The 111,829-nt window shown below is 71.2% G+C and carries 102 protein-coding genes and 1 tRNA gene (1 of these 103 cut by a window edge); 43 read left to right on the top strand and 60 right to left on the bottom strand.

Features of this window, described 5'->3' with window-relative positions:
* Positions 1–773 carry the 3' portion of a chitinase gene (locus tag ACLJQZ_RS14485; RefSeq protein WP_410620800.1) on the top strand. The gene continues 280 nt to the left of window position 1, outside the view, so 773 of the gene's 1,053 nt are visible here — the last part of the coding sequence; the start codon falls outside the window, past its left edge; the stop codon is at positions 771–773.
* A gap of 65 nt (positions 774–838) precedes the next feature.
* On the opposite strand, the gene ACLJQZ_RS14480 is transcribed toward ACLJQZ_RS14485, so the two are convergent.
* The 5 genes from ACLJQZ_RS14480 to ACLJQZ_RS14460 form a co-directional block, all read right to left on the bottom strand.
* A complete protein-coding gene (locus ACLJQZ_RS14480) occupies positions 839–1,687 on the bottom strand; it encodes a carbohydrate-binding protein (RefSeq protein ID WP_410620522.1) in 849 nt (282 codons plus the stop codon).
* Between the two features lie 49 nt (positions 1,688–1,736).
* A complete protein-coding gene (locus ACLJQZ_RS14475) occupies positions 1,737–2,624 on the bottom strand; it encodes an AraC family transcriptional regulator (protein ID WP_410620521.1) in 888 nt (295 codons plus the stop codon).
* A gap of 151 nt (positions 2,625–2,775) precedes the next feature.
* Positions 2,776–3,924: a thioester domain-containing protein gene (locus tag ACLJQZ_RS14470; protein ID WP_410620520.1), complete on the bottom strand. Its 1,149-nt coding sequence runs from the start codon at positions 3,922–3,924 to the stop codon at positions 2,776–2,778.
* A 632-nt stretch (positions 3,925–4,556) separates the two neighbouring features.
* Complete coding sequence (locus ACLJQZ_RS14465; RefSeq protein ID WP_410620519.1) at positions 4,557–4,685, bottom strand: hypothetical protein; 129 nt, start codon at positions 4,683–4,685, stop codon at positions 4,557–4,559.
* Positions 4,686–4,967: 282 nt separating this feature from the next.
* A complete protein-coding gene (locus ACLJQZ_RS14460) occupies positions 4,968–5,525 on the bottom strand; it encodes a TetR/AcrR family transcriptional regulator (protein WP_410620518.1) in 558 nt (185 codons plus the stop codon).
* A gap of 74 nt (positions 5,526–5,599) precedes the next feature.
* On the opposite strand from ACLJQZ_RS14460, the gene ACLJQZ_RS14455 reads away from it, so the two are divergent.
* Positions 5,600–6,622: an aldo/keto reductase gene (locus ACLJQZ_RS14455; protein WP_410620517.1), complete on the top strand. Its 1,023-nt coding sequence runs from the start codon at positions 5,600–5,602 to the stop codon at positions 6,620–6,622.
* 5 nt (positions 6,623–6,627) lie between these two features.
* Here ACLJQZ_RS14455 and ACLJQZ_RS14450 read toward each other — a convergent pair whose 3' ends face one another.
* From ACLJQZ_RS14450 to ACLJQZ_RS14420, 7 genes are all read right to left on the bottom strand, one after another.
* A complete protein-coding gene (locus tag ACLJQZ_RS14450; RefSeq protein ID WP_410620516.1) occupies positions 6,628–7,860 on the bottom strand; it encodes a DUF4041 domain-containing protein in 1,233 nt (410 codons plus the stop codon).
* A 148-nt stretch (positions 7,861–8,008) separates the two neighbouring features.
* Complete coding sequence (locus tag ACLJQZ_RS14445) at positions 8,009–9,247, bottom strand: hypothetical protein (RefSeq protein ID WP_410620515.1); 1,239 nt, start codon at positions 9,245–9,247, stop codon at positions 8,009–8,011.
* A 237-nt stretch (positions 9,248–9,484) separates the two neighbouring features.
* Positions 9,485–9,558 (bottom strand) — tRNA-Leu (locus tag ACLJQZ_RS14440).
* 85 nt (positions 9,559–9,643) lie between these two features.
* Complete coding sequence (locus ACLJQZ_RS14435) at positions 9,644–10,987, bottom strand: lectin (protein WP_410620514.1); 1,344 nt, start codon at positions 10,985–10,987, stop codon at positions 9,644–9,646.
* A gap of 248 nt (positions 10,988–11,235) precedes the next feature.
* The gene (locus ACLJQZ_RS14430; RefSeq protein WP_326944428.1) at positions 11,236–12,570 is read right to left on the bottom strand and encodes an NAD(P)/FAD-dependent oxidoreductase; all 1,335 of its coding nucleotides are present in this window, start codon (positions 12,568–12,570) and stop codon (positions 11,236–11,238) included.
* Between the two features lie 84 nt (positions 12,571–12,654).
* Positions 12,655–13,338 (bottom strand): uracil-DNA glycosylase, encoded by a 684-nt coding sequence (locus ACLJQZ_RS14425; protein ID WP_328644837.1) that lies wholly within the window; start codon positions 13,336–13,338, stop codon positions 12,655–12,657.
* Positions 13,335–14,036: an endonuclease V gene (locus tag ACLJQZ_RS14420; RefSeq protein ID WP_410620513.1), complete on the bottom strand. Its 702-nt coding sequence runs from the start codon at positions 14,034–14,036 to the stop codon at positions 13,335–13,337. The genes ACLJQZ_RS14425 and ACLJQZ_RS14420 overlap by 4 nt, the downstream gene beginning before the upstream one ends.
* Here ACLJQZ_RS14420 and ACLJQZ_RS14415 point away from each other — a divergent pair.
* Positions 14,035–15,528, top strand: coding sequence for a S10 family peptidase (locus ACLJQZ_RS14415; RefSeq protein ID WP_410620512.1), 1,494 nt, complete (start codon positions 14,035–14,037; stop codon positions 15,526–15,528). The genes ACLJQZ_RS14420 and ACLJQZ_RS14415 overlap by 2 nt on opposite strands.
* Here the strand turns inward: ACLJQZ_RS14415 and ACLJQZ_RS14410 are convergent.
* From ACLJQZ_RS14410 to ACLJQZ_RS14360, 11 genes are all read right to left on the bottom strand, one after another.
* Positions 15,525–15,794, bottom strand: a complete 270-nt coding sequence (locus ACLJQZ_RS14410; RefSeq protein ID WP_410620511.1) for a hypothetical protein — start codon at positions 15,792–15,794, stop codon at positions 15,525–15,527. The genes ACLJQZ_RS14415 and ACLJQZ_RS14410 overlap by 4 nt on opposite strands.
* Positions 15,791–16,597 (bottom strand): hypothetical protein, encoded by an 807-nt coding sequence (locus ACLJQZ_RS14405; protein WP_410620510.1) that lies wholly within the window; start codon positions 16,595–16,597, stop codon positions 15,791–15,793. Before ACLJQZ_RS14405 ends, ACLJQZ_RS14410 begins: the two co-directional genes overlap by 4 nt.
* Positions 16,594–17,412 carry a hypothetical protein gene (locus tag ACLJQZ_RS14400; protein WP_410620509.1) on the bottom strand — a complete coding sequence of 273 codons (819 nt, stop codon included), beginning with the start codon at positions 17,410–17,412 and terminating at the stop codon, positions 16,594–16,596. Before ACLJQZ_RS14400 ends, ACLJQZ_RS14405 begins: the two co-directional genes overlap by 4 nt.
* Positions 17,409–18,200, bottom strand: coding sequence for a hypothetical protein (locus ACLJQZ_RS14395; RefSeq protein ID WP_410620508.1), 792 nt, complete (start codon positions 18,198–18,200; stop codon positions 17,409–17,411). Before ACLJQZ_RS14395 ends, ACLJQZ_RS14400 begins: the two co-directional genes overlap by 4 nt.
* 100 nt (positions 18,201–18,300) lie before the next feature.
* The gene (locus ACLJQZ_RS14390) at positions 18,301–20,022 is read right to left on the bottom strand and encodes a S8 family serine peptidase (RefSeq protein ID WP_410620507.1); all 1,722 of its coding nucleotides are present in this window, start codon (positions 20,020–20,022) and stop codon (positions 18,301–18,303) included.
* 165 nt (positions 20,023–20,187) lie between these two features.
* Entirely contained in the window at positions 20,188–21,186 is a 999-nt protein-coding gene (locus ACLJQZ_RS14385) for an ABC transporter ATP-binding protein (protein ID WP_410620506.1), read from the bottom strand.
* Positions 21,179–22,174 (bottom strand): ABC transporter ATP-binding protein, encoded by a 996-nt coding sequence (locus tag ACLJQZ_RS14380; protein ID WP_410620505.1) that lies wholly within the window; start codon positions 22,172–22,174, stop codon positions 21,179–21,181. The genes ACLJQZ_RS14385 and ACLJQZ_RS14380 overlap by 8 nt, the downstream gene beginning before the upstream one ends.
* Positions 22,175–22,180: 6 nt before the next feature.
* Complete coding sequence (locus ACLJQZ_RS14375; protein WP_326944439.1) at positions 22,181–23,134, bottom strand: ABC transporter permease; 954 nt, start codon at positions 23,132–23,134, stop codon at positions 22,181–22,183.
* Positions 23,127–24,056 carry an ABC transporter permease gene (locus ACLJQZ_RS14370; protein ID WP_247057850.1) on the bottom strand — a complete coding sequence of 310 codons (930 nt, stop codon included), beginning with the start codon at positions 24,054–24,056 and terminating at the stop codon, positions 23,127–23,129. Before ACLJQZ_RS14370 ends, ACLJQZ_RS14375 begins: the two co-directional genes overlap by 8 nt.
* Before the next feature lie 64 nt (positions 24,057–24,120).
* Positions 24,121–25,854, bottom strand: coding sequence for an AMP-binding protein (locus ACLJQZ_RS14365; protein WP_410620504.1), 1,734 nt, complete (start codon positions 25,852–25,854; stop codon positions 24,121–24,123).
* Positions 25,851–26,711, bottom strand: a complete 861-nt coding sequence (locus ACLJQZ_RS14360; protein WP_410620503.1) for an esterase/lipase family protein — start codon at positions 26,709–26,711, stop codon at positions 25,851–25,853. The genes ACLJQZ_RS14365 and ACLJQZ_RS14360 overlap by 4 nt, the downstream gene beginning before the upstream one ends.
* A 116-nt stretch (positions 26,712–26,827) precedes the next feature.
* Between ACLJQZ_RS14360 and ACLJQZ_RS14355 the strand changes: the two genes are divergently transcribed.
* From ACLJQZ_RS14355 to ACLJQZ_RS14345, 3 genes are all read left to right on the top strand, one after another.
* The gene (locus tag ACLJQZ_RS14355; protein WP_410620502.1) at positions 26,828–27,940 is read left to right on the top strand and encodes a PucR family transcriptional regulator; all 1,113 of its coding nucleotides are present in this window, start codon (positions 26,828–26,830) and stop codon (positions 27,938–27,940) included.
* A gap of 100 nt (positions 27,941–28,040) precedes the next feature.
* Positions 28,041–28,523 carry a hypothetical protein gene (locus ACLJQZ_RS14350; RefSeq protein WP_410620501.1) on the top strand — a complete coding sequence of 161 codons (483 nt, stop codon included), beginning with the start codon at positions 28,041–28,043 and terminating at the stop codon, positions 28,521–28,523.
* An 8-nt stretch (positions 28,524–28,531) separates the two neighbouring features.
* Positions 28,532–28,984 (top strand): hypothetical protein, encoded by a 453-nt coding sequence (locus ACLJQZ_RS14345; protein ID WP_410620500.1) that lies wholly within the window; start codon positions 28,532–28,534, stop codon positions 28,982–28,984.
* 1 nt (position 28,985) lies between these two features.
* Here ACLJQZ_RS14345 and ACLJQZ_RS14340 read toward each other — a convergent pair whose 3' ends face one another.
* Both ACLJQZ_RS14340 and ACLJQZ_RS14335 read right to left on the bottom strand, forming a co-directional pair.
* Positions 28,986–30,587, bottom strand: a complete 1,602-nt coding sequence (locus ACLJQZ_RS14340) for a DUF885 domain-containing protein (protein WP_410620499.1) — start codon at positions 30,585–30,587, stop codon at positions 28,986–28,988.
* A gap of 65 nt (positions 30,588–30,652) precedes the next feature.
* Positions 30,653–33,247: a glycoside hydrolase family 3 protein gene (locus ACLJQZ_RS14335; RefSeq protein WP_410620799.1), complete on the bottom strand. Its 2,595-nt coding sequence runs from the start codon at positions 33,245–33,247 to the stop codon at positions 30,653–30,655.
* Between the two features lie 279 nt (positions 33,248–33,526).
* On the opposite strand from ACLJQZ_RS14335, the gene ACLJQZ_RS14330 reads away from it, so the two are divergent.
* The gene (locus ACLJQZ_RS14330) at positions 33,527–33,937 is read left to right on the top strand and encodes a GNAT family N-acetyltransferase (protein ID WP_410620498.1); all 411 of its coding nucleotides are present in this window, start codon (positions 33,527–33,529) and stop codon (positions 33,935–33,937) included.
* Positions 33,938–34,123: 186 nt separating this feature from the next.
* Here the strand turns inward: ACLJQZ_RS14330 and ACLJQZ_RS14325 are convergent, their stop codons facing one another.
* Complete coding sequence (locus ACLJQZ_RS14325) at positions 34,124–34,657, bottom strand: Lrp/AsnC family transcriptional regulator (RefSeq protein WP_410620497.1); 534 nt, start codon at positions 34,655–34,657, stop codon at positions 34,124–34,126.
* Between the two features lie 77 nt (positions 34,658–34,734).
* Here ACLJQZ_RS14325 and pdhA point away from each other — a divergent pair, with 77 nt between their 5' ends.
* The 5 genes from pdhA to ACLJQZ_RS14300 are packed head-to-tail and all read left to right on the top strand — an operon-like array spanning position 34,735 to position 39,605.
* A complete protein-coding gene (gene pdhA / locus ACLJQZ_RS14320) occupies positions 34,735–35,811 on the top strand; it encodes a pyruvate dehydrogenase (acetyl-transferring) E1 component subunit alpha (RefSeq protein ID WP_410620496.1) in 1,077 nt (358 codons plus the stop codon).
* On the top strand, positions 35,811–36,806 hold the full coding sequence (locus ACLJQZ_RS14315; protein WP_410620495.1) for an alpha-ketoacid dehydrogenase subunit beta: 996 nt from the start codon (positions 35,811–35,813) through the stop codon (positions 36,804–36,806). Before pdhA ends, ACLJQZ_RS14315 begins: the two co-directional genes overlap by 1 nt.
* On the top strand, positions 36,799–37,986 hold the full coding sequence (locus ACLJQZ_RS14310; protein ID WP_410620494.1) for a dihydrolipoamide acetyltransferase family protein: 1,188 nt from the start codon (positions 36,799–36,801) through the stop codon (positions 37,984–37,986). Before ACLJQZ_RS14315 ends, ACLJQZ_RS14310 begins: the two co-directional genes overlap by 8 nt.
* Positions 37,987–38,040: 54 nt before the next feature.
* Positions 38,041–38,610, top strand: coding sequence for a hypothetical protein (locus tag ACLJQZ_RS14305; protein WP_410620493.1), 570 nt, complete (start codon positions 38,041–38,043; stop codon positions 38,608–38,610).
* Positions 38,607–39,605 (top strand): hypothetical protein, encoded by a 999-nt coding sequence (locus ACLJQZ_RS14300; RefSeq protein ID WP_410620492.1) that lies wholly within the window; start codon positions 38,607–38,609, stop codon positions 39,603–39,605. The genes ACLJQZ_RS14305 and ACLJQZ_RS14300 overlap by 4 nt, the downstream gene beginning before the upstream one ends.
* Here ACLJQZ_RS14300 and ACLJQZ_RS14295 read toward each other — a convergent pair.
* Positions 39,602–39,814, bottom strand: a complete 213-nt coding sequence (locus ACLJQZ_RS14295) for a hypothetical protein (RefSeq protein ID WP_410620491.1) — start codon at positions 39,812–39,814, stop codon at positions 39,602–39,604. The two genes, ACLJQZ_RS14300 and ACLJQZ_RS14295, sit on opposite strands and share 4 nt — an antisense overlap.
* A 103-nt stretch (positions 39,815–39,917) precedes the next feature.
* Between ACLJQZ_RS14295 and ACLJQZ_RS14290 the strand changes: the two genes are divergently transcribed.
* The gene (locus ACLJQZ_RS14290) at positions 39,918–40,880 is read left to right on the top strand and encodes a response regulator transcription factor (protein WP_410620490.1); all 963 of its coding nucleotides are present in this window, start codon (positions 39,918–39,920) and stop codon (positions 40,878–40,880) included.
* Here ACLJQZ_RS14290 and ACLJQZ_RS14285 read toward each other — a convergent pair.
* The 5 genes from ACLJQZ_RS14285 to ACLJQZ_RS14265 form a co-directional block, all read right to left on the bottom strand.
* Positions 40,834–41,979: an NAD(P)/FAD-dependent oxidoreductase gene (locus ACLJQZ_RS14285; RefSeq protein WP_410620489.1), complete on the bottom strand. Its 1,146-nt coding sequence runs from the start codon at positions 41,977–41,979 to the stop codon at positions 40,834–40,836. The genes ACLJQZ_RS14290 and ACLJQZ_RS14285 overlap by 47 nt on opposite strands.
* Positions 41,976–42,296: a bifunctional 3-phenylpropionate/cinnamic acid dioxygenase ferredoxin subunit gene (locus ACLJQZ_RS14280; RefSeq protein WP_410620488.1), complete on the bottom strand. Its 321-nt coding sequence runs from the start codon at positions 42,294–42,296 to the stop codon at positions 41,976–41,978. Before ACLJQZ_RS14280 ends, ACLJQZ_RS14285 begins: the two co-directional genes overlap by 4 nt.
* Before the next feature lie 216 nt (positions 42,297–42,512).
* Positions 42,513–44,180, bottom strand: coding sequence for a choline dehydrogenase (betA, locus tag ACLJQZ_RS14275; protein ID WP_410620487.1), 1,668 nt, complete (start codon positions 44,178–44,180; stop codon positions 42,513–42,515).
* A gap of 9 nt (positions 44,181–44,189) precedes the next feature.
* On the bottom strand, positions 44,190–45,758 hold the full coding sequence (locus tag ACLJQZ_RS14270) for an amino acid permease (RefSeq protein WP_410620486.1): 1,569 nt from the start codon (positions 45,756–45,758) through the stop codon (positions 44,190–44,192).
* Between the two features lie 33 nt (positions 45,759–45,791).
* Positions 45,792–47,258 carry an aldehyde dehydrogenase family protein gene (locus ACLJQZ_RS14265; RefSeq protein WP_410620485.1) on the bottom strand — a complete coding sequence of 489 codons (1,467 nt, stop codon included), beginning with the start codon at positions 47,256–47,258 and terminating at the stop codon, positions 45,792–45,794.
* Between the two features lie 160 nt (positions 47,259–47,418).
* Here ACLJQZ_RS14265 and ACLJQZ_RS14260 point away from each other — a divergent pair, with 160 nt between their 5' ends.
* Together ACLJQZ_RS14260 and ACLJQZ_RS14255 are read left to right on the top strand one after the other, a co-directional pair.
* The gene (locus ACLJQZ_RS14260; protein ID WP_410620484.1) at positions 47,419–48,009 is read left to right on the top strand and encodes a TetR/AcrR family transcriptional regulator; all 591 of its coding nucleotides are present in this window, start codon (positions 47,419–47,421) and stop codon (positions 48,007–48,009) included.
* Between the two features lie 284 nt (positions 48,010–48,293).
* On the top strand, positions 48,294–49,412 hold the full coding sequence (locus tag ACLJQZ_RS14255) for an aromatic ring-hydroxylating oxygenase subunit alpha (RefSeq protein ID WP_410620483.1): 1,119 nt from the start codon (positions 48,294–48,296) through the stop codon (positions 49,410–49,412).
* A gap of 42 nt (positions 49,413–49,454) precedes the next feature.
* Here ACLJQZ_RS14255 and ACLJQZ_RS14250 read toward each other — a convergent pair whose 3' ends face one another.
* Positions 49,455–50,102, bottom strand: coding sequence for a GntR family transcriptional regulator (locus ACLJQZ_RS14250; RefSeq protein ID WP_410620482.1), 648 nt, complete (start codon positions 50,100–50,102; stop codon positions 49,455–49,457).
* A gap of 55 nt (positions 50,103–50,157) precedes the next feature.
* On the opposite strand from ACLJQZ_RS14250, the gene ACLJQZ_RS14245 reads away from it, so the two are divergent.
* Genes ACLJQZ_RS14245 through ACLJQZ_RS14220 form a run of 6 tightly spaced genes read left to right on the top strand, consistent with a single transcriptional unit; the run spans position 50,158 to position 57,954 of the window.
* The gene (locus ACLJQZ_RS14245; RefSeq protein ID WP_410620481.1) at positions 50,158–51,387 is read left to right on the top strand and encodes a sarcosine oxidase subunit beta family protein; all 1,230 of its coding nucleotides are present in this window, start codon (positions 50,158–50,160) and stop codon (positions 51,385–51,387) included.
* Positions 51,388–51,396: 9 nt separating this feature from the next.
* Positions 51,397–51,675 (top strand): sarcosine oxidase subunit delta, encoded by a 279-nt coding sequence (locus ACLJQZ_RS14240; protein ID WP_410620480.1) that lies wholly within the window; start codon positions 51,397–51,399, stop codon positions 51,673–51,675.
* On the top strand, positions 51,672–54,209 hold the full coding sequence (locus ACLJQZ_RS14235; protein ID WP_410620479.1) for a 2Fe-2S iron-sulfur cluster-binding protein: 2,538 nt from the start codon (positions 51,672–51,674) through the stop codon (positions 54,207–54,209). Before ACLJQZ_RS14240 ends, ACLJQZ_RS14235 begins: the two co-directional genes overlap by 4 nt.
* Positions 54,199–54,678 carry a sarcosine oxidase subunit gamma gene (locus tag ACLJQZ_RS14230; protein ID WP_410620478.1) on the top strand — a complete coding sequence of 160 codons (480 nt, stop codon included), beginning with the start codon at positions 54,199–54,201 and terminating at the stop codon, positions 54,676–54,678. Before ACLJQZ_RS14235 ends, ACLJQZ_RS14230 begins: the two co-directional genes overlap by 11 nt.
* The gene (gene purU / locus ACLJQZ_RS14225) at positions 54,675–55,517 is read left to right on the top strand and encodes a formyltetrahydrofolate deformylase (protein WP_410620477.1); all 843 of its coding nucleotides are present in this window, start codon (positions 54,675–54,677) and stop codon (positions 55,515–55,517) included. Before ACLJQZ_RS14230 ends, purU begins: the two co-directional genes overlap by 4 nt.
* Positions 55,518–55,527: 10 nt before the next feature.
* Positions 55,528–57,954: a GcvT family protein gene (locus tag ACLJQZ_RS14220; protein ID WP_410620476.1), complete on the top strand. Its 2,427-nt coding sequence runs from the start codon at positions 55,528–55,530 to the stop codon at positions 57,952–57,954.
* A 12-nt stretch (positions 57,955–57,966) separates the two neighbouring features.
* On the opposite strand, the gene ACLJQZ_RS14215 is transcribed toward ACLJQZ_RS14220, so the two are convergent.
* Complete coding sequence (locus ACLJQZ_RS14215; protein ID WP_410620475.1) at positions 57,967–58,362, bottom strand: hypothetical protein; 396 nt, start codon at positions 58,360–58,362, stop codon at positions 57,967–57,969.
* A gap of 150 nt (positions 58,363–58,512) precedes the next feature.
* Here ACLJQZ_RS14215 and ACLJQZ_RS14210 point away from each other — a divergent pair, with 150 nt between their 5' ends.
* A complete protein-coding gene (locus ACLJQZ_RS14210) occupies positions 58,513–60,027 on the top strand; it encodes a S1C family serine protease (RefSeq protein WP_410620474.1) in 1,515 nt (504 codons plus the stop codon).
* A gap of 5 nt (positions 60,028–60,032) precedes the next feature.
* Here the strand turns inward: ACLJQZ_RS14210 and ACLJQZ_RS14205 are convergent, their stop codons facing one another.
* Positions 60,033–60,407: a MarR family winged helix-turn-helix transcriptional regulator gene (locus ACLJQZ_RS14205; protein WP_410620473.1), complete on the bottom strand. Its 375-nt coding sequence runs from the start codon at positions 60,405–60,407 to the stop codon at positions 60,033–60,035.
* A gap of 86 nt (positions 60,408–60,493) precedes the next feature.
* Between ACLJQZ_RS14205 and ACLJQZ_RS14200 the strand changes: the two genes are divergently transcribed.
* Positions 60,494–61,951, top strand: a complete 1,458-nt coding sequence (locus ACLJQZ_RS14200; RefSeq protein WP_410620472.1) for an MFS transporter — start codon at positions 60,494–60,496, stop codon at positions 61,949–61,951.
* A gap of 99 nt (positions 61,952–62,050) precedes the next feature.
* Here ACLJQZ_RS14200 and ACLJQZ_RS14195 read toward each other — a convergent pair whose 3' ends face one another.
* Positions 62,051–62,509, bottom strand: a complete 459-nt coding sequence (locus tag ACLJQZ_RS14195; protein WP_410620471.1) for a carboxymuconolactone decarboxylase family protein — start codon at positions 62,507–62,509, stop codon at positions 62,051–62,053.
* 47 nt (positions 62,510–62,556) lie between these two features.
* On the opposite strand from ACLJQZ_RS14195, the gene ACLJQZ_RS14190 reads away from it, so the two are divergent.
* A complete protein-coding gene (locus ACLJQZ_RS14190; protein WP_410620470.1) occupies positions 62,557–63,966 on the top strand; it encodes a PLP-dependent aminotransferase family protein in 1,410 nt (469 codons plus the stop codon).
* Between the two features lies 1 nt (position 63,967).
* Here ACLJQZ_RS14190 and ACLJQZ_RS14185 read toward each other — a convergent pair whose 3' ends face one another.
* The gene (locus tag ACLJQZ_RS14185; RefSeq protein ID WP_410620469.1) at positions 63,968–64,768 is read right to left on the bottom strand and encodes a hypothetical protein; all 801 of its coding nucleotides are present in this window, start codon (positions 64,766–64,768) and stop codon (positions 63,968–63,970) included.
* Positions 64,769–65,027: 259 nt separating this feature from the next.
* On the opposite strand from ACLJQZ_RS14185, the gene ACLJQZ_RS14180 reads away from it, so the two are divergent.
* Positions 65,028–66,608: a substrate-binding and VWA domain-containing protein gene (locus ACLJQZ_RS14180; RefSeq protein ID WP_410620468.1), complete on the top strand. Its 1,581-nt coding sequence runs from the start codon at positions 65,028–65,030 to the stop codon at positions 66,606–66,608.
* Between the two features lie 7 nt (positions 66,609–66,615).
* On the top strand, positions 66,616–68,373 hold the full coding sequence (locus ACLJQZ_RS14175; protein ID WP_410620467.1) for a hypothetical protein: 1,758 nt from the start codon (positions 66,616–66,618) through the stop codon (positions 68,371–68,373).
* Positions 68,374–68,408: 35 nt separating this feature from the next.
* Here ACLJQZ_RS14175 and ACLJQZ_RS14170 read toward each other — a convergent pair whose 3' ends face one another.
* Entirely contained in the window at positions 68,409–69,083 is a 675-nt protein-coding gene (locus tag ACLJQZ_RS14170; protein ID WP_410620466.1) for a class I SAM-dependent methyltransferase, read from the bottom strand.
* 118 nt (positions 69,084–69,201) lie between these two features.
* Between ACLJQZ_RS14170 and ACLJQZ_RS14165 the strand changes: the two genes are divergently transcribed.
* Positions 69,202–73,233: an alpha-(1->3)-arabinofuranosyltransferase gene (locus ACLJQZ_RS14165; RefSeq protein WP_410620465.1), complete on the top strand. Its 4,032-nt coding sequence runs from the start codon at positions 69,202–69,204 to the stop codon at positions 73,231–73,233.
* Positions 73,234–73,255: 22 nt separating this feature from the next.
* On the opposite strand, the gene ACLJQZ_RS14160 is transcribed toward ACLJQZ_RS14165, so the two are convergent.
* Positions 73,256–74,143: a hypothetical protein gene (locus tag ACLJQZ_RS14160; RefSeq protein ID WP_410620464.1), complete on the bottom strand. Its 888-nt coding sequence runs from the start codon at positions 74,141–74,143 to the stop codon at positions 73,256–73,258.
* A gap of 120 nt (positions 74,144–74,263) precedes the next feature.
* On the bottom strand, positions 74,264–75,466 hold the full coding sequence (locus tag ACLJQZ_RS14155; RefSeq protein WP_410620463.1) for a lipopolysaccharide biosynthesis protein: 1,203 nt from the start codon (positions 75,464–75,466) through the stop codon (positions 74,264–74,266).
* 70 nt (positions 75,467–75,536) lie between these two features.
* Between ACLJQZ_RS14155 and ACLJQZ_RS14150 the strand changes: the two genes are divergently transcribed.
* The gene (locus ACLJQZ_RS14150) at positions 75,537–77,228 is read left to right on the top strand and encodes a hypothetical protein (RefSeq protein ID WP_410620462.1); all 1,692 of its coding nucleotides are present in this window, start codon (positions 75,537–75,539) and stop codon (positions 77,226–77,228) included.
* A gap of 3 nt (positions 77,229–77,231) precedes the next feature.
* On the top strand, positions 77,232–77,414 hold the full coding sequence (locus tag ACLJQZ_RS14145; RefSeq protein ID WP_247056652.1) for a hypothetical protein: 183 nt from the start codon (positions 77,232–77,234) through the stop codon (positions 77,412–77,414).
* Positions 77,415–78,343: 929 nt separating this feature from the next.
* Here the strand turns inward: ACLJQZ_RS14145 and ACLJQZ_RS14140 are convergent.
* A complete protein-coding gene (locus ACLJQZ_RS14140) occupies positions 78,344–79,591 on the bottom strand; it encodes a glycosyltransferase family 4 protein (RefSeq protein ID WP_410620798.1) in 1,248 nt (415 codons plus the stop codon).
* Positions 79,592–79,764: 173 nt separating this feature from the next.
* Here ACLJQZ_RS14140 and ACLJQZ_RS14135 point away from each other — a divergent pair, with 173 nt between their 5' ends.
* Positions 79,765–80,460: a class I SAM-dependent methyltransferase gene (locus ACLJQZ_RS14135; protein ID WP_328649868.1), complete on the top strand. Its 696-nt coding sequence runs from the start codon at positions 79,765–79,767 to the stop codon at positions 80,458–80,460.
* Between the two features lies 1 nt (position 80,461).
* Here ACLJQZ_RS14135 and ACLJQZ_RS14130 read toward each other — a convergent pair whose 3' ends face one another.
* Positions 80,462–81,526, bottom strand: a complete 1,065-nt coding sequence (locus ACLJQZ_RS14130) for a DUF3068 domain-containing protein (RefSeq protein WP_410620461.1) — start codon at positions 81,524–81,526, stop codon at positions 80,462–80,464.
* Positions 81,527–81,786: 260 nt separating this feature from the next.
* Between ACLJQZ_RS14130 and ACLJQZ_RS14125 the strand changes: the two genes are divergently transcribed.
* Entirely contained in the window at positions 81,787–82,284 is a 498-nt protein-coding gene (locus ACLJQZ_RS14125; RefSeq protein ID WP_410620460.1) for a hypothetical protein, read from the top strand.
* 30 nt (positions 82,285–82,314) lie between these two features.
* On the opposite strand, the gene ACLJQZ_RS14120 is transcribed toward ACLJQZ_RS14125, so the two are convergent.
* Positions 82,315–82,722 carry a RidA family protein gene (locus ACLJQZ_RS14120; RefSeq protein WP_410620797.1) on the bottom strand — a complete coding sequence of 136 codons (408 nt, stop codon included), beginning with the start codon at positions 82,720–82,722 and terminating at the stop codon, positions 82,315–82,317.
* Between the two features lie 86 nt (positions 82,723–82,808).
* On the opposite strand from ACLJQZ_RS14120, the gene ACLJQZ_RS14115 reads away from it, so the two are divergent.
* A complete protein-coding gene (locus tag ACLJQZ_RS14115; RefSeq protein WP_410620459.1) occupies positions 82,809–83,282 on the top strand; it encodes a MarR family winged helix-turn-helix transcriptional regulator in 474 nt (157 codons plus the stop codon).
* On the opposite strand, the gene ACLJQZ_RS14110 is transcribed toward ACLJQZ_RS14115, so the two are convergent.
* From ACLJQZ_RS14110 to ACLJQZ_RS14095, 4 genes are all read right to left on the bottom strand, one after another.
* Positions 83,279–83,485 (bottom strand): helix-turn-helix domain-containing protein, encoded by a 207-nt coding sequence (locus ACLJQZ_RS14110; RefSeq protein ID WP_247056639.1) that lies wholly within the window; start codon positions 83,483–83,485, stop codon positions 83,279–83,281. The two genes, ACLJQZ_RS14115 and ACLJQZ_RS14110, sit on opposite strands and share 4 nt — an antisense overlap.
* Positions 83,485–83,964 carry a DUF2975 domain-containing protein gene (locus ACLJQZ_RS14105; protein ID WP_410620458.1) on the bottom strand — a complete coding sequence of 160 codons (480 nt, stop codon included), beginning with the start codon at positions 83,962–83,964 and terminating at the stop codon, positions 83,485–83,487. The genes ACLJQZ_RS14110 and ACLJQZ_RS14105 overlap by 1 nt, the downstream gene beginning before the upstream one ends.
* 31 nt (positions 83,965–83,995) lie before the next feature.
* Positions 83,996–85,171 (bottom strand): PucR family transcriptional regulator, encoded by a 1,176-nt coding sequence (locus ACLJQZ_RS14100; protein WP_410620457.1) that lies wholly within the window; start codon positions 85,169–85,171, stop codon positions 83,996–83,998.
* Between the two features lie 105 nt (positions 85,172–85,276).
* Positions 85,277–85,906 (bottom strand): class I SAM-dependent DNA methyltransferase, encoded by a 630-nt coding sequence (locus ACLJQZ_RS14095; RefSeq protein WP_410620456.1) that lies wholly within the window; start codon positions 85,904–85,906, stop codon positions 85,277–85,279.
* Positions 85,907–86,082: 176 nt separating this feature from the next.
* Here ACLJQZ_RS14095 and ACLJQZ_RS14090 point away from each other — a divergent pair, with 176 nt between their 5' ends.
* Together ACLJQZ_RS14090 and ACLJQZ_RS14085 are read left to right on the top strand one after the other, a co-directional pair.
* Positions 86,083–88,065 (top strand): glycosyl hydrolase family 28-related protein, encoded by a 1,983-nt coding sequence (locus tag ACLJQZ_RS14090; RefSeq protein ID WP_410620455.1) that lies wholly within the window; start codon positions 86,083–86,085, stop codon positions 88,063–88,065.
* Positions 88,066–88,166: 101 nt separating this feature from the next.
* On the top strand, positions 88,167–88,634 hold the full coding sequence (locus tag ACLJQZ_RS14085; protein WP_410620796.1) for a nitroreductase family deazaflavin-dependent oxidoreductase: 468 nt from the start codon (positions 88,167–88,169) through the stop codon (positions 88,632–88,634).
* Here ACLJQZ_RS14085 and ACLJQZ_RS14080 read toward each other — a convergent pair.
* Positions 88,624–89,157, bottom strand: a complete 534-nt coding sequence (locus ACLJQZ_RS14080; protein ID WP_410620454.1) for a GNAT family N-acetyltransferase — start codon at positions 89,155–89,157, stop codon at positions 88,624–88,626. The two genes, ACLJQZ_RS14085 and ACLJQZ_RS14080, sit on opposite strands and share 11 nt — an antisense overlap.
* Positions 89,158–89,242: 85 nt before the next feature.
* On the opposite strand from ACLJQZ_RS14080, the gene ACLJQZ_RS14075 reads away from it, so the two are divergent.
* Positions 89,243–89,824 carry a YdeI/OmpD-associated family protein gene (locus ACLJQZ_RS14075; RefSeq protein ID WP_410620453.1) on the top strand — a complete coding sequence of 194 codons (582 nt, stop codon included), beginning with the start codon at positions 89,243–89,245 and terminating at the stop codon, positions 89,822–89,824.
* A 19-nt stretch (positions 89,825–89,843) separates the two neighbouring features.
* Positions 89,844–91,211 carry a pyridoxal phosphate-dependent decarboxylase family protein gene (locus ACLJQZ_RS14070; protein WP_410620795.1) on the top strand — a complete coding sequence of 456 codons (1,368 nt, stop codon included), beginning with the start codon at positions 89,844–89,846 and terminating at the stop codon, positions 91,209–91,211.
* Here the strand turns inward: ACLJQZ_RS14070 and ACLJQZ_RS14065 are convergent.
* Positions 91,205–91,597 carry a hypothetical protein gene (locus ACLJQZ_RS14065; protein WP_247056625.1) on the bottom strand — a complete coding sequence of 131 codons (393 nt, stop codon included), beginning with the start codon at positions 91,595–91,597 and terminating at the stop codon, positions 91,205–91,207. The two genes, ACLJQZ_RS14070 and ACLJQZ_RS14065, sit on opposite strands and share 7 nt — an antisense overlap.
* A 171-nt stretch (positions 91,598–91,768) precedes the next feature.
* Here ACLJQZ_RS14065 and ACLJQZ_RS14060 point away from each other — a divergent pair, with 171 nt between their 5' ends.
* Positions 91,769–92,971 (top strand): glycoside hydrolase family 18 protein, encoded by a 1,203-nt coding sequence (locus ACLJQZ_RS14060; RefSeq protein ID WP_410620452.1) that lies wholly within the window; start codon positions 91,769–91,771, stop codon positions 92,969–92,971.
* Between the two features lie 56 nt (positions 92,972–93,027).
* Here ACLJQZ_RS14060 and ACLJQZ_RS14055 read toward each other — a convergent pair whose 3' ends face one another.
* On the bottom strand, positions 93,028–94,167 hold the full coding sequence (locus tag ACLJQZ_RS14055; RefSeq protein ID WP_410620451.1) for an MFS transporter: 1,140 nt from the start codon (positions 94,165–94,167) through the stop codon (positions 93,028–93,030).
* A gap of 64 nt (positions 94,168–94,231) precedes the next feature.
* Between ACLJQZ_RS14055 and ACLJQZ_RS14050 the strand changes: the two genes are divergently transcribed.
* Positions 94,232–94,600 carry a MerR family transcriptional regulator gene (locus tag ACLJQZ_RS14050; protein ID WP_410620794.1) on the top strand — a complete coding sequence of 123 codons (369 nt, stop codon included), beginning with the start codon at positions 94,232–94,234 and terminating at the stop codon, positions 94,598–94,600.
* 67 nt (positions 94,601–94,667) lie between these two features.
* Here ACLJQZ_RS14050 and ACLJQZ_RS14045 read toward each other — a convergent pair whose 3' ends face one another.
* Positions 94,668–94,820: a hypothetical protein gene (locus ACLJQZ_RS14045; protein WP_410620450.1), complete on the bottom strand. Its 153-nt coding sequence runs from the start codon at positions 94,818–94,820 to the stop codon at positions 94,668–94,670.
* 173 nt (positions 94,821–94,993) lie between these two features.
* On the opposite strand from ACLJQZ_RS14045, the gene ACLJQZ_RS14040 reads away from it, so the two are divergent.
* Positions 94,994–95,164: a hypothetical protein gene (locus ACLJQZ_RS14040; RefSeq protein WP_410620449.1), complete on the top strand. Its 171-nt coding sequence runs from the start codon at positions 94,994–94,996 to the stop codon at positions 95,162–95,164.
* 7 nt (positions 95,165–95,171) lie between these two features.
* Here the strand turns inward: ACLJQZ_RS14040 and ACLJQZ_RS14035 are convergent, their stop codons facing one another.
* Together ACLJQZ_RS14035 and ACLJQZ_RS14030 are read right to left on the bottom strand one after the other, a co-directional pair.
* Positions 95,172–96,125 (bottom strand): LuxR C-terminal-related transcriptional regulator, encoded by a 954-nt coding sequence (locus ACLJQZ_RS14035; RefSeq protein ID WP_410620448.1) that lies wholly within the window; start codon positions 96,123–96,125, stop codon positions 95,172–95,174.
* A 329-nt stretch (positions 96,126–96,454) separates the two neighbouring features.
* A complete protein-coding gene (locus ACLJQZ_RS14030) occupies positions 96,455–96,880 on the bottom strand; it encodes a DUF5709 domain-containing protein (protein ID WP_328644494.1) in 426 nt (141 codons plus the stop codon).
* Positions 96,881–96,979: 99 nt separating this feature from the next.
* Between ACLJQZ_RS14030 and ACLJQZ_RS14025 the strand changes: the two genes are divergently transcribed.
* Positions 96,980–97,810 (top strand): cyclase family protein, encoded by an 831-nt coding sequence (locus ACLJQZ_RS14025; RefSeq protein ID WP_410620447.1) that lies wholly within the window; start codon positions 96,980–96,982, stop codon positions 97,808–97,810.
* Between the two features lie 48 nt (positions 97,811–97,858).
* Here ACLJQZ_RS14025 and ACLJQZ_RS14020 read toward each other — a convergent pair whose 3' ends face one another.
* From ACLJQZ_RS14020 to ACLJQZ_RS14005, 4 genes are all read right to left on the bottom strand, one after another.
* Positions 97,859–100,192, bottom strand: coding sequence for a putative bifunctional diguanylate cyclase/phosphodiesterase (locus ACLJQZ_RS14020; protein WP_410620446.1), 2,334 nt, complete (start codon positions 100,190–100,192; stop codon positions 97,859–97,861).
* A gap of 87 nt (positions 100,193–100,279) precedes the next feature.
* Complete coding sequence (locus tag ACLJQZ_RS14015; RefSeq protein ID WP_410620445.1) at positions 100,280–101,101, bottom strand: ABC transporter permease; 822 nt, start codon at positions 101,099–101,101, stop codon at positions 100,280–100,282.
* Entirely contained in the window at positions 101,091–101,990 is a 900-nt protein-coding gene (locus ACLJQZ_RS14010) for an ABC transporter ATP-binding protein (protein ID WP_410620444.1), read from the bottom strand. Before ACLJQZ_RS14010 ends, ACLJQZ_RS14015 begins: the two co-directional genes overlap by 11 nt.
* Entirely contained in the window at positions 101,899–102,492 is a 594-nt protein-coding gene (locus ACLJQZ_RS14005; RefSeq protein WP_410620443.1) for a hypothetical protein, read from the bottom strand. Before ACLJQZ_RS14005 ends, ACLJQZ_RS14010 begins: the two co-directional genes overlap by 92 nt.
* A gap of 198 nt (positions 102,493–102,690) precedes the next feature.
* On the opposite strand from ACLJQZ_RS14005, the gene ACLJQZ_RS14000 reads away from it, so the two are divergent.
* Positions 102,691–103,323, top strand: a complete 633-nt coding sequence (locus tag ACLJQZ_RS14000; protein ID WP_410620442.1) for a TetR/AcrR family transcriptional regulator — start codon at positions 102,691–102,693, stop codon at positions 103,321–103,323.
* Positions 103,324–103,371: 48 nt separating this feature from the next.
* Here the strand turns inward: ACLJQZ_RS14000 and ACLJQZ_RS13995 are convergent, their stop codons facing one another.
* A complete protein-coding gene (locus ACLJQZ_RS13995; RefSeq protein ID WP_410620441.1) occupies positions 103,372–104,370 on the bottom strand; it encodes an SEFIR domain-containing protein in 999 nt (332 codons plus the stop codon).
* 31 nt (positions 104,371–104,401) lie between these two features.
* The gene (locus ACLJQZ_RS13990) at positions 104,402–106,579 is read right to left on the bottom strand and encodes an ATP-binding protein (protein WP_410620440.1); all 2,178 of its coding nucleotides are present in this window, start codon (positions 106,577–106,579) and stop codon (positions 104,402–104,404) included.
* Positions 106,580–107,112: 533 nt separating this feature from the next.
* Between ACLJQZ_RS13990 and ACLJQZ_RS13985 the strand changes: the two genes are divergently transcribed.
* Positions 107,113–108,078, top strand: coding sequence for a hypothetical protein (locus ACLJQZ_RS13985; protein ID WP_410620439.1), 966 nt, complete (start codon positions 107,113–107,115; stop codon positions 108,076–108,078).
* Here the strand turns inward: ACLJQZ_RS13985 and ACLJQZ_RS13980 are convergent.
* Positions 108,071–110,734, bottom strand: a complete 2,664-nt coding sequence (locus ACLJQZ_RS13980; RefSeq protein WP_410620438.1) for a hypothetical protein — start codon at positions 110,732–110,734, stop codon at positions 108,071–108,073. The two genes, ACLJQZ_RS13985 and ACLJQZ_RS13980, sit on opposite strands and share 8 nt — an antisense overlap.
* A gap of 328 nt (positions 110,735–111,062) precedes the next feature.
* Here ACLJQZ_RS13980 and shbA point away from each other — a divergent pair, with 328 nt between their 5' ends.
* Positions 111,063–111,713, top strand: a complete 651-nt coding sequence (gene shbA / locus ACLJQZ_RS13975; protein ID WP_410620437.1) for an RNA polymerase sigma factor ShbA — start codon at positions 111,063–111,065, stop codon at positions 111,711–111,713.
* The last annotated feature ends 116 nt before the right edge of the window (positions 111,714–111,829 follow it).

The following is a 111,829-nucleotide window of genomic DNA, read 5'->3' as shown; positions in this document are numbered from 1 at the left end:
GCCAGTGGTACGACGTCGGTGCGATCGTCAAGTACACCAACGGCGGCTACTACCGCGCCAAGAACGCGAACCCGGGCTACGACCCGATCATCAGCACCTGGTACTGGGAGCCCTACAGCTGCGACGGCGGCGGCACGAACCCCGGCAACCCGGGCTCGTTCGTCGTCAGCGAAGCCCAGTTCAACCAGATCTTCCCGGGCCGCAACGGTTTCTACTCCTACAGCGGCCTGACCGCGGCGCTGTCCGCCTACCCCGGCTTCGCGAACACCGGCAGTGACACGGTGAAGAAGCAGGAGGCGGCCGCGTTCCTCGCGAACGTCGACCACGAGACCGGCGGCCTCGTCTACATCGTCGAACAGAACACGGCCAACTACCCGCACTACTGCGACTACAGCCAGTCCTACGGCTGCCCGGCCGGCCAGGCGGCGTACTACGGCCGCGGCCCGATCCAGCTGAGCTGGAACTTCAACTACAAGGCCGCGGGTGACGCGCTCGGCATCGACCTGCTCGGCAACCCCTGGCAGGTCGAGCAGAACTCGGCCGTCGCGTGGAAGACCGGCCTCTGGTACTGGAACACCCAGACCGGGCCGGGCACGATGACGCCGCACAACGCGATCGTCAACGGCCGCGGCTTCGGCGAGACGATCCGCAGCATCAACGGCTCGATCGAGTGCAACGGCGGCAACCCGGCCCAGGTCGAGAGCCGCGTCTCCAAGTACCGCTCGATCAGCGCGGTCCTCGGCGTCGACCCCGGCGCCAACCTCTACTGCTGACCCCGTCGTGAGTGTTTAGGGCGGTTAGAACCGCCCTAAACACTCACGACCCCACGCTGGGAGCCTCAGGCCGTCCGCCACAACGCGGGGACGTTCGGGGGCTCCCAGCCCGGCTGGGCCGTGTGCCCCTGTAAGCACACGTACTCCCGGCCGCCGTAGGTGACGCGGGCGCCGGCCGCGTAGGCGGTGCCCGCCGCCCAAGTGGTGCCGCCCGGCGGCGTCGACGTGGTCGGTGGCGGCGTCCCGGTGGTAGTGGTCGGTGGCGGCTTGCCGGTGGTGGTCGGCGTCTGCGGCACGTTCAGCACGAAGTCGAACGCGGCCTCCTTCGCGCTCCCGTTGTCCCGCACGGTCATCAGCAGCCGCGCGTCGAAGATCGTGTCGGTGTTGTTGCGCGGCTCGTTCGGGAAGTACAGCTGCGTGGTCAGGATCGGCCGGCCCGGCGCCTGGACCTTCACGTGGATGTGCCGGGTGCGGCCCGGGTAGAGGCCCGGCACGATCGTCGACAGCGTGAACGCGCCTCGGGCGTCGGTGTACTGGTGGCCGCGGAAGGTGAAGCCGGTGTTGTCGTAGGCGCCGTTGACGTCCGCCTGCCAGAAGTCCAGCAGCGCGCGGTTCACCGGCAGGCACGCGAGCCCGAAGACGTAACCCGTCACGGTCAGCCGCGTGCCCTGGGTGCCCGGCGTGACGAGCGAGGTCCGTTCCGGCGAGTTCGGCTTGAAGTACGGGCCTTCGGTCTGTTCGGGCGTCGGATCGTCGTCGTCGTGGCACGACGGCGTCAGCTCCGGCGCCTGGCCGCCCACGGCCGCGGTACGGGCGAGCGCGGGGCCGCCGAGCAGCGCGACGGGCGCCGCGACACCGGCGGCCAATGCGGCCCGCAGCACCGTCTTGCGGCTCAGCTTGGTCTCTTCGTCCATGCTCTCGACGGTAAGAGCGCCCCGGGCCGCCGACGATGGACTGGCGCCGTCAGTCGTGGTGCTTCTCGCCGGTGCGGCGGAAGTCGCCGGGGCTCAGCCCAGTCTCCCGCCGGAAGAACCGGCAGAAGTACGCCGGATCGGCGAACCCGACGCGGCTCGCGACCTGCCGGACGGTCAGGTCCGTGCGGAGCAGGAACCGCTTGGCCTCCCGGATCCGCGCCTCCCGCACGAGCTGCGCGGCCGTGCGGCCGGTCGCGGCCTTGACCGCGTCGGTGAGGTACCCCGGGGTGACGCCGATGCGTTCGGCGTGCGCGTGCACCGACCACAGCCCGAGGTCGGCGCGTCCGGTCAGCCGGGCGAACTCCGCCGCCACCGCCCCGGCGCGCACGGGCGGCGCGTCCGGCGTCCCGGGGAGGCGTCCCACGCGCACGACCAGGACGTGCAGCAGCGCCCGCACCACCGAGTCCGCGCCGCGGCGGTGTTCCGCCTCCAGCTCGGCGACGAGCCGCGTGACGTCGGCGTCGGCGCGGTCGTCCAGCTCCAGCCACGGCCGTTCGCCCAGCCGGCGCAGGAGCTCGCGGTCGGCCGGGTAGTCGAGCAGGAAGTCGTCGGTGAACAGCACGACGTGCCCGGACAGGCCCCGGACGCCGGCCCAGTGGTGCACCTGGCCGGCCGCGATGACGCCGAGGTGCGGCGGCCGCAGCGGCCAGCGGGCCAGGTCCACGACGTGCGTCCCGGTGCCGCCGGTGACGTGCACGAGCTCGTGGAAGGTGTGCCGGTGCGGGAACTCCGCGCGCGACAGTGGCCCGATCGTGTCGAACGTCCCGACGGCGAACGGCACCGCGTGCGGCGCCGGCAGCTCCAGCCGGTGCATCGGCAGCTCCCCCGCGCGCGGCGAGGGACACGGCGTCCCGGGCGGAACGGTCGTACCGCGCATGGTCTCGTCCCTTCGCCGGTCGGCGGAAAAGTCTAGACCACTGCGTGCACGGTTCGCCGCTTTCGCCCCGAAGGTCGCAATCCGTTCGTCGGGTACGAAAACGGGGCCGGTCCACTGTGGACCAGCCCCGCTTCGTTCAGTTCAGCTCAGCTCACGCACGGCTGCGGCGACGGCTCACCAGCAGCATCAGCGCGCCGCCACCGAGCAGCAGGCCGCCGACGGTGAACGGCACGGCCGCGTCGACACCGGTGTTGGCGAGCTCGCCGCCACCGCCCGGGGAACCGGCCGGGGTGGTCGGCGCGGGGCTCGTGGCCGGCGCGCCGGCCTCGGTCCAGCTGGCGGCCGCGTTCGCGGTCACCTCGGTCTTCTCCGAGTCGGCGACGATCAGCGACTGGGCCGGCTGCCGCGCGTAGTTCTCGGAGACGAACAGGCGGCCCGTGTCCAGCTCGCCGCTGGCCTTGAGCTCGAAGGCACCCTTGCCCGGCTTGGTGCCGGCCGGGATGTCGACGTAGAGCTTGGTGCCGTCCTTGACGTCCGAAGCCTTCAGCTCCTTGCCGTCGGCGTCGGTGAGCTTGACGCCGTCGGGCAGCTGGCTGGTCAGCGCGGTGATGTCACCGGAGGTCGCGACCGAGAACGGGCCGATCTTGCTGCCCGCGGTGCCTTCGGTCTTGTCCGCGGCGACGTTCAGCGTCGGCTTCGGCTGCGCGGCGAGACCCTTGTTCTGGTCACCGGTCAGGTAGCCGTACAGCGCGGCGACGTCGGCGTTGGCGTCGGCCGAGTTCTCCTCGGCCAGCGGCTTGGTGGCGTCGAGGTTCACGCCGTCGCTGAAGTGCCACACCGCGGCCTGCGTCGCGGCGATGGCCTCGCGCTCGGAGACGCCGCCGTGGACGGTGACGCCCGCCTTGCCCAGCGCGCTGCCCAGCGCGTCGAGGCCGGTGCCCGGGTAGCCGTGGTGCAGGACCCAGTTGATCTTCGGGCTGTTCTCCTCGAACGGGCCCTTGGCGGGGTACTTGTTCCACGGGCGCTCGACCATGTCGACGTCGGTCCGCAGGCCGACGGTGATCTGCACGCAGTAGAGCTTGAGGGTGCTGCCGTCGGACAGCTTCATCGAGAACAGCTCGGCGATGTAGTCGCCGCCCTTCCCGAGGTTGAGCCGGTAACCGACGGTGCCACCGTTCCCGTCGACCTTGCCGTGAGCGGCACCGTCGTCGGCGAGGGCGGCCGGAGCGCCGACCATGACAGCGGCGGCCGCGGCGAGAGCCGCGATCCCGCCGCGCACGAGTCCTGACCTGACCTGCATAAATCTCCTATCCGAGCCCGAATCACGACGTCAATGACCGCGTGAGACCAGCCCCGATCACGACGGCCACCAATTCGGGTGACTGATCACCCGGTCAAGCGACACCGGAGCATACATGGACCTCACAGAGGTCACTTCCGGTGTCCCCGTTAACTCGAATGTGTTGTCCAGAAGGGCAAGAAGAAGCCAGAAAAGTGCAGATTGCTACCTCGGAAACGCGTTTTCCGAGGTTCGCATACCGGGCGAACCGGACTCTTGATCGACCACTGTGGACGGTATGGCACGCGGGGATCGCCGTGGGAGAATTCGGGGGAAACTTTCGCACGACGCCGGGGACCGCGCTCGCGATGACGATCGACACGCCGTGCGACGACCTGGTGCTGGTCGGGGCCGGGCCGGTCGCCGAGGTGTACGCGGGTGTCGAGGGGGACACGGCGTTCGCGCTCAAGATCTTCCCCGGCCCGTTGGACCGCTCGACGCGGAGTGCGCTGGAGCGCGAGCAGGCCCGGCTGCGGGGCACTTCCGTCCTGCTCCCGGACGTCGACGCGTTGCCTGATGGCCGCGCGGTGTTGCGGCTGCCGTTGTGTTCGCAGTCCCTGGCCGACCTTCGCCGCCCCGACCTCGGCCGTCGCCTAGGCGAGCGCCAACGGCGTGGCCGGCTTCGGCGACTGCACGGGCTTCGGCAGCGCCACGGGCTTGGCGACGAGGTGCGGCAGCGTGATGTGGTTGGCCTGCCCGGGCTGCGCGGTCTGGTGCTTCACGACCGGCCCCTTCTTGCGGGACACCGGCTTGGCCTGGCTGTGCTTCGCCGGAGCGTGCTTGGCCGGAGTGTGCTTCGCGGGCTGGGCAGACCTTCTGCGCGACCTTCGCGGCCGGCGCCGCGAGGGGCGCGACGGCGGCCGGCGCGACGGCGGGCCGCGCGGCCCACCTTGCTGGATGTTGTCATGCTGCTCTCCCCGTACGGATGACCTCGCGAAATGCGGGTTCCGTGCAGCGTGGGCGGGGAGGATCCAGGGCGGGTACACCCGGCGTACATCGGGGTTTCAGGCGCGCCGGAGTCCGTCGACGAGCACGCCGACCATGCGCTGGTTGTACTCGATGCCCTCGCCGCGCACGGGCTGGCACAACAGCGCGATGGCGTGCATCAGGTCCTTCGCGCTGACGTCGGCGCGGATCCCGCCGGTCGCGACAGCGGCGTCGAGCAGCGCCGCGAGCACGGGTTCAAGCCGTTCCATGAAGTACCCGGGCAGGCCGTCGAAGGCCGGATCCCCGGAGTGCAGGGCCGTCGCGAGGCCGCGTTTGGTCCCGACGAACGCGGAGTACCGGCGCAGCCACTCCGCGAGCGCCACCCGCGGTTCGTGCTCGGCGCTGAGCGCCGGACCGGCGACCGCGCAGGTGTCGATCCCCCGGTGCAGCACGGCCACGACCAGGTCCGCACGCTGCGGGAAGTGCCGGTAGAGCGTCCCGACACCGACCCCGGCCAGGTCGGTGATTTCTTTCGCGGGAGCGTCCACGCCCGAGGTGGCGAAGACCTTTTTTGCGGCTTCGAGCAGGGCGTCGACGTTGCGCTGGGCGTCGGCGCGCAGCTTGCGCGGTTGCATAACCGGAAAGCCTTTCCATATAGTAGCGGAAGAGCTTTCCGCTTATGCCCACACTACCGCCAGGAGCGCCCCTCATGCAGTACCGCACCCTCGGCCGCACCGGCATCAAGGTCAGCCCGTACGCGCTGGGCACCCTGATGTTCGCGACGTCCATCGGCAACCCCGACCCCGAGGACTCGATCCGCGTCATCCACAAGGCCCTGGACGCGGGCATCAACTTCGTCGACACGGCCGACGCCTACGGCGACGTCGAAGACGTGGTGGGCAAGGCCCTCAAGGGAAGACGTGACAACGTGGTCCTGGCCACCAAGTTCAGCCGCCCGACCGGCGACGACCCCAACCACCAGGGCACGTCGAGGCGCTGGATCATGACCGCGGTCGAGAACTCGTTGCGCCGCCTGCGGACGGACCACATCGACCTGTACCAGATCCACCGCCCCGACCCGTCGACGGACATCGAGGAAACCCTCTCGGCCCTGAACGACCTGATCCACAGCGGCAAGGTCCGCGCAATCGGCACGTCGGCGATGCCGGTATCGGACCTCATCGAGGCTCAGTGGGCCGCGACCCGCCGCGGCTTCGAGCGGTTCCACACGGAGCAGCCGCCATACTCGATCCTGAGCCGCGGAATCGAGCGCGAAGTCCTCCCGGCCACGCAACGCCACGGAATGGGCACCCTGGTCTGGGGCCCGCTGGGGCAAGGAATGCTGACAGGCCGAGTCCGCCGCGGCGAGGAGAACACCCTGCGCCGAGCGGGCCTGCTGAAGCACCTGAACGATTCACGCCGCATCGACGTCGTGGAGCAACTGATCCCCCTGGCAGCGTCGGCAGGCATGCCCATGACCCACTTGGCGATGGCGTTCGCCATCTCCCACCCGGGCGTCACAAGCGCGATCATCGGCCCCCGCACGATGGCCCACCTGGACGACCTGCTGGCCGGGATGGAGGTCACGCTGTCGGACGAGGTACTGGACCGCATCGACGAGATCGTCCCTCCGGGCACGAACGTGAGCGCACTGGACCAGGACTTCGTACCGCGGGCCCTACAGGAAGTCCCCCTCCGCCGCCGCCCGGTGAGCGAACGCTCGGCCGCCTGACCGTTCTACCTCCGGCTCTCCTCCGGCCAGGACGCGCGGCTCTGGAAGTACTGCGACGCCTCGGGTGTCTCGTTGAACTCGAGGATGTTTCCGAGCTTCTCGGCCAGAACCGCGCGAATCTCCTGCGGCGTGATGAAGAAGAACTCCCGTCGCAGGTTGACCTGGTTCAGCCGGCGATCGGCGAACATCTTGTGCAGCTCGTTCTCGAGCGCGATCGCGTCCTCCGAGAAGTGCAGCAGGTGAGTGTCGAAAGGGAACGGAACCGACGCGTCACCGAGTTCCAGGATGCGGTCCCGAGGTTCGAGGCGCCGGGTCATCCCGATCTTCACGACGCTCTCACCGAACGCACCGATGTTGCTGATGACGTATACGTACCCAGCCCGGATGTTGGCGATGCGATAGTCGTTCCGCGCTATCGCGTCGTCGATGGCGGTCAACCGCTCGCGCAGCTCCTCGGCTTGCCCTTGCTTGCCCTGCTCGGCAAGTTTCGCGAGGGCGTTGGCGTAGTGGTCACGTTCCTTCTCCAAGCGGTCGCGTTCGGATTGGAGTTCCGCTTCCGCGCGTTTCTCTTCCCTCAGACGTTCACGCTCAGCCCTGGCCGCTTCGCGTTCCTCCTGCACCTTGAAGTGGTAGTCACCAGTCAGCTCGATCTCGCGAAGCCGAAGCAGGTGGTACTCGGGAGCAACGCGCATCTCCATCATCTTGCCGAGCTTCACGATCGACTCGACCGATCTGTCGAGGCGCTGCTTCGCCGAGGCCACTGTGCCGGCGCGAACGGATCGGACACAGTTGTCGGCCTCGGCGTTGTACGCCCGCAACATGAGCTTCGAAAAGTCGGCCGTCATCTTCCGGCCCTGCGCCAGCGAGTTGTTGTAGGCGAACCGATCAGCGGCGAGGATCGCGACGCCGTTCTTGACGAACTCCTTCACCTCTTGCCGGATCGTAGCCAGTGCCTCCTTGAACTGTTCTGCGTTCTCGAGAGGGTGGTGGTACTCGTAGATCCCGACCTGCTGGAGCAGGATCGCATCGTTGAGCTCGACCAACTCATTTCTTGCCTGGTCGAGCTGTTCGCGGACGGCTTCGAGCTCCTGGCGGACCGACGCGGTCGGCTCCTCTTGCAGGTCGAGGTCACGCGGCGGCTCTACGACGTCAGGCCGCGGAGTCGCGGCAGCCGGAGGAGCTTCCATCGGCGAGTCCGCGGCGGGCTGGCCCCCTTGATCGACCGAACCGTCGGCCACCCAGAACTCCCAGCCCGGAGGCGCCGGCGGCCAGGACGGGTGCGGCTGCCACCCCTGAGGCGGCACCCAACCAGGCTGCGGAGGTGGCCATCCCGGCGGCGGAACGAATTGGAGACCGTTCACCGAGTCGCCCCGCTGGTGAAGGCGCTCATCCACGAACACCCTTCTTGTCGTCGATCGGGGTCAATCGATGCGGCGTCTTCGACACGACAGCGCGAAGGTGTTTCAGCGTTTCGGACGGAGTAATCCGGGACAAGTCGATCTGCAGGAAGTCTTCACGGCTCACCGCCAGTGCGACGAGCCGAACGAACACGTCCCTGCCGACGGCGGGATCGACGTGGTTGACGCCGCCGACCAAGGAGATGCTGTCGATCCTCCCCGCACGGTCCGACTCCCACACCTCGTGGAGCGTTCGCAAGGTCATGTTGTTGAGCAGGTTGACGTACCTGGTCGTCACGTCTTTTTGCGTCAACGTCGTTTCCGCGATCTCGTCACTGGCGCGCACGTAGCGGAAAACTTTGGTCTTCGGGATCACCTCAGGCGACGGGAACACGACCGTGATGGACAGTTCGCGCAAGTCCGAGCTGTACGAGAAGTCGAAATCACTGTTGTCGGCGATGACGTCCGGGTAGATCGAGTTGCCGAACACGATCCCGACATACTCGTCGACCGCCTCGGGTTCGCTCTTCGCGAGCCGGTTGATCAGATCGTCGAGCCGAGCGTTTTCCACATCGACGACCCGTTGCCGTTCGTCACACTCGGTGTCATACCGCCGTCGATCGTGGGCAAGTCTCCGCAATCGCTCGCCCTCCACGGCTTGGTGCTGCTGCGCCGCAGCCAGCTGCCGTTGCGGAATCTGCGCGACCACGGCTCGCCAAGCAGCGTGTGCCTGCCCGAACTGGGCCTGTGCGGCAGCGGTCGCAGCGGCGTGCTTCTTCTTGGCGAAGACCGCCGAGATACCGGCCGGCGCCGCAGGCGGCTGAAAGTAGGGCTCCAGAGGAGCAACGATCGGCACCGGCGCGGGCGCCGCTGTTGTGTGCACCGACTGGAAAGGCGGATGTTCAGCGACCCGGCGAAGGTTTTCCAGATCGACGTAATCATCGACAGCCAGTGTCGACTCGAGAATGCTGTCGATAGCGGCCAACTCTTCTCGCAGATCCGCGTTGAGCGACTCGACCTTCGTCTGCTGGGCTTCGACGTGGAGGCGCTTCGCCTCACGTTCCGCCTGGGCCGCCGCCTGCACATCCGCGCGCGCCATACGCTCGCGTGCCATAGCGGCGGCAGCCTGAGCGCGATGCATTTCCCGTTCGAGACGCACCCGTTCCCGCTCAGCGGCTGCCACCTGCCGCGCCCGCTCCTTCTGCGCCTTGGCCGCCTGATACTGCATCTCGGCGAAAAACCCTCGGCGACGCCCCATCGATTTGCCCTCCGACCTCAGCGCAGTCCCCAGTTCTCCTGGGTATCGCTGAGGCGAGGGAAATGTTTCACCCGTGCACAACTCCGCACACGAGCGAGTGAACCGGGCGCACTGGACTCACCCAGACAGATCGGAAACACGCCGAGAGACCGCAGCAGGACCAGACCGACCGATCCGAATACATGGACGCCAATCGTTACTCATTTGTGCCCCCGACGGGGTTCGAACCCGCACTGGGTCGATTTTAAGTCGACTGCCTCTGCCAGTTGGGCTACGGGGGCACCGCACACTCTAGGCGATCCCGGCCCGCGCAAGCCACGAGGCCGGACGGGGGTGTCCCCGGCCGGCCTCGTGTCTACTGTGGATTCAGTTCAGCGTCCAGGACTGGTTGGCGCTGCCCGCGCACGTCCAGATCTGCAGCGGGGTGCCGTCCGCGGAGCTGGGGCCCGTGGCGTCCAGGCACTTGCCCGAAGCCGGGTTGACCAGCTGGTTGCCCGTGTGGGTCCACTGCTGGGCGCCCGTTCCGTTGCAGTCGTAGAGCTGGACCTTCGCGCCGTTCGCGGTGCTCGCCGCGTTCACGTCCAGGCACTTGCCCAGGGCTCGCAGCGTGCCCGAGGTCGACGTCCACTTCTGGGCCGTCGTGCCGTTGCAGGTGTACAGGTCGACCGCCGTGCCGTTGGCCGAGGAGGCGCCCGCGACGTCTACGCACTTGCCGCCGTAGCCGGTGATCGTGCCGCTGCCCGCGGGCGGTGGGGTGGTCGTGCCGCCGCCGGTGATCGCGTTGAAGATCCTCGAGTACGCGTAGCCCGTCGCGCGGTCGTAGTCCTGGAGCTCCCAGAACGACAGCTCCGCGACGCCGTTCTGGGCGGCGAACGTCTCCAGCTGCTGCGCGTCGGACTGGCTGAACTGCGCGCCGTCGTCGTTGCGGCCGGCGATCGGGGTCAGGCCCATCATCGCGTAGGCCGCCGACGTCGAGATGCCGTACAGGCTCGCCAGCTGCGACGCGCTGGCGCGGGCCGCGGACAGGGCGTCGCCCAGCACCGGCTGGCCGTCGTAGAAGTCCATCACCATCAGGTTGACGACGCTGACCTTGACGCCCTTGTTCTTGGCGTCGCGCAGCAGGTCCAGCTCGTTGCCCGGGATGCCCGACGGGTCGACGGCCAGCGTGTAGTCGACCTGGACCGCGCCGTTCTGCTGCTGCAGCGCGGCCAGTGCGGAGTTGCGGCGCTGGTTCGACGCCGTGTCGCCGAGGACGCCGCCCTCGATGTCGAAGTCCAGGCGGTTCGTGCCGTAGCTGCTGACCACGTTCGCGTACGCCGCGGTCAGGCTGCTGGTGTTCGTGCAGGTCTGGGCCAGCTCGCCACCCTCCGCGCCGCCGAAGGACGGGATGACGTTGCCGCCCGCGGCCTGCAGCGCGCTGATCTGCGTCTTGAACGAGCCGACGCCGGTGCCGTTCGCTTCCCAGACCGGCGTGCAGCCGGACTGCGGGGTGAGGAACGCGAGCGTGAAGAACTTGGTGCCGGTGGCGCTCATGTCGGCGGACATCTGGCCGGCGTCGGAGTCGCTGATCTGCAGGTAAGGGGCCGCGTAGTGGGCGGGGAAGGCGGGGCCGGCCGCGGCCGCGGTGCCGGGCACGCCGGCGATGACGGCGACGCTCAGCACGGCGGGCAACGCCGTGACGAGGGCCGCTCGGGTTTTGGAAAAGCGCATGAAAGCTCCTGGGACCGTGGGGACGGGCGGTGCGGAGTCGATCCGACGACCGTCGGCGAGGGGGAGGTTCGCCGACTTATTCTTCGTAGTGAAGAAAGGGATACCCGCTCAACGGCCCAGTTGTCCAGACCATGTCGCTCACCGGCACACAGTCGGTCATTTCCTGGCAACTGCCCCAAAAGGCTCTTAACAGGCCACAAAAGAGCCCCCGCCCGCCGAAGCGGACAGGGGCTCTTCCGACCGGAACGTCAGGACTTCGAGACGCGCGCGAACTCGTCCTTCGGGTTGTTGATCTGGCCCAGCGAGATGACCTCACGCCGGAACAGGCCGCCGAGGATCCAGTCGAACAGGATGCGGATCTTGCGGTTCCACGTCGGCATCGCCTTGAGGTGGTACGCGCGGTGGAACAGCCACGCCGGGAAGCCCTTGATCTTCAGGTTCAGCGCGTCGGCGACGCCCTTGTGCAGGCCCAGGCTCGCGACCGCGCCGAGGTTCTTGTGGTAGTAGTCCTTCGGCTGGCCGCCGCGGATCACCTTGATGATGTTCTTGGCGAGCAGCCTCGCCTGGCGGACCGCGTGCTGGGCGTTCGGCGGGCAGGTGGCCGTCGGGTCCTCTTCGGTGCGCGAGAGGTCCGGGATGGCCGCGTTGTCGCCCGCGGTCCACACGTCCGGGTGGCCGACGACCTGCATGGCCGCCGTCGCCTCGAGGCGGCCGCGCTTGTCCAGCGGCAGGTCCGAGTCGGCCAGCACCGGGTTGGCCTTCACACCCGCGGTCCAGATGAGCGTGTCGGTGTCGAACTCGGTGCCGTCCGAGAGCTCGACGTGGCCGTTCTCGAACGACTTCGCCGCCGTCGACAGGTAGACCTCGATGCCGCGCTTCTCCAGCTGCTCGACCGTGTACACCCCGAGCGTCTCGCGGACCTCGGGCAGGATGCGCCCGGCGGCCTCGACGAGCACCCAGCGGACGTCGGCCGGCTCGATGTTCGGGTAGTAGTTCTCCACCGCGAAGCGGGTCATGTCCTCGAGCTCGGCCAGCGCCTCGATGCCGGCGAACCCGCCGCCGACGACGGTGAACGTCAGCAGGCGCTTGCGCAGCTCGGGGTCGAGCGTGCTGGCCGCCTCGTCGAGCTTGGTCATGATGTGGTTGCGGAGGTAGATCGCCTCGCCGATGGTCTTGAAGGCGATGCCCTGCTCGACCAGGCCCGGGATCGGCAGGATGCGGGCGACGGCGCCGAGCGCGACCACGAGGACGTCGTAGCCGAGCTGCTCGATGTGGCCGTCGGCGGCCTCGACCGTGACGGACTTCTTGTCGTTCTCGATCTTGGTGACGCGCGCGGTGAGCACGTGGCAGCGCTTGAGGACGCGGCGCAGCGGCACGACGACGTGGCGGGGCTCGATCGCGCCGGCCGCGGCCTCCGGGAGGAACGGCGCGTAGGTCATGTGGGGCTGCGGGTCAACGACGGTCACGGAGGCCTCGTTGGCCCGGAGCATCTTCTGGAGGCCGAACGCCGTGTAGAGCCCGACGTACCCACCACCGAGGACAAGGATCCGAAGCGGTTCCGACTTCGACTTCGCAGCAGCCATGAACTCATAGTCGCACCTTCACACCGACCTTGCGAGGGGACCCCATCTCGCTGTGACCAGCGTCGCTGCACCTTCCGTAACGATTCAGTCCGAGGCCGTCACCGAGGTCGCGGCGCGGAAGACGTCGGCCACCATCGTGTGGGTCAGGAGCCCGGTCTGGACATTGCGCGGCGAGACGTGATAACAGCCGAAAATCCGCAGGTCGCCGAGCTTCAGGACCGTGCCGTGGCCGAACGCGGGACGCGGCGACGGCACCGGCCAGCCGGCCGCGGCGAGCACGGGCAGCAACGCCTGCCAGCCGAACGCGCCGAGCACCACGATCGAGCGCAGTGTCGGACGTAACAGCGTCAGCTCCTCCGCGAGCCACGATCGGCACGTGTCGCGCTCGGCCGGCGTCGGCTTGTTCTCCGGCGGCGCGCAGCGCACCGGCGCGACCAGCCGCGTGCCGTACAGCTCGAGGCCGTCGCCGATCGCCGTCGACGTCGGCTGCGACGCGAGCCCGACCTCGTGCAGCACCCGGAACAGGAAGTCGCCCGACGGGTCGCCGGTGAACATCCGGCCGGTGCGGTTCGCGCCGTGCGCCGACGGCGCCAGCCCGACCACGGCGAGCTTGGCGTCCGACGGGCCGAAGCCCGGCACCGGCCGCGCCCAGTACTCCTCGCCGCGGAACGCCGCCTTCGTGCCCGCGACGCCCTCGCGCCACTCGACCAGCCGCGGGCAGGCGCGGCACGCGGAGACGGCGGCGTCGAGCTGGGCGAGCGTCCTCATCGCAGCGCCACCCGGGACAGCCGGTCGGCCTGCCGCGTCGTCTCGGGCAGCCGGTAGCGCGGCGCCAGCGCGAGCGTCAGCCGGCACGCGTGGGCCAGGTCGATCCGGTGCCCGGCCGAGACGTACACCGGCTTGACGCCGTCCTGGGTGCGCAGCACCGCGCCGACCACCTCCCCCGCGTCGACCAGCGGCACGGACGAGCCGCGCGCGTGGTCCGGCTCGTCGTGCGAGCCGACGAACCGCGTCTTGCCGACGCCGAACGCGGGCCGCCCGGTCAGCACGCCCAGGTGGCAGGCGAGCCCGAACCGCCGCGGGTGGGCGAGGCCGTGGCCGTCGCAGACCAGGACGTCGGGCTCGTGGTCGAGCCGCTCGAGCGCGGCCAGCAGCGGCGGCAGCTCGCGGAAGGCGAACAGGCCCGGCTCGTACGGGAAGACGGCCTTGGCGCGGACCGTCCGCTCCTCCACCACGGTCAGCCCCGCCGTCTCCAGCGTGACGACCGCGGCGGCGATCCCGTCGGCCCCGTCGTAGGCGACGTCCAGGCCGGTCACCGTCGGCGGCAGCTCCGGGACGTCGTCGGTGAGGTCGACTTCGCCGCGCAGCCGTTCCTGCACGGCGAGCGCGTCGGCGATCGTCGTCGGCCAGTCTCCGGTGTGCACCAAGTCACCCTGCCACAGTGATCCGGCTAAGTTGGGGTCCATGGCGGACACGACCCCCGAAGAGGCTCCCGAGAAGACGACTCCCGAAGTCAAGGAGCTCCCGGCCGAACCGGCCGACGACATCGTCACGACCCAGCACACGCTCACCGTGAAGCGGAAGACGCTGTCCTACACGGCGAAGGCCGGGCGGATCGTCCTCCGCAAGGAGGTCGTGAAGGACGGCAAGTCCGAGGGGCCGAAGGCGAAGGCCGAGGTCTTCATCACCTCCTACACCCTCGACGACGCCAAACCCGGCTCGCGGCCGGTCACGTTCGCCTTCAACGGCGGACCCGGCTCGTCGAGCATCTGGCTGCACATGGGGCTGCTCGGGCCGCGGCGCGTGCTCTCCGGCGACGTCGACAACCCGGAGCCGCCGCCGTACGGGCTGGCCGACAACCCCGAGACGCTGCTGGTGCACAGCGACCTGGTGTTCATCGACCCGGTGTCGACGGGTTACTCGCGCGCGGCCGAGGGCGGCGAGACGAAGGACTTCCACGGCTTCAAGGGCGACATCGAGTCGGTCGGCGAGGTCATCCGGCTCTGGGTGTCGCGCCACGAGCGCTGGCTGTCGCCGAAGTTCCTGGCCGGCGAGTCGTACGGCACGCTGCGCGCCGCCGGGCTGGCCGCGCACCTGCAGGACCGCCACGGGCTCTACCTCAACGGCCTGCTGCTCATCTCGTCGGTGCTCGACCTCGGCACGCTGCAGTTCAGCGAGGGCAACGACCTGCCGTACTCGCTGTACGTGCCGACGTACGCGGCGATCGCGCACTACCACGGCCTGCACGGCGAGCGCCCGCTCGACGACGTTCTCGCCGACGCCGAGGACTTCGCGGCGAAGGACCTGCCGTGGGCACTGGCCCGCGGCGCCCGGCTGTCCACACAGGACAGGGCTGACGCCGTGGCCACGCTGGCGTCGCTGACCGGGCTCACCGAGTCCTATGTGGACCGGGTGAACCTGCGGATCGAGCACGTCCGGTTCTTCACCGAGCTGCTGCGCGACCGCGGCCTCACGGTCGGCCGGATGGACGGCCGGTTCACGACGTGGGAGCCGGACGGCGGCCGCGAGCACATGAGCGACGACCCGTCGATCTCCCGGGTGATCGGCGCGTACTCGGCGGCGTTCAACCACTACGTGCGGGCCGAGCTGGGCTACGAGAACGACCTGCCGTACGAGATCATCCACGAGGACACGTTCAAGGCGTGGTCGTACAAGGAGTTCGAGGGCCGCTCGATCTCGGTGGTCGACTCGGTGAGCGCGGCGATGCGCGCGAACCCGCACCTGAAGGTCCACGTCGCGTTCGGCCACTACGACGGCGCGACGGCGTACTTCGCGGCCGAGCACGTGCTGGCGCACCTGCAGATCCCGGAGGAACTGCGCGACAACATCGACACGGCGTACTACCCGGCGGGGCACATGATGTACGTCCACGAGCCGACCCGGGTGCAGCAGGCCAAGGACCTCGGGAAGTTCGTCAAGAAGGCGTCGAACCGCTAGCGCGGTCCGGTGGCGTCCGGTCCGGTCCGAGCCGGGCGCCACCGAGTTCCCGCTCGCGCCACCGGATGCCGTCCCAGCGAATATCGGCCGCCGATGACGCAGATGCCGACCACGATCGCGAAGTAGCGCGGCAGACCGCGGCTGTACAGCGACCGTCTGGTGGCGATCAGCGCGGTCAGCAGCGGCGCCGGCCGGCCGACGCGCTGACCGTGACCCGCCAGCCACTTCAGCGCGGCCGGCTCCTCCGCCGACGTCACCTCGATCATCGGGCCTCCTGTGGCGGCGACCAGTCCACCGGGGTGCCCGGATCCGGGACCGGCGGCGTGCCGTAGTCGCCCGGTGGCAGCCGCCGGTACCGGCGCACGTGCCGGACGATGGCGACCACCTGCAGGAGCACCACCGCCGCGGAGTAGCCGAGAAGCCAGGACGTGAAGCCTGGCGGCAGGCTGTTCTCCAGCAGGTCCAGCACCAGCGGGACGACCACGAGGATCGGCGTCACGACGTAGACCTGATCGGCGCGCAACGCCCGGGCGACGGCGAGGGATTCGGCGGTTTCGGCGAAGAGCGGGCGGCGGACGGTGCCGATCAGGACCCAGCCGGTGCACAGCGCGCTCAAGATCAGCAGGCCCAGCCAGCTCGCCGCGTACGTGCGGGCCGTCGGGTACATCGCGACGGCGAGCGCGATCCCACCGCCGAACGCGACCACGAGGGACGCCAGGAACCAGCCGCCGACGACCTGCCACCACGGTTCCGCCGGCTTCCGCGACGGGTCCCACACGCGCAGGAGGTCCCGGTCGTTACGGCGGAAGCCGTCCCACATCGAGAGCTGCATCCCGAAGTAGAGGAAGTAGATCGGGACGCTCTCGGTCATGCCGTGACCGAACAACAGCGAGTAGCCCACTCCGGCGGAACTGGCGACCACGACGTAGAGGAAGTAGCGCCACCACTGCGACGGCTGTCTGGTGGCGATCAGCGCGGTCAGCACCGGCGTCGGCCGGCCGACGCGCTGACCGTGACCCGCCAGCCACTTCAGCGCGGCCGACTCCGTCGCCGCGGTCACCTCGATCATCGGGCCTCCTGCGGTGGTGACCAGTCGACGGGGACGTCCAGGTCCGGCAGCGGCGTGCCGTAGTGGCCCGGCGGCAGCTTCCGGGAGCGGCGCAGGTGCCGGACGTAGCCGACCACCTGCAGGACCAGCACCAGCGCGATGTAGCCGGCCAGCCACGGCGTGAACGCCGCCGGTTGGTGGTTCCCCAGCAGCGGGTCCAGCATCAGCGGCAAGACCGCCATCAGCGGTGACGCCGCGTAGATCGCCTCGACCCGCAGTGCCCGGGCGACGGCCAGCGATTCGGCGTCGGCGGCGATGAGCGGGCGACGCAGCACGCTGACCAGGACCCAGCCACTGACGAGCGCGCTCAGCGCGAGCAGCCCCAGCCAGCTCACGGCGTACGTCCGGGCGGGCGTCGTCGCGTACATCGTGACGGCGAGCGCGATCCCGCCCCCGAACGCGACCGCGACGGACGCGAGGAACCAGCCGCCGAGGACCCGCCACCACGGTTCCGCGGGCTTCCGCGACGGGACGGACTCACGGAGTTCCCGTTCGCGGAGGTGACTGCTGTCCCGGGCGGCGAGCTGGAGCGCGAAATAAATGAAGTAGACGGGATAGCTTTCGGTCATTCCCGGGCCGAAGAGCCGCGTGTACCCCAGCCCGCCGACGAAGACGAGCAGCACGTAGCCGATGTAGCGCGGGAACCAGCGGCCGTTGAACGCCTGCCTCGTCGCGATCAACGCGGTCAGCACCGGGGTCGGCCGCTCGACCCGCTGCCCGCGCTTGGCCAGCCACCGCCGGGCCGCTTCCTGCTCCGCGGCGGTCACCATGATCATCGGACCGCCACCGCCACGCCGTAGGTCCCCGCCGGCAGCAGCCGGCGCCGGTACTGCCGGTAGCGGCCGACGAGCAGGGTCACCAAGGCGAGGATGACGTAACCGACGAGCCACGGCGTGAACTCGTGCGGCTGCCGGCCCGACGTCAGGACGTCGAAGAGCACCGGGAACGCGAACAACGCGGGCATCGTGATGTACGGGTCTTCGGTCCGCACCACGGCGTCGATCATCAGCGACGTCTCGTCCTCGGCGAGGACCGGCCGCCGGAGCACGCCGGTCAGCACCACCGCCGTCACGGCCGCGCCGATCGCGAGCATCCCGAGCCAGCCCACCGCCCAGACCCACGCGGACGTCGTCACGCACATCGCGACGGCCAGGAGCGCGCCACCGCCGAAGGTGATCAGCACCGAGGCCAGGTACCAGCCGTCCAGCGACTCCCGCCACGGCGGCCGGGGCACGTCCAGCCGCCGGTCGCCCAGCCAGGCCGCGGCCCGCCGGTCCGCCCAGCGCACCGGGAGCCAGACGAGCACCACCACGCCGGCGTAGGCCGCGAAGTACCCGACGCCCAGCGGCAGGTGGAGCCAGAGCGCCAGGAACTGCAGGATGCCGCCGGCGAGCACGACCACCGTCAGCACCAGCACCACCCACGCCCAGTATCCCGGCGGGCGCGCGGCCCGGCGCGCGCCCAGCCGCAACGCCAGCAACGGCGTTGGCCGCGCCACCTCGACGCCGCGTTTGGCCAGCCACTTCCCGGCCGCTTCGACCTCGGCCTTCGTCGGTTCGTACACGTCTCCCCCTCGCCTCGGGGAGTACACGCACGAACCGGTCAAAAGGTTGACCCGAAAACGGCCCGCCTCCCGAGCGGGAAGCGGGCCGTTCGCGTGCGAGCTACTTCAGGTACTGCGACCCGTGGGTCACCGCCGCGTAGGCGTCGACGGCGCCGTGGCCGTAGAAGCCGTTGAACGACGGGTCACCGGTGCACGTCGCCGTGAACGTGGCGTCGCGGCCTTCGTCCAGGTAGTCCACCGTGCGCGGGACCGGGCAGGCGATCTTCGACGCCGTGCCCTCGAGGACGCGCTGGACCTTGTCCGGGTCCAGGCCGAAGCCGGAGCCGGACTTCTTGCCGTACTGCGAGACGATCAGCGCCGCGACACCCGCCGCGTGCGGCGTCGCCATCGACGTGCCCTGCAGCCACTGGTAGTAGCCGACGCGGCCGTCCGCGGCCGTGGCCTTCTGGACGCCCAGTGCGACACCGGCCGGCGTCACGTTGCCCGCCGCGTCGATGTTGCCTTCGGCCACGCCCACGTTCTTCGGGTACGTCGAGAGGATCTCGTTCTCGACCGTGCGGAACCACGGCGTGCCGAAACCGTCGCGGAAGTAGCCGCCCGGCGCGGAGACCGAGATCTGCTCGGTGCCGTAGTTCGAGTAGTCCGCCTTCGCCTGCGACGGCCCGAACGCGCCGACGCCGATCGTGTGGTTGCCCTCGACCGGCAGGTTGAGGCACGAGCTGTTGTCGACGTCGCGCGGGTGCGTGGTGTTCGCCGGGTAGTCCGGGCTGGTGGTGTCCGGCTGCGGCGCGCCGAGGTCGGTGTGCTGGTTGCCCAGCGCGACCACCATGGTGACGCCCTTGCGGTGCGCGTAGTTCAGCGCGCGCTGGGTCGCCTCGATGATCGTGCGCTGCTCGGCCTGCTCCGCGGCCGAGTCGGCCGGGTTCGCGGTGCAGTTGTACAGCCACGGGTCGGTGTAGAAGCTCATGTTGACCACGTCGATGCCGGCGTCACCGGCGTAGGTCAGCGCGTCGACGGTCGGCTGCAGGAAGAAGTAGCCCGAGTCCTGGCCGGCGCGGATGTTCACCAGCGTCACGTTCGGCGCGACACCCGAGACGCCGAAGCCGTTGGCCGCGGCGGCGATCGTGCCGGCGACGTGCGTGCCGTGGGCGCCGTCGTCGTGGTTCACCGGGTCGACGCAGCCGCGGAACTCGCACGGGCCGTCGACCTCGACGCCGTTGACGTCGAACGGGATGTCCTTGACGAAGTTGCGCGAGTCGGCCGCGTCGAAGTTCGGCGCGATGTCCGGGTGCGTGCCGTCGATGCCGGTGTCGATGATGCCGACCTTGACCTGCTTGCTGCCCGGCTGCTTGGTGCGGGAAAGGTCCGATCGGACGGACTTGAGGCCCCAGAGCTGGTCGTCCAGCGGGTCCAGTCCGACGGCCTTCTTCGCGGCGGCGTTCCCCTTCGCCGTGCCGCGGCCTTCCTTCTCGACGTTGTTCTTCTTGACGTTCTTGCCGTCCTTCGGCACCGCGCCGATGACCTGCGCCTTGGCCGCGCCGAACACGGACCGGTTCGCCGAGACGCGCTCGGTGAAGCCGGTCGCCGGGGCGCTGGCCTTGATCAGGCCGACCGCGCTGTTGGTCTCCAGCACCGTGCCACCCGCGTCGCGGATCGCCTTCTGCGCGCTCCCGACACTCTGGACGTCCTTGGCGAGCACGGTGAACTCGGTCGCCGGGCCGGCCAGCGCGGGCTGCGCGGACGCCACCGGGACCGCAGCCACGGTGAGCGCCCCGAACAGCGGGACGGCCAGCGCCGCGGCGAGAAGCCTGGGTCTCTTCACGTTTCTCCTCCTCGGAAAGCGGTTCCCTCCGGACCGTATAGATCGGACAATGTGGTTACAACGGCCAAACGTATGAGGGCTATTCGGATCAGGACGGCGCACCCAGCCGCAGGTCACAGCGGTACCGGCGGCTTGCGCCGTCCGACGTCTGAATAGTCCTCACAGTTATGGAACAACCGACTTCTGCTCCGCGAAGTGACATGCTGACAAGTGCCCGTCGGTCCGCGGCACGAGTTCGGGTACCTCCGTGGCGCAGATGTCCTGCGCCTTCCAGCACCGCGTGCGGAACCGGCAGCCGGACGGCGGATCCAGCGGGCTCGGCACGTCGCCGGTCAGCCGGATGACCTGCCGCTGCCCGCGCAGCGCCGGGTCCGCCACCGGCACCGCGGACAGCAGCGCCTGGGTGTACGGGTGGGACGGTCGCTCGTAGATCTCCTCGTCGGTGCCGATCTCGACGATCTTGCCGAGGTACATCACCGCGACCCGGTTGGACAGGTGCCGCACCACCGAAAGGTCGTGCGCGATGAAGACGTACGACAGCCCGAACTCGTCCTGCAGGTCGCCGAGCAGGTTCATCACCTGCGCCTGGATCGAGACGTCCAACGCGGACACCGGCTCGTCGCAGATGATCACCTTGGGCCGCAACGCCAGCGCCCGCGCGATGCCGATGCGCTGGCGCTGCCCGCCGGAGAACTGTTGCGGGTAGCGGTTGAGGTGCTCGGGGTTGAGGCCGACCACCTCCAGCAGCTCCTGCACCTTCTTCGCCCGCGAACCCTTCGGCGCGACGTCGGTGTGGATCTCGAACGGCTCGCCGACGATGTCGCCGACGGTCATCCGCGGGTTCAGCGACGTGTACGGGTCCTGCAGCACGATCTGGATCTCGCGCCGCAGCTTGCGCAGTTCGTTGCCGCGCATCGAAAAGATGTCGCGGCCCTCGAACTTCGCGGTGCCGCCCGTCGGTTCCTCCAGGCGCATCAGCACCTGGGCCAGGGTGGACTTGCCGCAGCCGGACTCGCCGACGACGCCGAGCGTCTCGCCGGGCAGCAGGTCGAACGAGACGCCGTCGACCGCCTTGACCTGGCCGACGGTCCGTTTGAACAGGACACCGGTGCGGACCGGAAAGTACTTCTTGAGATCGCTGACTGACAGGATCGGGTCAGGCACGGGAGTTCACCACCTCTTCGGCGAAGTGGCACGCGCTGGTCCGGCCGAAGCCGATCCCGCGGGGCGCCGGGACTTCCGAGGAACAGCGGTCCTCGGCCCGCTTGCAGCGCGGGTGGAACGGGCAGCCGGGCGGGACGTCGAGCAGGCTCGGCGGCAGGCCCTTGATGGTCTCCAGCGTCTGTCCCTTGAGGTCGAGCCGGGGCAGGGAGTCCATCAGCGCGGCGGTGTAGGGGTGGGCCGGCGCGCGGAACAGCTCGACGACGTCGGCCTGTTCGACGATCCGGCCCGCGTACATCACCGCGATCCGGTCCGCGACCTCGGCGACCACGCCCAGGTCGTGGGTGATGAGCACCAGCCCCATCTTGCGTTCGGCCTGGATCTCCCCCAGCAGGTCCATGATCTGGGCCTGCACGGTGACGTCGAGAGCGGTGGTCGGCTCGTCGGCGATGAGCAGGTCCGGGTCCAGGGCCAGCGACATCGCGATCATCGCGCGCTGGCGCATCCCGCCGGAGAACTGGTGCGGGTAGTCCTTGAGCCGCCGGTCGGCGGCCGGGATGCGGACGATGTCCAGCAGCTCGATCGCGCGCTTGCGGGCGTCCTTGCGGGACATCCCGAGCCGCACCCGCAGCTGCTCCTCGATCTGGAACCCCACGGTGAACACCGGGTTCAGCGCGGAGAGCGCGTCCTGGAAGATCATCGCGATCTCGCTGCCGCGCACCTCCCGGCGGCGGTCCTCGGACGCCGTCAGCAGGTCCTCGCCGCGCCAGCGCACGGCGCCGCCGGTGATCACGCCGGGCGGCGTGTCGAGGATGCCCATCACGGTCTGCGCGGTGACGCTCTTGCCGGAGCCGGACTCGCCGAGCACCGCCAGGGTCTCCCCGGCGTGCACCGAGTAGCCGACGCCGTTGAGCACGTTCGCCACGCCGTCCGAGGTGCGGAACTCGACGTGCAGATCCTCTACCTCTAGCAATAGTTCGTTGTCGGACAAGGGGATCTACCTCGACTTCGGATCGAGCGCGTCGCGGATGCCGTCACCCAGCATCACGAAGGCCAGCACGGTCAGGGTGACGAAGGCACCGGGGAACAGCAGCATGTGCGGGTCACTGCGGAAGTAGTCCCGCGAGTCGCTGATCATCACGCCCCACGAGATCACCGGCGCGCGCACGCCGATGCCCAGGTAGGCCAGGGTCGCCTCGGCGCCGATGAACGCGCCGAGCGCGATGGTCGCGTACACCAGCACCGGCGCGACGGTGTTCGGCAGCAGGTGCCGGAAGATGATCCGCGGCGTGCTCGCGCCGAGGCCGCGCGCGGCCTTGACGTAGTCGAGCTGCTTGGCCACCAGCGTCGCCGACCGCATGATGCGCATCGCGACCGGCCAGCTCAGCACGGCGATCGAGCACACCACCTGGACGATGATCGTGACCGCGCCCGGGCTCGTGCCGGGCGCGTTGAACGTCGTCAGGATGACGATCGCGCCGAGCACGAACGGCAGGCCGGCGAAGATGTCGCCGAAGCGCGACAGCAGGCTGTCGACGAACCGGCCGTAGTAACCGGCGACGATGCCGACGAGCGAGCCGAAGAGCACGGTCAGCAGCGTCGAGAACACCCCGACCAGCAGCGACGCGCGGGTCCCGTAGATCACTCTGGCGTAGACGTCGGCGCCCTGGTTGTCGTAGCCGAACCAGGCGGCCCCGGACGGGCCTTCGTTGGCGTGGGTCAGGTCGCTGAAGCCCGCGTCGCGCGAGCTGAACAGGCCGGGCGCGATCGCGATCAGCACGATGACCAGGATGATCACCGCCGAGACGACGACCGCCGGCTTGCGCCGCAGCTGGCGCCAGGCGTCGGCCGCCAGGCTGCGGGGTTTCTGCGGGCTGGTCGCGGAGTCGTCGATGCGGGACAGCTCGGCCGCGTCGGCCCCGCCGCCGCCCACCAGGTTCGGGTCAGTCATAGCGGATCCTCGGGTCGAGAACGGCGTAGAGCAGGTCGACGATCAGGCTCATCAGCAGGTACACCAGCACCAGCAGGACGACCACGCCGACGACGGTGGCGCTCTCCCGGTTCTGGATGCCGCGGAAGATGAGGCCGCCGAGGCCGTTGATGTTGAACACGCCTTCGGTGACGATCGCGCCGCCCATCAGGGCGCCGAGGTCGGTGCCGAGGAACGTCAGCACCGGGATCACCGAGTTGCGCAGCAGGTGGACGCCGACGACGCGGCTGGTGGGCTGGCCCTTCGCGATCGCCGTCCGGACGTAGTCGGCGCGGCGGTTCTCGGCGATGCTCGTTCTCGACAGCCGGGCGACGTAGGCCATGGACAGGCTGCCGAGCGCGATGCCGGGCACGATCAGCTCGCCGATGCTGGGGTTGTCGGACACGCTGGCCTCGATCAGGCCGAGGCCGTTGGTGCCCAGGGCCAGCTGCAGCACGATCGCCGTGACGAACACCGGCAGCGAGATCAGGAACGTGGTCGAGACCAGCACCAGGTTGTCGAGGAAACCCTTGCCGCGCAGGCCGGTCAGCACGCCGGCGGTGAGGCCGATGACGGCCTCGATGACCACCGCGACCACGGCCAGGCGCAGCGTGATCGGGTACGACGTCGCGATCAGCTCGCCGACCGAGGTGCCGTTGAAGGTCTCGCCCCAGTCGCCGGTGAACAGGCTCCCGAGGTACTTGAAGTACTGGACGAAGATGTTGTCGGCCAGGTGGAACTTCTCGGTCATCTGCGCGATGTAGGCCTGGGGGCAGGCGGTCTGCCCGCACTTGCCGGCGAACGGGTCGCCGGGCACGGCCCAGACCAGGACGTAGATCAGGAACGTGGTGCCGAAGAAGACCGGGATCAGCTGGAGCAGCCGTCGCAGGACATAGCGGATCATGACGGATTCCTAGTGCGCGCCGGCCGTCGTGAGTGTTTAGGGCGGTTAGAACCGCCCTAAACACTCACGACCCCCAGCGCCAGCGGAAGGCGTAGGCGTCCAGGGCCGAGGCGAGCGGCGCCGAGGGCGGCGCGGCGATGACCACCACGGGTTCGTCGCGGTCCAGCTCGACTGTCGCCTTGGCGTCGAGGCCCAGGGCGGCGATCTCGGCCTCGGCCACCCGGCGCAGGGTGTCCTGGCGGAGGGCCGGTTTGTACTGCTTGCCCACCGCCGTCAGCGGGATCTCCGGGACGACGTGGACGGCCTTCGGGACCGCCGCGCGCTCGGGGACCCGCGTGGCCGCCCACTCCAGCAACTCGGCGGAGGGTGCCGGGGCGTGCAGCGTTACGTACACCACCGGGACCTCGCCCGAGTGCCGGTCCGGGCGGCCCACCGCGGCCGCGGCCGACACCGCCGGGTGCGTCAGCAAGGCCTCTTCGATCGTCGCGGGGTCGATGTTGTGGCCGCCCCGGATGATCAGGTCCTTCGCGCGGCCGGCCAGCCGGATGAACCCCTCGGCGTCGACGCTGCCCAGGTCGCCCGTGTCGAGCCAGCCGTCGACGACCTTGCCCGCCGGGTCCGGCTCGCCGTCGCGCAGGTAGCCGGGGAAGACGTTCGGGCCGCGGATCACCAGCACGCCCGTCTCGCCGGGGAGCAGGTCGGTCCAGCCGTCGCCGTCGATCCGGACGGCCTTGACCTCCTGGTACGGCATCCGCTGCCCGACCGTGCCGGGTCGCGACACCCCCGGGAAGCCGCGGGCGGACGCGCAGGTGCCCTCGGTCAGGCCGTAGCCCTCGACCAGTTCGGTGCCGGTGCGCTCGCGCCACTGCCGGCGCACCGCGGCGGGCAGCGGCGCCGCGCCGACGATCGGGAACGTGAGACTGGAGATGTCCGCGTCGACCGGCAGGTGCGCGAGCACGGCGTAGACCGTCGGCACGGCGGACATCGCGCCGATCCGGTAGCGCTCGACGATCCGCCAGAACACCGGGTAGAGCGCCGGGTCGCGGTAGCCGAGCGGGCCCGCCCAGACGACGTGCTGGCCCTTGAACAGCGGCGCCAGCCCGGTCACGAGCAGCGCGTTGACGTGGAAGAGGGGGAGCGCGGCGAGCAGCACGAGGTCGTCGTCACCGGTGGACGCGGCGAGCGTCCAGGCCATGCCGACCTCGCCGGCCTGGGTGTGCACGGCGATCTTCGGGGTGCCGGTGGAGCCGCCTGTATGGAAGTAGCCCGCGAAGTCCGTGCCCCGAGGCGGCTCGGCGCGCAGCCGGACCGGATCGGCCGCGTCGGCGCGTGCCGCCAGTTCCGCGAGCGAGAGGACCGGGCGGCCGACGTCGAGGTCCGGGTCGGCCGCGATGACCAGGCGGGCGCCGGACGTCTCGAGCAGCTCCCGCACCTGGTGCGGCGCGAGGCCGGGATTGACCGGCGCGGCGGTGCCGACGGCCTGGGCCGCCAGCGTCGCCGCGAAGACGTCACCGCTGTTGGGCGCGAGCAGCGCGACCGCGTCCCGCCGGGTGACGCCCAGGTCGGTGAGCACGTTCGCGATCCGGTGGACGCGGGCGAGCAGCTCGCCGTACGTCCAGGTCTCCGGGTGCTCCCACGCCTCGCCCGAGGGCAGGAGCGTCAGCGCCGGACGGTCGGCGAACCGGCTCCCGGCCTGCCGGAGCAGCTCGTACGTGCTCTCCGGCAGGCCGCGGTCGGCCAGCGGGACGGCCTCGATCGCCGCGAGGTCCTCGGGGCCGTCGTAGCGGGGCCAGGTCATCCGGGCGAGCCCACGGCGCAGATCCGGATCGGCGCGGCGTGCGCCGGGTCGAGCGCGTTGCGCACCAGGTGCCAGACGTTGAGGTCGTAGGCCTCGCCGATGTGCCCGACCGGGTCGAACGGGCAGGAGTCCTGGACGTAGCGGTTGTGCACGCCGGGCTCGCGGATGAACGACGTCTCGGTCGGGGTGACCAGCTCGTCGTAGCGCGAGGTGATGATCGTGTAGTCGATGCCGGGCTGGGCGACCGGCCCGGTGTTGAGCGCGACGATCGCGGCGCCGCCGTCCAGCTCGTCGGCGAAGATCGGCAGGCCGATCGTCTTGACGACGTTGTCCCACGTGCTCTTGCCGAGCAGCGTGTAGGCCAGCGTCAGCAGCCCGGACGCGTTGGCGCCGTGGGTCGGCGGCGCGATCGCGACGACCTTGCCGATCTCGCTCTGGATGCCCTGCATCTTGGCCAGGTAGATCGACTGGAGGCCGCCTTCGGAGTGCCCGACGACGTCGACCTTGGCCGCGCCGGTGGCCGCGCGGACCTTCTCGACGTAGTTCTTGATCTCTGCCGACGACTCCGCGACCGGCTTGAGGCCGCCCACGAACGGGAACTGCGGGTAGGCGCCGTAGGTCAGCGAGAACGTGCAGTAGCCGCGGGCGGCCAGGTCGGCCTGCAGGAAGTTGAGGTCCTCGTAGTAGGTGGCGAAGGTGCCGTGGAGCAGCACGACCGGGTTCGGGTGCGCGGCGCTCGGGCGGCAGCCGAAGTCGTTGTTGCCGCCGCTCGCGGCCTGGGCCGGCGCCGCCGCGCCCAGTGCGAGCAGGCTCGCGATCCCGAGCCCGGCCAGCCATCGTTTTGTTCCCCGCGCCATTGCGAAGTCCCTTCAGTCTGGTTGCTCTGCACAGAATGCGGCACAAGATCAGGGCTGTCTCCTGGCAGAACGCGCAGAAAGTTGCCGTGGCCGTTTGTGCATGGTGACAATGTGGCATGGATTCCGTGGCCGAGCTGTTCCCTCGATCGGGTGAGATCGCCAGCGCGATGATCACTCGCTGCGCGGCCGAGATCCCCGAATACCGGCTGTTGCCCGCGAGTGTGCTGGCGGGTGACCTGGTCGCCAACGCGACCGCGGTGTTCGAGCTGTTCCTGACCACCGTCGCCGAAGGCCGGCGCCCGACCGACGACGAGCTGGCCCTGCCGATCGCCTGGGGCGCCGAGCGGGCCCGCGACGGCCTGCCGCTCGAAGCCGTCCTCAAGATCTACCCGCTCGCCGCGAGCGTCGCTTGGGAACGGCTGACCGGTGACCGGGCGCTGCTCGGCGCGCGGATGCTGGACTTCCTCGGCGAGGTGATGCCGCGCGTCGCCGAGGCGTACCTGCGCGAGCGCGAAGACCTCGACTGGGAACAGCGCGAGGACCGGCAGAACCTCGCGTCGAGCCTGCTCGCCGGCCGTCCGGTGCGCCACCGCGAGCTGCCGCCGGGGTACGACGTCGTCGTGTTCCACCTGCCCGCGCTACCCGCTTCGGCCGGTTCCCGGGCGGCGACGGACCTCTTCCGCGCCGTCCGGTCCGATGTGGACAGTGAGGTCCTGGTGACCTTCAAGGGCGACGGCGGGGTGCTGCTCGTGCCGGACGGCGTCGCGGTGGACGCCGTCGCCGCGCGGGTCGACCGGATCTGCGGCCGGCCCTGCACCGCCGCCGCGGCGCGGGCGGAGACCCACGCCGGCATTCCGGCCGCGCACGCCGAAGCCGTGGAAGTCCTGGCCCTGGCGGAAAACCTGCGCCGGCCGGCCCGGCTCTACCGGCTGGCCGACCTCGCCATCGAGTACCAGCTCGCCCGCCCGGGCCCGGCGCGCGACGCGCTCGCGCGGGTGCTCGACCCGCTCGAAGACCACCCGCACCTGATCGACGCCCTGCGCGCGTTCGTCGTCTCGGGGTACAACCGCGGCGAAGCGGCGAGCGCGTTGAGCATCCACCGCAACACGCTCACCTACCGGCTCGGCCGGATCCAGCTGATCACCGGCTACGACGCGACGCGGGCCGCCGACGCCCGCCACCTGGCCGCCGCGATGACGGCCTACGACATCACGCGGCAGAACGTCTGAATCCAACGGGATAACGCTTGGGCCGCGTTCTCCGGAAACTGTTGCAGAATTCCGCGGGCGGCCGATTCCTGAGTGGCGAACACGGAAGAAGTTGATTCCCATGAAACCCACCGGAATTCTCGTCGGCGCTCTGCTCCTGGTCGGTGCCGCGGCCTGCGGCGTGCCCGTGGCGGGTGTGCCGGTCCCGGTCGCGGTGACCCCGCAGGCGGCGACGACCAGCGTGATCGCTGTGCCCGCACCGCAAACCGTCTACGTCCAGCAGCCGCCGGTCTACGTCGCGCCGGTGGACCCGTCGGCGGCCCAGACGGTGACGTCCTACTACGACGCGCTCAACCGACGCGATTTCGCCACGGCGTGGTCGCTCGGCGGCAGCCGCATCGCCGGGGGCGGCGGATACACCAAGTACGTCAACGGTTTCTCGACGACGTCGTGGGACACGCTGACCGTCACCGACGTCCGCGGGAACACCGTGTACGTCGTGCTTTCCGCGATTCAGACCGACGGCAGCACCCGCGTCTTTTCCGGTTCCTACACCGTTTCCGGCGGCGTTCTCACCGGCAGCCACATGACCCGGACGAAATGAGCAGGACCATGCGTATTCTCCGCGCCGTGACGGCGCTTTCCGCGGTACTCGCCCTGGCCGCGTGCGGGCTTCCCGGGCGCACGCTCGCCGGCAGCCCGGCCCAGGCTCCGGCCGTGACGGCGACCGTCACGGCCCCCAGCACCCCGACCGTCACCGCGCCCGCGCCCGTGCCCGTGCCCCAGACGGTCGTCGTGCCGGCGCCGCAGACCTACTACGTCCAGCCGAAGAGCCCGGGCGTCGCGGTGACGAGCCAGTGGTACGCCCAGCCGAGCTGGTACAACGCCCAGCCGTGGATCTCCATCACCAGCTCGGGCAGCCAGACGCCGTGCCAGTGGCTGTACTCCCGCGGCTACACCTACGCCCAGGCCTACGCGGCGTGGGCGCAGAACGGCTACCCGGCGAGCTGGTCGGCCACCGGCGACGGCTACCCGTGCCAGAAGTCCTACGGCATGCAGCACTGAGTCAGCGGGCGACCCAGGCGCGGACGACGTCGTCCAGCACCTTCAGCGGCACCGGCCCGCCGCCGAGCACGACCCCGTGGAACTCCTTGATGTCGAAGGCGTCCCCGAGCGCCTCCTCGGCGAACCGGCGCAGCCGGACGATCTCCAGCCGGCCGGTCATGTAGGCCAGCGCCTGCCCGGGGCACTCGATGTACCGGTCGGTCTCGGACTGCACCTCGACCTCGCTGAGGACGGTGTGCGTGCGGAGGAACCCGACGCACTGCTCGCGCGTCCAGCGCAACGCGTGCAGCCCGGTGTCGACCACCAGCCGCGCGGCGCGGACGGAGTCCTCGGCGACCATGCCGAGGCGCATCACGTCGCCGGAGAACAGGCCCATCTCGTCGGCCAGCCGCTCGGTGTAGAGCCCCCAGCCCTCGCTGTAGGCGGTCACCGGCGCGATCCGGCGCAGCTGCGGCAGCCCGGTCAGCTCCTGGGCCAGCGAGACCTCGAAGTGGTGCCCCGGCACGGCCTCGTGGAACGCCACGGTCTCGGCGATGAACCGGTCCCGCGTGCGCACCTCGTGGGTGTTGGTGAAGTAGGCGCCGGGCCGCGAGCCGTCGGGCGCGCCCGGCAGGTAGTACGCGGGGGCGGCGACGGGCGCGTCGGCCTCCGGGACGGCGCGCACGACACACTCGGCCTTCGGCATCCGCGGGAACCAGCCCGGCGCGGCGGCGGTCGCGCGGGCGACGGCGGCGCGGGCGGTTTCGAGCATCTCCTCGGCGTCGCGCCAGCGGAGGCTCTCGTCGGTCCGCAGCCGGCGGCGCACCTCGGCCGGCTCGGTCAGCCCGAAGACGCGCTCGCCGAGCTCGGCGTACTCGGCTTCGAGCCCCGCCAGGACGTCCAGGCCGAGCTGGTGCAGCTGGGCGGGTGTGTGGCCGGTGGTCGTGTGCATCCGGGCCAGGGCCGCGTACGTCGCTTCGCCGTATTCGAGCCAGCGGAGCCCGGGCCGCTCGTCGGGCCGGCCGTGCCCGGCGATCTCGGTCGTGAGCACCTCGCGATAACGCGTCAGGGCAGGCCGCACGACGTCGGCGACCAGCTGCTCGTGCCCCGGGAACGGCGTCTCCTGCGCGAGGAAGCGGTCGAGGAACGCGACGGCGTTGCCGACCATCCGCTCGACCGGCGTCCGTCCGGCCTTCAGACCGTCGCGGTGCCGCTGGGCGAGGGCCTCGTAGAGCGCGGGCAGAGCGGCCAGCCGGGCCCGGAAGTCGGCCGTGCCCTGCTCGCCCGACGGCGTGAGCTGGGGCAGGAAGGAGAGGTGGCTGATGCCGACGGCGAACATCGGATCGGCCAGGGTGAACTCCACGACCCGCGCGTCGAGCTGGGTGAGAATGGCCTCGGCCTGCTGGACGACGACGCCGAGCGTGACGTGATCTTCGTCGGTCGAGACCCGCGCCCGCGCCAGGACGTCCGCGGCCCGTGCTTTTAACGTCTCGTGGGCGGCTTCGCTGGGATCGGTCAGCTCGGCGTCGTGGCCTTCGATGCCGACGAAGGTCGCTTCGAGCGGCATGTAGGTGCCGAGGACGTCGAGGAGTTCGTCGGCGAGCGCGGTCGCGTCGGTGGTCATCACTTCATCGTGGCCCAAAACGAACCGGGCCGGGAGCGGAATCCGCTCCCGGGCCCGGCCGGTCGTCAGGTCAAGCTCGAACAGGGTCTCGCGTCAGGATCCTTGGCCCCGTTGGGGACCCACCGCACGTTCGCGAACGACGCCTGGAACGCGGCGTCGGTGTAGACCAGGAATGGCGTGTTGATGTGCTCGAAGTCCAGCCCGTTGTTGAAGCAGGACAACGGGATCTTCACCGTGGTCTTCGCGCCGCCCGCCAGGTCGGTGAACAGCTTCGTCGCGTTCACCTCCGAGAAGCACGGGTAGACGCAGTGCATGCTGATCACCGCCCGGTTGACCGGTGCCTGCTGCACGACGGTGTCGAACTCCAGCGCCCCGTCCGCGTTCAGGTAACTGCGCAGGTCGTTCGTGCCCGCCGTGTTCTGCATGTAGAGCTGGGCCGCTCCCGTGCCCGTCCAGGTCGCCTTCAGGCCGTCACCCTGCACGTTGACGTCGGTCGGGACGACGTTGATCTCGCTGTGCGCCGCCGTGCCGTCCGGGCCGATCACCGTGCCGCCCCAGTTCTCCGCCGAGCCGATCTGGCTCGTGTACGGCGCGACGTCGGTCCGGTCGAAGATCGACAGGTCCTCGGTCGCCGTCCCGCCGCCACCGGTGGACCCGCAGGTCGCCGGGCCGGGCGTCTCGTCCAGCTGGCCGATGGTGACGCGCTGGCCGGTCTTGAGGCCGTAACCCAGCTTGAACAGCGGGTCGTAGTCCGGGGACCACGGATTGAGCGGCGACTGGCACGCGCTCTTCGGCCACGAGTAGGACAGCGTGCCCTGGTAGCCGGTGCCGTCCTTGCCCTTGACGAGCATGTCGGCGACGCCGCCGCCCTCGGTGCCGGGCAGCCAGGCCGCGACGAACGCGTCCGAGCGGTTGATCTCGTAGTTCATGTAGAGCGGACGGCCGCCGACGTAGACGGTGACGACCGGGGTGCCCTTGCCGCTGACCTTGTCCAGCACGGCCGCGTCCTCGGGATAGAGCTTCGAGGCCTCGAGGGTCTTGCGGGTCAGGTCGCCGACGCCCTCGGCGTACGGCGTCTCACCGATCACGGCGATGACGGCGTCGTAGCCCTTCGGGTCCACTGTGCCGGTGGCGTCGAAGGTGACGTTGGCGTCGCCGAGGTCCTGCTTGATGCCGGTGAGGATCGAGGTGGCGTTCGGGAAGTCGGCGTTGGTGTTGCCGGTGCCCTGCCAGCTCAGCGTCCAGCCGCCGGTCTGGTTCGAGATGTTGTCGGCGCTCTTGCCGACCACCAGGACCTTGGACTTCGGCTTGAGCGGCAGCACGTTGCCGTTGTTCTTCAGCAGCGTCTGCGACTCGCGGGCCGCGTCGCGGGCCAGCCAGTTGTCCTTCAGCGCCTCGTCCGAGTTGGCGTAGGAGCGGTCGGACGGCTTCTGCGACTCGAACAGGCCGTCGCGGATCTTGACGCGCAGGATGCGGGTCACGGCGTCGTCGATGCGCGCCATCGGGATCTGGCCGCTCTGCACCTGGGCGACGGTGTTGGTGATGAACGCCTTCCAGTCCGCGGGCACCATCACGACGTCGATGCCGGCGTTGATGGCCTGCGGGCAGGAGGAGTTCGTGCAGCCGGGGACCTGGCCGATGGCGTTCCAGTCGGACACGACCAGGCCGTCGAAGCCGATCTTGCCCTTCAGGATCTCGTTCATCGCCTTGCTGCTGCCGGTCAGCTTGCCCTCGTTGATGCCGAGGTCCGGGTTGGTCCAGCTGTTGAACGACACCATCACGGTCTGCGAGCCGGCGGCGAGCGCGCCGTAGTAGCCCTGGCCGTGGAGGTTGATCATGTCGGCCTCGGACGACGGGTTGACGCCCTGGTCCTGGCCCTTGATCGTGCCGCCGTCACCGATGAAGTGCTTGGCGGTGGCGATCACGCCGTTGTAGCCGATGCGGCTGGTGGCGCCGTCCTGGAGGCCGTTGATGTCCTCGTAACCGTAGGAGCGGGTGATCCGCGGGTCCTCGGAGTAGCCCTCGTAGGTGCGGCCCCAGCGGTCGTCCTGGACGACGGCCAGCGTCGGCGAGAACGCCCAGTCCTGGCCGGTCGAGCGGACCTGACGGGCGGTGGCGCCGGCGACGTCGCGGACGAGGCACGGGTCGTGCGCCGCGCCGAGGCCGATGTTGTGCGGGAAGACGGTGGCGCCGTAGACGTTGTTGTTGCCGTGCACGGCGTCGATGCCCCAGATGACGGGGATCTTCGTGCGGCTGGTCTTGGAGGCGTTCCAGTAGGAGTCGGCGAGGTTCAGCCAGTCCTGCTGGGTGGCGTGCTTGTTGGCGCCGGGCCACGCGCCGCCGCCGTTGAGGACGGTGCCGATGGCGTACTGGCGGACCTCGTCGGGGGTGATCGAGGTGATCTCGGGCTGCGTCATCTGCCCGACCTTCTCCTCGAGGGTCATCCCCGAGAGGATCTGGGCGATGCGGGCCTCGTCGCCGGCCTTCCCCTTGAGCTGGCTGTCGACCTTGGGCCAGTCCGCCAGGGTCGGCAGGGACTTCTCGATCTTGGCGCAGCCGTCCTTGTCGAGGGCGGGCTTGCCGATGACGGGCTGTGCCGGTGCGGCCTGGGCCTGCAGCGGTGCCGCCTGCGCGACCCCGCCGAGCAGGCTCAGGCTCATCAGCGTGACGAGCGAACTTCGACGCGCACGCGACCACGCGCGTGATCTTCCGGCCATGGTCTGGTCCATTCTGCGAGGGCGGCGGACCGGCCGATCCTCACCGGGCAAAGGGGACGGCGTCAATAGTTTCCGGCCGGTACGCTCTTCGTTAATTCTCGCCATAAAATAAGAGTCGTCCGGTGGGCGGCACCCCATTACCGCGCAGGTCGGGCCGGGTCAAGGGTGCGCGGGGGCAGCCGTTCTGCCCGTGGAGGCTCAGCTGTTTGCCAGGATGGCGGCATGGACATCCGCCGCATCACGACGTCCGCGCCGGCGCTGGCCGCCGCCCACCTCTTCGACGACCCGCCGGTTTTGGCGGCACTTGAGCGTTTTCTCGCCTCGGAGGGCCACCACCTGCTGATCGCGTACGTCGACGACGTCCCGGCGGGCATGGTGACCGGCGTCGAGATGACGCACCCGGACAAGGGGACGGAGATGTTCCTGTACGAGCTGGGCGTCTCCGAGTCGTTCCAAGGTCGCGGCCTCGGCTCGGCCTTGGTGACGGCGTTGGCCGCACTGGCCCGTTCGCGCGGGTGTTACGACATGTGGGTGGTGACGGAGGCGGACAACGCCGCGGCCCAGGCGACGTACCGCCGCGCCGGCGGAGCGGGGACGGGCCGCCAGGTGGTCCTGGAGTGGGACTTCACGTAACCGACCCTCCAGGTACGCGAGCCGACTGTCCGGGTACGCGAGCCGACCCTCCGGGTACGCGGAGCGCGCGCCGGATCGCATGTCTGGGGCCGGAACTCGCGTGATCGAGCGCGTGACTCGCGTGATTGGGCGCGTGTCTCGCGTGATTGGAGGGGCATCACGCGTGATTGGAGGGACGACACGGGGTCAGGCCAGGACTGAGCCGGGGAGTTCCTCGAAGATCAGCCACGTCCTCGTCGAGCGGACGCCGTCCAGGGCCTGGAGGCGCTCCAGGACCACGTCGCGCAACGTCGTGTTGTCCGGGGTCCGGACCAGCAGCAGGATGTCGAAGTCGCCGCCGACCAGGGCGACGTGGTCGACGTACGGGATCTCGTGCAGGTCCGTGGCCATCGTGCGCCAGGACGTCTGCTCCACCGTCACCATGATGTACGCCGAGGTGCCCAGGCCCGCGCGGCGCGGGTCGATGCGGGCGCCGAAGCCCGTGATGACGCCCTCCGCCATGAGGCGCTCCAGCCGCGCGTACGCGTTCGTGCGCGAGATGTGCAGGCGCTCCGCCAGTGCCCGGACCGCCAGGCGGCCGTCGGCCGACAGCTCCGCCAGCATCGCGCGGTCGATGTCGTCCAGAGGCGCGACCGTCCGTCCCGGGTGGGCGCCCTGCGCCGGATCCGGAAAAGACGTTTGGTCACCGTAGACACCCAGAAAAGACTGTTTGTCGCTCATTTCGCGCAACCCTTGAACACAACACCGCCGGGAACGACCATCTGAGCATCATATGTCTGCGAGAGGTGGTGTGCGTCATGGCGACGGAAACCCTGCTGCCGTCCGCGTCGCCGGTGCGGTTCGTCGCCGAGGACGGGACGCGCGTCGACCAGGAAGGCGGCTACCGCGAGCCGTCCCGGGAGCGGCTCAAGGAGGCCTACCGGCTGATGGTCCTGGGCCGCCGGTTCGACGTCCAGGCGACCGCGCTCACCAAGCAGGGCCGCCTCGCCGTCTACCCCTCCAGCGCCGGCCAGGAGGCCTGCCAGGTCGCCGCCGCGCTCACCCTGAGCAAGCAGGACTGGCTCTTCCCGACCTACCGCGACTCCGTCGCCCTCATCGCGCGCGGCCTGAAGCCCGGCGAAGTCCTGACGCTGCTTCGCGGCGACGCGCACTGCGGCTACAACCCCGCCGAGACGCGCGTCGCGCCCCAGTGCACTCCGCTCGCGACGCAGACCTTGCACGCCACCGGACTCGCGCACGCCATGCGGCGACGCGGTGAAGACGGCGTCGCGCTCGCGCTCATCGGTGACGGCGCCACCAGCGAAGGCGACTTCCACGAGGCGCTCAACTTCGCCGCCGTCTTCAAAGCGCCCGTGGTGTTCTTCGTGCAGAACAACCGGTACGCGATCTCCGTGCCGTTCGAGAAGCAGAGCGCCGCACCCGCGCTGGCGTACAAGGGGATCGGCTACGGCATGCGCTCGGAGCAGGTCGACGGCAACGACGCCGTCGCGGTGCTGAGCGTCCTCGACGACGCCGTCCGGCACGCCCGCGAAGGCCACGGCCCGGTCCTCGTCGAGGCCCACACCTACCGTATCGACGCCCACACCAACGCCGACGACGCCACCCGCTACCGCGACGCCGGCGAAGTCGCGAAGTGGCGCGAAGCAGACCCGGTGACCCGGCTCGAGACCTACCTCAAGGCCCAGAAGACCCTCAGCGACAACGAAATCGAGCAGTTCCGCAGCGACGCCGAGGACTTCGCCCAGACCGTCCGCGACACGCTCAACGCCGAACCCGAGCTGGACCCGCTGTCGCTGTTCGACCACGTCTACGCCGAGCCGACCCGCCACCTCAAGGCGCAGCGGGCTGCCCTCAAAGCCGAGCTGGAGGCCTGATGACGACCACGATGGCGCAGGCGCTCAACGCCGCCCTGCGGGACGCGCTCAAGGACGACGACAACGTGGTCGTGTTCGGTGAGGACGTCGGCGCGCTCGGCGGCGTCTTCCGGGTCACCGACGGCATCACCGCCGACTTCGGCGAGGACCGCTGCTTCGACACCCCGCTCGCCGAGGCCGGCATCGTCGGGTTCGCCGTCGGGATGGCCATGGGCGGCTTCCGGCCGGTCGTCGAGATGCAGTTCGACGCCTTCGCCTACCCCGCGTTCGAGCAGATCACCTCGCACGTCGCGAAGCTGCGCAACCGCACCCGCGGCGCGCTTTCGCTGCCGATGGTCATCCGGATCCCCTACGCCGGCGGGATCGGTGGCGTCGAGCACCACTGCGACTCCAGCGAGGCCTACTACACGCACACGCCGGGCCTGCGCGTCGTCACGCCGGGCACCGCGCAGGACGCCTACGACCTGCTCCGCGACGCCATCGACTCGCCGGACCCGGTCGTCTTCCTCGAGCCGAAGTGCCGCTACTGGTCGAGCGAGGACGTCTCCTTCACCCGCAGCGGCCCGGCCATGGACCAGGCGGTGGTCCGCCGGCCGGGCAAGGACGTCACGCTCATCGCGTACGGCCCGATGGTCGCCACCGCGATGGAGACCGCCGAAGCCGCGAAGGACGAGGGCTGGGACGTCGAGGTCGTCGACCTGCGGTCGCTGAGCCCGTTCGACGACGAGACCGTGACGGCTTCGGTGCGCCGCACCGGCCGTGCCGTCGTGGTGCACGAGGCCGCCGGCTTCGGCGGCTACGGCGCCGAGGTCGTCGCTCGCGTCACGGAGCAGTGCTTCCACCAGCTGCACGCGCCGGTGCTGCGCGTGACCGGCCTCGACATCCCGTTCCCGGCGCCGAAGCTGGAGCGTCACCAGCTGCCGGACGTCGACCGGATCCTCGACACGATCGCCCGGCTGCAGTGGGCCGACACGCCGGTGGTGGCCGGTGCCTGACTTCCTGCTGCCGGACCTCGGCGAGGGCCTGACCGAGGCGGCGATCCTGAACTGGCACGTCAAGATCGGGGACACGGTCAAGATCGACCAGATCGTCGTCGAGGTCGAGACGGCGAAGGCGGCCGTCGAGGTGCCCGTGCCGTTCGCCGGCGTGGTGTCGGCGCTGCACGGCGAACCCGGCCAGCTGCTGCCGGTCGGCGCGCCGCTGCTGAGCGTCGGCGGGTTCGCCGAGCCGGGCGTCACAGTGTCGACCACGTCATCGGGCAGCGGCAACGTCCTCATCGGCTACGGCACCGCGCCGACGACCCGGCGCAAGCGCGTCCGGCGTGTGGAAGCGCTCGTCGTGAAAGCCAAGGCGCCCGGCGTGATCTCGCCGTTCGTCCGGAAGATGGCCGCGGACAACGGGATCGACCTCGCGAAGGTCACCGCCACCGGGCCGGACGGGATCATCCGCCGCGCCGACGTCGAAGCACTCCTCGACAAGAAGCCGACCGACGGCGAGCGCCGGATTCCGCTCACCGGCGTCCGCAAGGTCGTCGCGGACAAGCTCACGGCGTCGCGGCGTGAGATCCCCGAGGCCACGGTCTGGGTGGACGTCGACGCGACCGAGCTGGTCGCCGCGCGCGTGGCCTTGAACGCCAAGACGGACCGTCCCGTCAGCCTGCTCGGCCTGATCGCGCGGTTCGCCGTGGCGGGCCTGAAGAAATACCCGGAGCTGAACTCGCGCGTCGAGGGCGACGAGATCGTGGTGCTGGACAAGATCCACCTCGGCTTCGCCGCGCAGACCGACCGCGGGCTCATGGTGCCGGTCGTGCGCGACGCCGGTGACCTGTCGACGCGGGACCTGTCGGCGGCGATCGGCGACCGCGCCCGCACCGCGCGCGACGGCAAGCTCGCGCCGGCCGACCTGACCGGCGGCACGTTCACCGTGAACAACTACGGCGTCTTCGGCGTCGACGGCTCGGCCGCGATCATCAACCACCCCGAAGCCGCGATCCTCGGCATCGGCCGGATCATCGACCGGCCGTGGGTGGTCGGCGGCGAGCTGGCCGTGCGGAAGGTCTGCGAGCTGACGCTGGCGTTCGACCACCGCGTCTGCGACGGCGGTACGGCGGGCGGGTTTCTGCGGTTCGTCGCGGACTGCGTCGAGTCGCCGGTCACGGCCCTGGGCGACCTGTAAGACTCACCGGCCGCATTGGCCGGATGTGACGGTGGTGGCACTTAAAGTGTTCGCGTGACGACTCCAGCCCAGCACGACCGGGACCAGGCGGCGGCGCGCGTGGGCCGGCTCAAGCAGGACCTGGCGGGCCGGCTCGAAACGGCGCCGGAGCCCGGTGCCGAGGACGCCGAGCCGATGGACCGGCTCGTGGCGGCGGCCGTGCGGCTGCTGGACGCCGAGGCGGACCACGACGAGGCCGTGCGCCGGCTGGTGGCGGCGGAGCTCGGCGCCCGCCACGCGGCGACGCAGCGCGCGGTCGTGTTCTTCGCGGCCGGGCCGGTGCTCGCCGGGCTGGTCTCGGCCGCGCTCGTGCTGTTCGGCGTGCTGTCGCCCGGGTGGCTGCCGTTGCTGGTCCCGCTGTTCGCGGCCGGGATGTGGATCGGGTTCGCGCCCGTCCGGAAGGTGCCGGCGGTGCTGCGCGAACGGACGCGGGCGGCCTGGGCGGGCACGCTGGCCGCGGTGTTCCTGGTGGTGGCGTTGCTGCCGTGGCCGTCGAGCACGGCGAACGTGGTGAGCACGATCCTGGCGGTGCTCGGGACGGCGGGCGCGATCGCGGGCCTGGTCCGGGAAAGCCGGATCCCGTGACGCGCGGCTACGCCACCTACGGCGACGACCCCGACTTCGAGGCAGAGTACGCCGACTACGCCGAGCCGGCCGACGACACGCGCCGCGACCTCGACGAGCTGTTCGCGGCCGTCGACGGGCTGCGCACCGCCGTCCAGGACGTCGACGCCCGGGACGCCGGGCTGCGCCAGGAGTTCGCGGACCTCTCCGACCGGCTCGGCCCCGGAGCGTCCCAGGAGCACCGCGTCGACCAGCTCAGCCGGCAGCTCGAACGGCTGCAGCAGCAGGTCCAGGCGCTGGAGCGCGCGGTGCGCGTGTCCGACGGCGTGCCGCAGGCGAACCTCGACGACGTCGGCGCGGAGACGCGCGCGCTGGCGGCGCAGGCCGCGCGCTGGGACGACCTGCACAAGGAACTGGTGACGAAGGAGCAGCGCGCCCGGCACGAGCAGGAGATCGCGCGGCTGGGGGACGTGCGCGAAGCGGGCGCGCGCTGCGACGCCGACTTGCTGGACGTCATCCGCCGCCTCGCGACGACGGACCGCGGTTCCCGCGCTCGCGGGGACGCCGAGTCGTCGTTGCGCGCGTTGAGCACCCGTCGCCGCACCCTGCTGGACGAGGAGATCCCGGCGGCCTTCGACGCCGCGGAGCAGGCGCGGCTCGCGTTGCGGGAGGCCGACGCGGTCGACGCGCGCGTGGTCCCGCAGCTGGAGCGCGCCGAACGCGCGTGGCAGGACCTGCAGGTCCGCCTGCGGACCCGGATCACCGACGCGCTCGGCTCCAACGCCCTGCTCCCGATGTGGTTCAGCCACGCTCTGGGGGTGGCTCCACCGTCAGGGACGTCAGGCGACGCCTGGATCCGCACGGCGGCTTCGGTGCTGGCTTACCGGGTGACGTTCGGGATCAAGGACCCGGCCCTGCCGCTCGGGGCCCCGGCGACGGATGGGGCGGACACGACCGAGCGCCGCTGGACGTGGCGGGCCCGGCTGGAGTCCGATTTGGACGATCTGTCCCTCTAAGGTGGCGCGGTATTCCGGCGGTGTCCTTGCGGGGCATGGTGCGTGATGTAGTCGGACAGAACGGCATCGCTGGCCCGCGGTTTCGCCCGGCGCAGCAGCATCCGCAGGCCGATCAAGAAGGCCACGCGGTCGGCGATCCGCGCGATTCCGTAGATGAGCACGGGCAGGCCCGAGCCGCCGGCGATCGCGGCCGCGAGAGCGGGGTCCAAGCTCATCACCTCCGGACGGCGGGGCCTTGTCATCTTCGCCGATCGGCCGTAATAATTGCCATACCATCTGACAAATTCGGACGCCCAGGCGAGGAGATGACTTGTGGTCGTCATCGGCAGGCCGGACGTCCCCGAAGGGGCCCACCGGCGGCTCGTCGACGCCCTCCACGAGGTTTACCTGCGTGCGGGTGCCCCCGGCGTGCGGACGATCGCGCAGCGCGGCGGCGTCAGCCGGGACACCGCGCATCGCGTGCTGACGAATCCGGCCCTGCCGACCTGGCCGGCGCTGGAAGCCGTCGTGGCCGCGCTCGGCGGGGACATCGGACGGTTCCGTGCGCTCTGGGTCGCCGCGCGACAGCCGGACGCGGCGCCGATCACCGAGCCGCCGGCCGAGCCTGTCGCCGGTGCGGGGCCGTCGGTGCGGGTGCTGGTCGTCGAAGACCACCCGCTCTACCGGAAAGCGGTGGTGCAGGCCATGCGCGCGCTCGGGCACGTGGTCGTGGGCACGACTGCGAATGGCGAGGAAGCGGTGTCACTGGCTCTGGAGACCCGGCCCGAGGTCGTCCTCATGGACCACTTCCTGCCCGGGCTGCTGGGCATGGACGCGACGGCGCGGATCCGGTCGGCGGATCCGGCCATCCGAGTGCTGATCCTCAGCGCGCACACGACCGGGGAAATGACTTTGGAGGCCTTGCGATCGGGGGCGCACGGCTTTCTGAGCAAGGACGTCGACGCCGACGAGATCGATCGTGCGATCCGGGCCGTGGCGCGCGGGGAGGTCCACGTGCCCGCCGGGTTCGACGGACCACCTGAGGTCGCCGAGCCGCGCGAACAGGAGCTGAACCCGCGCGAGCGCCGCGTGTTGCAGCTGGTGGCGGAGGGGCACACGGACGCGGAGATCGCCGAGCAGCTCGCGGTCTCGGTCCGTACGGTGCGGTCGTACCTCGACCGCGTACGGGACAAGAGCGGTCTCCGGCGTCGCCCGGAACTGGTCCGTTTCGCGGTCGAGAGCGGTCTGGTCACACCGCGGCCGGGCGGCGCAACGCCTGACGACGCAACCGGTTGAACAGCTTCGGGTTGTTCAACGCGAACACCCCGACCGTCGCCCCGTCACGCTGGTAGGTCGCCACGAAGGACTCGTCAGACGGGCCGCCCTCGACGAAGGTGAGCGCGTCGTTCGGGCGTGGGTGCCCGGCCAGCTGCAGCGTGCCCGCGTATTGGTCCGACCAGACGTAGCCGCTCGGCGTGTACGTGCGTTCGGTCCGTCCGGCCAGGAGGTTGCCCACCGCGACCGGGGCCTGCTCGGACGCGTTCGTCCAGTGCTCGTGGCGTCGTCCGACGCCGTCGGCGTGGTAGCGGGCGACGTCGCCGATCGCCACCACCTGGGGCAGGTCCGTCACCAGGCCCGCGTCCGTGTGGACGCCGTTGCCGACGGTCAGGCCGGAGCCCGCCAGCCAGTCCGTCGCCGGGGTCATGCCGACACCCACCACGACCACGTCGGCCGGGACCAGGGAACCGTCGGCCAGGTGGACGCCGGATTCGGACAGGCTCGCGACCGCGACGCCGCAGCGCAGGTCCGTGCCGTGGTCGGCGTGCAGCCGGGCGCACACCGCCGCCAGCTCCGGGCCCAGCACCGGGGCCAACGGCGCGTTCAGAGCTTCCAAGACGACCACGTCGAGGCCCAGGGAGCGGCACGTCGAGGCCACCTCGGCGCCGATGAAACCCGCCCCGACGATCACCACGCGCACCCCGGGGACCAGTGCGGCTCGCAGCGCCAGCGCGTCGTCGATCGTCCGCAGCGTGTGGGCGCGCTCGAAGCCCGGCAGCGTGCGCGCGCGGCCGCCGGTGGCGATGACGACGCCGTCCGCGTGCACCGAGCCGCCGTCCGAGAGGTGCACCCGGCGGGCGGCCGGGTCCAGCGCCGTCGCGCGGACGCCGAGGCGGAAGTCCAGGGCCAGCGACGCGAGGTCCCCGGCGTCGAGCAGCTCCAGCGCGGCGCGGGAGGTCGTCCCGGCCAGGAAACCCTTGGACAGCGGCGGCCGGTCGTACGGCAGGTGCGCCTCTTCGCCGATCAGCACCACCCCGCCGTCGTAGCCCTGCGCGCGCAGCTCCTGCGCGGCGCGGACCCCGGCCAGCGAAGCGCCGACGACCGCGACGCGCTTCACGCGGCGTCCTCGCGGGCCACGCCCTGGACGTAGATGACGCCGTCGTCGACCAGCACGGTGTACGTCCGCACCGGGGCCTTCGCCGGCAGGCAGCTCGGCACGCCCGTGCGCAGGTCGAACAGCGCCGCGTGCAGCGGGCACTCGACGAAGCAGCCTTCGAGCCAGCCGTCGGCCAGCGAGGCGTCCTGGTGGGTGCACGTGTCGTCGATGGCGTACAGCTCGCCGTCCTCGGTGTGGAACACCGCGATGGCGGGAGACCCCGGGATCCGGACGGACTCACCCGGGGGCAGCTCGTCGACGGTGCATGCGCGAATCATGACGCCTCCGCTAACTGTTGCGCATTGAGGAACATCGACTGTGATCCGCAACAAAGTCTGAATCCCATGGTGGACGTCGTCAAGGGGGTACGCCCCGGTAGTTTCCGTTACCCGGTAACGGAGAATCCGGGCGCGCCGAAACCCGCCACTGCCGCCACAAAGTCACCCTTGTGAGTGGCAAAAACGCATCTTTCCCTACGAAAGCTCGGTATACGCTCAGTGAGCAGGGGTCTCGCCGTGGCGGTAGAACGGCTGCTTGAGCGGGGCCAGCGGGGTGTTGCCGAGGATCAGGTCCGCGGCCTTCTCCGCGGTCATCATCACCGGCGCGTAGATGTTGCCGTTGGGGATGTAGGGCATGACCGACGCGTCGACCACGCGCAGGCCCTCGGTGCCGTGCACCCGCATCGTCTGCGGGTCGATCACGGAGCCCTCGTCCACGCCCATCTTGGCCGTGCACGACGGGTGCAGCGCGGTCTCGGCGTCCTTCGCGACCCAGTCCAGGATCTCTTCGTCGGTCTCCACCGACGGCCCGGGCGAGATCTCCCCGCCGTTGTAGGGACCCATCGCGGACTGGTTGAGGATCTTCCGCGCCACCCGCACGGCTTCCACCCATTCGCGACGGTCGTTCTCCGTGGACAGGTAGTTGAACTTGATCGCCGGGTGCTGGCGCGGGTCGGTCGAGGTGAGCTTCACCGAGCCGCGGGTGTCGGCGTACATCGGGCCGACGTGCACCTGGTAGCCGTGGCCTTCCGTGGGCGCCGACCCGTCGTAGCGGATCGCCACCGGCAGGAAGTGGAACATCAGGTTCGGGTACTTCACCTCGTCGTTCGACCGGACGAACCCGCCGCCCTCGAAGTGGTTGGTCGCGGCCGGGCCGTTCCGCAGAAACAGCCACTGCGCGCCGATGTAGGGCCGCTTCCACTTGGCCAGCGACGGCTGCATCGACACCGGTTCCTTGCAGGCGTACTGGATGTACACCTCCAGGTGATCCTGCAGGTTCTCGCCGACGCCCGGCAGGTCCTTCACGACGTCGATGCCGAGCTTCTCCAGGTCGGCTGCGTTGCCGACGCCGGAGAGCTGCAGCAGCTGCGGGCTGTTGATCGCGCCGCCGCAGAGGATGATCTCCTTGCCGTACACCTCGGCCGGCACGCCCCGGCCTTCGCTGTACTCGACGCCGATCGCGCGGGTGCCGTCGAAGAGGATCTGCGAGACGAACGCGCGCGTCTTCACCGTGAGGTTGGCGCGGTGCTCGACCGGGTGCAGGTAGGCGCCGGCCGCGGACAGCCGGCGTCCTTTCCGGACGTTGCGGTCGAACGCCGCGAAGCCCTCCTGCCGGTAGCCGTTGACGTCGTCGGTGCGCGGGTAGCCCGCTTCCTCGGCGGCGTCGAAGAAGGCGGTGAAGAGCGGGTTGGTCGCCGGGCCGCGCTCCAGTTCGAGCGGGCCGTCGTGGCCGCGCCACTGGCCGTCCGGAGCATCGGCGAGGCAGTTCTCCATGCGCTGGAAGTACGGCAGGCAGTGCGCGTAGTCCCATGTGGACATTCCCGGGTCGCCGGCCCAGCGTTCGTAGTCCAGCGGGTTGCCGCGCTGGAAGATCATCCCGTTGATGCTCGACGAGCCGCCGAGCACCTTGCCGCGGGCGTGGTAGATGCGGCGCCGGTTCATGTGCGGCTCGGGCTCACTGCGGTAGCCCCAGTCGTAGAACTTCGACCCGATCGGGAACGTCAGCGCGGCCGGCATGTGGATGAAGACGTCCCACTTGTAGTCGGACCGGCCGGCCTCCAGGACGAGGACCTTGTTCGACGGGTTCGCCGACAGCCGGTTCGCCAGCGCGCACCCCGCCGAACCACCGCCGACGATGACGAAGTCGTAGGTATCGGAACTCATGGGGCCTCCTCAGCCGGGTAGCGAATCCGGGGCGTTGTCGGGCATGTGCTCGGGGCTCGTGTGCGACGAACCCCAGGTACCGCGCCGGATGTAGAGCATGATCGCACCGACGAGGACGATCAGCCCGGTGACGATCACCGCGCCCCACTGGAAGTACCAGTGGTCGTCGCCGTAGACCTCGGCGCGCGGCCAGATCAGGTTGACCGTCATCGCGGCGCCGTAGACGACCGCGACCAGGTTCACCAGCGTGCCCCAGCGGCCGAGCTTGAAGTACGGCCCGTGGCCCGGGCGCGGCCAGCCACCGCGCAGGCGGCGGATCAGCATCGGGCCGGTGACCATCAGGTAGGGGATGTAGAACAGGATGATCGCGGTCGAGGTCAGGATGAAGAACGCCCGCTGGTTGCCCAGGTTGATCAGCAGCACCACGATGGTGAGGCCGCCGGTGAGCAGCGCGGGCACGACCGGCGTCTTCGAGCGCGGCGACACCTTGGCCATCGCCTTGCTGAACGGCAGCCGGCCGTCGCGGGACATCGCCCACGTCATCCGGATCGCCGCGGTCTGCACGGCCAGGCAGCACACCGTGATCGCGATCGCCGAGCAGATCAGGAAGGCGTCGCCGAGGCCCTCGCCGAGGGTGCTCTTCAGCAGGTACGGCATGCCGGACGTGCTCAGCTCCTTGGCGTTGAGGTCGCCGACGGCCATCATGCCCACGAGCATCATCAGCCCGCCGACGATGAACGCGGCGGTGATCGCCCGCAGGATCGCGCGGGGTGCGTGCCGCCGCGGCTGCGTCGTCTCCTCGGCCAGCGAACCGGCGGTGTCGAAGCCGTAGAAGACGTACGCGCTCATGAGCGACGCGACCAGGAAGGCCCCGAGGTACCCGAACGTGTGACCCTCACCGGTGCCGTGGGTGTCGAAGACGATGCCCGGGCCGCGCTTGATGTGGATGGCGAGCGCGATCACGAGCAGCACGCTCGCGCCGAGCTCCACCGCGACGCCGAAGTTGTTGATCTTCGCCATCAGCTTGACCCCGATGAGGTTCACGACCGTGGCGAACACGACCAGGATGAGCGCCAGGATGATGGCGTTCTGCGCGCCGCCCGGTGTCGACGTCAGGCCGGCGTCGTCGTCGCTGCCGACGATCTGGAACGCGGTCGACACCTGCGGCAGGATGATCTGGTAGGCCACCGCGACGGCCGCGGCCGTGACGATCGCGCCGATGATCATGATCCAGCCGGCCAGCCAGGACGTCGCGGGCTTCGCGATCTGTTTCGCCCACTGGTACACCGAGCCGGCGAGCGGGAACTGCCCGGCGAGCTCGGCGAAGCAGAGGGCGACGGCGGCCTGGCCGATGAAGACCAGCGGCCACGTCCAGATGAAGGCCGGGCCGCCCGAGCCGAAGCCGAAGAAGAAGAGCTGGAACACGCCGGTCAGGATGGAGATGTAGCTGAACCCGGCGGCGAAGCTGGAGAACGAGCCGAGCGAGCGCTCGAGCTCCTGGCGGTAGCCGAACTTCTCGAGCTCGGAGCTGTCGTCCGGGGCAGGCCCCCCGCCCGCCTTCTGCGAATCGATGGTCATCGTCGGTCCTCACGTGGTGGGGTGGGGGAGTGATCAGCCCTTGAACCAGTGCTGCGGAACGGGATCGATGTTCTGGTAGACGTGCTTGCTCTCCTGGTACTCCGCCAGCCCGGACGGTCCGAGCTCGCGGCCGATGCCGGACCGGCCGAACCCGCCCCACTCCGCCTGCGGCAGGTAGGGGTGGTAGTCGTTGATCCACACGGTGCCGTGGCGCAGGGCCCCGGCGACCCGCTGGGCGCGGGACGCGTCCGACGTCCACACGGCTCCGGCGAGCCCGTACTCGGTGTCGTTGGCCAGCGCGATCGCGTCGGCCTCTTCGGCGAAGCGTTCGACGGTGACGACCGGGCCGAAGACCTCTTCCCGGACCACCGCCATGTCCCTGGTGCAGTCGGAGAACACCGTCGGGCGCAGGAAGAAACCGCTTTCGTACTGGGCGCCCTCGGGCCGCTTGCCGCCCGCCCGCAGTGTCGCGCCCTCTTGGAGAGCGCTTTCGATGAAGCCCTCGACCTTGGCGCGGTGCTGCGCCGAGACGAGCGGGCCCGTCTCGGTGGCGGGATCGAGGCCGTCGCCGACCCGGATCGCGTCGGCGCGCGCGGCGAGGTCCGCCACGAACCGGTCATGGATGCCATCCTGGACGATCAAGCGCGCGCCCGCTGAGCACACCTGTCCCGAATGGACGAACGCGGCCATCAGCGCGTAGTCGAGGGCGGTGTCGTAGTCGGCGTCGTCGAAGACCACGTTCGGGTTCTTGCCGCCGAGCTCCAGAGCGACCCGGCGGACGCCCTTCGCGGCGGCCGTCATGATCTTCTCGCCGGTCGCGTAGCCGCCGGTGAATGAGACGAGGTCCACGGCCGGGTGCTCGACCATCGCGGCGCCGACGGGACCGGGGCCGAGCAGCAGGTTGACGACGCCCGGCGGGACGCCGGCCTCGTCGAGCAGCGCGACGAGCTTGATCGTGGTCAGCGGCGTCACCTCGCTGGGCTTGAGCACCATCGTGTTGCCCGCGGCCAGCGCCGGGGCGACCTTCCAGGAAATCTGGAGCAGCGGGTAGTTCCACGGCGCGATCAGCGCGCAGACGCCGACCGGCTCGTGCACGATCCGGCTCACGACGGTCGCGCTGCCCGCGTCGACCACCCGGCCGGCGTCCTTGCCGGCGAGGTCGGCGTAGTAGCGGAAGACGTTCGTGACGTCGTCGATGTCGATCCGGCCCTCGCCCAGCGTCTTGCCGGTGTCGAGGCTCTCGGTGCGGGCCAGGTCCTCGCGGTCGCGGACCAGCAGGCCGGCGACGCGTCGGAGCAGCTCGCCGCGCTCGGTGGCGGTGGTCGTGCGCCACGGACCGGCGTCGAAGGCCCGCCGCGCGGCTTCGACGGCGGCGTCGACCTCCTCGGGCCCGGCCTCGGCGACCTTCTCGATCACCTGGCCGGTGGCGGGGTTGAGCACGTCGGAGGCGGTGCCGCCGGCGGCGTCCGTCCAGCCTCCGTCGATGTACAGGTCCTTCATGCGGCCCCTTCCGGTCTCGGTAGTGGCTGCCTGGTCGCGCTTGAGTGCGTACATTTGTACGCGAGACGTGTACAGATGTCCACAAGTAGGGTCCGTCAGGTCGACGTGCGACGATCTGTCCGTCGCGCCGGAGACGCACGAAGGGGGCTGCTCGACACCGATGTCGAAGACCGAATCCACCACGGCGTCCACGGCCGGCCGGCGGCGTGGCCCCAACGACCCCGACCGGCGCGCGCGCATCGCCAAGGCGGCGATCGAGGTCGTCGCCCAGCGGGGCATCGACGGCCTCACCCACCGCGCGGTCGCCGCCGCCGCGGGCGTGCCGCTGGGCTCGACGACCTACCACTTCGCGACCCTGGACGACCTGCTCGAGGTGGCGCTGCACGAGGCCGCCGAGAAGAACGTCCACGCGCTGAAGGAGTGGGAAGCGGCGCTGCCGCCGGACGCCGACTTCGCCGCGGCGCTCGCCGACCTGGTCATGGGCTACATCAAGGAGCAGTACCGCGACACGGTCGTCGAGTACGACCTGTACGTCGCGGCCCTGCACCGCCCCCGGCTCCGCGCGGCGAGCGCGGCCTGGGACGACGCCCTCACCGAGCTGTACGGCAGCCGCACCGACCCGCTCACCGGCCGGCTCCTGGCCGGCCTGTTCTGCGGCCTCCTCATGCAGGCCGCCCTGGCCGACCCCCGCCCGACCCGCGAGGAGATCGAAACCCTCTTCCGCCGAGCCATCCACGGCCCCACTGTGTGATCAGAACGCCGGCACGCGTGATTGAGAGGTCGACACGCGTGATTGAAGGGTCGACACGGCAGGGGCTGGGTGTGTCGACCCTCTGATCACGCGTGTCGACCTCCCCGTCACGCGAGTTGACCCTGTAATCACGCGTGTCGGCTGAAACCTGCCGGAAATCTTGGTGGGGGTTGAAAAACTTGGGTTGACACGGGGTTTGGGTGGGAGTCACTCTGTTCCGGAGTGAGCAACAAGACGCGTTCTGCGCAACTACTCCCGTACTGACCGCGGAGAGGACCCCGACGGTGACCACTACCGATCTCCCGCCGAGCCTGCTCGCCACGCTGCCCGGCACCTACTACACCGATCCGGCGATCTTCGCGCTGGAGCAGGCGAAGATCTTCGAGGCCGACTGGTTCTGCGCCGTGCGCAGCGCGGACCTCGCCGGGCCGGGTGCGTTCGAGACGGTCCGGATCGGCAAGGAGAGCGTCCTGGTCTCGCGGGGGCGCGACGGGAAGCTGAACGCGTTCCTCAACGTCTGCCGCCACCGCGGCGCTCGGCTGTGCACCGCCGAGTCCGGCACCGTGAAGCGCGCGTTCCAGTGCCCGTACCACGCCTGGACGTACGGTCTCGACGGCAAGCTGATCGCCGCGCCGAACCTCACCGGCATGCCGGACGTCGACCGCACGACGTTCGGGCTCACCCGCGTCCACCTGCGCGAATGGCTCGGTTACGCGTGGGTCTGCCTGGCCGAGGAGCCGCCGCCGTTCGAGGGCGGCGTCGTCGCCGCGGTCACCGAACGGCTCGGCGGCGAGAGCGCGATCGAGGCGTACGGCGTCGACGGGCTCGCGCTCGGCAAGCGCATCGAGTACGACGTGAAGGCGAACTGGAAACAGATCATCGAGAACTTCATGGAGTGCTACCACTGCGCGACGATCCACCCGGAGCTCACCGAGGTCCTGCCGGAGTTCGCCGACGGCTACGCCGCGCAGTACTACGTCGGCCACGGCGCGGAGTTCGGCGGCGAGGTCCAGGGCTTCACCGTCGACGGCAGCGAGGGCGTCGAGCGGCTGCCCGGTGTCACCGAGGACCAGGACCGCAAGTACTACGCCGTCACCATCCGGCCGCAGGTGTTCGTCAACCTGGTGCCGGACCACGTGATCCTGCACCGGATGTTCCCGCTGGCGCCGGACCGGACGCTGGTGCGCTGCGACTGGCTCTACCTGCCCGGCGTCGTCGAGTCCGGGCGCGACCTGACGCGTTCGGTCGAGCTGTTCCACCGTGTCAACCTGCAGGACTTCGAGGCGTGCGAACGCTGTCAGGTCGCGATGGACTCGCGCGCCTACGCCGGCGGCGGGGTGCTCGTGCCCAGCGAGCACCACATCGGCGAGTTCCACGACTGGGTCCGTGGTCGCCTCTCGTGAGTGGTAATTCGGGTTCTAACCCTCATTACCACTCACGAGGCTTCAGATGAGCGCCCGGATGGCGGCCTCGAAACCGGCGACGTGCTCGAGCGTGAGCGCGGCGGCCTTCTCGGCGTCGCCCTCGATGATCGCGGTGAGGAGCGGGACGTGCTCGTCGACGTGGCCGGCCATCCCGGGCAGCCGGGGCACGAACACGCACCAGATCCGCGTCGCGAGGTTGTCGTACCGGATGAGCGTGTCCTCGAGGAACGGGTTGTGCACGCACCGGTAGATCGCCCGGTGCAGGGCGAGGTCGGTGCGCAGCAGTTCGGCGTTGTCGCCAGCCGGGACGCCTTCGTCGAGCTGTGCGCGCAACTCGGTGAGCGTCGCCCGGTCGGCCGCGGTCGCACGCCCGGCCGCGGTGGCGGTGGCCATCGGCTCCAGCGTGCGCCGGACCTCGGAGATGTGCGCGAGGTCGGAGATGTTGACGTCGGTGGCGAACGTGCCCCGCCGCGGGTAGGCGACGACCAGCCGCTCGGACTCGAGGCGTTTGAGCGCCTCGCGGATCGGCGTGCGGCCCATGCCGAGGGTGGTGCCGAGCCACTCCTCGTTGATCGGGTCGCCCGGCCGGATGTCGAGCATGACCAGGCGATCACGGACGAAGAGGTACGCCTGCTCCGCCAGCGATGGGGGATTGACCTGTGGGTTCACGCCGCTTAGCCTACATCGACAATTGATATATCAGAAGTCGACCAGGAGGACACGGATGCCTCGCACCCCCGGCGCGGACCTGCCGGACCACCCGGACTTCCTCTGGAACGACCCCGACCCGAAACCGGCCTACGACGTGATCGTGGTCGGCGGCGGCGGGCACGGCCTCGCCACCGCCTACTACCTGGCGAAGGTGCACGGCATCACGAACGTCGCCGTGCTGGAGAAGGGCTGGCTCGCGGGCGGCAACATGGCCCGCAACACCACGATCATCCGCTCCAACTACCTCTGGGACGAAAGTTCCGGCATCTACGAGCACTCCCTCAAGCTGTGGGAAGGCCTCGAAGAGGACCTCGGCTACCCGATCCTGTTCAGCCAGCGCGGCGTGCTCAACCTCGCGCACAGCCTGCAGGACGTCCGTGACAGCGTCCGCCGCGTCGAGGCCAACAAGCTCAACGGCATCGACGCCGAGTGGGTGGACGCCGCGGGCGTCAAGGAGCTGTGCCCGATCGTCAACACCTCGCCGGACGTCCGGTACCCGGTGCTCGGCGCGACCTACCAGCCGCGCGCGGGCATCGCGAAGCACGACTACGTGGCCTGGGGCTTCGCCCGCGCGGCGCACGCGATGGGTGTCGACCTCATCCAGAACTGCGAGGTCACCGGCATCTCCACGGTGAACGGCCGGGTCACCGCGGTCGAGACGTCGAGGGGCCGGATCGCCGCGGGGAAGGTCGCGCTGTGCGCCGCCGGGCACTCGTCGGTGCTGGCGAAGATGGTCGGCCTCGACCTGCCGCTCGTGTCACACCCGTTGCAGGCCCTGGTGTCCGAGCTGCTGGAGCCGATCCACCCGACGGTCGTCATGTCGAACGCCGTGCACGTCTACGTTTCCCAGGCGCACAAGGGCGAACTCGTCATGGGTGCCGGCATCGACAGCTACAACGGCTACGGCCAGCGCGGCTCGTTCCACGTCATCGAGCAGCAGATGGCCGCCGCGCTGGAGCTGTTCCCGGTGTTCGCGCGGGCGCACCTGCTGCGGACGTGGGCGGGCATCGTCGACGTCAGCCCGGACGCGTCGCCGATCGTCGGGCTCACGCCGGTCGAGAACCTGTTCCTCAACTGCGGCTGGGGCACCGGCGGCTTCAAGGCCACGCCGGGGGTCGGCGACGTCTTCGCGGCGACCATCGCGCGCGGGAAGCCGCACGAGTACGCCGAACCCTTCACCTTGGACCGGTTCACGACCGGTGCCCTCGTCGACGAGCACGGCGCCGCCGCCGTGGCCCACTAGGAGTCTTTGATGCAGCTGATTCCCTGCCCGTGGTGCGGGCCACGCGAGGAAGCCGAGTTCCACTACGGCGGCCAGGCCCACGTCGCCTACCCCGAGGACCCGGCCGCACTGTCCGATGAGGACTGGGCGAAGTTCGTGTTCTTCCGCGCCAACCCGAGCGGCCCGTTCGCCGAGCGCTGGAGCCACTCCGCGGGCTGCCGCCGCTGGTTCAACGCCGTCCGCGACACCCGCACCCACGACCTCCTGGCGGTCTACCGCCTCGACGAGCCCAGGCCGGTGATCTCATGACCCGGCTGTCCGGTGTCCCGCTCAAGTTCACCTTCGACGGCCGCGAGCTGACCGGTTTCCTCGGCGACACCTTGGCTTCCGCACTGCTGGCCAACGGTATCCACCAGGTCGCGACCAGCATCAAGTACGGCCGGCCGCGCGGCATCGTCGCGGCGGGTGTCGAGGACTCGAACGCCCTGGTCCAGATCGAAGCGCCGTTCCCGGAGCCGATGCTGTCGGCCACCACCGTCGAGCTGTACGACGGCCTGGTCGCGCGCGGCCTGTCCGGTCAAGGTCGCCTGGCCGCCGAGCCCGACCCGGCCCGGTACGACGCCAAGCACGTCCACTGTGACGTCCTGGTCGTCGGCGCCGGACCCGCCGGCCTCGCCGCCGCGGCCGAAGCCGAAGGCCGGGTGCTGCTGGTCGACGACCAGCCCGACGGGGAAGCTCCGGAAGGAGTCCAGTTCCTCTCGCGCACCACGGCGTTCGGCGTCTACGACGACGGGTTCGTGCTGGCCCTGGAACGCCGAGGCGAGCCCGCCGCGCCCGAACGGATCTCGCGGCAGCGGGTGTGGCGGATCCGGGCGAAGCGGATCGTCATCGCCACCGGTGCCCACGAGCGGCCGATCGTGTTCCCGGACAACGACCGCCCGGGCATCATGCTCGCCGGTGCCGCGCGCACGTACCTGAGCCGCTACGGCGTCCTGGCCGGGCGGCGGGTGGTGGTGTTCACCACCAACGACAGCGCGTACGACGCCGCCTCCGAACTGGCGGAGGCCGGGGCCGAGATCGTGCGGATCGTCGACGCTCGCGAGGGCTACGGCGTCATCGGAACGGGCGGCAACGAGCACATCACCGCCGCCCACGTGGCGAAACTGGGCGAGATGCAGGGGGAGCGGGTCGAGTGCGACCTGCTGCTCGTGTCCGGCGGCTGGAACCCGGCCGTGCACCTCTACAGCCAGGCCCGCGGTGCCCTGCGCTACGACCCCCGGCTGGGCGCCTACGTCCCGGCCGGCGGACTCCCGAACGTGAGCGTCGTGGGTGCGGCGGCGGGAGAAGGACTGCCGGAGGCCATGACGCTCTGGCAGGTGCCCGCGCCGGAGTCCGAAGTAGACACCCGGTTCGTGGACCAGCAGCGGGACGCGACGGTCTCGGACGTCCTGCGCGCCACCGGCGCCGGGCTGCGCTCGCTGGAACACATCAAGCGCTACACCACCATCGGCACCGCGCACGACCAGGGCAAGACGTCCGGCCTCCTCGCCGCGGGCATCACCGCCGAGGCCCTCGGTGTCGACCTGTCGACGCAGCGGCCCACGACGTTCCGGCCGCCGTACACGCCGGTGTCGTTCGCCGCGCTGGCCGGACGGCACCGCGGTGACCTGCACGATCCCGTGCGCGTCACCACGATCCACCCGTGGCACGTCGAGCACGGCGCCGAGTTCGAGAACGTCGGCCAGTGGAAACGGCCGTGGTACTACCCGCGACCCGGCGAGACGATGCACGACGCCGTCCTGCGCGAATGCCGCGCGGCGCGCACCGACGTCGCAGTGATGGACGGGTCCACCCTGGGCAAGATCGACGTCCAGGGCCCGGACGCCGCCGCGTTCCTCGACCTGCTCTACACGAACATGATGAGCAACCTGCGCGTCGGCCGCATCCGTTACGGCGTGATGTGCGGCGTCGACGGCATGGTCATCGACGACGGCACGGTCATCCGCGTCGCCGAGGACCGCTTCCTCGTCACCACCACGACCGGCAACGCGGCCATGGTCCTCGAATGGATGGAGGAGTGGCTGCAGACGGAATGGCCGCACCTCGACGTCTTCGCGACGTCGGTCACCGAACACTGGGCCACGCTCCCGCTGGTCGGCCCCCGCTCCCGGGAAGTCCTGGGCCGGTTGGCGCCGGACCTCGACGTCAGCAACGACGCCTTCGGGTTCATGACCTGGCAGGACGCCGAAGTCGCCGGGCTCAAGGCGCGGGTCTGCCGGATCAGCTTCTCCGGCGAGCTGGCCTACGAGATCAACGTCCCGTCCTGGTACGGCCGCGCGTTGTGGGAGTCCATAGTGGACGAAGGTGCCACGCCGTACGGCACCGAAACCATGCACGTCCTGCGCGCCGAGAAGGGTTACCCGATCATCGGCCAGGACACCGACGGCACGGTCACCCCGCAGGACCTCGGCATGGCCTGGGCGGTCTCCAAGAAGAAGGTCGACTTCCTCGGCAAGCGTTCGTTCGCCCGCGCCGAGAACAACCGGCCGGACCGCAAGCAGCTCGTCGGCCTGCTGCCCGTCGATCCGTCAGTGCTGCTGCCTGAGGGTTCGCAGATCATCGAGTCCGAAACCGTGCCCGAACCGCCGGTGCGGATGCTCGGCCACGTCACCTCCAGCTACCACAGCGCGGCCCTGGAACGGACCTTCGCGCTGGCCTTGGTGCGCTCGGGCCGGGAGCGCGTCGGCGAAACGCTGTACGTCCCCGTCGACGACCAGGTGGTGCCGGTGACCGTGACCGAGTCCGTGCTCTTCGACAAGGAAGGAGCCCGCCGTGACGGCTGAAGCGGTCGAAGAACCGTTCCGCACGCAGCTCACCGTGCGCCTCCGGGAGGGGCACACCCTGCTCGGCGTCGACCTGCCCGCGCCGTGCACCTTCACCAGCGGCAACGGCGTCGACGTCCTCTGGATGGGGCCCGACGAATACCTCGTGCTCGCCGAACCCGGACGTCAGGCCGAGCTGGAAGCGGCACTTTCACGTGAAAGTGCCGTCTTGGCGGTGGTCGACGTCTCGGCGCAGCGCGTGACCGTGCAGCTGACCGGGGCGCACGCCCGGGACGTGCTCGCCCACGGCTGCTCGATCGACCTCGACCCGTCGGTGTCGCCGCCGGGGACCTGCGTGCAGACGTTGCTCGCCCGCACCGGGATCGTGCTCATGGTCACCGAAGACGGCTTCACGATCCTCGTGCGGCAGTCGTTCGCGAACTACTTCACGGCCTGGCTGGCCGACGCGAGTCCGAAGTACGTCTCGTGACCTTCACCTTGACCCTCAACTGCCCCGAGCGCTCGGGCATCGTGCACGCCGTCACGACGTTCCTCGTCGGGCAGGGCTGCGACATCGTCGAGCACCAGCAGTTCGACGACGACGTCCGCGGCTCGCTGTTCCTGCGCACGTCGTTCACCGCACCCGAACCGACCACAGTGGACGATCCGCGGCGCGACTTCGCCGTGGTGGCCGGGGACTTCGGGATGGAGTTCGGCTTCTCCGACGGGACGCCGCCGCGGATCCTGGTGATGGTGTCGAAGTTCGGGCACTGCCTCAACGACCTGCTGTTCCGCTGGCGTGCCGGCGCCCTCGGCGCGGACATCGCCGCGGTCGTGTCCAATCACGAAGACCTGCGGCCGATGGCCGAAGCGGCCGGCGTGCCGTTCGAGCACGTGCCGGTGACGCCGGAGACCAAGCCCGAGGCCGAGCAGCGGCTGCTCGACCTGGTCGGCGAGTACCAGGCCGATCTCGTCGTGCTCGCGCGGTACATGCAGGTGCTGTCCAACGACCTGTGCCTCAAGCTCGAAGGCCGCGCGATCAACATCCACCACTCGTTCCTGCCCGGGTTCAAGGGCGCCAAGCCCTACCACCAGGCCTACGACCGCGGCGTCAAGTACGTCGGCGCGACGGCGCACTACGTCACGCCCGACCTCGACGAGGGTCCGATCATCGAGCAGGAGGTCGCGCGCGTCGACCACACCTACTCGCCGCGCGAGCTGGTGACCGTCGGGCGCGACGCCGAAGCGCTCGCCCTGTCCCGCGCGGTGCGCTGGCACTGCGAACGCCGCGTCCTGCTCAACGGCAACAGCACTGTTGTGTTCCGATAGGAGTTCCGCCATGACCGCACCGAAAGTCGTGATCATCGGCGCCGGCATCGTCGGCGCGAACCTGGCCGACGAGCTCACCGCCCGCGGCCGGTCCGACGTCACCGTGCTCGACCAGGGCCCGCTGCCGCGCACCGGCGGGTCGACGTCCCACGCGCCCGGCCTGGTGTTTCAGACCAACGCGTCCAAGACCATGACGGAGTTCGCGAAGTACACCGTCTCGAAGTTCCTGGAGCTGGACTGTTTCCTCCAGGTCGGCGGCATGGAGGTCGCGACCACCCCGGCGCGCTGGGAGGACCTCAAGCGCAAGCACGGCTGGGCGACCTCGTGGGGCGTCGAGGGCTCGCTCATCGACGCCGACGAGTGTGTGCGCAGGTGGCCGCTGCTCGACGGCTCGCAGGTTTTCGGCGCGCTTTACGTGCCCAGCGACGGGCTGGCGCAGGCCGCGAAAGCTGTGGAAGTCCTCGCCGAGCGGGCTACCGCGCGGGGCGCCCGGTTCATCGGCTCGACGCGCGTGACCGACGTGCTGCAGGAAGGCGGGCGCGTCACCGGCGTCCGGACCGACCAGGGTGACTTCCCGGCCGACATCGTCGTTTCGTGCGCCGGGTTCTGGGGCCGCGAGATCGGCGCGATGGTCGGCATGGACGTCCCGCTGCTGCCGCTGGCGCACCAGTACGTCAAGACCGGGCGGATCGACGAACTGGTCGGGCGCAACACCGACGAGGTCGAAGCGAGCATGCCGATCCTGCGCCACCAGGACCAGGACCTGTACTTCCGCGAGCACGTCGACCGCATCGGCATCGGCTCCTACGCACACCGCCCGATGCCGGTCGAAGAGTCCACATTGGACCCTTCGGTGACAGACAGTGCCATGCCGTCGATGCTGCCCTTCACCGAGGACGATTTCGCGCCGTCGTGGGAGCAGAGCCAATTGCTGCTGCCCGCGCTGCGGCATGCGAAGGTCGAGGAAGGCTTCAACGGCATCTTCTCCTTCACCCCGGACGGCCAGTCACTGGTCGGCGAATCGGCCGACGTCCGCGGCTTCTGGCTCGCCGAAGCCGTCTGGGTGACGCACTCCGCGGGCATCGCCAAGGCCGTCGCGGAGCTGCTGGTCGACGGCCGCTCGGAGACCGACCTGCACGAGGTCGACGTCCACCGCTTCGAGGAGGTCCAGCTCGCGTCGTCGTACGTGCACGAGACGGCGCAGCAGAACTTCGTCGAGGTCTACGACATCCTGCACCCGTTGCAGCCCAAGCTGTCCCCGCGCGACCTGCGCGTGACGCCGTTCCACGTGCGGCAGCGCGAGCTGGGCGCGGTGTTCCTGGAGGCGGGCGGCTGGGAGCGGCCGCACTGGTTCGAGGCCAACGCGCCGCTGCTGAAGAAGCTGCCGCACGACGCGCTGCCGCCCGCGCGCGACGGCTGGTCCGCGCAGTTCCACTCGCCGATCGCGGCGGCCGAGGCCTGGCAGACGCGCAACGCCGTGGCGATGTACGACATGACGCCGTTGAAGCGCGTCGAGATCAGCGGGCCCGGCGCGCTGGAGTTCCTGCAGTCGCTGACGACCAACCAGCTCGACAAGTCCGTCGGCTCGGTCACCTACACGCTGATGCTGGACGAAGCGGGTGGCGTGCGCAGTGACGTCACCGTGGCGCGGCTCGGGCCCGAGGAGTTCCAGGCCGGGATCAACGGCAACATCGACGTCGACCACTTCGTCAAACACAAGCCGGACGGGGTGCGGGTCCGCGACATCACCGGCGGCACGTGCTGCGTCGGGGTCTGGGGCCCGCTCGCCCGCGACCTCGTGCAGCCGCTGAGCCCGGACGACTTCTCGCACGCCGGGCTGAAGTACTTCCGGGCGCGGAAGGCCCGGATCGCCGGGGTGCCGGTCGTCGCGATGCGGCTGTCCTACGTGGGCGAACTCGGCTGGGAGATCTACACGAGCGCGGACAACGGCCTGCGGCTGTGGGACGCGCTGTGGGCGGCCGGGCAGCCCCTCGGCGTCGTCGCCGGCGGGCGGGCCGCGTTCAACAGCCTGCGCCTGGAGAAGGGCTACCGGCTGTGGGGCACCGACATGACCACCGAGCACGACCCGTACGAGGCCGGCGTCGGCTTCGCGGTGCGCCCGGCCAAGGGTGAGTTCCTCGGGCGTGCCGCCCTGGAGAACCGGACGCCGTCGCGGCGGCTGCGGTGCCTCACGATCGACGACGGCCGGACCGTGGTGCTGGGCAAGGAACCGGTGTTCGTCGACGGCGTCCCGGCGGGGTACATCACGAGCGCCGCCTACGGCTACACGATCGGGAAGCCGATCGCGTACGCCTGGCTGCCGGAGCCGGCGGACGTCGGGAGCGGCGTGGAGATCGAGTACTTCGGCCGCCGCGTGCCGGCGACAGTGGCGGCGGAGCCCCTGTTCGACCCGGCGATGGACCGGATCCGGCGGTGACCCGCGCGGCGCTCAGTCGCTGAAGTCGCCGTTCATCGACTGGGTGCCGGGGCCGTCCCCGCCGCCGCTGCTGCTGGTCTGGAGCAGGCCGTCGACCTTCGCCGTCGCGTTCACCGAGCCGTCCGCGTACTGCATGACGACCTGGTATTCGTGCCTGCCGGTGTGCGGCGGGAAGCTGAACGTGCGGCTCCAGGGCAGCTTCACGTTCTTCTCTTCCGTCGGCTTGCCGTCGATCGTGCAGGTCAGGGTGGTGACGACGGCCGAGCCCGAGACGTCGAACACCAGCCGGTGCGGCTCGCCGGCCGCGGCGGAGGTCGCCTGCGGGGCGGGTGACGGTGTCCCGGCGGTCGTGCCGCTGCACCCGGCGACCAGGAAGGCGGCCGCGAGCAGGACGGCGGTGCGCTTCATACCCGGAAGGGTAACGTCGATCACACGGGACCGGTCCCGGCGTTCGGGTGGGTACATCCACAGCAACTCCATGGAACCGGACAAGGAAATTCTCAGGAACGCGGCGTTTGCTGGAACGGCGAAGGCGTGCCGAGGGCTGGGAGCAAGGGCATGAGCGAGTACGACCAACGGCCGCAGGGCGGCGGCGAGTACCCCCACGGCCAGGATCCGTACGGCCGGAATTCCTACGGCCAGGGCCAGGGCGAGTACTCGCAGGGCTACTACCAGCCCGGCTACTACCAGCCCCGGGACCAGCCGCGCGACCAGTGGGGCCGGCCGTACCCGCCGCAGCCTTACCCCCAGCAGTCCTACGGCCGTGAGGGGCACCCTCAGGGCTTTTACGGCCATGAGGGTGCCCCTCACGACTTTTACGGTCGTGAAGGTGCCCCTCACGGCTCTTACGGTCGTGAAGGTGCCCCTCACGACCCGTATCGCCCTGAAGGTGCCCCTCACGGCTTTTACGGCCAAGACGGCGGCGGGTACGGCTACCCGCCCCCGCCGCCCGCGTACCCGCCGCCGCGCAAGCGGCATCCGCTGCGGACGCTGACCGTCACCATTGTCGCGGTGGCGCTGGCCGTGGTGGCCGGGCTCGGCATCGGGCACCTGATCTCGGCGAACAGCCCCACCGCGTCCGGCAACCAGGACTTCGGCTTCTCCGGGCAGCCCAGCGCGTCGGCCACGGTGCTCGACGCCAGTGCCGTGGCCGCGAAGGTCAACCCGGCGATCGTCAACGTCAACACCGAGCTGGGCCTGCAGGGCGCGGCGGCCGCGGGCACCGGCATCGTGCTGACCCCGGACGGCGAGGTGCTGACGAACAACCACGTCGTCGCCGGCGCGACCAGCATCAAGGTCACCAGCATCGGCACCGGCGACACGTTCACCGCGCACGTCGTGGGCTACGACCGCAGCGAGGACATCGCGGTGATCCAGCTCGAAGACGCGTCCGGGCTGCCGACGGCGGCCCTCGGCGACTCCTCGACGGTCAAGGTCGGCGACCAGATCCTCGGCCTCGGCAACGCGGGCGGCCGCGGCGGCGACCCGGTGCCGGCGCCGGGCACGGTCACCGCGCTGGACCAGTCGATCACCGCGTCGGACGAGTCCAGCGGGTCGTCCGAGCAGCTCACCGGGCTGATCCAGGTCCAGGCCAACATCGAGTCGGGCGACTCCGGTGGTCCGCTGGTCAACGCGAACGCGCAGGTCATCGGCGTCGACACCGCGGCGTCCACCGGTTACCAGCTCAACGGCCGCCGCAGCGGTGCGGGCGGCCAGGGCTTCGCGATCCCGATCAACCAGGCCGTCGACATCGCGCACCAGATCGTCGAGGGCACCGCGACGGACAAGATCCACATCGGCAAGACGGCGTTCATCGGCGTTTCGGTGTCGGACGGCCAGGGCGGCGGCGCCCAGGTCCGCGACGTCGTCGCGCGCGGCCCGGCCCAGCAGGCGGGCCTCGCGGCGGGCGACGTCATCGCGGCCATCGACGGCAAGGCGATCGACTCGGCGACGACGTTGACGAACGTGATGGACACCCACCACCCGGGCGACCAGCTGACGCTGACCGTGTTGAACGCTTCCGGGGCGCAGCAGCAGCTTCAGGTGAAGGCCGTCGAAGGCCCGGTCGGCTAAGAAGCTCAGCCCAGGATTTCGTTCAGCACCTCGCGGTGCGTCCCCTTCGCCGCGAGGTACTTCTCCCGGCCGGCGTCGGTGATCGTGACGAAGATGCCCCGGCGGTCCACGTCGCAGAGGGCGCGTTCCACCAGGCCTTCCTTCTCCAGCCGGGCGACCAGCCGGGACGTCGCGCTCTGGCTCAGGTGGATCGCGCCGGTGAGGTCGGCCGAGCGGCACTTGAAGTCGCAGGTGGCGAGCCGTTCGAGGGCTTCGAACTCGTTCGCGCCGATCCCGTGGTTCTCCTGCAGGCGGCACTCGAGCGTGCTGAACACGGCCGAGTAGCGGGCCAGCAGCTCGTGCCACTCTTCGACCAGACCTTGCTCGGCGACGTCGCTCACGGCGACCAACTTAGCACGCGTTGACATCTGATGCAATGACATTTAATGCTTAGACATTAGATGCGTGTGCATGTACTGTCGCCGTCATGAGTTCTTCCGCGGACCTGTCCACCACCTCGACCCGGTGGGACGCGCGCCTCTGGGGTGTCCTGCTCACGGTGTCCATCGTCATCGGCCTCGACGCGCTCGACGTGTCGATGGTCGGTGTCGCCCTCCCCGCCATCCAGGCCGACCTGGGCCTGTCCACCGCCGCGCTGCAATGGGTCGTCAGCGGCTACGTGCTGGGTTACGGCGGGCTGCTGCTGCTCGGCGGGCGCACCGCCGACCTGCTCGGCCGCCGCCGCGTCTTCCTCGTCGCGGTCGCGGTGTTCGCGCTGGCCTCGCTGCTCGGCGGCCTGGTCGACGACGGCGCGCTGCTCATCGCGAGCCGCTTCATCAAGGGCCTGGCCGCCGCGTTCACGGCGCCGGCCGCGCTGTCCATCATCACCACGACGTTCCGGGAAGGCCCCGCCCGCAACAAGGCGATCAGCATCTTCGCCGTCTTCGGCGCCAGCGGGTACTCCGCCGGGCTGGTCTTCTCCGGGCTGCTGACCGAGGTCGGCTGGCGCTGGACGTTCCTGCTGCCCGCGCCGATCGCCGTCTTCGCGTTCGTCGCCGCCTGGAAGCTGATCCCGTCCTACCGCGCCGAAGAGGGGCGTGGCTACGACTTCCCGGGCGCGATCACCGGCGCCGTCGGGTCGCTGCTGCTGGTGTTCGGCGTCGTCGAGGCGCCGCAGGCCGGCTGGGCCTCGCCGCGCACGCTGATCACGTTCGCCGTCGCCGTCGCGCTGCTGGCGGCGTTCGTCCTCATCGAGAAGCGCAGCGCCCACCCGTTGCTGCGCCTGGGCATCCTGAAGTCCGGGCCGCTGGCCCGCGCCAACCTCGGCGGCGCGTTGTTCTTCGGCGCGTACATCGGGTTCCAGTTCGTGGTGATGCTCTACCTGCAGCGGGTGCTGGGCTGGTCCGCGCTGCAGACCGCGCTCGGCTTCCTGCCGGCGGCGCTGATCGTCGCGTTCGGCTCGCCGCGCATCGAGCCGCTGATCGACCGCGTCGGCACCCCGCGCACGATCTTCGCGGGCGTCGTCGCGCACGTCATCGGGTACGCGCTGTTCCTGCGGGTCGACGAGCACTCGGGCTACGCGGCCTACGTCCTGCCCAGCATGGTCCTGCTCGGCATCGGCTTCATGCTGGCGTTCTCGTCGCTCAACATCCAGGGCACGAACGGCATCTCCGACGACGAACAGGGCCTGGCCGGCGGCCTGCTCAACACGTCGCTCCAGGTCGGCGGCGCGATCGGGCTCGCGGTGGTGACGGCGGTCCTGACCGCCAACGGCGGCGGTGAGGCGTCGCCCGCCGCCCTGCTCACCGGGCTGACGCCGGCGCTGAGCGTGGTCACCGGCATCGCGGTGCTGGGCCTGCTCGTCGCGATCAGCGGTCTGGTGGCCCGGAAGCGCGTCGTCGAGGAACCGGTCGTCGAGGAGGATCTGCTCGCTCTCGCGGACTGACGACCAAGCGCCCCAATGTGGCGTTGGTTGCGTCCAACGCACCCAATGTGGCGTTCGGTGCGTCAGACGCACCGAACGCCACATTGGGGCGCTTCCTGGTCAAGCGGCTGCCCGCTCGTCCGTGCCGGGCACCTTCGCCGTGGTGATGGCGATGCGGTTCCACGTGTTGCCGGCGAAGATCACCGCGAGCAGCTGGGCCAGCTCCTCCTCGCCGAACTGGCCGGCGGCCCGGGCGTAGACGTCGTCGGGGACGCCGGCGGCCGAGATGAGCGTGACGGCGTCGGTCAGCGCCAGCGCCGCCCGCTCCTGCTCGCTGAAGAAGTTCGCGGCCTCGTGCCAGACGGCGACCATGTGCAGCCGTTCCTCGCTCTCGCCCGCCTTCCGGGCGTCGGAGGTGTGGATGTGCAGGCAGTAGGCGCAGCGGTTGAGCTGCGCGGTCCGGATCTGGACCAGCTCGACCAGCGCGGGGTCGAGCCCGGCGCGGGCGGCGGCGTCGAAGCCGATCAGGGCCTTGAAGGCCTTCGGGGCGGACTTGCCGAAGGTGGTGCGGTGCGTCATGACCGGAAATCTAGAACCGGAATGACCGCCGTGTAGGGTGCATTTCCGTGCCGGAATCATGGGTCAATCTGGCCGAGCGACTGGGCGCCGACCTGCACCTGGAGCTGTCCGGCACCGGGAGCAAGCGGGCCGCGCTCATCACCGCGCTGCGTGACGCCGTCCGCTCCGGGCGGCTCGCCCCGGGCACCCGGCTGCCGCCGTACCGCTCGCTGGCCGCCGACCTGGGCATCGCCCGCAACACCGTCGCCGACGCCTACGCCGAGCTGGTCGCCGAAGGCCGGCTCACCGCCGTCCAGGGCTCCGGGACGCGGGTCGCCGACCGCGCGGAACTCCTCACGCCGGTGCGGACGCCGAAGAAGGCGCCGGACACCCCGGCACCGCGGCACAACCTCCGCCAAGGACAGCCGGACGCGGCGTCGTTCCCGCGTACCGAGTGGCTCGCCGCCGCGCGCCGCGCGCTGGCCGTGGCCCCGCACGACGCGTTCGGCCCCGGCGACCCGCGCGGCCGCCCGGAGCTGCGGGAGGCGCTGGCCGGGTACCTCGCGCGCGCTCGCGGGGTCCGGACCTCACCGGACCGGATCGTCGTCTGCTCCGGGTTCGCGCACGCACTGCGGCTGCTGTTCCCCGCGGTGCTGCCCGGCCCGCTCGCCGTGGAGTCCTACGGCCTGGCGTTCCACCGCTCGATCTTCACGGCGGCGTCGGTGGCGACGATTCCCTTGTCCCTGGACGAAAACGGCGCCCGCGTCGACGAGCTGACCGCGGCCGTCCGCACGGTCCTGCTCACCCCGGCGCACCAGTTCCCGACGGGCGGCCCGCTGCACCACGACCGCCGCACCGCCGTCGTCGACCACGCCCGCGCGACCGGCGGGCTGGTGATCGAGGACGACTACGACGGCGAGTTCCGCTACGACCGCAAGCCGATCGGCGCGGTCCAGGGCCTCGACCCGGAGCGGGTGGTCTACGCCGGCTCGGTCAGCAAGAGCCTGTCACCCGCGCTGCGGCTCGGGTGGCTGGTGCTGCCCGAGCACCTCGTCGACGCCGTCCTGGCGGTGAAGGGCGAGCGCGAGGCCTGGGCGGGTGTGCTGGATCAGCTCACCCTGGCCGAATTCGTCGAATCCGGCGCGTACGACAAGCACATCCGGCGGATGCGGCAGCGGTACCGCCGCCGGCGCGACCTGCTGGCCGGCGCTCTCGCCGCGCAGGCGCCGCACGTCGCGCCCACCGGCGTCGCCGCCGGTCTGCACGCCGTGCTGCGCTTGCCGGCGGGTACCGAGAAGTCGGTGCTCAAAGCCGCGACGTGGCAGGGGCTCGCGCTCGACGGCCTGGCCGCCTTCCGGCACCCGGCCACCACGATGTCCACAATGGACGGACTGGTCGTCGGGTATGCGACCCCGCCCGAACACGCCTACGCCGCGGCCGTCGACGCGTTGTGCCGCGCCCTGCCGCCCGCGTGGTGAATCAGCCGACGATGTCGATCTCGAACGGGTCCGCGGAGCTGTAGTTGATGTCGGCCCAGACCGCGCCCGGCAGCTCGTACCGGCGGTGCGAAGTCAGCTTCGAGTTGTAGCCGCCGAGCTGGGCCGGATTGTGCCCGACGCCGTTGTGGTCGTTGCCCCACGCGAAGATGTCGCCGATCCACATCGGCTTCGAGAAGCCGTCACCGCCCAGCCGCGGGCGGACGACCACGGCCGAGCCCGGACTGCCGGAAAGGAAGACCCGCACCGTGTTCTGCTCGGCGTTCGGCGGGGTGACGGTGATGCGTTCCATGATCTCCACTCCAGTCGAGGCGGATCCGTTGCCGTCCACTCCGGGCCAGAAGTCGACGACGGACGAGACGTCGTAACCCGGGGCGACGTCGCCGCGGTACTGCTTGGCGACGGCGCCGTCCGGGATGGTGGGATCGCCGTTGTAATGCGCGATCCAGTAGTGCGGTTCGGCGACGCCGGCGGACGAGAACGCCGAGCGCACCGACGGCCAGGTCGAGAGGTTGCAGTAGATCGTCGGGTCCGCGCCCGCCGCGCGGCGCATCCGGACCCAGCCCGGCGCCTCGGCCGGGGTGGCGTCACCGGGTTCGACGTCGAGGACGTGCCCGTCGTCGGTGCTCGCCTTCTTGACGATCGTGACCTTGACCGCGTTGGGGAAGCGGGCCCAGTCGGCGGCCGACCAGGGTTCCAGCTTGATCTTGTCGATGTAGCCGGCTACGAGTTGCCCGCCAGCCGGGATGTTCGCGGCCGTGACCGCGTCGTACATCGTGCGCACGGGATTGCGTCTCCGTTCGGTGTATCGCCGGTTCCGGGGACGGCGAAGTCGTCTCCGCGATCCGCCATCGTGCTGTTACCCATGTGGGACGGGCGTCAAGCGCGAATGTTACGCAGTTCCTTTCTGTCACCGAGACGGCCGCGGCAAACGATTCCTTCACCACGGGATCACGCGGCGACGGTGACTTTCCGCTATCGGAACTGGCTTCCCGGTCACCCGGCTGGCAAGCTGCAAGGTCTTCACGACGGAAGGTACGTGCATGGCCGCACACCCGGCGCGATCCCGGCGTCTCGACGCGCGGGTCGTCGTCCTGAGCGTGCTGCTCGTCGTGGCCCTGCTTGCCTGGTTCGGCGTGGACTACGTGAAGAACCGTCTGGCGAGCGGGGGTTGTGACACCACGACCCCGGTCCGCATCACCGCCGCGCCGGACGTCGCGCCGGTGCTCTCGGCGCTCGCGCGGTCGGTGCCGGAAGCCGACTGTTACACCGTGGACGTCACGGCGAGCGCGTCGACGGCCACCGCGGCAGCCCTCGAAGCCAACGGCGCGAACGGGCCCGACGTCTGGGTGCCGGAGTCGAGCACCTGGCTGCTGCAGGCGCGCGACGGCGGCGCGTGGAACCTGCCGGAGACCGGGCAGTCGGTGGCGAGCTCGCCCGTTGTCCTGGCGCTGACCGACGAAGTCGCGAAACAGGCGGGCTGGCCGGCGAAGTCACCGTCCTGGTCGGACGTCGTCGCCGGCAGCCCGGTCGGGCTGCCCGACCCGGGCCGCGACCCGGCCGGGATCGCCGCGCTGATCGGCCTGCAGCAGCTGACGAAGAACGCGCCCGACCCGGCCGCCGCGTTCACCGAGGAGATCCGCCGGCTGTCGGCGGTGAAGGAGCCGTACACCGCGTCACCCGCGTCGGAACAGTCCGTGCTGGCGCGCAAGCTCGTCGCCGCGTACCCGGCCGTCGGGGTGCCCAGCTTCGACTACCCGTACGTCGTGCTGCCGCGCGCGTCGGAGGCGTCACGGACGGCGTCCGAGCGGTTCCTGCGGCTGCTGCTCGACCAAGCGGCCACGAAGGCGTTCGCCGACGCCGGTTTCCGGACGCCGACGGGCCAGTTCCTGGGCGACCGCCCGCCCGACACCCGCACGAGCGCCGCGCCGCGGCCGGTCGGCCCGCCCACGCCCGAGGCGATGTACGGCGTGCTGCAGGCCTGGGCCGGGGCCAACCTGAGCGCCCGCGTCCAGGTGCTGCTCGACGTCTCCGGCTCGATGGCCGCCACCGTCCCGGGCACCGGCCGCAGCCGGATGGCGCTGACGCTGGAGGCCGCGACGCAGGGTCTCGGGTTGTTCAAGCCGACGACCGAACTCGGGTTGTGGCTGTTCTCCACCAAGCTCGACGGCGACCGCGACTACAAGGAACTGCTGCCCATGCGGTCCATCGCGGACCAGCTCGCCCAGGGCGGGCTGACGACGTTGCAGGCGGTGAAGCCGAAACCCGGCGGCGCCACCGGGCTGTACGACTCCATCCTCGCCGCGTACCAGAACGCCCGGCAGAGCTGGAAACTCGGCCGGATCAACGTCGTCGTCGTGCTCACCGACGGCCGCAACGAGGACAGCGACTCGATCGGGCTGCCCGGACTGCTCGCCGAGCTCGGCAAGCTGCAGGACCCGCGCAAACCGCTGCCGGTGATCGGGATCGGCATCGGCCCGGACATCGACGCCGGTGAGCTGCGCCAGGTTTCGGCCGCGACCGGCGGCGAATCCTTCACCACGCCCGACCCGCGCAAGATCTCCGACGTCTTCTACCAGGCGCTGAGCAAGCTCATGTGCCAACCACCGGCGTGCAAGAAGTGAGGACTCCGTGCTGGACGAGCTGACCGAAGAGCCGCGGGTGCGCCCGAAGGTCTCCGCGGTGGTGGTCGCCGCGGTCGTCGCGGGCCTGGTCCCGTTCGTGCTGCACGCCTGGGCGGCGCTGCACGGGAATCTCGCCCAGGACGACTTCGTCGTGACGTACCGAGCGGCCGCCGCCGGGCCGTTCGACCTCGGGTTCCTGTTCCAGGACTACCACGGGCACCTGACGCCGGGCGGGTTCTTCCTCGCCGCCGTCCTGACCGCGTGGGCGCCGCTGAACTTCCCGCTGCTGGTGCTGCCGCTGCTGCTCATGCGCGCGCTCGCGACGGTGCTGTTCTGGTGCCTGCTGGTCCGGTGTTTCGGCCGCCGGTGGGCGATCCTGGTGCCGTTCACCGTGTTCACGGCGTCGACGCTGCTGCTCGTCCCGACGCTGTGGTGGGCCTACGGCGTCCAGATCGTGCCGGTCGTGCTGGCGACCGCCGGCGCGCTGTACTCCCACGTCCGGTACTTCCAGGACGGCGGGCGCTGGTGGATGGGCCCCTTCGCGTGGACGCTCTTCGGGCTGGCGTTCTACGAAAAGGCCGCGGTGATCCCGGTGCTGCTGGCCGGCGTGACCGTCCTGCTCGGACAGTCCTTCCGGGACCGGTGGCGCTACTGGGCCGGGCACGCCGCGCTGCTCGCGGCGTTCGTGGTGGCCTACCTCGCGCTGACGTCGAGCCAGGTGACCCCGGGCGGCACGCCGATGTCCGCCGGCACCGTCGCCGACCTGACCGGCCGGATGCTCGGCGACACCCTGCTCCCGGGCCTCGCGGGCGGCCCGTGGTCCGGTCCCGGGCCGGGCGCGACCTGGGCGCCGTCGCCGTTCGTGGTCGTCGTCGTGGTGTTCCTGGCGGCGCTGGGCGTGCTGATCGCCGGGGTGCGCGCGGGCGGCCGCCGGGCGTGGCGGGCGTGGGCGCTGCTCGGGGTCCTGCTCGCCGTGGACGTCGCGCTGCTGGCGCTGACGCGGCTGCGCGAGGTCGGCCCGGCGGCCGGTGACGATCCGCGCTACCTCGCCGAACTGGCGCTCGTGGCCGCCTTTTGTGGAGCGTTCGCGTTCCTGACACCCGGCGAAGCTGCGCCGTCCGGCGGAAAACGGGAACGGCCGATCGCCCTAGCCGTCTGCGTGCTTCTGCTCGCGAGTTCCACGGTCGGATTTCTGCAGCTGTCGCCGGGGATGCGGTTCGAGCACGCCGGCCAGTACGTCGCCAACGTCCGGGCCGCGATAGCCGAAGACCCGGATCTCGTCTTCTACGACAACTTCGTGCCGTCCGACGTGGTGTTCGAATGGTTCGGCGCGGACTCCTTCGCCTCGCGCGTGGTCGGCCTGCTGCCCGGCGCGCACTTCGACCAGCCGACCAGCCGGATGCACCTGCTCGACGCGGACGGCACCCCACACCGGATCACCGGGGTGGAACCGGTTTCCCGCGGCGTCCCGGGCCCGGTGGTGAACTGCGGGTACACCATCGGCGAGACGCTCGTGCGGATCCCGCTCGACACCGCGGTGCTGGGCCGGTACCTGCTCAAGCTCGACTACTACACTTCGGACGGCGGCGAGGGCCTCGTCGACCTCGACGGCAAGCGCACGCCGGTCTGGTTCCAGGACGGGCTGCACTCGATGTTCCTGCCGGTGGACGGGCTGTTCGACCACGTCGGCGTGCAGCTGTCGAGCCCGGGCGCGCCGGTGTGCCTCGCCAAGGTGGAGGTCGGCAAGCCCGTCGTGAGTGGTTAGGGCGGTTCTAACCGCCCTAACCACTCACGACGGGGTCAGTAGGGGTCGTACGGGCTGTCGTGGCCGACCAGCTTCGCCACCGGCCGCAGCCGCAGGCGCAGCAGGACCTTGATCCCGACGTTGCGGACGAACCACGGCAGCTGAGCGAGCACCCGCAGCCGGTCCGCCGGGGACGGCGGCGCGAGGCGGAAGCGCGCCAGCGACGTCGCCCGGTCCAGATAGGTGTACCGGCGTCCGAAGAGGACTTTCGCGATCGTGCCGAGCGTGACGCCGATCGAGGAAAAACAGTCGTGGACCAGGATTTCCGCACCCGGCGGCAGGTGAGCCGACCAGCGCAGGTCGTCGGTGTAGGTCCAGTAGTCGTGCTTGCCGTCGATGTAAAGCAGCTGTACGGGCCGGTCCCAGTCAGGGCGCAGTGCCGTGCTGTAACCGGCGACGAGCTCGACGACGTCGTCCAGCCCGGCCGCGCGGATGTTGCGCTCGAACAGTTGCCGCGTCGGCGATCCGCCGAACAGCCGACCGTCGACGAACGGGTCGACCGCGATCACCGTGGCCCCGGCGGTGCGCGCGGCCGCGCCCAGCACAATCGTCGAGCGGCCCTGGTGGCTGCCGATCTCGAGGATCACGTCGCCCTTCTCCAAGCGGCGAGCGGCGTCCCAGAGCGCTTCGCCCTGCGCGCGCGTCATCCAGCCCTTGACCGGCTCGGCCAACGCCCAGGCATCTTCGAACGCCGTGTCTTCGGAAGGGATGACGCACCTGCCCAGGAAAGTCGGGGACCGCGGAAATCGTCGGCACATGGTAGCCAGGTTTCGGCCTAGTATCTACCGGATGGTAACCGCCACCCGCGAACGAACCCGGGACGACGCCGATCCGGTGCGCCGCGCCCGGAAGTTCTCGCCGGGGGCGTTCCTCCGCCGGCCGAGCACGTGGATCGTGCTGGCGCTGACCACGTTGTCGTTCCTGCAGATGCCGGGGAAGACGACGTTCGACACCAAGCTCGACCTGGCCGTCGACCCGCTCGCGTTCCTCGGCCGCGCGCTGCACCTGTGGAACCCCGACGCCACCGCCGGCGAGCTGCAGAACCAGGCGTACGGCTACCTGTTCCCCATGGGCCCGTTCTTCGCGCTGGGCCAGGCGGCCGGCGTGCCGGCGTGGATCACGCAACGGCTGTGGGGTGCGCTGCTGCTGTCGGCCGCGTTCGGCGGGGCGCTGCTGCTGGCGCGCGCGATGAAGCTCGGCACCGAGCGCACCCGGCTGATCGGCGCGCTCGGGTACGCGCTCGCGCCGCGCATGCTGACCGAAATCGGCGGTCTGTCCGCGGAGATGCTGCCCGCGGTGCTGCTGCCGTGGGTCCTGGTACCGCTGGTGCGGGCCGGGGTGACCGGCTCGCCGCGGCGCGCGGCCGGGCTGTCCGCGATCGCCGTGCTGTGCATGGGCGGCGTCAACGGCGCGATGGTCGTGATGGCGCTCGTCCTGCCCGGGCTGTGGCTGGTGACGCGCAAGTGGACGCGGGAGCACGTCCGCCTGGTGGCCTGGTGGGTCGTGTTCGTCGTCGGCGCGACGTTGTGGTGGATCCTCCCGTTGCTCCTGCTCGGCGAGTACAGCCTGCCGTTCCTCGACTACATCGAGTCGGCGACGAACACGACCGCGCCGATGTCGCTGTTCGAGGTGCTGCGCGGGACGAACCAGTGGGTCGCCTACGTCGTGCAGGGCACGCCGTGGTGGCCCGGCGGCTGGTCGCTGATCGACAACCCGGTGCTGATGCTCGCCACCGGGCTCGTCGCCGGCGTCGGCCTGTTCGGGCTGACGCGGCGGGGCCTGCCGGAGCGGCGGTTCCTGGTGCTGGGCGTCGTCACCGGCCTGACGCTGCTGACGATCGGGTACGTCGGCACGCTCGACAGCCCGCTCGCGGAGCAGGTCCGGCACCTGCTCGACGGGCCGCTGGCGCCGCTGCGCAACGTCCACAAGTTCGAGCCGGTGCTGCGGCTGCCGCTGATGCTCGCGTTCGTGCACGGCATCTCCAGCCCGGTGCGGGTGAAGTCCGCGCGCCGGTTCCTGCGGCCCGCGGTGGGGCTGCTGCTGGTGCTGGTGATGGCCGCGCCCGCGTGGCTGCTGAACCTGCGGTCCGGGCCGGGCTGGGACGAGGTGCCGGGCTACTGGTACGACGCGACGAGCTGGGTCGCGAAGGCCGACCCGAACGCGCGTACGTTGCTGCTCCCGGCGACCGGCTTCGGCGAGTACGACTGGGGCCGCACGGTCGACGAACCCGCGCAGGCGATCGCGAAGAGCCCGTGGGCGGTGCGCAACCAGGTACCGCTGGGGTCCGAAGGAAACACGCGGCTGATGGACTCCGTCGACGCCGCACTCGCCGACGGCCGCGGCGACCCCGGGCTGGCCGCGCTGCTCGCCCGGTCCGGTTACCGGTTCCTCATGCTGCGCAACGACATCGACCGGGTCCGGACCGACGCTCCGTCGATCGCCACCCTGCGCTCGGGGCTGGCTGGGTCGCCGGGCATCGGCAAGGCCGCGACGTTCGGGCCGCTCGAGATCTACGAGGTGCGGCGGCCGGTGCCGCTCGCCACCGCGACGTCCACAAAGGACGTCCCGACGGTGAGCGGCGGCCCGGAGAACCTGCTCCCGCTGCTCGACTCCGGCCAGCTCGACCCGGCGACGCCGACCGTGCTGACCGGCGACGGCGGCTCGCCCAGCGGGCCGCGGCTGGTGACCGACGGGCTGCGGCGCGCCGAACGGAACGTCGGCGGCGTGCGCGACAACCTCAGCCAGACGCTCACCGCGGGCGAGGCGTTCCGGCAGGAGCGCGCGGCCGGCGACCTGCTGCCGTTCCCCGGCCAGGAGCACCAGACCGTGGCCGCCTACCGCGGCATCCGCTCGGTGACGGCGTCGACGGCGGCGTCGTTCGCCGACGCCTTCGGCGGCTCCGACCCGAGCCACCAGCCGTTCGCCGCGATCGACGGCGACCCGCGCACGGCGTGGCAGTCGTCGTCGTTCACCGGCCCGGTCGGCCAGTGGCTGGAGGTTGAGCTGGACACCCCGCGCCTGGTCACGGCCGTCGACCTGCAGATGGTCGACGACCTGCGGGTCGGCTGGCCGGCGACCCGCGTCCGGATCACCACCGACAACGGCTCGGTCGACCAGCAGGTCATCCGCGGCGCCGGGGCGCACAGCTACCCGGTCGCGGCGGGCGTCACCACGAAGGTGCGGATCACGTTGCTGTCGCTGGTGGTCGGGCGGCAGGACGGCAACGTCGGCATCGCGGAGCTGACCATCCCCGGCACCGAGCCGCAACGCGCGCTCGAGGTGCCCGCGGACCTGCCCGCCGGCGCGGCGCCGGGGTTCGCGTTCACGCGCGGCGCGCAGCCGCGGTACGCGTGCCTCCCGACGGGCGGCGCGGTGCGCTGCGACGCGACGGCCGCCCGCGACGGCGAGGAACCCGACGGCATCCGGCGGTTGTTCGGCACCTCGGCGGACGCGACATTCCTCGTCGGCGGCTCGGTGCTGCCCGCGGGCGGCGGCAAGAATCCGGTGTCCCTGCCCGGGGTGACGGTCGCGTCGACGTCGCAGCTCGGCGGCGACCCGGCGGCGAGCGGGTTCGCCGCGGTCGACGGCGACCCGGGCACGACCTGGCGCCCCGACGTCACCGACCTGCGGCCGACGTTGACCCTGGGCTGGCCCGCGCCGAAGCGGATTTCGGGGCTGCACATCGGGGTGTCGCCGTCGAGCGGGGCGAAGGCGCCGCGGCAGGTGGAGCTGGTCGGCAGGACGGGCAACCGCACGGTGCCGCTGGACGAGAGCGGGTCCGGCACCTTCGAGCCCCTTGACACCGACCAGCTGCAGATCATCGTCCCCGGCGACGACGACGATCCGGCGGCCCGCGCGGTGGTCGGCGTCGGCAGCCTGGAGCTGTCCGGCACGGACGGCCTGCTGCCGGGCCCGGACCCGGCGTTCACGGTGCCGTGCGGCGCGGGCCCGAACATCCACCTGGACGGCCTCGACTACCGGACGTCGGTGACGGGCACGCTGTCGGACATCATCGACCACCGCCCGCTGCCGCTGACGATGTGCCGCGACTCGGAGGGCGGCATCGAACTGCCCTCCGGCGGTCACGAGCTGCGCACGGACCGGTCGGAGTCGTTCGTGGTCCAGGACCTGTGGCTGCGTCCCGCCGGCTCTTCTGGCGCTCCTGTCGCACACCGGGCGGTGCAGATCGGCACGTGGGACGCGACGTCGCGCTCGGTGACGGTCGCCCCGGGCGACGAGTCGGTGCTGGCCGTCCCGGAGAACGCGAACGCGGGCTGGGTGGCCACAATGGACGGCAAGCAGCTGACCCGCACCCGCGTGGACGGCTGGCAGCAGGCCTGGATCGTCCCGGCGGGTGCCGGGGGTGTGGTCTCGCTTGCGTTCACCCCGGATTCCACTTACCGCACGGGGCTCTTGATCGGGGCTCTGGCGGTGCTGCTGGTGCTGGTGGGCGTGGCCTGGCCGGCCCGCCGCCGCCGTTACCCGGTGGTGGCGGGGGGCGCGGTCGTGGTGCCGGTGCTGCTGATCGGCCTGCTGGTCGCGCTGGGCGGGATGCTGCCGGTGGTGCTGTTGATCGCTTGCCTGCTGGCGCGCCAGTTCTCGGAACGGGCGCCGAGGTTCCTGGCGTTCGGCGGCATGGCGGTGGCCGCGGCGGTCTCGGTGACGGGCCGGGTACTGGGCCACGGCCAGGACTGGGCGTACGGCCCGGTCACCCAGGCCGCGCTGCTCCTGGCGGCCGCGGCCACGGTGGCGACGTGCATCGACTGGTTCGCCCGCAAGTCGCCGGAGGCTTCGGGGACGATGGAGGATTCTGGCCGTTGAGCGGCCGGAATCCTCCATTGGCTTACCGGGTGCACACGTCCGGGCGAGGTCGGCGGCAGGCGACTTCGTACCCGGCTCGAAGCTCGGCGAGTACCGCCTCCGGCTTCCTTCGCAGCCGTGCGGGTGAGGTCTGGAGGACCAGCGCGCCCGCAGTCGGGTAGCGGGTGTTTCTCGCCAAGGTTCGCGCGTGCTCGTCCGGCCCGGAGTGGTGTCTGCGCGAGTCGATCTCCCAGGCGAAGCCGACTTCGTCCCACCAGGCATCCGGGGTGGCGATGTAGCGACCGCTCGTGGAGAACAGCTTGACGTTCCACTGGCATGCGGGCAGTCCTGAGCGCTCGATCAGGCGCCAGGCGTCGGCTTCGGCCACCGATCGGGCGCCGCCGAGCAACGGACCCAAGGCGCGGATGGGCAGCACGCGGCCTGAGCGGCTTCCCGCCGCGAGTTCGTCGGCGAGAGCCTGTGCGGTGCAGCGGCGCCGCTGGATCACCTCGGCCAGCATCGCCGTGACAGTGTCCTGGTCCGGAAGGCGCCGAGCCGCGTCGAGGACCGCTCGACAGGCGGGTGCCACCGGAACGCCCTGGAGCAACTGCGGTCTCGGGAGCCGGGTTGTCCGCTCGACGTGGACGAACGCCATGGTGCCGACGCGGCGGTCCGCGGGCACCAGCACGTGGACATCCGTCGGTTCGGGAGCGCTGCGGAGCCCGTGCCGGTGCATCGCGTGGATCCCGGTCAGCAGCGCACCCGCACGGCCGTGCAGCAGTGCGGCGCGGATCCGGTGTTCGCCGGTCGGCTCACCGTTCTCCAGCAGCACGATCCCCGGCAGCAGGCGCTGCCACGGTCCGTTCGGTTCACACCGCCGCGTGACGGTTCGCCGCGGGACACCCAAGGCTTCCAAGTCGCCCGCGCGCATCACCCGTGGGCTGTCGGCAGCAAGCAACGGATTCCGGACCCAGTTTCCTCTTCGCACCCCTCCAGGATGAAACGATCTTCGCCGGAACGAAAGCGAAACGCACGAACGGTCCGTTCGTGCTCAGCCCGCGCGACGGGCCCGGATCTCCACCAGCGCCCCCGCCACCGCCAGCCCGCCCGCGCAGCACGCCGCGACCGTCACCACCTGCGTCGCCGATCCGTGCAGCCAGGCCGGGATCAGCACCGCCTCCACCGCGACCGCCGCCCACATCAGGACCGTCACCCGGCGGTCACCATCAGCCAGCCGCGCGTACAACAGGATCTGCACCAGCGCCAGCATCGACCCCGCCAGCGCGAACGGCCACAGTAGCATCGTGCTTCCGGCATACCGGACTCCGCCGATCAGGGGCAGCAACCGGGACCCGAAGACGAGCGTCACCAGCACCACGACCGCGTCCAGAGAAGCGCACACGCCCAGCGCCACCGGCAACGCACGGCGGCGGGAAGCACCGTGAGCGAACCGGGGGAGCACCAGGACGCCCACCGCCTGTGGCAGCCAGTACGCGATCTTCGTGACGATCGCGCCCAGCGCGTACTCGCCCGCCTCCGCAGCCGGAAGCGTGTGGCGGGCCAGGACCAGGTCCAGGTTCACCAGCAGCACCAGCGCCAGCATCGCCTGGGCCGTGTGGAGGACGTCGCGGCCGTGGCGGTCGGCCCAGCGGGGGCGCGGGCGGCCGCAGATCTGCCAGCTCGCCGTGACCACCGCCAGCGACCCGATCGCCGTGCCGGCCAGCGCGCCGGTCGTCGAACCCGAGACGAGCAGGCCTGCCAGTGAGCCGCCGACCTTGCCGACGCCTTCGAGCGCGATCAGCCCGGCCAGCGTCGCGAAGCGGTGGCTGCCCTGCAGGAAGCCGTGGAACAGCCCCAGGAGCGTCAACGGCCCGAGTGACGCCGTCACCAGCAGCGCCGGCGCCAGCGAGCCCAGGTGCAGCAGGAGCACCAGCAACGGGCTGAGCGTCAACGCCGCCGCCGCGACGATCCCGCTCGTCACCAGGCCCAGCGCGAACAGCGACCCCGTGTGCTGCGGTGAGCGCGCGACGCGCAGCGCCACCACCGTCTGCAGCCCCATCGCCGGGACGACGCCGATCACCAGCACCGCCAGCAGCGAGCTCAGCTCCCCGAACGCGCCCGGCGCGAGGATCCGCGCCGCCGCGAGGCTCAGGACGTAGCTGCCCGCGTTGTTGCCCGCGAGCGCCAGCGAGACGAGGATCGCCGCGACCCGGCTGCCGGTCCGCGCCGGTACGGCTTCGGTGTCTACGCTCAACGACGGGCTCCCATTACCGGCGAGTAATGAGCAGCGACGATAACCGCGCGGAAGACGGAAAGGAAGGGCCGTGGACGCACCGGGCAGGCGGCTGGCCCTTCCCGCCGTCTCCGCCGTGCTCGCGGTCGCCGTCTGCGCGCCCCTGCTCGGCCGCGGGTTCGTCCTGAGCTACGACATGGTGTTCGCGCCGCGGCAGTACTTCGTGCCGGACGCCTTCGGGATCGGCGCCACGCTGCCGCGGTCGGTGCCCGCCGACGCCGCCGTCGCGCTCGTCACCACCGTGCTGCCCGGCGACATCGTCCAGAAACTCGTGCTGCTGCTGGCGATCTTCTTCGCCGCCTACGGCGCGGGCAAGCTCGTCCCGACCGAGCACACCGGCACCCGGCTGGTCGCCGCGACCGCGTACGCCTGGACGCCGTATCTCGCGGAACGGCTGTTCATCGGGCACTGGCCGCTGCTGGTGGCGTACGCGTGCCTGCCGTGGATCGTCCGCGCCGGCCTCGCCGCCCGCGACCACGAACCGAAATCCCTGTGGCGCCTCGTGCTCACCTGCGCGCCCGCCGTGCTGACGCCACCGGGCGGGGTGCTCGCCGCCGCCGTCGCCATCGTGGCCGCCGGGTCGCGCCGGATCCCGGCGACGCTCGGCATCGCCGTGCTGCTCAACCTGCCCTGGCTGGTGCCGACGTTCCTCGACGCCGGCGGCACCTACTCCGACCCGGCCGGCGTCACGGCGTTCAGCGCCCGCGCCGAAAGCTGGGGCCCGGCGCTGCTCAGCGTCCTCGGCCTCGGCGGGATCTGGAACGCCGAGACGGTGCCCGGCAGCCGCGCGATGCCGCTGATCCCCGTGCTAGTGCTCATCACCGTCGCGATCGCGCTGGCCGGGCTGAAACCGCTCGCCGCGCGCTGGGGCACCCCGCCGGTCCGCGCGCTCTTCCTCCTCGGCGTCGCGGGCGTGCTGCTGGCCTCGCTCGCCACGCTACCGTTCGGTGACGCCGTGCTGGACTTCGCGACGCGACGGCTCCCCGGCGCCGGTCTGCTGCGCGACGCCCAGAAGTGGGTGGCCTGGTGGGCGTTGCCGCTCGCGATGGGCTTCGCGCTCGCGATCGAAGTCGCCGCCGCGCGACTTCAGACCAGGCAAGGACGCACCGGGCTCGTCGCGGCCGCGGCGCTGTTCCCGATCCTCACCATGCCGGACCTGGCGTGGGGCGGCTGGGGCCGGCTCGGCACCGCGCAGTACCCGGACGACTGGCGCGCGGTGTCCGAAGTGCTCGGTGGCGACGACCGTCCCGGCGACGTGCTGGCGTTGCCCCTCTCGACGTTCCGCGGCTTCGCGTGGAACGGCGGCCGCACGCAGCTCGACCCGGCGCCGCGCGTGCTCCCGAAACCGGTGCTGATGGACGACACCCTGCAGGTCGGGGCCGACCGGATCGCCGGTGAGGACCCGCGGATCGGCGACGTCCGCGCCGCGACGTCCGCCGAGGAGCTCACCGCGGCCGGGGTCGGCTGGATCCTCGTCGAACACGGGACCCCGGGCGACGTCGACCCGCGGCTGCTCGCCGGCGCGACGCCGGTGTGGTCGGGGGAATGGCTGACGCTGTACCGGACCCCGGGTGGGGCACCCGTGAAAGCCGTTGCGTGGGGCCCGGCTTTGCTGGCGGACGGAGTAGCGCTCACGTTGCTCTGCGTCGCACTGTTGTGCCGCATGTTACCGATGCGTACATTGAGCCGCGGCAGGATTTTCCCGCCGCGGAAGAAGGAGTGACACGTGGGCACGCTCATCGGGGTGGTAGCCGCCGTCATCATCGGCGGCGGTCTGGCGACCGGCGCGGGCTTCGCCCTCATCCAGAGCGCCGACCCGGACAGCACCGCCCAGGTGCAGGACCAGCTCAACGCGCAGGTGAAGTACAACCCCGCGGACCACCCGGCCAAGCTGTACGGGAACCGCTGACGCGCATGACGCAGTCCGCCACCGACCACGCGCACCGCGTGGTCGGGCTCTACGGCGACCCCACCGTTTCCTGGAGCATCCTCCTGGAAGCGGATCTCTTTTCGGCCCCGGACCCGGAAAAACTCCGCGCGCGGCTGGCGGCCGTCCTCCCGCAGTACCCGCTCCTCGGCGCCGCACCGGCGGTCGAACAGACCACCGCGGCCGGGATTTCCCGGGTCCGCGCCCGGTTCGCGGCCGAGCCTTACGAACGCGGCGCGCCCTTGGTGCGCGTCGCCGTCAGCACGGACGAACCGGCGTTGCTCGTCGCCGGCCACCACGGCGCGCTCGACGGCCTCGGCCTGCTGGCCCTGCTCGGCTTCCTCCTCGACGTCCCGGTTTCCTCGGCGGCGCGCGGCATCGGGGCGCGCACCGACGGCGGGAAGCCGTTCCTCGTTTCGGCCGTCCAGCGGCTCGCTGAGGCGCTTTTCGCGCCACCGGGCCGGATCGTGCCCGACCGGGACGGCGAGAGCGCGGGAGACGTCTTCGAAGCCCGTCGCGTGCCCCGGCTGCGGCTGGGCGCCGCGGGGTTCGTCGCGGCCGCCACCCGCGCGACCGGCCGCTGGAACCACGCGCACGGCGCCCGCACGGTCCGCGTCGTCGCCGCGCTGGGCGCGTCGTGGCGCTCCGGCGCCGCGCCGGAACCCGTGCACGACAGCGCGTTCTTCCGGTTGCGGCTGCCGGCCGACCCGGACTCCGGCGCCGTCGCGGACGTCCTCCGCGCGCAGCCACCCGAGCCCGATTTCCCGGCGCGCAGCAGCCGGGTCGCCCGGCTGGGCACCCGGGTGCTGGCGAGCAGGCTCGGCTCGACGTTCCTGGTGTCGAACCTCGGCGTGGTGTCCACCGGCGACACCGTCCGCTCGATCGCGTTCTACCCGGCCGCGAGCGGCCGCTCAGGCGTGGCGTTCGGCGCGGCGACCACGGGGGACACCACCACGGTGACCGTGCGCGCCCGCCGCAAGGACTTCGGCGCGGCGGCCGCCGGCCGGCTGGTGGACCGGTTCCGCGACGCGGTGCGGGAACAAGCCGGCTGAGTTCAGAACGCGGGGCCGGGGCGCGGGCCGGCCGGCGACGTCCCGCACGAGCGCCGCGAACTCGCCGACACTCTGGTCCCAGCTGTACTTCCCGGCCCGTTCCGCGCCCGCCAGGCCCATCTCCGCGCGGCGCAGGCCGTCCGCGAGCAGGCCGTCGACGCGGGCGGTGAAGTCGTCGAAGTCGTCGGCGAGCAGCCCGGTCCGGCCGTCCACGATGGACTCGGCGACGCCGCCCGCGGCGCGGTAGGCGACCGACGGCACGCCGTGCGCGGCCGCCTCCATGATGACGATGCCCCAGCCCTCCTTGACCGACGGGCACAGGTGCAGCCACGAGCGCGCCAGGATCTCGTGCTTGGCCTGCTCGTCGACCCAGCCGTGCAGGGTGACGCGGTCCGCGACGCCGCGCTCGGCCGCGTGCGCCCGCAGCACCTCGTCCCACGGCCCCTGGCCGACGACCTCGAGCCGCAGCTGCGGCCAGCGCCGCGCGAGCCGCGCGACGACGTCGATGGCGTGCTCGATCCGCTTGTGCGGCACCAGCCGGCTCACCGCGACCAGCGTGGGCGAACTGTCGCGTCCGGCCGCCACCGGCGGGGGCGCGTCGAGGCCGTTCGCGACCACGGTGACGCGGTCGCGGTCGACGCCCAGGCCGGCGAGCTCGGCCTTGGTGACCTCGGAAACCGTGACGTAGTCGCACTCGCGGAACAGCCACGGCGCCAGCCGCGACTCGATCCACCAGCCGACCCGGCCCAGGGTCTCGCCCAGCGCGCTGATCCACTGTTCCTTGTGGACGTGGTGCACGAGCACCAGCACGGGACAGCCGGCGACCAGCCGGGCGAAGAACGGCATCCCGTTCTGGACGTCCACCACCAGGTCGGCGCGGGCCCGCCGGATCGCCCGCAGCGCGTGCGCGTAGACGCCGAACTTGTTGCCGCGACGCCGGTAGCGGACGCCGTCACGCCATTCGCCCGCGGTCGCGCCGGGGTAGGCCGCGCACTGGATCTCGACCCGGTAGCCCGCTTTCGCGAGCCCTTCGGCCATCCGCTCGACGTACCGCTCGGACCCGCCGCCCTCGGGGTGGCCGGTGTCGCGCCAGTTGACCAGGAGCACACGAGGACGGTCCATCGGGTTATCCAAACTGTAGCGACGATGCTAGGTTACCGGTGCGTACACAGTATGCGTACACAGTAGAGGAACGTATTTCGGAAAGCGATGGTTCAATGGCAGTAAATCCGGTCGTCGCCCCGAACACCGAGCCGCACCGCGCGACGCTCCACCGTTCCGTGACGCTCTTCCGCACTTTTCTCACCGAACAGACCGACCCGGACGGCTTCTACTCGGCGCTCGCCGCCGACTCCGTGCGGCAATTGGCGGCCCACGCTCCGCTGTCCGGGCGCACGGTGCTCGACGTCGGGGGCGGTCCGGGGTATTTCTCGGACGCCTTCCGCGCGGCCGGCGCGACTTATCTCGGGGTCGACCCGGACGTCGGCGAGCTGTCCGCGCGTGGCGAGCCGGGGGAGAACATGATCCGGGCCAGCGGCACGGAACTGCCGGTGCGCACCGGATCCGTGGACGTCTGCTACTCCTCGAACGTGCTGGAGCACGTCGCGAAGCCGTGGGTGATGCTCGACGAGATGTGCCGTGTGACGAAGCCCGGCGGCACCGTCTTCGCGTCGTTCACGCCGTGGTATTCACCCTGGGGCGGTCACGAGACCGCGCCGTGGCATTTCCTCGGCGGCTACTACGCGCGTCAGCGGTATTTCCGGAAGCTCGGGAAGCAGCCGAAGAACAAATTCGGCGAAAGTCTTTTCCCGGTGTCGGTCGGCGCCGCGCTCCGCTGGGCGAAGGCGACGCCGCTGGCCGATCTGGTGGCCGGGTACCCGCGTTATCACCCGAGCTGGGCGATGTGGATCGTGCGGGTCCCGGCCCTGCGGGAAATCGCTTCCTGGAATCTGGTCCTCGTGCTGCGGAGGCGCTGACTCAGCGGCCGGCGCCGACCGGTTCCCGTCGCCGCGGCGGGACCGGCGGCTCGGCCCGGCGCCGCCGGGCCAGCAGCACGATCGAGACGACGATCAGCACGCCGCCGCCGATCCCGAGCCACAGCGGCCCGGTGCTGGAGAGGAACTCCAGCCGGCCCTTGTTCGCGTTCACCTGGTCGGCCATCTTCGCGACGGTCTCCGCGGTGAAGGCGAGCGTCCCGTCGAACACCACGGTCGGCTGACCGGTGCCGGCGCGCAGCTCCTGGTGCTGCTGTTGCTGCTGCTTGACCTCGATGCCGGTGACCGGCTCCACCCACATCGTGTTGACGCCGCGGTAGTAGAGGTCGGCCTTCACGGTCGGGTCCGCGGAGCCGACGAGGGAGCCCGGCACGTCCTTCGTGGCGGTCTTGGTGTCGGGGATGTCCTGGACGAACTTGTAGGTCTCGATCCCGTCGACGGTCTCGGTCCCGGAGTACTTGGCGGTGACGGCCGCGCCGGTGTTGTCGTCGTAGACCTTGTAGTCCTGCTGCTCGGTGCCGAACGGGAACTTGAACTGCAGCCCGGGCTGCGCCTTGTAGTCGTTCGTCTCCGGCGGCTTCTGGCCGTCCTTGTCCGCCTTGTCCTTCAGCTCGGTGACGAAGCTGCTCTTGGCGTCGCACTTCGGGTCGGACTCGCCGCGCGGCTCGTAGCCCTCGCCGGTGCGCCGGTCGAAGCAGACCTGCCGCTTGCTCGCGCTGAGCACGGTGTTGTCGGCGTCGTCGGTGACCTGCACGGCCAGGAGCCAGACCGCGTAGTCGGTGTCCTGGTGCATCTCCGGCGCCGCGAAGTTCGCCTGCACGTGGGCCGTCGCGGTCAGCTTGGCGTCCTTGCGGATCGCCGAGACCGGGCCGGAACCGTTGTCCGTCACCGCGAGCACCTGGCTCGCGGTGCCTTCGAGCAGCGACGTCGAATCCTGGTCGAGCGGCACCTTGGCGAGCTTGGGGTAGACGTAGGTCGGCAGGAGCACGGCACCCGCGACCGCGAATACGCCCAGTGCCAGCAAGATCAGGCCGAAAGCACGTCGCAACGGTCCTCCTGGTGTCACGCAAATTACCGGGCGGTAATCAGTGTCCGGATAGTGGCCCGCGCCACGCCGGGCGTCAAAGTGTGACCGGCGGTCACAGACACCCGGTACGACCGGAAGGTCGCATGTGCGCCGCCATTCGCACCAAGCGACCAAACATGTTTGTTCCCGGGCACAACGGGCATGGGCCCACCATCGGACGATCCTCACTCCGCCGCGCAGTACCGCAAGGGAGAATCCCCACTTTGTCGCAGGATCCTCCGATGGTCGCCATCGCGGCCACCGCTCGCTGGCGCGCCCGGATCGTGGCGGCGGCCGCGAGCGTCGGCGTCAGCCTCAGTGATCCGTCGGCGGGCATCCCGGGCATCCGCACGCTCGTCTGCGACCGCGGCGACCTGGCGCGGTTCGTCCCCCGCCTGGCCCGCGACGCCGAGCCGCCCCGCCCGGCGATCGGCGCCCACTCGGACTCGATAGCCGACCGCGAGCTGCGCGACGCCGTCGCCGACGTGGCGGCGCTGCTTTCGTTGCACGGCAACGTGGTACTTGACCTGGACGCGGGCGGCCGCCGCCGCCCGGCGCCGAGAGCGGACGTGGTCGTCTCGGCCGCCGTGGACCGTCCCCAGTGGACGGAGCCGGCGGTGACGCTCCGGGTGGGCACGGCCCGGCGCGGGGGTCCGCTCACGGTGGAGCTCACCGCCGGCCCCGGCTTCGAGGGCACCCTGCTGGAGCTGGCCAGGCTGGTGGAGCTGGACGCGGCTTAGCCCGGGGCCAGCTTTCGCTCCCGCACACCGCTAGCTCACGATGGCCGTGGCCCGGATCTCCACCCGCATCCCCGGCGCGCCCAGAGCCGCGACGCCGAGCTGGGTCCAGATCGGGGCCCGGTCGCCCAAACGCTTGCGGAACTGCTCGACCATGACGCGCGTGTGGTCGTCGCCGATGGTGTCGGGTGCCGTGGGGATGTGGAACGAGTCCACCGCGACCACGTCGGTCCAGCTCGCGCCCGCGGTGGCGAGCGTGCGCTCGACGTTCTCGAAGGCCCGGACGATCTCCTCCTCCAGGGACTCGGGGAAGACGGTGTCGTCGTCCCAGCCGCCCTGGCCCGAGATCTCGACGCGGTCGCCGATCCGGACCGCCTGCGTGTAGTGCAGGGCGGCCAGGTGCTTGGGGCCGTAGCCGGGGGTGACGAAGAACTCGGGCATGACGTTCCCTTCGATTGACTTCACGCTTGAAGTCAACGTATCAGACTTCACGCGTGAAGTCATGTCGAGCTGGGTAGAGTTCCCCCATGGCACCCGATGACGACGAGCCTCGCTGGCTGACGCCGTCCGAAAAGGACGCCTGGACCGGGCTGGCCTCGCTCGTCCTGCTGCTGCCGGGCAAGCTGGAAGCGCCGTTGCAGCAGGAGGCCGGCGTGACGCTCTTCGAGTACCTGGCGCTCAGCCAGATGTCGGAGGCGCCGGACCGCCGGCTGCGGATGAGCGAACTCGCCTACCTGGCCAACGGTTCGCTCTCGCGACTGTCCAACGTGGTCAAGCGGTTCGAGCAGCGGGGCTGGGTCGAACGCTCACCCGATCCCGGCGACGGCCGCTACACCCTCGCCGCTCTCACCGACGCGGGTTACGCCGTGGTCGTCGCCGCGGCGCCGGCGCACGTGCGGGCCGTGCGGCAGCTCGTGCTCGACCCGCTCACCGCGGCCGACCAGCAAGCCTTGGCCCGGATCGCCGAAAAGCTGCGGGTGCGGCCCGTCGACCTCGGCTAGTCGTCGACCCACTCCAGCAGGTCGCCGGGCTGGCACTCGAGGACCCGGCACATGGCTTCCAACGTGCTGAAGCGCACGGCTTTCGCGCGGCCGTTCTTCAGGACGGCGACGTTGGCCGGCGTCAGCCCGACCTTCTCCGCGAACTCGCCGACGCTCAGCTTGCGCTTGGCGAGCTCGACGTCGATACGCACGACGATCGCCATCAGATGACCGCTTCCATGTCGGTGCGCAGCGTAGTGGCTTGACGCAGCAGGGCGCGCATGACCACCATCAGCAGGCCGATCACGGTGATCCCGACGGTGGCCAGGAACAGCACCATCGGCATCCCCGGGTCGTCCGCGTTGAAGCCGACGAAGATCAGCATGCCGGCGAAGACCACCCACGCGGCGACCACGGCCCAGACGATCGCGTCGACCCACTTCAGGGCGCCGCTGGTGAAGATCCGGTCCTTCTTGACCAGGGTCAGCAGCTTCCACGTCGCGACGAGGACCACCTCGACGCACAGCACCAGGAACACCGCGATCGCGGTCAGCGGCCACCGCAGGCTCGCGTCGTGCGGGTTCTGCGACGTCGTGTACGCGATCCCGCCGGGCAGCGAGAGCGTCTGGAAGACGACCAGGACGGCGAACAGTACGACGAGGAAGACCCGGAGCACGGGTACAGCCCACTTCTCTGCGAACATGTGACGACTATCGCTGGATATCTATCGAAAGTCAATCGACGGGATCCAGTCGTACCGACTCGAGGGCGACGTACAGCTCGCCGATGTCCACCGGGTCGGTCAGGTCGCGCTTGGTCAGCTCCTGCACGCGCCGCAGGCGGTAGCGGACGGTGTTGGGGTGCACGAACAACCGGTCCGCCGCCTCCTTCGCCGACCCGTGGCCGCCGAACCACGCGAGCAGCGTGTCGAGCAGGACCTTGCGCTCGGCGCCCGGCAGTGTGAGCACCCCCGACAAGGCGGATCGCACGACGTCGCGGGCCATCCCCGGCGCGGCCGCGACCAGCGTGGTCACCGGCGAGTCGCCGAACACCACCACGCCCGCGGTCGCCGACGGCAGGGAGCGACGCGCGATCCGGGCCCGGTGCAGCGCGTCCGGAACGTCCGGGAACCCGGTGAACGGCCGGCTCAGCCCGGCCGCGACCGGCAGTGAACCCAGCACCTCCCGCAGCCGCCGGACGTCTTCGATCCGGTCGATCGCGACCAGGCCCGCCTCGCCGCCGGGCCGCCAGGCCGACCGCCAGCGACGCGCCCGCATCAAGGCCTCGACCGTGTCCTGTCCGTCCGGTTCGACGCGTTCGGTGACGACGGCGACGAACATGCCCGCGGTCGGCAGCCCCAGCTCGCGAGCCGCGGACTCCATTTCGGACTGACCGGCCAGCCGGCCGCGCAGCAGGTCGTCCAGCCGCTGGACGTTCGCGTGCGACGGCTCGGCCGCGACCTCGTCGTACGCCGTGGTCAGCGCGTCCGAGTAGAGGTCGATCGCCTTCCAGACGTAGGAGTTGATCTCGATCGTGCGGGTGGAGCTGAGGAACTCGGGCCCGGCCAGCTCCAGCAGGGCCTCGTAGACGAACGTGCCGCCGATCCGGAACGCGCGCAGCACCGCCGGCAGCGGAATGCCCTGCCGCGCTTGGACGAGCCCGGTCTTGCGGGCCGCGTCGAGGGCCAAGCCGTGGCCGTCGGCCAGCGCCGTGAGCGCGCGTTCGAGGTTGGCGTGGCAGACCTTGCGCAGCTCGGCCGGCGCGACGTGGTCGACCTGGCGGTAGAACTCGTCCTCTTCGCTGAGCAGCCGGGCGAGACGATCGGCGAACTCCGGCAGCCGGCCCAGCATTTCGCGCACCAGCTCACGGTGTTCGCGGGTTACCGGCCTGGCCAGAGCTTCGATGCCCATCCCTCACTTTAGCTCGGGTTCCGGCGCCCGGGATACGCACGAAGTTGAGTAAAATTCATATCCGCTGGGTGATCCTCCCGGTGAGGGGTTGACGCCACGACTGACTCACGAAAGCCGGCGCGCGACGAGGTAGAGCTGCTCCTCCGGCCGGACGCCGGGGTGGTCGGACGTGTAGAGAACCTGTTCCCGGTAGACCACCTCCAGGCCGGCCGCCTCGAGCCGCGCGGCGAACGTCTCCGGCGGGTAGCTGCTGGCCCGGATCGGGTGGCCCAGGAAGCTGAAGTCGACGCCGTCCACGTCCGCGGCGACCGTGCCGAGCACGAAGTACCCGCCGGGCGCGAGCCACTCGGCGGCCTGCGCCAGCACGGCATCGAGTTCGGCGCGGGTCATCTGCAGTAGCGAGAAGAACGCCGCGACGACATCGCGGCTCCCGGCCGGCTGGGTCAGCGTGCGGAGGTCGGCCTGCTCGAACCGCGCCGTCGGCACCTGGGCGCGGGCGATCTCGACCATGGTCGCCGAGACGTCGTAGCCGGTGACCTCGTGCCCGGCGGCCGCGAGCGTCTCCGCGACCGGGCGTCCGGTGCCCGAACCGAGGTCGGTCACGGTGGCGCGCTCGGGGAGCCGGTCGAGCAGCCAGGTCAGCACCGCCTTCTGGCCGGGCTGGTCGGGGAAGGCGGCTTCGTAGTCCTTGCCGAGCGCGTCGAAGACCTCGGCGGCGGATTCGGGACGAGTCATGCCCCGACCGTGCCAGAAACCCACGCCTGCGCGGGAGTGAACGTCCGATTGCGCAAGTACACGGCCGCGCAACGCAAGTTCGGAGTAAGTTCGGGCAAAATCGGGGCAACGTCTTGTGGCCTGGCCGAAGTGCGACCTACTCTTCCGCCGCACGCCCGAGAGAAACGAGTCCCGCGATGTCGCGAAGCACCCTCGGAGCCGCGTTCGTCGCGGTCGTCACCGCTCTTGTCTCCGTCGCCGTCCCCGCGTCGGCCGCCACCGCCCGGCCCGTGGTGACGCGCGCCGCGCTCGACCCCGCGCTGGTCGCCGGGCGCGGCGCCTCCGTCGGCTTCGCCGAGCAGGAGGCCGAGAACGCCCGCACCGACGGCGCCGTGATCGGCCCGGACCGCTCGGCCTACACGCTGCCCGCCGAGGCGTCCGGCCGTCGCGCCGTGAAACTGACGGCGGGGCAGCACGTCGAGTTCACGCTGCCCGCCGCGGCCAACGCGATCACCGTCCGCTACAGCATCCCGGACGCCCCGCACGGCGGCGGGATCACCGCGCCGCTGGACGTCACCGTCGACGGCGGCCACCGGCAGGCGATGACGCTGACCTCGCAGTACGCGTGGCTGTACAACCAGTACCCGTTCACGAACGACCCGGACGCGGACCTGCTGCACCCGGACTGGTGGATCACCGAGTGCTCGTGCGTGCCCGCCGCGACCACCCCGCCGCCCGTGGTCACGAAACCCTTCCGCCCCAACCACTTCTACGACGAACAGCGCCTGCTGCTCGGCAAGACCTACCGGGCGGGGGACAAGGTCCGGCTCACCGTCCCGGCCGGCACGCCCGCCGCGTGGACGGTCGTCGACCTGCTCGACTCCGAGCTCGTCGCGCCGCCGCGCGTCGACCTCGTCGCCGCGAACGTCCTGTTCTTCGGCGCCGACCCGACCGGCAAGCGCGACTCCGCCGACGCCCTTGACCGCGCGATCGCCTTCGCCCGCCGGGCGCACCTCAAGGTCTACCTGCCGCCCGGCACCTACCAGGTCAACCGGCACATCATCGTCGACGACGTCACGATCGAGGGCGCCGGCAACTGGTACACGATCGTCAAGGGTCACGAGGTCAAGCTGGCCACCCCCGCGCCGGACGGCTCGGTGCACACCGGCGTCGGCTTCTACGGTCGTGACGCGTCGGCCGGTGGCAGCCACAACGTCCACCTCTCCGGCTTCGCGATCGTGGGCGACGTCCGGGAACGCGTCGACACCGACCAGGTCAACGCCATCGGCGGCGCGCTCAGCGACTCCACTGTGGACGGTCTTTACCTGCACCACACCAAGGTCGGCCTGTGGTTCGACGGCCCGATGAAGAACACCCGGATCACGAACAACGTCATCGCCGACCAGATCGCCGACGGCCTGAACTTCCACACCGGCGTCACGGACTCGGTGGTGTCGGACAACTTCGTCCGCAACACCGGTGACGACGGCCTCGCGATGTGGTCGGAGAAGACCGAGAACGCGCGCAACACGTTCAGCCACAACACCGTCCAGACGCCGGTGCTGGCCAACGGGATCGCGCTCTACGGCGGCACCGACACCACCGTGGCGGGCAACCTGGTCGCCGACCCGATCCGCGAGGGCAGCGCGATCCAGGTCGGCTCGCGCTTCGGCGCAGAGGCGTTCACCGGGTACGTGCGGATCACGGACAACACGACCGTCCGGGCCGGGACGTTCGAGCTGAACTGGAAGATCGGGCTCGGCGCGATCTGGTTCTACGCCTTGGAAAAGAACATCGACGCCGACGTCCAGGTGACCGGCGACGCCTTCCTCGACAACACCTACAACGCGATCATGCTGGTCAGCGACTTCCCGGTGAAGGACCTGTACTCGATCAACGGCCTGAAGTTCGCGGACCTGCGCGTCGACGGCGCCGGGACGTCGGTGCTGAGCGCCCGCGCGGCCGGGTCGGCGTCGTTCCGCGACGTCGACGCCCGCAACGTCGGCGCGGTCGGCGTCAACAACTGCGGCTCGTTCAACTTCCCACCGACGGGCTCGGAGTTCTCGGTGACCGACCTCGGCGGCAACTCGAGCTGGCTGGCCCCGTGGCTCCTCCCGAACACGATCACCTGCGACGACCGGCCCCCGGTGGTCCCGCCACCCGCCCCCTCGGCCTGGTGACGCTCCGCCGAAAGCCGTGAAGGCCTCCTTCCCGGCCATAAGAGCCGGGAAGGAGGCCTTCACGGCTTTTCGGGCCCGCTAGGGTTCGAGCGGTGGCTGGGTTGAGGGGTGTGTTCGCGGGGTTCGGGAAGAGCAAGGCGTTCGCGGTGGTCGGGCGGGCGTTGATGCCGGCCGACCGGGTGCTGCTGCGGATCAGCGGCGGCCGGGTCGGCGTCGGCACCGCCGTGGGGCTGCGGACGCTGCTGCTCACCACGCTCGGGCGCCGCAGCGGCGAACCGCGTCAGGTGCCGCTGTTGTACGTCGAGCGCGGCGGCGGGTACGTCGTCATCGGCTCGAACTGGGGCGGCGAGGCGCACCCGGCGTGGTCGGCGAACCTGCTGGCGCAGCCGAAGGCGACCGCCGCGATCGGCGGCCGGACGGCTGACGTCACCGCGCGGTTGCTCATCGGGGAAGAGCGCCAGGAGATGTGGGACGCGGTCGCGGAGTACTGGCCCGCGTACGACCGCTACGCCGTGCGGGCCGAGCACCGCGAGATCCGCGTCTTCCTGCTGGAGCCGGTCAGTCGATGAGGTCGGTGTGCCGGATCCGGTACACCTGCAGCCGCAGGTTGTAGTACTTGTCGGTCTCGCCGACCCACTGCATGCCGAGCCGCTTGGCGACGGCGATCGCGCGCGTGTTGTTCGGCCGGGCGACGGCGAACAGTTCGTCGGTGTCCTGGGTGAACGCCCACTGGATGAGCGCTTGTGCCGCCTCCGACGCGTAACCCTGGCCCCAGGCGCCGGGGCTGAGCTGCCAGCTCAGCTCGAGGTCCTCTTCGAACGGCGGGAGCAGCCGGATGCCGAGGCCGCCGATCACGGCGCCGTCCTCCTTGCGCTCCACGGCCCAGCGCCCGCGCGGCGGCCAGAGGTTGGGCTGCGCCTCCTGCCACGCGTTCAGCACGGCGCGCATCGCGCCGACGTCGCCGACGCGGTCCATGGCCGGGGTCAGCCAGTGCGTGACGTCTTCCGCGCCGTAGATCTCGAACGCGGCTTCGGCGTCGTCCACCGTCCAGTCCCGGATCACGAGCCGGTCGGTGCTCAGCGCAGTCTCCATATCAAGACGCTACGCCGCGAGGGCCGCGGTTGTTCCCGCCGGAAAGTGCTCAGAAGGTGAACACTTCACCCCCGATGATGTGGGCATGGAGACTTTGGACGGCATCGCGGTGCTGAAGGTCACGTCGGTCGCGCGGTGGCGGGAGTGGCTCGCGTCGCGCGGTACGGCGTCATCGGTGTGGCTGGTGATCCGGCGCAAGCACAGCGCGGCGCCGGGGGTGCTGGTGCACGAGGCGATGGAGCAGGCGCTGTGCTTCGGCTGGATCGACAGCAAAGCGCTGCGGCGCGACGCGGAGAGCACGTACCTCTGCTTCACACCGCGGAACCCGAAGAGCACGTGGAGCCGCGTGAACCGCGACCGTGTGGCCCGGCTGACGGCGGCCGGCCTGATGACGCCGTCCGGGCAGGCGATGGTCGACCTCGCCCGCCGCACCGGGACCTGGGACGCGCTGGCCGAGGCACAGGACGGCGTCGTCCCGCCGGATCTCGCGCGGGCGTTCGACGCCGTCGCGGCCGCGCACTTCGCCGCGTTCCCGCCGTCGTCGAAGCGGCTGATCCTGGAGTGGATCGCCAAGGCGAAGCGCCCGGAGACGCGGCAGCGGCGCATCACGACGACCGCCGAGCTGGCCCGGGAAAACGTGCGGGCCGCGCACCCGAAAGCCGCCTAGAGTCGGGGCCGTGGACGAACTGCGTGACCTCCTGGCCCGGGCCGCCGTGCTGGCCGCGGACCACCGGGACTCCCTGGCCGAGCGGCCCGTCGCCCCGGCCGCCGATGCAACCGCGTTGCGCGCGGGCTTCGGCGGGCCGCTGCCGACGGACCCGAGCCCGCCGTCCGACGTGCTCGAACACCTCGCGCGGGCCGCCGCGCCCGGGCTGATGGCGACCGCCGGGCCGCGGTTCTTCGGGTTCGTCATCGGCGGGGGACTGCCCGCCGCGACCGCCGCCGACGTCCTCGCCGCGGGCTGGGACCAGAACGCCTTCAACGCCGTGCTCTCACCGGCCGCCGCGGCCGCGGAAGACGTCGCCGGCGGCTGGCTCAAGGAGCTGCTCGGCATCCCGGCCACCGCGACCGCCGGGTTCGTCACCGGCGGGCAGGCGGCGAACACCGTCGGCCTCACCGCCGCGCGGCACCACGTGCTCGCCGAAGCGGGCTGGGACGTCGAACGCGACGGGCTCTTCGGCGCCCCACGCGTCCGCGTGGTCGCGAGCGCCGAACGGCACGCGACGATCGACCGCGCGTTGCGGCTGCTGGGCTTCGGCACGAGCGCCGTCGAGGAGGTGGCCGCCGGTCCCCAGGGCGCGATCGACGTCGCCGACCTGGCGCGGGTGCTGGCCGCCGGAACCGGTCCGGCGATCGTCTGCCTGCAGGCGGGCAACGTGAACACCGGCGCGTGCGACGACCTGCGCGCCGCCCGCGAAGCCGCCGGTGACGCCTGGGTGCACGTCGACGGCGCGTTCGGCCTGTGGGCCGCGGCCAACCCGGCCACGGCGGCGCTGCTCGACGGCGTCGAGCTGGCCGACTCCTGGGCCTGCGACGGGCACAAGTGGCTCAACGTGCCCTACGACTCGGGGTTCGTGTTCTGCGCCCGGCCGGACGCCCACGCCGCGGCCTTCGCCAACCGCGCGGCCTACCTCGTCGGCGCGGGCGAGGTGGCCGGCATGGGCGACCTCACGCCGGAGTCGTCGCGGCGCGCCCGCGGGTTCGCCGTCTGGGCGGCCCTGCGCGAACTGGGCCGCGACGGCGTGGCCGAGTTCGTCGACCGCTGCTGCCGGCTGGCCCGCCGCTTCGCCGCGACGCTCGCCGACGGCGGCGCGGAGATCGCCAACGACGTCGTCCTCAACCAGGTCCTGGTGTCCTTCGGCGACGATGCCCGCACCGACGCGCTCGTCACGGCGATCCAGCGCGACGGCACGTGCTGGCTCGGCGGAACCACCTGGCGCGGCCGCCGTTACGTGCGGATTTCGGTGTCGAACTGGTCCACGACGGAGGCCGACGTCGACCGTTCGGCGGCGGCGATCCTGCGGCTGGCCGGCCGCACCCCGGGGCTTCAGTAGCCTTCGCGCACCGAAAGCGGCTCCGATTTCCACGAAATCGTCTTCGCGCCACCGGTCGGCCACGCCGACGAGAGCCGCCGCCGCACGCTGCCGAGCGCGCCGAGGGTGACCAGGTCGACGCCGGAACCCTGCGCTGCCAACGAGTTCACCTCGGTGCCGGTCAAGGGCACGATGTCGAAGAACTGGGCGTCCGCACCGCCGGTCCAGTCGACGAACTCGGTGAAGATCGAGGCGAACGCCTGGCCGCATTCCGGACATTCGCGCAGGGAAACGCCGAAGTGCGACTGCTCCACCAAGCGGTGGGTTTCCCGGAGCCGGGTCGTGCAGAACGCCATCGCGGTCAATGCGTCTTTGCCGCAACAGCGGGCGCAGCCGAACTCCGTCATGCGGGGATCTTCGCACACGGTGAATCCGCACCCGGCTGCGACACGACCGGGAAATCTGTTCGCCGCCACCTTTTCGCTCTGTCCGCAGTGGTCTGGACCTGTTAGCCTCAGCCGGTCCGCCCAGCCGGTCCCGAAAGGGCGGTGACCCCCGAAGGGAAAGCCGTGCTCCGCATGAGAAAACGCATCGCCGTGATCGCGCTGGCGCTCGCCGCCGCCGCCGTCGTCGCGCCGCCCGCGGAAGCCGGGCCGGCCCACGGCGGTCAGTCCGACGGCAAGGTGATGGCCTACTTCGCCGACTGGGACGTCTACGCCCGCAACTACCACGTCAAGGACATCGAGACGTCCGGGTCGGCCGCGAAGCTGACCCACATCAACTATGCGTTCGGCAACGTGACCGGCGGCGGCTGCGCGGTCGGCGACCCGTGGGCCGACCACGACCAGCCCTACGACGCCGCCACGAGCGTCAACGGCCAGGCCGACAGCGGCACCCTCCACGGCAGCTTCAACCAGCTCCTGGAGCTGAAGAAGCTGCACCCGAAGCTCAAGGTGATCTGGTCGTTCGGCGGCTGGACCTGGTCGAGCGGCTTCACCGAGGCAGCGAAGAACCCGGCCGCGTTCGCCGAGTCCTGCTACAACGTCGTCAACGACCCGCGCTGGGCCGGCGTCTTCGACGGCATCGACATCGACTGGGAGTACCCCAACGCCTGCGGCCTGACCTGCGACACCAGCGGGCCGAAGGCGTTCACGGGCCTGGTCAAGGCGTTGCGCGCGAAGTTCGGGCACCAGCTCGTCACGGCCGCGATCACGGCGGACGGCTCGAAGAACGGCAAGATCGACGCGAACGACTACGCCGGGGCGAGCCGTTACCTCGACTGGTACAACGTGATGACCTACGACTACTTCGTCGCCGGCGGCAGCCCGACCGGGCCCACCGCGCCGCACTCGCCGCTGCGGTCCTACCCGGGCATCCCGACCGCCGGGTTCTACGCCGACGCGGCCATCCAGAAGCTGCGCCACCAGGGCGTCCCGTCGTCGAAGATGTTGCTGGGCCTCGGGTTCTACGGCCGCGGCTGGGACGGCGTGACGCAGAAGCAGCCGGGCGGCACGGCCACCGGCCCCGCCCCGGGCACCTACGAAGCCGGCGTCGAGGACTACAAGGTCCTCAAGACGACCTGCCCGGCCAACGGCAAGGTCGCGGGCACGGCGTATGCCAAGTGCGGTTCGCAGTGGTGGAGCTACGACACCCCCGAGACCGCGGCGGCCAAGGCGGGGTACGCGAAGTCGCAGGGCCTCGGCGGGGTGTTCGCCTGGGAGCTGTCGGGTGACACGACCAACGCGGAACTGCTGCGGGCCATCTCGTCCGGCCGCTGCTGAAAGCTGGAGGGCCCGGGCGCGAGCCCGCCCGGGTCCTTCGTCCAACTCAATACCGCTCAAGACGGCTGCGGGAAGCCGTGCCGCCGGGCGCCGAGCACCACGGCGAGCACCGGCACCAGGAGCACGAGCAGTGTCCACGGGAACGCCGTGGGACCGGCGGCGTCGAGCAGGACGCCGCCGGCCACGCCGCCCGCGGCCATCGCGGCGTTCCACAACGTGACGAGCATGGCCTGCGCGTTGTCCGCGGCCTCGCCGCCCGCGTTGCCGGCGGCGGTCTGCAGCAGCGTCGGGACGCCGCCCCAGCCGAGCCCCCACAGCGCGACGGCGACGTAGATCAGCGCGGGACTGTCCGCGATCATGAGCGCGGCGGCGACGGCGACCAGGATCGTGCTGAGGATCGTGAGCCGGCGCAGCGCGCGGTCGATCCGGGCGCCGACGATCCCGATGCCCGCCAGCGACGCGACGCCGAACACCAGCAGGACGACGTCCACCGAGCCGCCGAGCCCGGCGTGGCCGAGGAACGCGGCGACGTAGGTGTAGAGCACGGTGTGCGCCAGCACGAACACGAGCGTCACGACCAGGACGGGCGCTACGCCCGGCACGGTGAGCGTGCGCAGCACCGGCAGCCGGCCGCCGCGGGCCTGCCCCGGGTGGTCCGGCACGCCGATGGCGATCCAGGCCAGCAACACGACGGCGATCGCCGACATCACCCCGAACGCCGAGCGCCAGCCGAACAGGCCGCCCAGGAACGTCCCGGCCGGGATGCCGAGTGACAGCGCGAGCGGGATGCCGGCCATCACGACCGCGATGGCCTTGCCCTCGCGGCCGGCGGGCGCCAGCCGTCGTGCGTACCCGGCGAGCAGTGCCCAGACGACGCCCGCCGCGATCCCGGCGACGAACCGGGCCACCATCGTCAGCGCGTAGTCCGCGGACAGCGCCGTCACGGTGTTGGCCACGGCGAACCCGGCCACCCCGGTGAGCAGCAAACGTTTGCGGCGCCAGGTCGACGTCGCCGCGGCCAGCGGGATCGCGGTGAGGGCGGTGCCGAGCGCGTAGATCGTCACGGCCTGCCCGGCCGCGGACTCGCCGACGCGCAGGCCGGCGCTCATGCCGGGCAGCACGCCCGCGGGCAGGGCCTCGGTGAGCACCGTGACGAAGGCGGCGGTGGTCAGGGCGAGCAGAGCGGGAGTCCTCATGGGGATATGCTCGAACCCTCACATGGATGTGAAGGTCCAGCCCGGCGGACGTGAGGTGGCGCACATGCGGATCGGCGAGCTGTCCGAGCGCACCGGCACGTCCCGGCGGCTGCTGCGGTACTACGAGGAGCAGGGCCTCATCATCGCGTCCCGCGGCCCGAACGGCTACCGCGACTACGACGAGGCCACGGTCGACCGCGTGATCCAGGTCCGCGGGCTGCTGGACGCCGGTCTGCCGACGCGGATCATCAAGCAGATCCTGCCGTGCCTGGACAAACCCCGGGCGATCTACTTCCCGGACGCGACCCCGGAGATGCTGGCCACGCTGGAAGCGGAACGCGACCGCATGGCGCGTCGCGCGGAGTGCCTGCTGCGCAACCGCGACGCGATTTCCGGCTACCTGGACGCGGTCCGCGAGTACAACCGCGCCTGACCCGCTGTCCGCTCGCCCAGGTCCGTGAATGGCACATCGAAGGACTCAGAGTCCTTCGATATGCCATTCACGGACCTGCGACGGCGGCCGGGTCGGCCGGGGCGGGGGTCGTCGCCGCGACCCAGTGCAGTGTGTCGGCTTCCGGCCACCAGCCGGACGGGTCCGGGCGGGGACGGGCGCCCTCCTCACCCCACCAGCGCGGGGGCGCCTCGTCACCCATGTCCCCGACCGTAGGAGAGCCGCGCCGGCCCGCGCACCGGTCGGGTGCGGCCAACGTCCGGTACCGGCCAGCCGGCCGGTGGCCGGTACCGGACACTGACCGAAACCGCCCCTGCCGCCGCCGGCCGGGCGGGCCTGACTTGGCCGGGAGATCCCCGCTCCGGAAGGAAGACCATGATCAAGCGAGCGCTGGCCGGCCTGCTCGCCGCGGCGGCCATCGGCACCCTCGCCGTCCCGGCGGCCGCCGCGGCGCCGGGAAACGGCACTCCGGCGGTCCGGCCGCCCGGGACCGACTGCGTCTGGATGTGGACCCAGGGCCCGCCGCAGTGCCGGAAGCTCGAGTAGCGCCGGCTCAACCGAGCCAGCCCAGCCGGGTCGCCGCGAACACCGCGGCCACCCGGTTGTCCGCCTGCAGCGCCTCCAGCAACCCCTGGACGTGCCGCCGGACCGTGCGCTCGCTGACGTCGAGGTGCCGCGCGATCGCGCCGTCCGTCATGCCGGTGGCCAGCAGGTCCAGCACCTTCGCCTGGGTCGGGGTGAGGCCGTGACGAGGCCGGCCGCCGCCGTCCACCGCGACCGCCTGGCTCCAGACCAGCTCGAACAGCATCCGCAGGGCCGCGACGATCGTCGGGCTGCGGACGAACAGCGCGCCGTCCATGCCGCTCGGGTCCAGCGGGACCAGCGCGGAGTGGTGGTCGGCGACGACCATCTTCATCGGCAGCTCCGGCGCCACCCGCATGGCCCACCCGGCCGCGACACTGGCGGCCACGACCTCCTTGGCGCCGTCGAACTCCAGGGCCGCGCGCTCGTAGACGTTGCGCAGCCGCACCCCGCGTTCGGTCACCGCGTCCGGCAGGCGCAGCACCGTGCCCGCGTCCGGTTTCCGCTTGAAGTGCCGCGTGGTGAACGTCAGGAACTCCTCGCGCGCGGAGAGGCACAGCTCCAGCGACAGCGAGCCGATGCGCTGCGGGTCCGTCAGCACCTCGACGCCCGGGTCGCCGCCGCTGCCGTGCGCCGCGCGGTACACCGCCTGCAGCATGTCCAGCTGCTGGCGCGCCGCGACGATCTGGCGCTGCTGCTCCACGAGCCGCTGCTGCGCGCCCAGGATCGCGTGGTCGACGGCACGCACCGGCTCCATCGGCGCGATCACCGGGTCGTCGCGGTAGTCGCGGCGCACGAAACCCTGGTCGAACAGCTCCCGCATCTCCGGGCTCTCGGCCCGCGGATCGTCCAGCGGCAACGGCCCGGTGCGCACCATCGCGTCGTACAGCGCGCCCGCGCCGGGCGTCAGCAAGCCCTCGAGCATCCGTGCCCCTCCTCCGGCAGCGGCGGGGACGAGGACGGCCGGATCCGGCCGGTGTCCGCTCTGCCACCTACCCCACGCGCCGGACGGCGGAAAGGATTAGGCCGGTCGGGAAACTTCGCCGCCGGACCCGTCGAGGGGGCAGGTCCGGCGGCGGACCCGACCGAACCCGACAGGAGTCGGACAGCGTCGTGCGAGCGGACTGCGGCACGGTGACGCCGTCGTGGCCGGCACGAACCGCCGAGGGGGCGGGTCGTGTTCCCCAGCACGACGACCGCGGACCGGACCGTCGAGGTCCGGCGGGTTGCGGGGCCGGGTCCGGCCCCGCAACCTCACCAGCGGCGGGACGGGTCGATCACGTGGACGGCGGCTTCCTCCGCCGAAGCCGCGCCGCCGTCGACGCCCGCGTCGGAGGCGTACAGCTCTTCGTCGGTGTCCGCGCCGAAGCCCTCGTCCGAAGCGACGAGCCGGCCCGCGCGGACGTCGCCGACCTCGTCGTCGACCAGTTCGCCGTCGGTGTCCTCGCTGTCGCCCAGGCCGTCGTCGTCGGCGTCGTCGGCCAGGTCGGGGACCTCGCGGGCGAGCCGGCCGTCGAGGCTTTCGCCCTCCGCCGTCTCCCGCGCGGTCGTGCCCCAGCCCTCGGTCGCGCGCGTGTGCTCCGGCGGGGAGTAGCCCTCCGCCAGCTCGTCGCGGTCGAGCAGGGTGTCCTCGGGGTCGAGCACGCCGTTGTCGGCGTTGTCTTCGATGTCGTCGTCCATGGACCCCATCTTCGTCCAGTTCCTTGGGCCGCACCCGGTCCGGGTGATATCACGTGCAGGCCGCCGCACGGGCGGTGTTCCGGTGAAAGGTGATTCCCCATGCCGATGAGACGCAGGGTGCTGGCCGCGGGGCTGGCCGGGGTGTTCGGCGCCGCGGTGTCCGGGCGGACCGCGCAGGCCGCGACGGCGCCGACCCCGCCGGTGCGGCTCGACCAGCTGAACCTGGTCAACCTGTCGCACGTCAACGACCCCGCGAAGACCAACGTGTTCCCCGGCGATCCGGCGTTCTCGCTGGAGACCATCGCGACCATCCCGGACGACGGCTACTACCTGCAGTTCGTCCGCGAAGGCGAGCACACGGGCACGCACTGGGGCGCGCCCGGCCACTTCAACACCGGTCAGCCCCTCGCCGACGCGATGGACCCGGCGGATCTATTCCGGCCCGCCGTCAAGATCGACATAAGAGCGAAGGCCGCGGCGAACGCGGACTACGGCGTCACGATCGACGACCTCAAGGCCTGGGAGAAGCGCCACGGCCGGATCCCCGACGACGCCGTCGTCGTGCTCTGGACCGGCTGGGACGCCAAGTGGGGCACCCCGGCCTACCCGAACACCGGCGCCGACGGCGTGCTGCACCAGCCCGGCTTCTCGATCCCGGCGGTCAAGTGGCTGATCGACACCGGACGGCTGGGCCGCCAGGGCGGCACGGGCACCGACACGTTCAGCCCGGACGTCGGCACCGACGAGACCTACACCGTGTCCAAGCTGGTCTACCAGCGCCACCGGATCAGCCTGGAGATCCTGGCGAACCTGAAGGCGCTGCCGACGACGGGCGCGTGGGTGCTGGCGGGCGGCCCGATCAACCGCAGGGGCGCGGGCTCGACGGCGACGATCTTCGGCGTGCTCCCGCCGGGCGTGCACGCGGACTGAGCGCTGGGGCTCGTGAGTGTTTAGGGCGGTTCTAACCGCCCTAAACACTCACGAGGGCTGCGGCAGACCGCTCAGCCTTTCCGACAGGTTCAACGCCGACAGCGGCGCCGGGCGGCCGAAGCGGTAGCCCTGGGCCGTCGTGCAGCCCGCCCGGGTGATCAGCTCGGCCTGCTCGGCCGTCTCGATGCCTTCCGCGACCACCGCCAGGTCGAGGTCGGCGCACAGCCCGACCAGCGAGCGGCACAGGGCGGCGTCGCGCTCCGGCTGGATGCCCGTCGTCAGGGCGCGGTCCAGCTTGATCAGGTCGACCGGCAGCGCGTGCAGCACGGTCAGCGAGCTGTACCCGGCCCCGAAGTCGTCGAGCGCCACCCGGACGCCGAGGGCCTGCAGCCGCCGGATCGCGTCGGCGCCGGCCGCGAGGTCCGGCACCGGCACCGTCTCGGTGATCTCGACGACGAGCCGGTCCGCGGGCAGGCCGTACCGGGCCAGGCTCGCGCTGACGCTCTGTTCGAGCGTGGCCGCGCCGAGCCGGCTGGCGCAGACGTTGACGTGCACCGTCAGGTCCAGCCCGGCCGCGGTGATCTCGCGGCAGGCCAGGTCCAGCACCAGCGCGTCCAGCTCGGCCCCGAGGCCGGCGCCTTCGACCGCGCGGACGAACGTCTCGGGCGAGACCGGCGTGCCGTCCGGGGCCCGCCAGCGGGCCAGCGCTTCGACGGCCACCGGCGTCTCGTCGGCGAGCCGCACGATCGGCTGGAACACCAGCCCGAAGCCCTCCGGGACGCCCCCGGCCGCGCGGCGCAGCGCCGACGGGAAGTCCGGCGGGCCGTCCTGCGACGGCCGGTAGACGACGGTCGTGTCCTTGCCGAGGCGCTTGCCCGCGTACATCGACGTGTCCGCGCGGCCCAGCAGCACGTCGGAGGTGACCAGCGGCTCCGCCGGGTCCGGCACGACCAGGCCCATGCTCGCCCGCACCACGACCAGCGTGCCGTGCACCGAGAACGGCCGGCGCAGCGCGCCGCGGATCCGGTCCGCGACCGCCTGCGGCGCCTCGACCTCCCCTTCGAGCAGGATCGCGAACTCGTCGCCGCCGAGGCGCGCGACGGTGTCGGTCGAGCGGACGCAGCTCAGCAGCCGCTGCGCGACGCCGTGCAGCAGGAGGTCACCGCCGGCGTGCCCGAACCGGTCGTTGACCTCCTTGAAGTCGTCGAGGTCGACGAAGATCAGCACGAGCGGGCGGTGGTCTCCGGTGGCTTCCGCGCCGTCGGCGACGGCCCGGTCGAGCCGGTCGCCGAACAACGCGCGGTTGGCCAGCCCGGTGAGCGGGTCGTGGTAGGCCTGGTGGGTCAGCTGCTGCTGGCCCTCGTACACCCGCCGCAGCAGCAACCGGTTGTCCAGCACGGAAAGCAGCTGCCGGGCGAGCACCAGGAACACCACGAGCACGCCGACGAACACCTCGACGCCGTCCGGTCCGGCCCCGGCCACCAGCTGCGCGGTGATCAGCAGCGCCACGGCCGTGACCGGGATGTAGGGCAGCGCCAGCTGCCACCAGTCGACGCCGCCGGACTGGCCGGCGTCGTCGCGCCGGCGCGCGTTCGGCGTCGCCAGCAGCGCGAACGCGATGAACATCGGGCCGAGCACGAACCCCGCGTCGGCCCACGGCTTCATGCTCTCCGCGCCGATGCTGACGAGGTAGGCGAACACGCTGTCGGAGCAGGCGAGCGCGACGATCCCGACGGCCAGCAGCATGAGGTTCGCGCGGTAGGGCCGGTCCACCCGGTCGAACACCACCAGCAGCACCGCGACGACCACGATGACCAGGTCCGACAGCGGGTAGGCGATGGCCACGGCCCAGGAGCCGGCGTCCGGCGCGGTGGCCCGGACCAGCTGCCCGAGCGCCGCGGTCCAGGTGAGGATGAACAGCGAGCCGGTGACGACCAGGCCGTCGAGCACCACCGCGATGCCGAAGTGCGCGGTCCACTGCGCGGGCTGCCAGCGCTCGCGGTCCGGCCGGATCCGCGCCCGGGCCAGGGTGAACAACGCGGCGAGCGCGAAGACCGGGAAGCTCAGGTAGCCGACGTCGGCCAGCGACGGCGACGGCAGGCCCCGGCCGTCGATCAGCTGGAACCAGGACCAGACGCACTGCCCGAGCGACCAGCCGGCCATGCCGAGCGCGATCAGCAGCCGCCACCAGCGCTGGTGCCCGCCGAAGCGGCGGGCGGCCAGGCAGCCGCAGACGACCGCGGCGACCCCGGCGCTCAGCTGCATGGCGTCGTCGATCCACAACGCGAAGGTGTCGCCCCAGAACGCGAACCCGTTGCCGGCGATCAGCGCCGCCGTGACGACGACGAGCACGATCGCCACCGGGTACCGCCGCACTGTCATGGCACCTCACGTGGTCAAACCCGGTCTGTCGAACTGAGAAACAGTACACCGGACTCGACCGGGGACCGGCTCACCGCACCGGCACCATCAGGCGATGTCACGCCGGTGGAGCAGCCACCCGCCGAGGACGGCGAACCCGATCAGGTACCCCGCGAGCACCGCCGTGGCCTGCCCGGACCCGACGATCTGCCCGACCCCGGGGGCACTCGCCCCGAACGACGCGGCGAGCGCGCCGGCGTTCGGCCCGGGCAGCACCTTCTGCAACTCGGCGACCCAGGCCAGCAGCGGCGCGGCGACCGAGGCGAGCAGGTTCTGCACGGCCAGCAGCCACACCAGGCCCAGCCCGATCGGCAGCGCGACCGAGCGCAGGCCGATGGCCAGCAGCACGCCGAGCACGCCCCACATGGCCGTCACCAGCCAGCCGGCGCCGAGGCCCAGCAGGACGTCGGACGCGCTCGGCCAGACCAGCGCCTGGCCCTGCAGCGCGGCGACGAGCGCACTCGCGCCCGCGGTCGCCGCGAACAGCGTGAGCACCGTGGCGAGTGCCGCCAGCGTGACGACGGCCAGCTTCGCGCCGAAGACCGTGACGCGCGAAGGGTTCTGCGCCAGCACGGTCTTCCACGTGCCGAAGCCGTATTCGCTGCCCGCGACGAGCACGCCGAAGATCAGCGCGAGCGCGCCGACGAAGATCGGCAGCCCGCCCAGCGCGCTGCCGACGAACGCGTCCGGCAGCATCGCGCTCAGCCCGCGTCCGGCGCCGGGCCCGCCGGACGCGGGGGCACCGCCCAGGCCCGCGTAGGGGACGGCGTAGCCGAAGGTCAGCGTCAGCACGACGGCGACGGCCAGCAGCAGCCAGCTCGCCGGCCGGCGCGTCTGCTTCAGGAGCTCGGCTCGGATGTCACGCGGCATCGGTGGTACCTCCGGTCAGGGCGAGGAACGTCTGTTCCAGGTCGGGTTCGCGCCAGCGCAGCTCGCTGACGTCGAGGCCGGCGCCGACGAGCGCCGCGTTGATCCGCCCGGCCTCACCGGGGTCGACGTCGAGCTCGAGCGCGGCGCCGTCGGCGTGCACGCGGTCCGCGCCGAGCAGCCGGCCGAGGTGCGCGCGGGCCTGGTCGAGCGGCCCGGCGACGACGCGCAGCGCGCCGCCCGCCCGCAGGTCCGGCACGGTCGTCTCGGCGACGAGCCGGCCGTGGTCGAGCACGCCGACGCGGTCGCAGATCAGCTCGACCTCGGCCAGCAGGTGGCTCGAGAGCAGCACGGTGCAGCCGTCCGCGGCGAGCTTGCGCAGGGTGACGCGCATGTCGGCCATCCCGGCCGGGTCGAGCCCGTTGGTCGGCTCGTCGAGCACCACCAGTTCGGGCTCCTTCAGCAGCGCGGCGGCGAGGCCGAGCCGCTGTTTCATGCCGAGTGAGTACGTCGCGTACTTGTCCTTCGCCCGGTCGGTGAGGGTGACGATGTCGAGCACGGCGTCGACGCGGGTGCGGGGGACGCCGGCGTGGTCGGCGAGGACCCGCAGGTTCGCCCGGCCGGAGAGGTACGGGTAGAAGGCGGGGCCTTCGATGAGCGCGCCGACGCGGGCGAGGCCGGCCGGGCCGGGTTCGGCGCCGAAGAGCCGGACGCGGCCGGACGTCGGCCGGATCAGGCCGAGCAGCATCCGCAGCGTCGTCGTCTTGCCGGCCCCGTTCGGGCCGAGGAAGCCGTAGACCTCACCGGCGCGCACCGACAGGTTCAGCTCCGCCACCGCGGCGGCCGGTCCGTAGCGTTTGGTCAGGGCGATCGTTTCGACGGGCAGGTTCACGGGTCTCCTTGCCTTTCCGGATGAGGCCCCACGGCTTGAAGACCGAGAGGACGCTGGCGAACAGCAACAGACCGGGGGCGATGATCACGGGGTAGAGCAGGCCGGCCGGGTCGCCTTCGGGCGGCACCCCCGCGGCGAGCTGACGGCCGTACTCAGCGGCGTCGTAGAGCCCCGGCCGCAGCGCGAAGAGGATCAGCAGCGCCATCACGACGTTCACCGCCAGCTTCACGGCCACCCACCAGTAGCGGACGAGGCCGTGCTTCGTGCCGAGCCCGAGCACGACGCCGGTGCCGAGCGTGAGGATCGCGGCGATCAGCATCGGCCACACGGCGAACAGCTCCAGCGCCCGCAGGCTCGTGGCGACGACGGCGGGGTCGCCGGAGATCAGCGCGGTGGCGACGAGGATGCCGAGGACCGCGTCGATCCCGATCCACGCGCCCCCCGAGACGATGTGGGCCACCAGGTACCCCTTGCGGGCCCGGGCGCCGAGACGGCGTGTCATGGGTCCCTCCTTTTTCGCTGCCTCCCATCCTCGGGATCCGGGCCGCCGGGGGCGTCCCCCGGCGTACGGCACTTGGGCCTACGGCAGCGCGCGTACCCCGGGTACGTCGGGTGTGGTGTGCCGAGCGGTGACCGGCCGCCTCCCCGGGTGCCCCGTAGACTGAACCCGGCACGCAGGACGAACCGGCAGGTGGTGCAGGTGACGCAGGCGAAGGAGCGGACCCGGGAGCGCATCTCCCGCAGCGGGGTGGACAAGTTCACCGAGCGGCGGGCGCAGCTGGCCGGGTCGGCGCTGCGGACGCTGGCCGAACTCGGTTACGCGCGCACGAGCCTGCGGGAGATCGCGCAGAACTCGGAGTTCTCGCACGGCGTGCTGCACTACTACTTCGCCGACAAGGTGGACCTGCTCACCCACTGCGTCCGCCAGTTCGAGGAGGTCTGCGTCACCCGCTACGACGAGATCGTGGCCCGCGCCCGGACGGCCGAAGAGCTGAAGCGCGACTTCGCGGCGGCGATGGCCGCCACCTTGCGCGCGGACGCGAAGATGCACCGCCTCTGGTACGACCTGCGCAACCAGAGCCTGTTCGAGGAGTCGTTCCGCGCGGACGTCCTCGAGATCGACCGCCGCCGCGAAGAGATGATCTGGCACGTGGTGACGCGCTACGCGGACCTGGCGACGACCCCGGTGGAGGTCCCGGCCCCGGTCGCGTACGCCATGTTCGACGGCCTGTTCCAGCAAGCCCTGCTGCGGCACCTGGCCGGCGCGCCCGACGTCCCGGAGGAGCTGGAACGCGCCGTCCCGTCGGTGATGACCCGGATCGTGGCCGGCTAGCGTTCGCTCAGCTGCTCGTGCTCCGCGGCGCGGGCACGAGGACGGCGATCAAGTGGTCAGGACCGGGTTGCCCCAGCCGAGTTCCGGCAGGCCGTTCGACAGGCCGCCCGCGATCCGCGCGCCCGCCAGCAGTGGTGACCCGGTCGTGTCGGGCCGGTAGGCCACGAGCCGCAGTCGCAGCACCTCGGTGACGTCCAGCTCGAAGTGGGCGGGCGTGCCGAGCCGCACGGTGGCGCCCGGCTGGGCGACGCCGTCGAGGAACACCTCGAAGTGGCCGGTCTGGCCGGAGTCCGCGGCGTCGTCGAGGACGCCGGCCGCGGTCTCGAGCCTCCGGTACTTCCGCCCGAGGTCGTACTCGACGACGCCGCGGGGTTCGCCGCAGAACATCGAGCAGCGGTAGGCGATGCCGTGCCCGTAGTGCGTGCCGTCGATGCGCACGGCGGAAAGCCGGACGTCCGGTCCTTTCGAGACCGGGTTCAGTTCGGTGGTGAGCAGCAGTTTCCGCCGTGCCGGGAACGGAGTGAACTCGCCGCCGGCGAACACCGCGGGGCCGTCGTCCGGCGGAGCGTGCTCCGGCCGCCGCGCGATCGCCCGCACCAGGCTCTGGACGCCGCTGTCGGCCACCTGGAACTGCCGGACCACGAAGTGGGTCGTCGAGTACGGGTTGAGGAACCGCGGGATCTCGTCGACCGCACGGCCGGGGAGCACGACCGGCAGGATCCGCGCGGTGTACTCGTCGATGTCGCCGGTCACCTGGTCCCGCAGCACCGCGCCCTCGAACTGCGCACCCCGGCCGGCGTGGGGCGGCTCCTCGCCGTCGGTGCGCCGCCGGTACTTCGGGGACGCGATGGCGAGCGTGTAGTCGGCGGCCTTCAGCTGCCGCAGGGCCCACCGGGACCAGTCGACGCGCGCGCCGTCGGCCCACTGGTCCAGGTGCACCTCGAGGCCGACGTGCCGGTGGAGGAACTCGGCGAACCGGCGCACGAGCGTCTTGTGGTCCTCGTCGTCGTGCGAATACGACACGAAGACCCGGGGGCGGCTCGGCATGACCCCGGAGTCGGCGGGTCCGGAGCCGCCGTTACACCGGCCGGACGCGGGTTTCGCCGACCACGACCGGGTCGAGGCCGGGGTGGTTCTCGTCGGCCTGCGCCCAGTACCCCGCCGCCTCCGAAGCCGCGCCGCGGGCGGCCGCGACGTTGCCGAGGCCGGTGTAGGCCCGCGCGGCTTCGTGGTCGCTCTCGCACGCCTCCGCCCGCGCCGCCGCTTCGCGGTAGGCCGCCGCGGCGAGGTCGAGCTCACCGGTGTGGAACCGGGCCCAGCCCAGGCAGTTGAGCGCCAGCACGGCGTCGAGGTCCAGGCCGAGCTCGTCGAACACGCTCAGCGTGGCCGCCGCGAGTTCCGCCGCCTCCGCGGCTTCGCCGAGCGCGACGCGCACCAGCGCGATGCCGCGTTCGGTGATGGCGGCGTTGCGGCGGCTGCCGGTCTGCTCGTAGAACTCCAGCGCCGTCCCGAAATCGCGCAGGGCCGCGTGGTGCTCGCCGCGGTAGTGGTCGGTCCAGGCGTGGTGCGCGAGCGCGGTGCTCTCACCGTGGCGGTCACCGATCGCGCGGTACTCCCGGAGCGCTTCGCGGTAGCACTCGGACGCGCCGTCGAGGTCGCCCCGGTCGATCAGGGCGATCCCGAGGTTCGCCGTCGTGGTCGCCAGCGCCCACCGGTCGCCCGCCGCTTCGGCCGCCGCGCGGGCCCAGCGGTGCGTCGCGATCCACTCGTCCCACAGCTTCGCCAGGAAGAAGTAGCCGCGCAGGAAGAACGCCAGCTGCCAGCACCGTTCGTGCTCGCCGAGCTCGCCGGCCCGGCGGCACAGGGCGACGAGGTTCGGCCACTCGGCGCGGAACCACGCGACGCCGTCCAGCGGTCCCGGCTCGGGCAGGCCGCCGGGGTAGGTGACCACCGGCCGGTAGCGCTGCGGGGCCAGCAGCCGGTCGGCCCGTTCGGCGTCCCGCACGGCGAACGCCGCGAGCTGCCGGAAGGCCGCCTGCCGCTCCTCGGGCTCGAGAGCGGCTTCGCCGGTCTCGACGGCGAAGGCGCGGAGGAGGTCGTGGAAGCCGTACCGGTCGGCGGCGGGCTGGGTGACCAGGTAGGCGTCGTGCAGCCGGTCGAGCAGCCGGTCGGTCTCCCGCGGGGCGAGCCCGGCCAGCGCGCTCGCCGCGCGGACGTCGAGGTCGTGGCCGGGGTGCAGCGAGAGCAGGCCGAACAGCCGGGCCTCGGCGTCGCTGAGCTGACGCGCCGACAGCCGGAAGGCCGCGGACAGGCTGCGCTCGCCGTCGTCGAGCTCGCCGAGCCGGTCGGCTTCGACGGCCAGCCGGCGGTCCAGCTCGGCCACGTCCCACGCCGGGTGGGCCCGCAGCCGGGCCGCGGCGATCCGGACGGCGAGCGGGAGCCGCCCGCAGCGGTCGGCGACGCGGGCCGCGTCGGCGGCGTCCGCGCCGGTGAGCGCGGTGAAGAGCGCGGCCGCCGCGCCGGCGGGCAGGACGTCGAGCGAGACGTGCCGGGCCTCGTCGAGCGCGCTCAGCCGCGACCGGCTGGTCACCAGCACCCGGCACTTCGGCTCGGCCGGCAGCAGCGGCCGCACCTGCGCCGCGTCGGCCGCGTTGTCGAGCACCAGCAGCAGGCTGCGCCCGCGCAGCCGGGAGCGGTAGAGCGCGGCGCGGTCGTCCGGGTCGGCCGGGATCCGCTCGGCGGGCACGCCGAGCACCCGCAGCAGCCGGTCGTGCAGGGCCGCCGGATCGACCGGTGTCTCGCCGTGCCCGCGGAGGTCGACGAACAGGCAGCCGTCGGCGAACACCGCTTCGAGCCGGTGCGCGGAGCGGACGGCCAGCGCCGTCTTGCCGACCCCGCCCATCCCGGAGATCACGCAGACGCCGTTTTCGGCTTCCAGCGCGTCGCGCACCGCCTGTAGCTCCGCGGTGCGGCCGGTGAAGTCGCCGGTGGCGGGCGGCAGCCCGGACGCGCGGACGTCGGGGCGGGTGCGCCGCCGCGCGGGTTCGCGGGGGAGCAACGCGGTCAGTGCCCCGGGCGCGTCCAGCTCGGCCTCGCACAGCGCGGCGAGTGCGGGATTCGGTGTGGTCAGCCCGGTTTCCACTTTGCTCAGATAACCCTTGCTGTAGTGGACCCGGTCCGCGAGGCCGGTCAGGGAGAGCCCGGCCGCCCGGCGCAGGCGCCGCAGTTCCGCGCCGAACGTCGCTCGTTCGTTCATCAGTACCCACCCTCGTCGCAGGAGCATTATGACGGCGCCGGAGCGTCGCCGGGGGTGGCCGGCCGGGTCCCGGGACCCGGCCGGCCGCTGTGCGCACAGCCCGTGTTCGTCACGCATGGCCCCGTCCTCAGCCGAAGACGACGGTCAGCAGGGCGAGGATCAGCCCGATCGCGTGGGTCTGCATGGTTGGCGCACCTCCTCTCCGCGGGCGGCGACCACGGAGCCGGCCCGGCCACCGGAGTAGCGAAAACGAACCGGTAACCGTCATTTCGACTCCTTCGACAGTGCGCACCGGGGCAGCACTCGGCGCGGGGTTCACCCCGTGGTCTTCGGGTTTTTTGCCGCGAAATCGCCGCGGCCCGCCAAGAATGCGGCCGCCGGGAACGGCCCGGCAAGGAGTTTCCCGTTTCCTGCAACGAGAGGAAAGGAAACCGCGGGATAACGATCCGTATGTCGTGCCGTGATCGACTGGACAGGGGCCGCGGGGCTGACGAGTATTGACGACCGTGCGCGGAACGGCGAGGGGAGGAACGGTGGTCCTCAAAGCAGCGGAAGTGGTCGGCGAGCTGAAGATTCTCCGCAAGGGGAGGGGAATTTTCACCACACCGCTGGGGGACCGGGTCGGGCCGGCGCTGCGTGAGATATGCGGCATTTTCGAAGATGACGACCAGGCCGTGCTGCAGCGTAAACTGTCCGGCCGATTGGTGCCGCTGGTCGAGGCGCTGCCGGAGGACCTGAAGATCGTCCTGCTCGCCGCGTTCGCGCTGCACGAGAGCGCCCGCAAGCCCTTCTACCAGGAACGGGTGCGGTGGGCGGCGACCACGCTGCAGCGCGACGACCGGACGGTGCGCCGGCGTATCGACGAAGGCATCGAACAGATCGCGGCAATGGCGGTCAAGGTGGCCGAGCCGGATCCCGGGCCGCGGTATCCGAGCCGCAGTTGGCACACCGAAGAACTGCGGGTCGCGCTGACGTTGGGCGACCCGTCGGCCGAGGCGTTCGAATTCCGGCGGGTGGTCGCGGATGCCGACGAAATCACCGAGCTGGATCTGGCGTTGACGCTGAGCGCGGCCGCGAAGTCAGGCGAATCCGTGCACGAGTCGGATCTGGAAGTGGACGTCTTCCACGGTGGTGTGCTGACCAGCCGGGCGATGGAGTCGAGCGACCGGATCGGGCTGGCGTTGCGGTTGCCGGAACCGTTGCGGCGCGGGGAGCAGCACGAAATCGCGTTGCGGTTCCGGGCGAGCATCCGGGAACCGCACTACGTGTGCGTGCCGCGGCACCCGTGCGATCTGTTCGACCTGCACGTCAAGTTCGGCGCCCGGGTGCCGGAGCACATCGTCCTCCTGGAAAAGGCTTTCCAGGAGGACGCGCGCGACACGTCCCGGCGCGGGACGCTGCTCAAGGCCGACGACTCCGGCGAGGTGCACGTCCGGTTCCGGCACCTCGCCCCCGGCTTCGCCTACGGCATCCGCTGGGAGCCCGCGGACGTCAACTGACCCCGGCCCGGCCGGGCCAGATCAGCCGTTCGACGGTGAACAACGCCGACACGAACGGCTGGGGCAGCCGCACGACCTGCCGGGCGGCCTGGGCCTTGGCCGCCAGTTCGGTGCTGACGCCGAGCGCGTCGACGACGTCCAGCGCGGCGCCGTCGACCAGCCCGGTCGCCCGGTCACGCGGGCCGTGGCCGCTCAGCGCGAGCGCGATCCCGAGGTCGAGGCGGCTTTCGATGGTCTCCGGGTGGGTCCGGCCGAGGAGCCGGATCTGCGGCTCCACAATGCCTTCCAGCAGCTCGGCCTGGCGGCCGAACTCGCGCAGCTGGGCGTGCGCCAGGCCCATGCCGTGCCGGATCCGGTACCGCAGCCGGTGGTCCTCGCCCAGCACCCGCAGCACCACCCGCTCGGTCGCGGACAGCACGGCCAGCGCGCGTTTGGGCTGGCCCAACGCCAATAGCGCGCGGTCGGCGTGCGCCGCGGCCGTCAGGGTCAGCGGGTTTTCCGAGCCGTAGCGGCGCGCGTAGCTCTCCTCGAGTTCGCGCAGTTCGGCCGCCGAGCGCTCCCAGTCGGCCGGGGCGGCCCGCAGGTCGGCCAGGTCGAGCGCCAGCATCGCGTCGGCGCGGACGAGCTCCGCTTCACCGCAGCGGACGTGCCGCTCCCGGCCCGCCGCGTGGTAGGCCGCGACGACCTCGCCGGCGACCTCCCGCGCCCGCCGCGGCTGCCCGGACAGCTGCAGGCTGCGCGCGTATTCGAGCCGGACGGCCGCCGGTTCGTCGCGATCGGGTGGGGCGTCCCGCAGTTCCGCGAGCACCGGTTCGAGGAGCGCGACGGCGTCCCGCGGCCGGCCGCGCAGCCGGTGGGCCAGCGCCGCGACGACGGCGGCCCGGTAGCGCTCGTCGCCGTCGTCGGGCAGCCGGTCACCGACGCGCCGCCAGAACGTCCGGTCGGCTTCGGCGTAGTCGCCCTGGCAGTCCAGGGCCTGCGCCGCGGTCAGGCCGGCCGCGTACCGCTCGGCTTCACCGTCCGCCAGCACGAGCGCTTCACGCGCGTGCCCGACGGCCTCCGGGTACAGGCCACAGGCGATTTCGACGCGGGCCGCGCGGGTGTGGTCCGCGGCCGTCGCCTCGCCGCTCGACAGGATCGCGGCGTGGATCTCGCCGGCCGTCGTCGGATCGCCCTGGGCGTCGAACGCCGCCGCGACCGGGCGCAGCAGCCGCACCCGGTGCGCCGGCGCGGTTTCGGCGAGGGCGCGGGCGTGCTGGAGCAGGAAGTCACGCCGGCCCCGCCGGCCGGCCAGCCAGGCGAGCAGGACGTCGGCGGCGCGGCCGGGCAGGTCACCCGGGTCGAGCCCGGTGCGGGCGACGTCGAGGGTGAGGCCCAGGAACCGCAGGTCGCCGTCTGCTTCGGTGGCGAGCCCGCGGCTGACGAGCGCCGCTTCCGCACGAGCGCCCAGCACCTCGGCGGCGAACTCCGGCGGGACCGGGACGGGCGCGAGCACCGCACCCAGCCGGACCAGGTCCCGGGCCGCGGCGCCGAGGCCGGCGAGCAGGTCCCGGACGGCTTCCGGCGCGGTGTCCGGCAGGGCGTCGAGCACCTCGCCGGCCGGCGCCCGGAGCGCCGCGGCGCGCAGGGTGACCGGATGGCCGTCGCAGCGGTCGGCGAACCGCAGCACAGCCGCGCGCTCGGCGTCACCGATGGGCGTCCGGAACAGCCGCAGACTCTCCTCGCCGGTGAGGCCGGCCAGATCCACGGTCGCCGCGTCCCAGCGGCCCGACCGGCTGGTGACCAGGGTGCGGACGTGGTCGCCCGGCAGCACGAGCCGGTTGAGGACCGCGGGCGGCAGCCCGGCCGGGACGTCGTCGACGAGCACCAGCACCCGCTCACGGGCCGCGTCGATCCGGTCGGTGAGCAGCGCGCGCAGGCGGTCGAGGTCCAGCCCGGAGACGTCGGTGCCGAGCCGGTCCGCGGCGGCGCGCGCGAGGGCGAGGGGGAACTGCGCGAGGAAGTCGTCCGGGTCGAGGTGCCCGAACGGGCCGGTCCGGATCACCCCACCGGGGAAGGCGCCGGCGAAGAGGCAGGCGTACTGCTCGGTGAGCGCCGTCTTGCCGATGCCGGGCAGGCCGCGCACGACCACCACCGGCCGCGGATCCGCGGTGGCGCCCGGGAAGAGCGCGCTGTGGACGGCCCAGAGCGCCGGGTACCGGCCGGCCGGCGGGCCCGGCCGGCCCAGGGGGACGTCGGTTGCGGCGACCTTCGCGCGGACCTGGGCGACGAGGTTCGCCGAGGTCACAGCGAACTTCGCGGCCCCGAGTTCGGCCGGCGCGAGGTGCGCGGTGCCGGGTTCGGGGTTGAGCACCAGGACGCGGTCCGCCGGGTCGCCGTGGTGCCAGGCGGCGGCCAGCGCGGCCGTCAGCTGCCATTGGCACGCGTAGTCCGCCGGCAGTGCGCGTGAATAGCAGGCGAGCAGGACACGCGATCCGGCGAGGGCGTCGACAGTCGCGTCGAAATCGTCGAATCGAGCCCGGAATACCCGCAACCCGTCGGCTTCGAGTGCTTCTTCGACCCGTTCCACCGCCGGGTCGGCTCGCGGGGAACACAGGAAGACGTCGAACCGGTCCGTCACGGGGTAACCGTGCGGGCCGGAATCGGAATCCGTCATCGGGGCACACTCTCCGGTGGCGTTCAATGGGTGATCATCGGTGGAGGTCCTGGGGGCAGGGGGCGGTCACGGGCGAAGCATCGGTGCGCGGCGCGATTTCGCTACCGGTTCCCGCGGTGTGGCGATTACTGTCAAGAATCTGACCAGCCGGGCGGGGCCGACCGCCGGGTATGCCGAGTGGGCCGTTTCTCGTTAACGGACAATATGTGGACAAGAACCACGGCACTGCAACGTTGCTGGTCAGCGCCTCGATAATCGAATGCGGGAACAGAAAAGGAGTTCCTGCGGAGTAGGTATTTCCGGGTGGCCGGAACGAGGAGGGAACCCCATGGAGACCATGGCGTTGGACACGGTTCCGGCCGAAGAGGTCGACGGCTACACCGTGCTGAAGGAGCTGCCCCGGCCGGAAGGCCGGCTGACCAAGGAAGACCTCGACCCGGTGGTCGCGGCGGCGCGCACCGGCGACCCGGCGGCGATCCAGGCGCTGCTGCGGCTGATCAAGCCGACGGTCGCCCGCTACTGCCGCGCCCGGATCGGCGGCCGCGACCTGTCGTACCTCTCGGCCGACGACGTCGCGCAGGAGGTCCTACTCGCGGTGCTGAAGGTGCTGCCGGGCTACCAGGACCGCGGCGGCTCGTTCCTGTACCTGGTGCGGGCGATCGCGGCGAACAAGGTCGCCGACGCGTTCCGCTCGGTGGCGCGGGACCGCTCGAAGCCGGTGTCGGAGCTGCCGGACCGCCCGCTGGGCGGCAACGAGCCGGAGAACCACGTGCTGGAGCTGGACCTCGGCGCCCGCCTGGGCCGGCTGATGGCGACGTTGCCGCCGCTGCACCAGGCGATCCTGTCACTGCGGATCGTCGTCGGCCTGTCGGCCAACGAGACGGCGGAGTCCCTGGACATTTCGCCGGGCAACGTCCGCATCACGCAGTACCGCGCCCTCCAGAAGCTGCGCGCGATGATCGGCGAAAACGAGGTCTAGTACTACAGGGCTAGATCTCGCGTGTCGGTCTGTGATGCTGATCGCCGGTTGTGCGATTATTTATCGGTGACCATTCCTTTTGCTGGGCAGGCTGACGTTGCGGGCGGTGTGAGTCG

Origin of the sequence: Amycolatopsis sp. cmx-8-4, from assembly GCF_046548675.1 — a bacterium.
GTDB lineage: Bacteria > Actinomycetota > Actinomycetes > Mycobacteriales > Pseudonocardiaceae > Amycolatopsis.
Note: the sequence above shows the minus strand (reverse complement) of the source record. Positions and strands in the feature narration are given on the sequence as shown.

What these genes read in the sequence shown, in the direction of transcription:
- ACLJQZ_RS14480 (WP_410620522.1), bottom strand. Translation starts at nt 1,687, where the DNA reads ATGGACGAAGAGACCAAGCTGAGCCGCAAGACGGTGCTGCGGGCCGCA.
- ACLJQZ_RS14475 (WP_410620521.1), bottom strand. Translation starts at nt 2,624, where the DNA reads ATGCGCGGTACGACCGTTCCGCCCGGGACGCCGTGTCCCTCGCCGCGC.
- ACLJQZ_RS14470 (WP_410620520.1), bottom strand. Translation starts at nt 3,924, where the DNA reads ATGCAGGTCAGGTCAGGACTCGTGCGCGGCGGGATCGCGGCTCTCGCC.
- ACLJQZ_RS14460 (WP_410620518.1), bottom strand. Translation starts at nt 5,525, where the DNA reads ATGCAACCGCGCAAGCTGCGCGCCGACGCCCAGCGCAACGTCGACGCC.
- ACLJQZ_RS14455 (WP_410620517.1), top strand. Translation starts at nt 5,600, where the DNA reads ATGCAGTACCGCACCCTCGGCCGCACCGGCATCAAGGTCAGCCCGTAC.
- ACLJQZ_RS14445 (WP_410620515.1), bottom strand. Translation starts at nt 9,247, where the DNA reads ATGCAGTATCAGGCGGCCAAGGCGCAGAAGGAGCGGGCGCGGCAGGTG.
- ACLJQZ_RS14435 (WP_410620514.1), bottom strand. Translation starts at nt 10,987, where the DNA reads ATGCGCTTTTCCAAAACCCGAGCGGCCCTCGTCACGGCGTTGCCCGCC.
- ACLJQZ_RS14430 (WP_326944428.1), bottom strand. Translation starts at nt 12,570, where the DNA reads ATGGCTGCTGCGAAGTCGAAGTCGGAACCGCTTCGGATCCTTGTCCTC.
- ACLJQZ_RS14425 (WP_328644837.1), bottom strand. Translation starts at nt 13,338, where the DNA reads ATGAGGACGCTCGCCCAGCTCGACGCCGCCGTCTCCGCGTGCCGCGCC.
- ACLJQZ_RS14415 (WP_410620512.1), top strand. Translation starts at nt 14,035, where the DNA reads ATGGCGGACACGACCCCCGAAGAGGCTCCCGAGAAGACGACTCCCGAA.
- ACLJQZ_RS14420 (WP_410620513.1), bottom strand. Translation starts at nt 14,036, where the DNA reads ATGGACCCCAACTTAGCCGGATCACTGTGGCAGGGTGACTTGGTGCAC.
- ACLJQZ_RS14410 (WP_410620511.1), bottom strand. Translation starts at nt 15,794, where the DNA reads ATGATCGAGGTGACGTCGGCGGAGGAGCCGGCCGCGCTGAAGTGGCTG.
- ACLJQZ_RS14405 (WP_410620510.1), bottom strand. Translation starts at nt 16,597, where the DNA reads ATGATCGAGGTGACCGCGGCGACGGAGTCGGCCGCGCTGAAGTGGCTG.
- ACLJQZ_RS14400 (WP_410620509.1), bottom strand. Translation starts at nt 17,412, where the DNA reads ATGATCATGGTGACCGCCGCGGAGCAGGAAGCGGCCCGGCGGTGGCTG.
- ACLJQZ_RS14375 (WP_326944439.1), bottom strand. Translation starts at nt 23,134, where the DNA reads ATGACTGACCCGAACCTGGTGGGCGGCGGCGGGGCCGACGCGGCCGAG.
- ACLJQZ_RS14370 (WP_247057850.1), bottom strand. Translation starts at nt 24,056, where the DNA reads ATGATCCGCTATGTCCTGCGACGGCTGCTCCAGCTGATCCCGGTCTTC.
- ACLJQZ_RS14365 (WP_410620504.1), bottom strand. Translation starts at nt 25,854, where the DNA reads ATGACCTGGCCCCGCTACGACGGCCCCGAGGACCTCGCGGCGATCGAG.
- ACLJQZ_RS14360 (WP_410620503.1), bottom strand. Translation starts at nt 26,711, where the DNA reads ATGGCGCGGGGAACAAAACGATGGCTGGCCGGGCTCGGGATCGCGAGC.
- ACLJQZ_RS14355 (WP_410620502.1), top strand. Translation starts at nt 26,828, where the DNA reads ATGGATTCCGTGGCCGAGCTGTTCCCTCGATCGGGTGAGATCGCCAGC.
- ACLJQZ_RS14350 (WP_410620501.1), top strand. Translation starts at nt 28,041, where the DNA reads ATGAAACCCACCGGAATTCTCGTCGGCGCTCTGCTCCTGGTCGGTGCC.
- ACLJQZ_RS14345 (WP_410620500.1), top strand. Translation starts at nt 28,532, where the DNA reads ATGCGTATTCTCCGCGCCGTGACGGCGCTTTCCGCGGTACTCGCCCTG.
- ACLJQZ_RS14340 (WP_410620499.1), bottom strand. Translation starts at nt 30,587, where the DNA reads ATGACCACCGACGCGACCGCGCTCGCCGACGAACTCCTCGACGTCCTC.
- ACLJQZ_RS14335 (WP_410620799.1), bottom strand. Translation starts at nt 33,247, where the DNA reads ATGAGCCTGAGCCTGCTCGGCGGGGTCGCGCAGGCGGCACCGCTGCAG.
- ACLJQZ_RS14330 (WP_410620498.1), top strand. Translation starts at nt 33,527, where the DNA reads ATGGACATCCGCCGCATCACGACGTCCGCGCCGGCGCTGGCCGCCGCC.
- ACLJQZ_RS14325 (WP_410620497.1), bottom strand. Translation starts at nt 34,657, where the DNA reads ATGAGCGACAAACAGTCTTTTCTGGGTGTCTACGGTGACCAAACGTCT.
- pdhA (WP_410620496.1), top strand. Translation starts at nt 34,735, where the DNA reads ATGGCGACGGAAACCCTGCTGCCGTCCGCGTCGCCGGTGCGGTTCGTC.
- ACLJQZ_RS14315 (WP_410620495.1), top strand. Translation starts at nt 35,811, where the DNA reads ATGACGACCACGATGGCGCAGGCGCTCAACGCCGCCCTGCGGGACGCG.
- ACLJQZ_RS14280 (WP_410620488.1), bottom strand. Translation starts at nt 42,296, where the DNA reads ATGATTCGCGCATGCACCGTCGACGAGCTGCCCCCGGGTGAGTCCGTC.
- betA (WP_410620487.1), bottom strand. Translation starts at nt 44,180, where the DNA reads ATGAGTTCCGATACCTACGACTTCGTCATCGTCGGCGGTGGTTCGGCG.
- ACLJQZ_RS14270 (WP_410620486.1), bottom strand. Translation starts at nt 45,758, where the DNA reads ATGACCATCGATTCGCAGAAGGCGGGCGGGGGGCCTGCCCCGGACGAC.
- ACLJQZ_RS14265 (WP_410620485.1), bottom strand. Translation starts at nt 47,258, where the DNA reads ATGAAGGACCTGTACATCGACGGAGGCTGGACGGACGCCGCCGGCGGC.
- ACLJQZ_RS14260 (WP_410620484.1), top strand. Translation starts at nt 47,419, where the DNA reads ATGTCGAAGACCGAATCCACCACGGCGTCCACGGCCGGCCGGCGGCGT.
- ACLJQZ_RS14245 (WP_410620481.1), top strand. Translation starts at nt 50,158, where the DNA reads ATGCCTCGCACCCCCGGCGCGGACCTGCCGGACCACCCGGACTTCCTC.
- ACLJQZ_RS14240 (WP_410620480.1), top strand. Translation starts at nt 51,397, where the DNA reads ATGCAGCTGATTCCCTGCCCGTGGTGCGGGCCACGCGAGGAAGCCGAG.
- ACLJQZ_RS14235 (WP_410620479.1), top strand. Translation starts at nt 51,672, where the DNA reads ATGACCCGGCTGTCCGGTGTCCCGCTCAAGTTCACCTTCGACGGCCGC.
- ACLJQZ_RS14220 (WP_410620476.1), top strand. Translation starts at nt 55,528, where the DNA reads ATGACCGCACCGAAAGTCGTGATCATCGGCGCCGGCATCGTCGGCGCG.
- ACLJQZ_RS14215 (WP_410620475.1), bottom strand. Translation starts at nt 58,362, where the DNA reads ATGAAGCGCACCGCCGTCCTGCTCGCGGCCGCCTTCCTGGTCGCCGGG.
- ACLJQZ_RS14210 (WP_410620474.1), top strand. Translation starts at nt 58,513, where the DNA reads ATGAGCGAGTACGACCAACGGCCGCAGGGCGGCGGCGAGTACCCCCAC.
- ACLJQZ_RS14200 (WP_410620472.1), top strand. Translation starts at nt 60,494, where the DNA reads ATGAGTTCTTCCGCGGACCTGTCCACCACCTCGACCCGGTGGGACGCG.
- ACLJQZ_RS14195 (WP_410620471.1), bottom strand. Translation starts at nt 62,509, where the DNA reads ATGACGCACCGCACCACCTTCGGCAAGTCCGCCCCGAAGGCCTTCAAG.
- ACLJQZ_RS14180 (WP_410620468.1), top strand. Translation starts at nt 65,028, where the DNA reads ATGGCCGCACACCCGGCGCGATCCCGGCGTCTCGACGCGCGGGTCGTC.
- ACLJQZ_RS14165 (WP_410620465.1), top strand. Translation starts at nt 69,202, where the DNA reads ATGGTAACCGCCACCCGCGAACGAACCCGGGACGACGCCGATCCGGTG.
- ACLJQZ_RS14160 (WP_410620464.1), bottom strand. Translation starts at nt 74,143, where the DNA reads ATGCGCGCGGGCGACTTGGAAGCCTTGGGTGTCCCGCGGCGAACCGTC.
- ACLJQZ_RS14125 (WP_410620460.1), top strand. Translation starts at nt 81,787, where the DNA reads ATGGTCGCCATCGCGGCCACCGCTCGCTGGCGCGCCCGGATCGTGGCG.
- ACLJQZ_RS14120 (WP_410620797.1), bottom strand. Translation starts at nt 82,722, where the DNA reads ATGCCCGAGTTCTTCGTCACCCCCGGCTACGGCCCCAAGCACCTGGCC.
- ACLJQZ_RS14115 (WP_410620459.1), top strand. Translation starts at nt 82,809, where the DNA reads ATGGCACCCGATGACGACGAGCCTCGCTGGCTGACGCCGTCCGAAAAG.
- ACLJQZ_RS14110 (WP_247056639.1), bottom strand. Translation starts at nt 83,485, where the DNA reads ATGGCGATCGTCGTGCGTATCGACGTCGAGCTCGCCAAGCGCAAGCTG.
- ACLJQZ_RS14105 (WP_410620458.1), bottom strand. Translation starts at nt 83,964, where the DNA reads ATGTTCGCAGAGAAGTGGGCTGTACCCGTGCTCCGGGTCTTCCTCGTC.
- ACLJQZ_RS14100 (WP_410620457.1), bottom strand. Translation starts at nt 85,171, where the DNA reads ATGGGCATCGAAGCTCTGGCCAGGCCGGTAACCCGCGAACACCGTGAG.
- ACLJQZ_RS14095 (WP_410620456.1), bottom strand. Translation starts at nt 85,906, where the DNA reads ATGACTCGTCCCGAATCCGCCGCCGAGGTCTTCGACGCGCTCGGCAAG.
- ACLJQZ_RS14090 (WP_410620455.1), top strand. Translation starts at nt 86,083, where the DNA reads ATGTCGCGAAGCACCCTCGGAGCCGCGTTCGTCGCGGTCGTCACCGCT.
- ACLJQZ_RS14080 (WP_410620454.1), bottom strand. Translation starts at nt 89,157, where the DNA reads ATGGAGACTGCGCTGAGCACCGACCGGCTCGTGATCCGGGACTGGACG.
- ACLJQZ_RS14075 (WP_410620453.1), top strand. Translation starts at nt 89,243, where the DNA reads ATGGAGACTTTGGACGGCATCGCGGTGCTGAAGGTCACGTCGGTCGCG.
- ACLJQZ_RS14065 (WP_247056625.1), bottom strand. Translation starts at nt 91,597, where the DNA reads ATGACGGAGTTCGGCTGCGCCCGCTGTTGCGGCAAAGACGCATTGACC.
- ACLJQZ_RS14060 (WP_410620452.1), top strand. Translation starts at nt 91,769, where the DNA reads ATGAGAAAACGCATCGCCGTGATCGCGCTGGCGCTCGCCGCCGCCGCC.
- ACLJQZ_RS14055 (WP_410620451.1), bottom strand. Translation starts at nt 94,167, where the DNA reads ATGAGGACTCCCGCTCTGCTCGCCCTGACCACCGCCGCCTTCGTCACG.
- ACLJQZ_RS14050 (WP_410620794.1), top strand. Translation starts at nt 94,232, where the DNA reads ATGCGGATCGGCGAGCTGTCCGAGCGCACCGGCACGTCCCGGCGGCTG.
- ACLJQZ_RS14045 (WP_410620450.1), bottom strand. Translation starts at nt 94,820, where the DNA reads ATGGGTGACGAGGCGCCCCCGCGCTGGTGGGGTGAGGAGGGCGCCCGT.
- ACLJQZ_RS14040 (WP_410620449.1), top strand. Translation starts at nt 94,994, where the DNA reads ATGATCAAGCGAGCGCTGGCCGGCCTGCTCGCCGCGGCGGCCATCGGC.
- ACLJQZ_RS14035 (WP_410620448.1), bottom strand. Translation starts at nt 96,125, where the DNA reads ATGCTCGAGGGCTTGCTGACGCCCGGCGCGGGCGCGCTGTACGACGCG.
- ACLJQZ_RS14030 (WP_328644494.1), bottom strand. Translation starts at nt 96,880, where the DNA reads ATGGACGACGACATCGAAGACAACGCCGACAACGGCGTGCTCGACCCC.
- ACLJQZ_RS14025 (WP_410620447.1), top strand. Translation starts at nt 96,980, where the DNA reads ATGCCGATGAGACGCAGGGTGCTGGCCGCGGGGCTGGCCGGGGTGTTC.
- ACLJQZ_RS14020 (WP_410620446.1), bottom strand. Translation starts at nt 100,192, where the DNA reads ATGACAGTGCGGCGGTACCCGGTGGCGATCGTGCTCGTCGTCGTCACG.
- ACLJQZ_RS14015 (WP_410620445.1), bottom strand. Translation starts at nt 101,101, where the DNA reads ATGCCGCGTGACATCCGAGCCGAGCTCCTGAAGCAGACGCGCCGGCCG.
- ACLJQZ_RS14005 (WP_410620443.1), bottom strand. Translation starts at nt 102,492, where the DNA reads ATGACACGCCGTCTCGGCGCCCGGGCCCGCAAGGGGTACCTGGTGGCC.
- ACLJQZ_RS13995 (WP_410620441.1), bottom strand. Translation starts at nt 104,370, where the DNA reads ATGCCGAGCCGCCCCCGGGTCTTCGTGTCGTATTCGCACGACGACGAG.
- ACLJQZ_RS13990 (WP_410620440.1), bottom strand. Translation starts at nt 106,579, where the DNA reads ATGAACGAACGAGCGACGTTCGGCGCGGAACTGCGGCGCCTGCGCCGG.
- ACLJQZ_RS13980 (WP_410620438.1), bottom strand. Translation starts at nt 110,734, where the DNA reads ATGACGGATTCCGATTCCGGCCCGCACGGTTACCCCGTGACGGACCGG.
- shbA (WP_410620437.1), top strand. Translation starts at nt 111,063, where the DNA reads ATGGAGACCATGGCGTTGGACACGGTTCCGGCCGAAGAGGTCGACGGC.